The sequence below is a fragment of the Psychrobacter sp. Choline-02u-9 genome (assembly GCF_002836505.1).
Classification (GTDB): domain Bacteria; phylum Pseudomonadota; class Gammaproteobacteria; order Pseudomonadales; family Moraxellaceae; genus Psychrobacter.
This window is the reverse complement of the sequence record NZ_PJBF01000058.1, coordinates 1-115,343: the sequence shown is the minus strand read 5'-3', so window position 1 is coordinate 115,343 and position 115,343 is coordinate 1. Positions and strand designations below refer to the sequence as shown.

99 protein-coding genes and 4 tRNA genes (1 of these 103 running past the window's edge) are annotated in these 115,343 nt (G+C 43.6%); 48 read left to right on the top strand and 55 right to left on the bottom strand.

From position 1 onward, the window contains the following. Nucleotides 1-500, bottom strand: partial view of a 1-deoxy-D-xylulose-5-phosphate synthase gene (gene dxs / locus CXF69_RS10645; RefSeq protein WP_102078110.1) — the 5' portion only. It extends 1,573 nt beyond the left edge of the window; 500 of the gene's 2,073 nt are visible here — the first part of the coding sequence; the start codon lies at nt 498-500; the stop codon falls past the left edge of the window. Between the two features lie 633 nt (nt 501-1,133). On the opposite strand from dxs, the gene ribA reads away from it, so the two are divergent. The 3 genes from ribA (at nt 1,134) to CXF69_RS10630 (ending at nt 3,743) form a co-directional block, all read left to right on the top strand. Then, nucleotides 1,134-1,862, top strand: a complete 729-nt coding sequence (gene ribA, locus CXF69_RS10640; RefSeq protein WP_102078052.1) for a GTP cyclohydrolase II — start codon at nt 1,134-1,136, stop codon at nt 1,860-1,862. Between the two features lie 7 nt (nt 1,863-1,869). After that, on the top strand, nt 1,870-2,880 hold the full coding sequence (hemF, locus tag CXF69_RS10635) for an oxygen-dependent coproporphyrinogen oxidase (RefSeq protein ID WP_102078051.1): 1,011 nt from the start codon (nt 1,870-1,872) through the stop codon (nt 2,878-2,880). Nucleotides 2,881-3,266: 386 nt separating this feature from the next. Further along, entirely contained in the window at nt 3,267-3,743 is a 477-nt protein-coding gene (locus tag CXF69_RS10630) for a c-type cytochrome (protein WP_102078050.1), read from the top strand. Nucleotides 3,744-3,872: 129 nt separating this feature from the next. Here the strand turns inward: CXF69_RS10630 and CXF69_RS10625 are convergent, their stop codons facing one another. From CXF69_RS10625 to CXF69_RS10615, 3 genes are all read right to left on the bottom strand, one after another. Further along, entirely contained in the window at nt 3,873-4,850 is a 978-nt protein-coding gene (locus CXF69_RS10625) for a mechanosensitive ion channel family protein (RefSeq protein ID WP_102078049.1), read from the bottom strand. 72 nt (nt 4,851-4,922) lie between these two features. Next, a complete protein-coding gene (gloA, locus tag CXF69_RS10620) occupies nt 4,923-5,486 on the bottom strand; it encodes a lactoylglutathione lyase (RefSeq protein ID WP_102078048.1) in 564 nt (187 codons plus the stop codon). Between the two features lie 212 nt (nt 5,487-5,698). Then, entirely contained in the window at nt 5,699-6,337 is a 639-nt protein-coding gene (locus CXF69_RS10615) for a carbonic anhydrase (protein WP_057758161.1), read from the bottom strand. 412 nt (nt 6,338-6,749) lie between these two features. Here CXF69_RS10615 and potA point away from each other — a divergent pair, with 412 nt between their 5' ends. The 5 genes from potA (at nt 6,750) to CXF69_RS10590 (ending at nt 11,960) form a co-directional block, all read left to right on the top strand. After that, nucleotides 6,750-7,991: a spermidine/putrescine ABC transporter ATP-binding protein PotA gene (gene potA, locus CXF69_RS10610; protein ID WP_102078047.1), complete on the top strand. Its 1,242-nt coding sequence runs from the start codon at nt 6,750-6,752 to the stop codon at nt 7,989-7,991. Continuing rightward, nucleotides 7,991-8,869, top strand: a complete 879-nt coding sequence (potB, locus tag CXF69_RS10605) for a spermidine/putrescine ABC transporter permease PotB (RefSeq protein ID WP_102078046.1) — start codon at nt 7,991-7,993, stop codon at nt 8,867-8,869. Before potA ends, potB begins: the two co-directional genes overlap by 1 nt. Further along, nucleotides 8,869-9,675: a spermidine/putrescine ABC transporter permease PotC gene (gene potC, locus CXF69_RS10600; protein ID WP_101205487.1), complete on the top strand. Its 807-nt coding sequence runs from the start codon at nt 8,869-8,871 to the stop codon at nt 9,673-9,675. The genes potB and potC overlap by 1 nt, the downstream gene beginning before the upstream one ends. A 115-nt stretch (nt 9,676-9,790) precedes the next feature. After that, nucleotides 9,791-10,681, top strand: a complete 891-nt coding sequence (locus CXF69_RS10595) for a LysR family transcriptional regulator (protein ID WP_102078045.1) — start codon at nt 9,791-9,793, stop codon at nt 10,679-10,681. A gap of 337 nt (nt 10,682-11,018) precedes the next feature. Then, nucleotides 11,019-11,960: a lantibiotic ABC transporter permease gene (locus CXF69_RS10590; protein WP_095570686.1), complete on the top strand. Its 942-nt coding sequence runs from the start codon at nt 11,019-11,021 to the stop codon at nt 11,958-11,960. A gap of 170 nt (nt 11,961-12,130) precedes the next feature. Here CXF69_RS10590 and crcB read toward each other — a convergent pair whose 3' ends face one another. From crcB to CXF69_RS10570, 4 genes are all read right to left on the bottom strand, one after another. Continuing rightward, nucleotides 12,131-12,502 carry a fluoride efflux transporter CrcB gene (gene crcB / locus CXF69_RS10585; protein ID WP_102078044.1) on the bottom strand — a complete coding sequence of 124 codons (372 nt, stop codon included), beginning with the start codon at nt 12,500-12,502 and terminating at the stop codon, nt 12,131-12,133. 44 nt (nt 12,503-12,546) lie between these two features. Continuing rightward, nucleotides 12,547-13,605 (bottom strand): tRNA (adenosine(37)-N6)-threonylcarbamoyltransferase complex transferase subunit TsaD, encoded by a 1,059-nt coding sequence (gene tsaD / locus CXF69_RS10580; protein WP_102078043.1) that lies wholly within the window; start codon nt 13,603-13,605, stop codon nt 12,547-12,549. Nucleotides 13,606-13,948: 343 nt separating this feature from the next. Continuing rightward, nucleotides 13,949-14,485, bottom strand: a complete 537-nt coding sequence (locus CXF69_RS10575) for a c-type cytochrome (protein WP_102078042.1) — start codon at nt 14,483-14,485, stop codon at nt 13,949-13,951. 125 nt (nt 14,486-14,610) lie between these two features. Continuing rightward, nucleotides 14,611-14,982 (bottom strand): hypothetical protein, encoded by a 372-nt coding sequence (locus tag CXF69_RS10570; protein WP_102078041.1) that lies wholly within the window; start codon nt 14,980-14,982, stop codon nt 14,611-14,613. Between the two features lie 698 nt (nt 14,983-15,680). On the opposite strand from CXF69_RS10570, the gene rpsU reads away from it, so the two are divergent. Further along, nucleotides 15,681-15,896 (top strand): 30S ribosomal protein S21, encoded by a 216-nt coding sequence (gene rpsU, locus CXF69_RS10565; protein WP_010195908.1) that lies wholly within the window; start codon nt 15,681-15,683, stop codon nt 15,894-15,896. A 203-nt stretch (nt 15,897-16,099) separates the two neighbouring features. Further along, nucleotides 16,100-16,549 carry a GatB/YqeY domain-containing protein gene (locus tag CXF69_RS10560; protein WP_102078040.1) on the top strand — a complete coding sequence of 150 codons (450 nt, stop codon included), beginning with the start codon at nt 16,100-16,102 and terminating at the stop codon, nt 16,547-16,549. A 42-nt stretch (nt 16,550-16,591) separates the two neighbouring features. On the opposite strand, the gene CXF69_RS10555 is transcribed toward CXF69_RS10560, so the two are convergent. Beyond that, nucleotides 16,592-18,163, bottom strand: a complete 1,572-nt coding sequence (locus CXF69_RS10555) for a M48 family metalloprotease (protein ID WP_228706774.1) — start codon at nt 18,161-18,163, stop codon at nt 16,592-16,594. A 535-nt stretch (nt 18,164-18,698) separates the two neighbouring features. Between CXF69_RS10555 and CXF69_RS10550 the strand changes: the two genes are divergently transcribed. From CXF69_RS10550 to thiS, 4 genes are all read left to right on the top strand, one after another. After that, nucleotides 18,699-19,154 carry a sulfurtransferase TusA family protein gene (locus tag CXF69_RS10550; protein WP_102078038.1) on the top strand — a complete coding sequence of 152 codons (456 nt, stop codon included), beginning with the start codon at nt 18,699-18,701 and terminating at the stop codon, nt 19,152-19,154. A gap of 240 nt (nt 19,155-19,394) precedes the next feature. Further along, nucleotides 19,395-20,258, top strand: coding sequence for an RNA polymerase sigma factor RpoH (gene rpoH / locus CXF69_RS10545; RefSeq protein ID WP_197099889.1), 864 nt, complete (start codon nt 19,395-19,397; stop codon nt 20,256-20,258). A 24-nt stretch (nt 20,259-20,282) separates the two neighbouring features. Beyond that, entirely contained in the window at nt 20,283-20,657 is a 375-nt protein-coding gene (locus tag CXF69_RS10540) for a DUF423 domain-containing protein (RefSeq protein WP_102078037.1), read from the top strand. 138 nt (nt 20,658-20,795) lie between these two features. Next, entirely contained in the window at nt 20,796-20,996 is a 201-nt protein-coding gene (thiS, locus tag CXF69_RS10535; RefSeq protein ID WP_057758131.1) for a sulfur carrier protein ThiS, read from the top strand. A 221-nt stretch (nt 20,997-21,217) separates the two neighbouring features. Here thiS and hpf read toward each other — a convergent pair whose 3' ends face one another. Further along, a complete protein-coding gene (hpf, locus tag CXF69_RS10530) occupies nt 21,218-21,598 on the bottom strand; it encodes a ribosome hibernation-promoting factor, HPF/YfiA family (RefSeq protein WP_102078036.1) in 381 nt (126 codons plus the stop codon). Between the two features lie 359 nt (nt 21,599-21,957). Next, entirely contained in the window at nt 21,958-23,616 is a 1,659-nt protein-coding gene (rpoN, locus tag CXF69_RS10525; protein WP_102078035.1) for an RNA polymerase factor sigma-54, read from the bottom strand. Nucleotides 23,617-23,899: 283 nt separating this feature from the next. Here rpoN and CXF69_RS10520 point away from each other — a divergent pair, with 283 nt between their 5' ends. Further along, a complete protein-coding gene (locus CXF69_RS10520; protein ID WP_102078034.1) occupies nt 23,900-24,769 on the top strand; it encodes a nitrilase-related carbon-nitrogen hydrolase in 870 nt (289 codons plus the stop codon). A gap of 33 nt (nt 24,770-24,802) precedes the next feature. Here CXF69_RS10520 and CXF69_RS10515 read toward each other — a convergent pair whose 3' ends face one another. The 4 genes from CXF69_RS10515 to lptM form a co-directional block, all read right to left on the bottom strand. Next, complete coding sequence (locus CXF69_RS10515; protein ID WP_102078033.1) at nt 24,803-25,819, bottom strand: tyrosine recombinase XerC; 1,017 nt, start codon at nt 25,817-25,819, stop codon at nt 24,803-24,805. Between the two features lie 46 nt (nt 25,820-25,865). Beyond that, nucleotides 25,866-26,753 carry a diaminopimelate epimerase gene (gene dapF, locus CXF69_RS10510; RefSeq protein ID WP_102078032.1) on the bottom strand — a complete coding sequence of 296 codons (888 nt, stop codon included), beginning with the start codon at nt 26,751-26,753 and terminating at the stop codon, nt 25,866-25,868. Between the two features lie 328 nt (nt 26,754-27,081). Continuing rightward, nucleotides 27,082-28,311 carry a diaminopimelate decarboxylase gene (gene lysA, locus CXF69_RS10505; protein WP_219621251.1) on the bottom strand — a complete coding sequence of 410 codons (1,230 nt, stop codon included), beginning with the start codon at nt 28,309-28,311 and terminating at the stop codon, nt 27,082-27,084. A gap of 332 nt (nt 28,312-28,643) precedes the next feature. Continuing rightward, nucleotides 28,644-28,958, bottom strand: a complete 315-nt coding sequence (gene lptM / locus CXF69_RS10500; protein WP_102078030.1) for an LPS translocon maturation chaperone LptM — start codon at nt 28,956-28,958, stop codon at nt 28,644-28,646. Nucleotides 28,959-29,766: 808 nt separating this feature from the next. Here lptM and CXF69_RS10495 point away from each other — a divergent pair. The 11 genes from CXF69_RS10495 (at nt 29,767) to CXF69_RS10445 (ending at nt 44,853) form a co-directional block, all read left to right on the top strand. Further along, the gene (locus CXF69_RS10495; protein WP_102078029.1) at nt 29,767-30,999 is read left to right on the top strand and encodes an acetate/propionate family kinase; all 1,233 of its coding nucleotides are present in this window, start codon (nt 29,767-29,769) and stop codon (nt 30,997-30,999) included. A 153-nt stretch (nt 31,000-31,152) separates the two neighbouring features. Continuing rightward, nucleotides 31,153-33,300, top strand: coding sequence for a phosphate acetyltransferase (pta, locus tag CXF69_RS10490; RefSeq protein WP_102078028.1), 2,148 nt, complete (start codon nt 31,153-31,155; stop codon nt 33,298-33,300). A 180-nt stretch (nt 33,301-33,480) separates the two neighbouring features. Next, nucleotides 33,481-34,497 (top strand): nicotinate-nicotinamide nucleotide adenylyltransferase, encoded by a 1,017-nt coding sequence (locus CXF69_RS10485; RefSeq protein ID WP_228706773.1) that lies wholly within the window; start codon nt 33,481-33,483, stop codon nt 34,495-34,497. A gap of 131 nt (nt 34,498-34,628) precedes the next feature. Then, a complete protein-coding gene (rsfS, locus tag CXF69_RS10480) occupies nt 34,629-35,042 on the top strand; it encodes a ribosome silencing factor (protein ID WP_057758112.1) in 414 nt (137 codons plus the stop codon). Between the two features lie 235 nt (nt 35,043-35,277). Next, nucleotides 35,278-36,057, top strand: coding sequence for an MOSC domain-containing protein (locus CXF69_RS10475; protein WP_102078027.1), 780 nt, complete (start codon nt 35,278-35,280; stop codon nt 36,055-36,057). 157 nt (nt 36,058-36,214) lie between these two features. Next, nucleotides 36,215-37,567 (top strand): APC family permease, encoded by a 1,353-nt coding sequence (locus tag CXF69_RS10470; protein WP_102078026.1) that lies wholly within the window; start codon nt 36,215-36,217, stop codon nt 37,565-37,567. 28 nt (nt 37,568-37,595) lie between these two features. After that, complete coding sequence (locus CXF69_RS10465) at nt 37,596-38,477, top strand: N-acetylmuramoyl-L-alanine amidase (RefSeq protein ID WP_102078025.1); 882 nt, start codon at nt 37,596-37,598, stop codon at nt 38,475-38,477. Between the two features lie 29 nt (nt 38,478-38,506). Further along, on the top strand, nt 38,507-38,704 hold the full coding sequence (locus tag CXF69_RS10460) for a hypothetical protein (protein WP_102078024.1): 198 nt from the start codon (nt 38,507-38,509) through the stop codon (nt 38,702-38,704). A 384-nt stretch (nt 38,705-39,088) separates the two neighbouring features. Next, the gene (gene kbl, locus CXF69_RS10455; protein ID WP_102078023.1) at nt 39,089-40,279 is read left to right on the top strand and encodes a glycine C-acetyltransferase; all 1,191 of its coding nucleotides are present in this window, start codon (nt 39,089-39,091) and stop codon (nt 40,277-40,279) included. 233 nt (nt 40,280-40,512) lie between these two features. Further along, on the top strand, nt 40,513-41,538 hold the full coding sequence (gene tdh / locus CXF69_RS10450) for an L-threonine 3-dehydrogenase (protein ID WP_102078022.1): 1,026 nt from the start codon (nt 40,513-40,515) through the stop codon (nt 41,536-41,538). A gap of 243 nt (nt 41,539-41,781) precedes the next feature. Next, nucleotides 41,782-44,853, top strand: coding sequence for an HD domain-containing protein (locus CXF69_RS10445; RefSeq protein ID WP_102083179.1), 3,072 nt, complete (start codon nt 41,782-41,784; stop codon nt 44,851-44,853). 149 nt (nt 44,854-45,002) lie between these two features. Here the strand turns inward: CXF69_RS10445 and CXF69_RS10440 are convergent, their stop codons facing one another. Continuing rightward, complete coding sequence (locus tag CXF69_RS10440) at nt 45,003-45,401, bottom strand: ACT domain-containing protein (RefSeq protein ID WP_102083178.1); 399 nt, start codon at nt 45,399-45,401, stop codon at nt 45,003-45,005. A gap of 216 nt (nt 45,402-45,617) precedes the next feature. After that, nucleotides 45,618-49,643 carry a phosphoribosylformylglycinamidine synthase gene (purL, locus tag CXF69_RS10435; protein ID WP_102078913.1) on the bottom strand — a complete coding sequence of 1,342 codons (4,026 nt, stop codon included), beginning with the start codon at nt 49,641-49,643 and terminating at the stop codon, nt 45,618-45,620. A 482-nt stretch (nt 49,644-50,125) separates the two neighbouring features. On the opposite strand from purL, the gene CXF69_RS10430 reads away from it, so the two are divergent. After that, on the top strand, nt 50,126-50,620 hold the full coding sequence (locus CXF69_RS10430; RefSeq protein ID WP_057758090.1) for a pyridoxamine 5'-phosphate oxidase family protein: 495 nt from the start codon (nt 50,126-50,128) through the stop codon (nt 50,618-50,620). Nucleotides 50,621-50,722: 102 nt separating this feature from the next. On the opposite strand, the gene pgsA is transcribed toward CXF69_RS10430, so the two are convergent. The 17 genes from pgsA to acs all read right to left on the bottom strand — a co-directional run bounded on the left by pgsA (nt 50,723) and on the right by acs (nt 67,988). Next, nucleotides 50,723-51,406, bottom strand: a complete 684-nt coding sequence (gene pgsA / locus CXF69_RS10425) for a CDP-diacylglycerol--glycerol-3-phosphate 3-phosphatidyltransferase (protein WP_057758088.1) — start codon at nt 51,404-51,406, stop codon at nt 50,723-50,725. A gap of 772 nt (nt 51,407-52,178) precedes the next feature. Beyond that, nucleotides 52,179-52,439, bottom strand: coding sequence for a hypothetical protein (locus tag CXF69_RS10420; RefSeq protein ID WP_102078605.1), 261 nt, complete (start codon nt 52,437-52,439; stop codon nt 52,179-52,181). 9 nt (nt 52,440-52,448) lie between these two features. Next, nucleotides 52,449-52,937 carry a hypothetical protein gene (locus CXF69_RS10415; RefSeq protein ID WP_180954803.1) on the bottom strand — a complete coding sequence of 163 codons (489 nt, stop codon included), beginning with the start codon at nt 52,935-52,937 and terminating at the stop codon, nt 52,449-52,451. Between the two features lie 400 nt (nt 52,938-53,337). Continuing rightward, nucleotides 53,338-55,455 carry a DUF3987 domain-containing protein gene (locus CXF69_RS10410; protein WP_102078603.1) on the bottom strand — a complete coding sequence of 706 codons (2,118 nt, stop codon included), beginning with the start codon at nt 55,453-55,455 and terminating at the stop codon, nt 53,338-53,340. Nucleotides 55,456-55,561: 106 nt separating this feature from the next. Continuing rightward, a complete protein-coding gene (locus tag CXF69_RS10405; protein WP_102078602.1) occupies nt 55,562-56,143 on the bottom strand; it encodes a hypothetical protein in 582 nt (193 codons plus the stop codon). Beyond that, nucleotides 56,136-56,762, bottom strand: coding sequence for a hypothetical protein (locus CXF69_RS10400; RefSeq protein ID WP_102078601.1), 627 nt, complete (start codon nt 56,760-56,762; stop codon nt 56,136-56,138). Before CXF69_RS10400 ends, CXF69_RS10405 begins: the two co-directional genes overlap by 8 nt. Next, nucleotides 56,749-57,030: a hypothetical protein gene (locus tag CXF69_RS10395; protein WP_102078600.1), complete on the bottom strand. Its 282-nt coding sequence runs from the start codon at nt 57,028-57,030 to the stop codon at nt 56,749-56,751. Before CXF69_RS10395 ends, CXF69_RS10400 begins: the two co-directional genes overlap by 14 nt. Then, on the bottom strand, nt 57,023-57,310 hold the full coding sequence (locus tag CXF69_RS10390) for a hypothetical protein (protein ID WP_102078599.1): 288 nt from the start codon (nt 57,308-57,310) through the stop codon (nt 57,023-57,025). Before CXF69_RS10390 ends, CXF69_RS10395 begins: the two co-directional genes overlap by 8 nt. Continuing rightward, nucleotides 57,311-57,592, bottom strand: coding sequence for a helix-turn-helix domain-containing protein (locus CXF69_RS10385; protein WP_102078598.1), 282 nt, complete (start codon nt 57,590-57,592; stop codon nt 57,311-57,313). A gap of 2 nt (nt 57,593-57,594) precedes the next feature. Beyond that, a complete protein-coding gene (locus tag CXF69_RS10380) occupies nt 57,595-57,825 on the bottom strand; it encodes a helix-turn-helix transcriptional regulator (protein ID WP_102078597.1) in 231 nt (76 codons plus the stop codon). Between the two features lie 198 nt (nt 57,826-58,023). Continuing rightward, the gene (locus tag CXF69_RS10375; protein ID WP_145990086.1) at nt 58,024-58,578 is read right to left on the bottom strand and encodes a hypothetical protein; all 555 of its coding nucleotides are present in this window, start codon (nt 58,576-58,578) and stop codon (nt 58,024-58,026) included. Between the two features lie 148 nt (nt 58,579-58,726). Beyond that, nucleotides 58,727-60,898: a hypothetical protein gene (locus CXF69_RS10370; RefSeq protein ID WP_102078595.1), complete on the bottom strand. Its 2,172-nt coding sequence runs from the start codon at nt 60,896-60,898 to the stop codon at nt 58,727-58,729. 212 nt (nt 60,899-61,110) lie between these two features. After that, a complete protein-coding gene (locus CXF69_RS10365; protein WP_102078594.1) occupies nt 61,111-61,524 on the bottom strand; it encodes an antiterminator Q family protein in 414 nt (137 codons plus the stop codon). Nucleotides 61,525-61,630: 106 nt separating this feature from the next. Continuing rightward, the gene (locus CXF69_RS10360) at nt 61,631-62,815 is read right to left on the bottom strand and encodes a hypothetical protein (RefSeq protein WP_102078593.1); all 1,185 of its coding nucleotides are present in this window, start codon (nt 62,813-62,815) and stop codon (nt 61,631-61,633) included. A gap of 112 nt (nt 62,816-62,927) precedes the next feature. Then, nucleotides 62,928-64,262 carry a tyrosine-type recombinase/integrase gene (locus CXF69_RS10355; protein WP_102078592.1) on the bottom strand — a complete coding sequence of 445 codons (1,335 nt, stop codon included), beginning with the start codon at nt 64,260-64,262 and terminating at the stop codon, nt 62,928-62,930. A 265-nt stretch (nt 64,263-64,527) separates the two neighbouring features. Beyond that, on the bottom strand, nt 64,528-65,745 hold the full coding sequence (locus tag CXF69_RS10350) for an NAD(P)/FAD-dependent oxidoreductase (protein WP_102078591.1): 1,218 nt from the start codon (nt 65,743-65,745) through the stop codon (nt 64,528-64,530). 281 nt (nt 65,746-66,026) lie between these two features. After that, on the bottom strand, nt 66,027-67,988 hold the full coding sequence (gene acs / locus CXF69_RS10345; protein WP_102078590.1) for an acetate--CoA ligase: 1,962 nt from the start codon (nt 67,986-67,988) through the stop codon (nt 66,027-66,029). Between the two features lie 451 nt (nt 67,989-68,439). Between acs and CXF69_RS10340 the strand changes: the two genes are divergently transcribed. Together CXF69_RS10340 and CXF69_RS10335 are read left to right on the top strand one after the other, a co-directional pair. Further along, on the top strand, nt 68,440-69,723 hold the full coding sequence (locus CXF69_RS10340; RefSeq protein ID WP_102078589.1) for a BaiN/RdsA family NAD(P)/FAD-dependent oxidoreductase: 1,284 nt from the start codon (nt 68,440-68,442) through the stop codon (nt 69,721-69,723). A 165-nt stretch (nt 69,724-69,888) separates the two neighbouring features. Next, entirely contained in the window at nt 69,889-70,854 is a 966-nt protein-coding gene (locus CXF69_RS10335; protein ID WP_102078588.1) for a pirin family protein, read from the top strand. A 106-nt stretch (nt 70,855-70,960) separates the two neighbouring features. On the opposite strand, the gene CXF69_RS10330 is transcribed toward CXF69_RS10335, so the two are convergent. After that, nucleotides 70,961-72,064: an alkene reductase gene (locus tag CXF69_RS10330; RefSeq protein WP_058024390.1), complete on the bottom strand. Its 1,104-nt coding sequence runs from the start codon at nt 72,062-72,064 to the stop codon at nt 70,961-70,963. A 241-nt stretch (nt 72,065-72,305) separates the two neighbouring features. After that, nucleotides 72,306-73,235, bottom strand: a complete 930-nt coding sequence (locus tag CXF69_RS10325; RefSeq protein ID WP_102078587.1) for a DMT family transporter — start codon at nt 73,233-73,235, stop codon at nt 72,306-72,308. A 605-nt stretch (nt 73,236-73,840) separates the two neighbouring features. On the opposite strand from CXF69_RS10325, the gene CXF69_RS10320 reads away from it, so the two are divergent. Continuing rightward, complete coding sequence (locus CXF69_RS10320) at nt 73,841-74,254, top strand: hypothetical protein (RefSeq protein WP_101205128.1); 414 nt, start codon at nt 73,841-73,843, stop codon at nt 74,252-74,254. Nucleotides 74,255-74,534: 280 nt separating this feature from the next. Then, a complete protein-coding gene (locus CXF69_RS10315; RefSeq protein WP_102078607.1) occupies nt 74,535-75,539 on the top strand; it encodes a lipoate--protein ligase in 1,005 nt (334 codons plus the stop codon). Between the two features lie 79 nt (nt 75,540-75,618). Here the strand turns inward: CXF69_RS10315 and CXF69_RS10310 are convergent, their stop codons facing one another. Both CXF69_RS10310 and CXF69_RS10305 read right to left on the bottom strand, forming a co-directional pair. After that, nucleotides 75,619-76,128, bottom strand: a complete 510-nt coding sequence (locus CXF69_RS10310) for a hypothetical protein (RefSeq protein ID WP_102078608.1) — start codon at nt 76,126-76,128, stop codon at nt 75,619-75,621. A 156-nt stretch (nt 76,129-76,284) separates the two neighbouring features. Further along, nucleotides 76,285-78,420 carry an NADPH-dependent 2,4-dienoyl-CoA reductase gene (locus CXF69_RS10305; protein WP_102078609.1) on the bottom strand — a complete coding sequence of 712 codons (2,136 nt, stop codon included), beginning with the start codon at nt 78,418-78,420 and terminating at the stop codon, nt 76,285-76,287. A 394-nt stretch (nt 78,421-78,814) separates the two neighbouring features. Between CXF69_RS10305 and CXF69_RS10300 the strand changes: the two genes are divergently transcribed. After that, nucleotides 78,815-80,479, top strand: coding sequence for an AMP-binding protein (locus CXF69_RS10300; protein WP_102078610.1), 1,665 nt, complete (start codon nt 78,815-78,817; stop codon nt 80,477-80,479). A 108-nt stretch (nt 80,480-80,587) separates the two neighbouring features. Here the strand turns inward: CXF69_RS10300 and CXF69_RS10295 are convergent, their stop codons facing one another. The 4 genes from CXF69_RS10295 to hemA all read right to left on the bottom strand — a co-directional run bounded on the left by CXF69_RS10295 (nt 80,588) and on the right by hemA (nt 84,687). Beyond that, on the bottom strand, nt 80,588-81,007 hold the full coding sequence (locus CXF69_RS10295) for a DUF6691 family protein (protein ID WP_102078611.1): 420 nt from the start codon (nt 81,005-81,007) through the stop codon (nt 80,588-80,590). Nucleotides 81,008-81,105: 98 nt separating this feature from the next. Further along, complete coding sequence (locus CXF69_RS10290; protein ID WP_102078612.1) at nt 81,106-81,543, bottom strand: YeeE/YedE family protein; 438 nt, start codon at nt 81,541-81,543, stop codon at nt 81,106-81,108. Between the two features lie 236 nt (nt 81,544-81,779). Then, nucleotides 81,780-82,916 (bottom strand): aminotransferase class V-fold PLP-dependent enzyme, encoded by a 1,137-nt coding sequence (locus tag CXF69_RS10285; RefSeq protein ID WP_102078613.1) that lies wholly within the window; start codon nt 82,914-82,916, stop codon nt 81,780-81,782. A gap of 361 nt (nt 82,917-83,277) precedes the next feature. Continuing rightward, entirely contained in the window at nt 83,278-84,687 is a 1,410-nt protein-coding gene (hemA, locus tag CXF69_RS10280; RefSeq protein WP_102078614.1) for a glutamyl-tRNA reductase, read from the bottom strand. A 551-nt stretch (nt 84,688-85,238) separates the two neighbouring features. On the opposite strand from hemA, the gene CXF69_RS10275 reads away from it, so the two are divergent. The 10 genes from CXF69_RS10275 (at nt 85,239) to CXF69_RS10230 (ending at nt 94,259) form a co-directional block, all read left to right on the top strand. After that, nucleotides 85,239-87,209, top strand: coding sequence for a tetratricopeptide repeat protein (locus CXF69_RS10275; RefSeq protein WP_102078615.1), 1,971 nt, complete (start codon nt 85,239-85,241; stop codon nt 87,207-87,209). A 191-nt stretch (nt 87,210-87,400) separates the two neighbouring features. Then, nucleotides 87,401-88,033 carry a lipoprotein insertase outer membrane protein LolB gene (gene lolB / locus CXF69_RS10270; RefSeq protein ID WP_102078616.1) on the top strand — a complete coding sequence of 211 codons (633 nt, stop codon included), beginning with the start codon at nt 87,401-87,403 and terminating at the stop codon, nt 88,031-88,033. Between the two features lie 89 nt (nt 88,034-88,122). Next, nucleotides 88,123-89,088 carry a 4-(cytidine 5'-diphospho)-2-C-methyl-D-erythritol kinase gene (ispE, locus tag CXF69_RS10265; protein WP_102078617.1) on the top strand — a complete coding sequence of 322 codons (966 nt, stop codon included), beginning with the start codon at nt 88,123-88,125 and terminating at the stop codon, nt 89,086-89,088. Between the two features lie 167 nt (nt 89,089-89,255). Further along, nucleotides 89,256-89,331 (top strand) — tRNA-Gln (locus CXF69_RS10260). Nucleotides 89,332-89,571: 240 nt separating this feature from the next. Further along, nucleotides 89,572-89,647 (top strand) — tRNA-Gln (locus CXF69_RS10255). A 109-nt stretch (nt 89,648-89,756) separates the two neighbouring features. After that, nucleotides 89,757-90,704, top strand: a complete 948-nt coding sequence (locus CXF69_RS10250) for a ribose-phosphate pyrophosphokinase (protein WP_057758042.1) — start codon at nt 89,757-89,759, stop codon at nt 90,702-90,704. 421 nt (nt 90,705-91,125) lie between these two features. After that, nucleotides 91,126-91,806: a 50S ribosomal protein L25/general stress protein Ctc gene (locus CXF69_RS10245; protein WP_057758040.1), complete on the top strand. Its 681-nt coding sequence runs from the start codon at nt 91,126-91,128 to the stop codon at nt 91,804-91,806. 176 nt (nt 91,807-91,982) lie between these two features. Continuing rightward, nucleotides 91,983-92,564 carry an aminoacyl-tRNA hydrolase gene (pth, locus tag CXF69_RS10240; RefSeq protein ID WP_101205142.1) on the top strand — a complete coding sequence of 194 codons (582 nt, stop codon included), beginning with the start codon at nt 91,983-91,985 and terminating at the stop codon, nt 92,562-92,564. 100 nt (nt 92,565-92,664) lie between these two features. Beyond that, nucleotides 92,665-93,045, top strand: coding sequence for an aspartate 1-decarboxylase (gene panD, locus CXF69_RS10235; protein ID WP_010196068.1), 381 nt, complete (start codon nt 92,665-92,667; stop codon nt 93,043-93,045). A 188-nt stretch (nt 93,046-93,233) separates the two neighbouring features. Then, entirely contained in the window at nt 93,234-94,259 is a 1,026-nt protein-coding gene (locus CXF69_RS10230) for a calcium/sodium antiporter (RefSeq protein WP_102078618.1), read from the top strand. Nucleotides 94,260-94,338: 79 nt separating this feature from the next. On the opposite strand, the gene CXF69_RS10225 is transcribed toward CXF69_RS10230, so the two are convergent. The 3 genes from CXF69_RS10225 to CXF69_RS10215 form a co-directional block, all read right to left on the bottom strand. After that, nucleotides 94,339-95,001 carry an RDD family protein gene (locus CXF69_RS10225; protein ID WP_101205144.1) on the bottom strand — a complete coding sequence of 221 codons (663 nt, stop codon included), beginning with the start codon at nt 94,999-95,001 and terminating at the stop codon, nt 94,339-94,341. Nucleotides 95,002-95,267: 266 nt separating this feature from the next. Next, nucleotides 95,268-95,344, bottom strand: a tRNA-Arg gene (locus CXF69_RS10220). A gap of 181 nt (nt 95,345-95,525) precedes the next feature. Then, nucleotides 95,526-95,615: transfer RNA gene (locus CXF69_RS10215), tRNA-Ser, on the bottom strand. 405 nt (nt 95,616-96,020) lie between these two features. Here CXF69_RS10215 and CXF69_RS10210 point away from each other — a divergent pair. Beyond that, nucleotides 96,021-96,815 (top strand): hydroxymethylpyrimidine/phosphomethylpyrimidine kinase, encoded by a 795-nt coding sequence (locus tag CXF69_RS10210; protein ID WP_102078713.1) that lies wholly within the window; start codon nt 96,021-96,023, stop codon nt 96,813-96,815. A 92-nt stretch (nt 96,816-96,907) separates the two neighbouring features. On the opposite strand, the gene CXF69_RS10205 is transcribed toward CXF69_RS10210, so the two are convergent. The 5 genes from CXF69_RS10205 to ppx form a co-directional block, all read right to left on the bottom strand. After that, nucleotides 96,908-97,477, bottom strand: coding sequence for a YggT family protein (locus CXF69_RS10205; RefSeq protein ID WP_102078712.1), 570 nt, complete (start codon nt 97,475-97,477; stop codon nt 96,908-96,910). 119 nt (nt 97,478-97,596) lie between these two features. After that, complete coding sequence (gene proC, locus CXF69_RS10200) at nt 97,597-98,430, bottom strand: pyrroline-5-carboxylate reductase (RefSeq protein ID WP_102078711.1); 834 nt, start codon at nt 98,428-98,430, stop codon at nt 97,597-97,599. A gap of 177 nt (nt 98,431-98,607) precedes the next feature. Further along, a complete protein-coding gene (gene tilS / locus CXF69_RS10195) occupies nt 98,608-100,182 on the bottom strand; it encodes a tRNA lysidine(34) synthetase TilS (RefSeq protein WP_102078710.1) in 1,575 nt (524 codons plus the stop codon). Between the two features lie 240 nt (nt 100,183-100,422). After that, on the bottom strand, nt 100,423-101,226 hold the full coding sequence (locus tag CXF69_RS10190) for an acetyl-CoA carboxylase carboxyltransferase subunit alpha (RefSeq protein WP_102078709.1): 804 nt from the start codon (nt 101,224-101,226) through the stop codon (nt 100,423-100,425). 177 nt (nt 101,227-101,403) lie between these two features. Next, nucleotides 101,404-102,969 (bottom strand): exopolyphosphatase, encoded by a 1,566-nt coding sequence (gene ppx, locus CXF69_RS10185; RefSeq protein WP_102078708.1) that lies wholly within the window; start codon nt 102,967-102,969, stop codon nt 101,404-101,406. Nucleotides 102,970-103,429: 460 nt separating this feature from the next. Between ppx and CXF69_RS10180 the strand changes: the two genes are divergently transcribed. Further along, entirely contained in the window at nt 103,430-103,765 is a 336-nt protein-coding gene (locus CXF69_RS10180) for an Mpo1-like protein (RefSeq protein ID WP_201556086.1), read from the top strand. A gap of 125 nt (nt 103,766-103,890) precedes the next feature. Here the strand turns inward: CXF69_RS10180 and CXF69_RS10175 are convergent, their stop codons facing one another. The 3 genes from CXF69_RS10175 to CXF69_RS10165 form a co-directional block, all read right to left on the bottom strand. Then, a complete protein-coding gene (locus CXF69_RS10175; protein WP_102078706.1) occupies nt 103,891-105,612 on the bottom strand; it encodes an AMP-binding protein in 1,722 nt (573 codons plus the stop codon). Between the two features lie 264 nt (nt 105,613-105,876). Beyond that, nucleotides 105,877-107,178, bottom strand: a complete 1,302-nt coding sequence (gene hemL, locus CXF69_RS10170; RefSeq protein WP_102078705.1) for a glutamate-1-semialdehyde 2,1-aminomutase — start codon at nt 107,176-107,178, stop codon at nt 105,877-105,879. 91 nt (nt 107,179-107,269) lie between these two features. Then, nucleotides 107,270-107,623 (bottom strand): zinc ribbon domain-containing protein YjdM, encoded by a 354-nt coding sequence (locus tag CXF69_RS10165; protein WP_057758016.1) that lies wholly within the window; start codon nt 107,621-107,623, stop codon nt 107,270-107,272. A 296-nt stretch (nt 107,624-107,919) separates the two neighbouring features. Here CXF69_RS10165 and CXF69_RS10160 point away from each other — a divergent pair, with 296 nt between their 5' ends. Continuing rightward, on the top strand, nt 107,920-108,672 hold the full coding sequence (locus CXF69_RS10160; protein WP_101205153.1) for a CAF17-like 4Fe-4S cluster assembly/insertion protein YgfZ: 753 nt from the start codon (nt 107,920-107,922) through the stop codon (nt 108,670-108,672). Between the two features lie 64 nt (nt 108,673-108,736). After that, nucleotides 108,737-110,089 carry a D-amino acid dehydrogenase gene (locus tag CXF69_RS10155; RefSeq protein ID WP_228706772.1) on the top strand — a complete coding sequence of 451 codons (1,353 nt, stop codon included), beginning with the start codon at nt 108,737-108,739 and terminating at the stop codon, nt 110,087-110,089. Nucleotides 110,090-110,180: 91 nt separating this feature from the next. Here the strand turns inward: CXF69_RS10155 and CXF69_RS10150 are convergent, their stop codons facing one another. Continuing rightward, nucleotides 110,181-112,379, bottom strand: coding sequence for a molybdopterin oxidoreductase family protein (locus tag CXF69_RS10150; protein WP_102078704.1), 2,199 nt, complete (start codon nt 112,377-112,379; stop codon nt 110,181-110,183). A 63-nt stretch (nt 112,380-112,442) separates the two neighbouring features. After that, a complete protein-coding gene (locus CXF69_RS10145) occupies nt 112,443-113,141 on the bottom strand; it encodes a TetR/AcrR family transcriptional regulator (protein ID WP_180952658.1) in 699 nt (232 codons plus the stop codon). 210 nt (nt 113,142-113,351) lie between these two features. Here CXF69_RS10145 and CXF69_RS10140 point away from each other — a divergent pair, with 210 nt between their 5' ends. Together CXF69_RS10140 and CXF69_RS10135 are read left to right on the top strand one after the other, a co-directional pair. Then, a complete protein-coding gene (locus CXF69_RS10140) occupies nt 113,352-114,593 on the top strand; it encodes an NADH:flavin oxidoreductase/NADH oxidase family protein (RefSeq protein WP_102078702.1) in 1,242 nt (413 codons plus the stop codon). A 434-nt stretch (nt 114,594-115,027) separates the two neighbouring features. After that, nucleotides 115,028-115,231: a CsbD family protein gene (locus CXF69_RS10135; RefSeq protein ID WP_057758006.1), complete on the top strand. Its 204-nt coding sequence runs from the start codon at nt 115,028-115,030 to the stop codon at nt 115,229-115,231. The last annotated feature ends 112 nt before the right edge of the window (nt 115,232-115,343 follow it).

Sequence of the window (115,343 nt, the reverse complement as noted above, 5' to 3'; positions counted from 1 at the left end):
CTCATGCCCAGACCAGCTGAAATAGAAGTCGATGAATGCCCTACGCCAAATGTATCGTAGACAGACTCTGCGCGCTCTGGGAATGCCGTCAGCCCATCTTTAGACCGGATAGTGCTCAACTGATCACGGCGTCCTGTCAATACTTTATGGGCATAGGCTTGATGACCCACGTCCCATACGATCTGATCGTTTGGTGTGTCTAATAGATAATGCAGTACTATGGTTAGTTCAACCACACCCAAGTTGGCACCGAAATGCCCACCGCTCTGACCAGCTGAATACAACAAAAAAAGACGCAACTCATCAGCCAGCGTAATAAGCTTGGCAGCCGAAAGCCTGCTGAGGTCAGCGGGTGTATCGATTGCATCAAGCAATGGCGTATCAGGACGCACACGTGGAATCTCAGTATAGGTCTGCTGTAAGCTCGATAGCTGGGCAGCAGAATCCAGCGCTGATGTAGATAGGAACTGAGACTTTGGAGAATGAGGTGACTGCTGCATAAACTGTACGATACCTACCAATCTGCTGACAAGACGTGTCTTTAAAATATAGCGGTGACTATAATCAAAAGACGTCAATAATACCTACATCATTATTGATGTAATCGACCATATAATTATTCATGCAACTTTCGTATTTGTATAGCTGCGCTACTTACGACAGTACACACGCTAGCACAATAGACTGCGCGTCAATACCAACGTTTTGATATCAAACTATTGATGCTTTCATACTATTGACAACTGAGGGGTGACATTATGGCCTATTATTTTGCATCAATATCAGATGTTAATGACGACATAGTAGTGCAAGGATAAAGACTTGTCACTGTATCCATCAAAATAGTATGGCATAATAGCATCTTTTTTTAATTGTCGCTTTAATCATCGTGCATCGTCTGTGAATTTTGTGTGTTTTTATAATAAATACAATGAGTACGCTGTCTTTATGAACAGGTTATACTGGTATCATCTTAATCTTAGCAGTAAAGTTTAGATGATATGCTCATCTCAACTAATAGTTATTTCGAAAACAGTAGTTATCTCGAACAGTAACCGGCTCTAACAGCGCTCATCTCGAACAGCAGTAACATACTTTTCACCGCCACGACTTTAGGCTTATGTAGGACAGCAATGTCATATCAATTTATCACTAGTGCCAAATTACCTACTCGTCACGGCGAGTTTGATATTCATATCTTTGAAAATAGCGAAGGTCAAGAGCATGTCATGCTGACCGTTGGTCTAACTGTGGTCGAACAACAGACAGATGTTATAGCTAACCAACCTTTAGACAACATGATACTGAACCAAAAGAACGAATCGATAGCGAAGCAAGTGCCGCTCATTCGCATTCATTCTGAATGTCTGACAGGCGACGCGTTTAGCTCACTGAAATGTGACTGCGGTCCGCAGCTCAATACTGCTATGCAAGCCATCCAAGAGTCAGGTTGCGGTGCGATTTTGTATTTGCGTCAAGAGGGCCGCGGTATTGGTTTGACCAATAAGATTCGTGCGTACGCCCTTCAAGATCAAGGGCATGATACGTTGGATGCCAATCTCATGTTAGGCTTGCCTGCTGATGCGCGTATCTATGATATGTGTGGTCCGATGCTGGCCCATGTCGGTGTCGACGCTGTAAGGCTTATCACCAACAATCCAAACAAAGTCGCTTATCTGACTGAGCATGGTATTGATGTTGTCGAACGGGTGCCATTGTTGGTCGGTGTCAATGATATGAACGCGGAATATCTAGCAACCAAACGTGATCGCATGGGCCACTTGTTTGATAAAAATATCAATCTTGATATAGACGCTTCTCTCGATACAGACCTTAATACCGCCATACACCTGAATAAATAGATATCTTATGAGTATTACAAATACAAATAACGAAACAGACTTATCAACGGTAGCGTCCGTTACGACGCCAACCAATAACGACATCATGCGAGTGCGTGAATTTTTGGTTGATTTACAGGCACGTATCTGTGAATCGCTAGAAGCACAAGAGCGTGATGGCAGCACTAACGACAACGAGTATGCAACCTTTGTACCTGATGACTGGGAACGTCCTGAAGGTGGCGGCGGGCGGTCATGCGTATTGGCAGATGGCGAGGTCATCGAAAAAGCGGGCGTCATGTTTAGCCATATTCATGTACATAACCTCCCCGCCTCGGCGACCGCGCGTCACCCCAATATCGCTGGACGTAAAGCTCAAGCAATGGGCGTGTCACTGGTTGTCCATCCCAGAAATCCAAACGTGCCTACGAGCCATGCCAATGTGCGTTTATTCGTAGCAGAAGCGGAAGGCGAAGCTCCTATCTGGTGGTTTGGCGGTGGTTTTGACTTAACGCCATTCTATCCAGTACTCGCTGATTGTGTACACTGGCATCAAGTTTGTCATGACTTGTGTGCGCCTTTTGGGGACAATATTTACGCTGATTTTAAACAGTGGTGTGATGAGTATTTTCATCTGCGCCATCGTGATGAGCAGCGCGGTATTGGTGGTCTGTTTTATGATGACGTCAGTACCGAGAGTCGTGGCTGGGACTTTGAGACTTGCTTTAACTTTATGAAAGCCGTGGGCAACGGTTATCTTGACGGTATCATGCCGATTTTTGAACAACGTAAAAATACGCCTTATACTGAAGCGCAGCGCGAGTTTCAGCTCTATCGCCGTGGTCGCTACGTCGAATACAACCTGGTCTACGATCGTGGCACGCTATTTGGACTACAGAGTAACGGACGTATCGAGTCAATTCTAGTCAGTATGCCGCCGCTTGCCAGCTGGCACTATCGCTTTGAGCCTGCTGAAGGAACACCTGAGTTTGAGTTGACCGATTATTATCTAAAGCCACGTGATTGGTTAGCACTGTAGTTTTCGTAAATATTGCAATACTCATATTTTTGGAAAATATTAAAAAGGTCAGCTACTATCGCTGGCCTTTTTTATTGTCAGTACTATCCAAACGAGCTACTCTCACGTTATTATTGTAAAAAATATGTCGTGTATTTACCAATACAATCATCGTAACCAACTATAAGCAGTAACAACCAAGTTAAGTTATGCTTATCTAAAATATTACGAGGATATAACAACTATATAATTCCCATCGCCCAGATAACCGTTACAATAGAAGACGTTCTTTATTAGCAACTGTGCTCAGAAGAATTTTAGGCAGTATTTTGTATAACTATATTTTAAGTCAAAGCGAGCGTTTTTAATCGCGCTTACTATTAGCCAAGTTTAAAGGAGTAAGTCATATGGCACAGGTTCATACCAACAAATCTTTCAAATCTCTGTTTAGCGTTACTTTGATGGCGGCTGCACTGGGTCTAACGGCCTGTAGCACTTCAACAGGATCTAACCCTGACGTGCAAGCGCGTCAAGACACCATGAAAAACTGGGGCGACGCAATGGGCGTCATGGGTGATATGGCAAAAGCACCTGATACATTTGATGCCGATGTATTTAAAGAGCAAGCGGCATTCCTAGCAGAAGATGCCGCCAAGCCTTGGGGTCATTTTGAAGACCCAGAAGCGGTAGGTAATGCTACTGAAGCGGTTTGGTCTAATGCTGATGGTTTCAGTGCTGAAGCTGAAAACTTTCAAAAAGTCACTGCTGAGCTAAACGCCGCCGCCCAAAACGCCACTAGCATGGACGATGTTAAGCCTGCGTTTGGACAAGTTGGTGCAAGCTGTAAATCATGCCATACCGACTTTAGAGCAAAAGACGAATAAAGCTTTGTACTTATAGCAAGTAGACACGTATAAAAAAACCGCCATATTAATTGATGTGGCGGTTTTTTAGTTTTCTAAATATTGTGGAAATCAAAGTTTCGAAACTAATTAAATATTTCACCGAGCGCCCTACTCTGCTACTGTTTTATTCACGTCCACAATGTCTTGCTGCTCGTTCATTTTATTAACGATTGCACTCACAGAAGGATCACTCAAATCAATCGTACGTATTGGGAATGGAATGTTTACGCCCGCTGCATCCAACGAGTTTTTGATACCTACAATTACTTGATGAATCGAGGCAACCTTATTGGCTTGCGTACCATCTTCGATAAACCAGCGTACCATGAGATCAATGGACGAACCGCCGAAGCCAGTAGCAATTACACTTGGCGTTGCTTTCTTTGAGACGCTCTCTATCTTATCTAATGCTTTTATAATCTCAGCTTTAGCCGCTTCAATGTCATCTTCATAACCGATACCAACTGCGACTTGCAGACGACGCTGCTTGTAAGCAGTATTAACGGTCAATGCTGAGGTATAGAGATCTGAATTTGGAATCACCACTTGACGGCCATCATAAGTCCTGATGGTAGTTGCGCGGATTTTGATATCTTCGACTGTTCCTTCATAGTCGCCTGAAACGATTTGATCACCGATACGAAACGGCTCTGAAATCAGCAGTAAGATACCAGAGAGCAAGTTTTGGAAGATATCCTTAAAAGCAAAACCGATAGCAACGGAACCAATACCGAGCGCGCCAATCAACTTAGCAGGAGTGAACCCCGGTACCGCAATAACCATCGCTATCATAAAACCAATAAAGAAAATAAGCGCCCCGCCTACCCGCTGAAACACTTTTACCAAGTTCTGATGCCGACTACGGCTACCTAATAATTTGTGAACGATTTTCTTGAAGACAATCGATAAAAACCAAAAAATTAGGATAACGATAATTGATGCGACAAAATATGGGATGCGCTCAACAAAGCCAACCCATATCTCATTTGCCGAACCAAGAATGCTTTGATAGGTCAACCCATTTGTCGTCGTAGACTGCGCAGCTGTCTCAGCACTCAGTGTCGTGTCTGCCTCAGAGGTAGGCATCTGGGTGATACTCCTTTATTCTATTTATTTCTATTAGCGCACTTATCTTAATAGGTGCTGTCGTTATGACAGTTAGCCCATCAAATCGGCCTGTACGATTTCGATCCAGTAGCCGTCTACATCTTTGATAAAGGCAATGTTTTTCATACTGCCATCTTCTGGACGTTTTTTAAATTCGACGTCGTTTTTATCAAACCAAGCAACCGCTTCATCCAAGCTTGGAACGCTAAAACAAATATGACCAAAACCCTGTGGATCCTGATTGCCGTCATGATAGCTAAAGTCAGCTTTTGTCTCGGTGCCGTAGTTGTGCGTCAACTCTAAAATACCACGTTGACGGAAAGCAAAGATTTCTAAGTCATCGCCAGTTGGCAAGTTTTCGCGCTCGCTTTCGGTCAACTTAGCCAAGAAATATAAATCGAATCCCATGTCAGGGAACTTCTTAACGGCAAGCAAGGTCATACCCAAGACACCAGTGTAAAACTCTAGCGATTTAACAGGGTCTTTGACACGTAGCATGGTGTGGTTAAAAGTAAAACCGGTCGTCTGTGATGAGATTGGCTGAACACCATCAGTATTAACGCTGCTAGCAGGTTGGTCTAGTGCGTCGTTATTGTTGTTAGATGAAGTAGACATAATTATCCTAATATAATTCAAAAAATAAAGGCAAATCACGATTGTCGTAATTTGCGTCGTTCTCTTATCATAATAAAAAATGGCAAGGTAATTGATAGGGTTTTGTAAGAAGCTGAATAGGAATTGTTAAACTATCGATATCTATGAAGCCTATCAATAATTTAACAAATGGCTCAAAGCTGCCTTAAATATAGCTTAATTGAGGACATATCCTAACTGTCTAAAAAACGCACTTTTCCTGTCTCAAGATCATACTCAGCACCGACTACCAGCAGTTGGCCACTATTGGTTAAGTCCTCTAATGCCCGTGAGCCATGCTTTAGCTGACTGACTGACATGCGCACGTTGGCACGGATAGAACGGTCAACCAATTCATCTGCATCGACGTCTTGACCATTGGCAGTTGCCAGTTCGTGCAAGTTATAAACGCTTGGACGAATACGATCTACGATGGACTGCAAGTTAGGTGAATAGTTTTGTTCAGGATTAATCAGTGTCTCAACGCAAGCCGTGACAGCACCGCATTTTGAATGTCCAAGCACCACTACCAATTGCGTACCGAAGGCTTCGGCTGCAAACTCGATTGAACCAATCTGCGATGGTGCAACCACATTACCTGCGACTCGTATAACGAACAAATCTCCCAAACCTTGATCAAAGACAATCTCAACGGGTACTCGTGCATCCGAGCAACCCAAAATAATGGCCAATGGATTTTGATCCTTGACCAACTCTGGACGGCGCTGCATATACTCATCGGTACTGGTGAGGCTATCAACGTAGCGTGCATTACCTGCTTTTAAAAGCTCAAGTGCTTCTTGACCTGTGGTTGGACGTATATCGGTAGGCATGAGAGATCCTTTATCATCAATAATATTAGAGTTATAAGCTGTTTTGCATACATGTATTCCAGCACAGACTGACTAATTATCGTCAAACTATCAGGCTAATAATGTTTGTCAGCCATAACGTGATTGTATAGGAATAAAAACCCAAAAACGGTAAAAACATTTGTCTAAATATCGCTAGGTGAATGTAGTCACATTTAAAAATATAGCTGTATATATCGCTGCTACGACAGTATTACTCGCGTAACTTATAATGAACTTGCACTGACTTATACCAAGGGTTTGTTATAATACGCAGCACTCAGGCAGCATTCAGGCAGCATTCAGGCAGCAATCCGAACATGCTTACGCTCATGCCAATCCCTATAATGACAGCCAGCTGCATATAGCTATTGGACGCTTAGGAATAGATATTATGACCGATTTATCTCAAAATACGCATAACACCTCTGCGTCACCTCATGATGATCAGGTGCTGCTGCAACTGACTGGTCTAAAAAAAACCTATGATCAAACCGAAGTCCTAAAAGACATCAACCTTGATATCAAACATGGTGAGTTTCTGACGTTACTTGGTCCATCAGGCTGTGGTAAGACGACATTATTACGCTTGATTGCAGGCTTTGAGCAACCGAACGCTGGAGCGATATATTTGGATGGCATACAGATGGCAGGCTTGTCCGCTGATAAACGTCCGGTCAATACCGTATTTCAGCAGTATGCGCTGTTCCCTCACATGAGCGTCGCCCAAAACGTGGCTTATGGCCTAAAGCTAAAAAAAGTCCCAAAAGATGAAATCCAAAGACGTGTTAGCGAGATGCTAGCGATGGTACAGCTAGAGCATTTAGCCAACCGCAAGCCACAAGATCTATCTGGTGGTCAGCAGCAGCGAGTTGCGATTGCACGTGCGGTGATTAACCGTCCTAAACTACTATTGCTCGATGAACCATTATCCGCGCTCGATCATAAACTGCGCCTGCAAATGCAATCTGAGCTTAAGCGTCTACAACGCGAGCTAGGCATTACCTTTGTCTTCGTGACCCATGATCAAGAAGAAGCGCTCTCGATGTCAGACCGTATTGCCGTAATGAAAGATGGCACGTTCCAGCAAATCGGTACGCCTATCGAGATTTATGAAACCCCTGCCAATTTGTTTACTGCAAAATTTATCGGCGAGACCAATCTGTTCAGAGCTGAGGTCAAAGGTGTCCATCCAGACCAGCCAGATCGAGATGGCAAAGTGACTAACGGGCGTATCGAGGTCGAAGTCTGTGAAGCGCAAGCACAAGAAGGGCCAACTACATTACGTAACTTACGTCGTCCCAGTTTTGCCAATGACGTGCAAGTGGGCGATATCGTTAACTTACTACTTCGCCCTGAGGATTTGCGAATATACGATCCAAAAGACAACGAACATAGCGGACTATTAGGCCGTGTCATCGAGAGTAACTATAAAGGTAGCACCTTAGACTCGATTATCGAACTGGCAAATGGTCATATCATTAAGGCCTCTGAGTTTTTTGATGAGGATGATCCAAGCTTTGATTACAAACTAAACGAGGAAGTCAAAGTCTCATGGGTAGATGGTTGGGAATGGGTATTGCCAGAAGACTCTGAAGCTGTGCCAGACACGACTGTACAAAAGGATGGTAGCTGATGGCTCGCAACCACTTAGGCAGTAAAAGTCCATTTCGTACCGCCACGCTTTGGCTAATCTGGGGGTGGCTACTGATATTTGCACTATTACCAAATATCCTAGTCATCGCTGTCAGTTTTTTGACCCGTGATAGCAGTGCGTTTATTAGCTTACCTGTTAGCATCGACAGCTATGTACGGATGATTGACCCGTTGTATTTTGAGGTATTTGTCCACTCATTATGGATGGCAGGTATCACAACGGTTATCTGCTTGCTGCTGGGCTACCCTTTTGCATGGCTAATATCCAAAGCAAAAGTACGTTGGCAGCCATTACTGATGCTACTACTGATACTGCCATTTTGGACCAATTCTTTGGTACGAACGTATGCATTAAAGCTGCTCTTTGCTAACAATGGTTTGATTAACAAATCGCTATTAGCCATCGGCGTAATCGATACGCCAATCGATATTTTATATACACAAGGCGCAGTGATCGCAGGACTAACCTACTTGCTGTTCCCTTTTATGGTACTGCCACTATATGCAGTATTTACCGACTTGCGTAATGACATGCTACTGGCTTCGCAGGATTTGGGTGCAACTAAAACACAGACCTTTTGGCATGTGGTATTGCCATTAACAACACCTGGTATTATTTCTGGTGTGCTACTCGTGCTATTGCCTGCAATGGGCACGTTTTATGTGGCTGATATCTTGGGTGGTTCTCGTAACTTATTGGTCGGAAATATCATCAAAAACCAATTTCTAGATGCGCGTGATTGGCCCTTTGGCGCGGCAGCTAGCGTATTACTGACATTGGCAATGGCCGTATTGTTACTGGCCTACCATGCCAGTAGTCGCCGTATTGGCAAAACTGATTTTAACGAGGTGGCCTAATGTCTTATAGCTCACCGAATAAAAAAGCTCGTACGCTTAAGATTGGCAGTATCGCTGCCAAAGGCTATCTCGGACTGATTTATGCCTTGTTGTACCTGCCCATCATTGTTTTGGTGGTGATGTCATTTAACAAGTCAAAAATCGGCTACAACTGGGGCGGCTTTAGCTTAAAGTGGTACGAGTCACTGTTTAATAACCAAGCGATGCTCGATGCGTTTTGGCACTCGATTGTATTAGGATTGGTGGCAGCCACCGTCTCAACTTTGATAGGCACGCTTACAGCGTTGGCATTACACCGTTATAACTTTCGCGGTAAAGGCTTACTAAACGGGCTGCTATTTGTCCTGATGATGTCGCCTGAGATTGTACTCGCTATTTCATTGCTAGCACTGTTTTTATTAATTGGCTTGCAATTGGGCTTTGTCTCGCTGCTATTGGCGCACATTACTTTTTGCCTACCTTTTGTTGTGATTACCGTCTTTGCGCGGTTGAGTAGTTTAGATGAGCGTCTAATGGAGGCGGCACGTGACTTGGGTGCTAACGAATCAACCATGGTGCGCACAGTATTGATTCCCGTTATCTTGCCAGCAGTCATGGCGGGTTGGTTACTGGCCTTTACCTTGTCGCTAGATGATGTGGTGGTGTCTACCTTTGTCACGGGACCTAGCTATGAGATTTTACCGCTGCGCATTTATTCTATGGTGCGCGTAGGACTCAAGCCAGAAGTCAACGCCATTGGTACGTTATTGCTGGTTGCTTCGCTAGTATTGGTCGTTATCTCACAGTTATTGTTACGCAAGCGCTAGATGTTGATTGCTGACTAATTGCTTATTAACTGAGCATTAATAACGGACTATGAGTGAAAGTCAGCGCTATATTGACTATAATGAATTTTTCTCACCTTAGCGGTTAGGTCATATTATGCTTGAGTTACGTCATCTTAATACATTAACCGCGCTACGAGCGCATGGTTCACTTGCAGCAGCGGCAGACGAGCTACACGTCACCGCCTCTGCTGTGTCGCATCAACTGAAAGAGCTGGAGAACTACTACGACATCAGCTTAGTCAACCGTCGGACGCGCCCGCTTAGTTTTACGCCCGCAGGTAAAGCAGTACTGGCGTTAGCAGACAATATCCTACCGCAAGTTACTCGCACCAAATCAAATCTTAAACGCTTAGCACATGGTCAAGCAGGTAGATTACGCCTAGCATCAGAGTGTCATAGCTGCTTTGATTGGCTCATGCCGATACTCAACCACTATCGCCGTGAATGGTCGGATGTCGAGCTAGACTTTGCCACAGGGTTTGAGCCTGAGCCACATCATCTACTGATGGAAGGTGATATTGATCTGCTTATTACTACCAGTGATTTACCGCTCGACGGTATCAGCTATCAGCCATTGTTTGAGTACGAGAGTCGTTTGGTGCTTTCACCAACACATGATTTAGCGGCTCAAAAATTTATTGAACCTGATGATTTGATTAATGAGACATTAATTGCTTATCCAGTAGAGGCCAAACGTCTCGATATCATTGCTAATTTTATGACGCCAGCACAAGTAAGCTTTGAAAGTGTTCGTACAACAGAGCTGACCGCGATGCTGATTCAGTTGGTCGCCAGTGAACGCGGCGTAGCAGCATTGCCTGATTGGGTGGTTGCTGAATACGAGAAAAAAGGCTGGGTCGTATCACGACCACTAGGAGAAGGGGTTCATTGTCAGCTGTACGCAGCGACGCGTACCTCAAGTCGAGATACGGCGTATATGGAGGGATTTGCGAGCTTATTGGAAGGGATAGTGAAGCCGTTATAGTTTCATTACTAATCACTTTTTTATAGTGATGAAATATTATTCACCTTTTCATATCGTAATGAATGTTATGGTAAATAATGGTTCCCTAGTGAGGACTTGAACCTTTGGCTGTGGGCTAATGGTATCGACGTTTTAACTCGCTGAAATAGTCACAGTGTACTTCATGGTGTACTTACCAGACATATTCTATCTGTGATCGATGCGCTATACAGGCATCAATGTGGTAGGTATATGAGACACCTCGGAATTTTAATACTCTCTAAGATTGTTGGATATCAAACAATCCCAGCGTGGTTCAGCATATGTATCAAAAAAACATTTTTTATTAGGAAAGGCCATGCTTCTTAGTTTTATTGCGCGCCATAGCACATTAATTATGCCAGTTTGTGCAATTATGGGCTTTGTTTTTCCAAACTTATCCAATGCAGTATTGGTATATTTACCCCAAATATTGTTCTTCTTGATGTTTTTTACTTTACTAGGCATTGACCAATATGCACTTTTAAAGCGTATAGCGACAAGCTATGTATGGGTTTTTGCCTTGTTACAAAGCGGGGGCATGAGTCTAGCTTTAATAGTAATTGCTTATGCACTCGGTGTACGTGGCGATTGGCTATTGGCGATTGCAGGTCTTGGTGCCACTGCCCCATTATTCGGTAGTGGTGCGTTGGTCAATGCGGTGGGATTTGATGCACAACTGGCGACGGCAAAAACTATCGCTGCTACGCTCGTTATGCCCTGTACATTATTAGGCGTATTATGGCTATTAGGCGATGAAAGTTCGAATTTAGACGTTGGTCTTTATGTCAAACGCTTGTTAGTTTATATTTTCATGCCAATGGTGCTAGCTGTGGGAGTGCGTCGGTTTGTTCCACCTGCTATTTTGTCACGTTATTATCCCAAAATTGGGCAGTTTAATATTTTACTGCTGATGTTGTTTCCACTGGGACTGATGGCAGGATTTCGTACTACGTTTGACCACAATCCCTGGCAAGCGTTGTTATTACTAGTGCTAAGTTCGGTATTGGCATTGGTGTTTTATTTTACCGCTTATATAATATATCGGCGTTTTGGCTATGAGAATGCTATTGTCGCGGCGCTGGTATGTGGCGGACGCAATGTATTACTTTCTTACACCATAACTGTACCCTTTATGGGTGCGGTGTTTCTACCGTTACTGGGTGCTTTTCAATTACCAATGTTTTGCTTACCCTTACTGGGCAAATATATGGCAAAACGCCATACAACTAGGCCTATGGATTTAAAATCAAGTTTTTGAACAGCCAGACTGTTAATAGATGATTTATCGTTTAAAGGATTTATTTTTTGAGTATACCCCAACGGAACCAGCTAATTCACTCTCCAAACGTATTAATAGACTACTTATAACAGACTGATATAGTGGAACCATTTATAACAGACTCTTAAACGATTAATATCTATCAACGCCTACAAAACTAGCTTAAAGAAATAAAAGCCAAGTGCAGTTGCTAATAATGTCAGTCCAACGTGCAGGCCGATGAGCGCTAATCCTGCCAGCAGCCGCCCGTCATGGATAAAGCCAAATACCTCTGCACTAAACGTACTAAAGGTCGTTAGCCCGCCCAAAAATCCGGTAATCACAAACACGCGTACATGATCAGATAAATTGCTTCCCATGCGCTCAAACCATACTAGCGCAAGCCCTATCAGCAGTCCGCCTAAGATATTGGCGCTCAGGGTACCGAGTGGCACCCAACCGTGCAAAGCATTAAAACGCGATAGCCAAGCTCGCAAACAAGCACCGAATGCTGCGCCCAAACCAATAGCAAGCCACTGCATAGACTGTCCTTAATTCATATAAACGTATTGAACAAAAGGCTCAATTACACAGCTGGCAATTCTGTCATCGGCCAACGCGGAATACAGCTAACGGCCAAATCATCAGACTGTCCTGCTTGCAAGCGCTCAAAACCTGCATAAGCAATCATCGCGCCATTGTCCGTGCATAGTGCAGGCGGTGCATAATGAACCGTCGCATTGATCTTAGCCAGTTCCGCTTCTAATGTCTCGCGCAGATGAGTATTGGCACTGACCCCGCCCGCAATTACTAAGCGGCTCATATCTGCTTGCTTAAGTGCTTTGACACATTTTTTCACTAGCGTGTCGACCACTGCATGCTGGAAACTGGCAGCAATATCAGCGCGAACTTGTGGATCACTATCAGCGCCATTACCCGACCCTCCCGAGCATGGTGTATCTTTAATCAGATTATGCACGGCTGTTTTCATGCCACTAAACGAAAAGTCTAGACCCCGATGGAGCATTGGTCTTGGGAGTGCGTAAGCGTCAGGATTACCAGCTTCTGCCAGCTTAGCAATATTAGGACCGCCAGGATAAGGAAGACCCAACATTTTAGCTGCTTTATCAAAGCACTCACCCGCCGCATCATCTATCGACTCACCCAATATCTCATATTGCCCAACACCGTGAGCAGCAATCAGTAACGTATGCCCACCAGATACTAGTAGCGAGACAAAAGGAAATGCCGGAGGGTTCGCGCCCATAAGCGGCGCCAAAAGATGCCCCTCCATATGATGAATACCAATCGCTGGAATATCTAAACCATATGCTAAGCTACGACCAAACAGTGCGCCTGTCATTAATGCACCAATAAGACCAGGTCCCTTGGTATAAGCAATCGCATCGATCTCGCTTTTTTTCATATCGCACTGTTCGAGTAGCTCATTAAGTAATGGCACTAGCTTACGAATATGATCGCGGCTAGCAAGCTCAGGCACAACACCACCATAAAGGGCGTGCAGCTCAATCTGAGAATACAGTACTTGCCCGACCAAACCTTGGTTGTCGCTATTTATTTGCTCACTATCAAAAATCGCTAGCCCCGTCTCATCACAAGAGGTCTCTAAGCCCAATACTTTCATACTTTTGCCTTTATACTTTCGTTTTCGTGCTATTTTTGTCGCACTTTTATCTTACATCATTTTGAGAAATTGGATAACTATAGTCAAAGAACTCTAAAATGAGTACAAGGCAGCCGACTGCAGATTGTACAAGTAGTACATCTAAGGAGGGTAACGCCGTAGCGGTTTAGTAGTTCACCGACTATAATACAATCAGCCACACGCTATCTCGAATTCGCTTGATACAGCTGTATATTCTCAGACTGGCATGACAAAAAATGTGCATAAAAAAACCGTCATTGTCAGTCACAATGACGGCCAGTTTAGCAAATTTCAATAGCTTACATACTCTATATATACCGTATCAGCTTACCGACGCTAGCATATAATCAACAGCTGCTTTAACTTGTGCTTCGGTCACACCATTCACCGCTTGTGCTGGCATTTTATTAAAGCCTTTAGCCGAGTGCATATATAGCGTCTCTTTGTCTTTGGTTAGACGAGCTGCCCAAGCCGCTGTATCACCATACTTTGGCGCATCGAGTAAACCTGCAGCATGACAAACCTGACAGTTTGATTCATACAGTTTAGCACCTGCATCTGCTGCCAACACTTCAGGCTCAGAATCAGCTTCAGGTGTTGTCACTGCTTCATCTACTATTTCTGCAGACTCTGTTGCTGCTTTTGGTTGGGTATCTGTTTCTGGATCAACCACAGACTCAGATGTCGTGCCTTCGGTTTCTGCTACAGCTTTCTCTTCTACAGCAGTAGCAGGTTCATTGGCTGCTGTAGACTCTTCCGTAGCTGTGTTATCACCGCTACAAGCACTCACAGCAAATACCACACTCATGCTGATCACAGACAATTTCAGCTTGTTCATGTACGGTTGTATATCAATCATGGTTTTACCCTTACTTAGTCAGTCTGCCATCAATTAGTGATGCGCTATATCAGCTTAAATTACTTACGTATATGACCAACGACTGTTTAATATTCAATTGAGCTAATAGTCAATTGACCACTAAGTTACTCAGCAGTGGCTGCAGCTGTGTCGTCAGTAGCCGCCATATCAGCGCTGTCAGTAGGAGCAGCGGCTGTATCCGTACTATCGGTAGCTGCTGCCTCTGCAGTATCAGCGTCAGCCGTTCCTGCTTCGGCAGTAGCTGTACCGTCAGCTTCTGTACCCGCTGCATCAGCCGCTGGCATTGGTGCTGTCTCTGGGAATTCCATTTCTTCTGCTTCAGGCGCGTTTTCGCGTGCCAACTCAGCCGCTTCATCCACCATATCGATAGCCAGCACTTCTTCATGCTCTTCGCCGCCACTACAAGCGCTCACGCTCACACCTAAAGCTACGATAAGTGCGGTGCTTAATGCCGTGTTAAATACTGTTTTTTTCATTCCAACATCCTCAATAAAATACACACAAAACGGTTAATAGGCTTACTAGGGTCTATTGAACTTTCAAATGTGGTGCTGGCAGTCACTATTTTTTAGACAATATGCAGTGAAATTGTTGAAGCCTAGTCATTCTAGGTTAAATTATTTCGCCATATATTGGCAAAAAAGAGTACTGCCCTCCACTCGAGCACAGCTCTTGCCTTGCGAACGGGCAAAGCAGTGCTTTGCTCGATCCGTTCTCAAGGCTGATGCTAAAATTACCCCAACCGTTGTTGAAAACCTAGCTAAGGTCTCGACATTATCGTCGGTTTTCGCCTAGTTTGGTGTAACTTTAGCCATCAGCAGCCCTAATATTTGAATGTTCAATAGACCCTATAATATGGGAATTATCATAGCATAAACTCCAATCAAACCGTTATAGACGGTAGGGGTTTTTTATTGATAAAGCATCGTATATATGTCGAATTCATAGTTTGAAAGCCAAATTCAAATAGCTATTTAATTGAATACCTTATCGGCAATAAATGCTTAAAATCATTGACTTTGTTGGTATTTTTTATTAAAATACCTGCCCTTACGCTAATGCGTGAGAATTGTCCTAGTTTGAGCTGATGCCTGTAATCTTGAGATATTACGGCTAAATACTAATACACAGCCAAACTAATGCCCTTATATCTCATCCTAATCGAGGAGTCTTCATGCCTGCAGTTAAGGTTAAAGAAAACGAACCAGTTGATATCGCTATCCGTCGTTTTAAACGTGCTTGTGAAAAAGCTGGTGTATTATCAGACGTACGTAAGCGTGAGTTTTATGAAAAACCAACGCAAGTACGTAAGCGTAAAAAAGCTGCTGCCGTAAAGCGTTATAAGAAGAAGTTACAACGCGAAACTATTCGTACCACTCGTATGTACTAATCAGTAATCTGATTAGCTAAGTACAAGCGCTACACTAACGCCACTGTTATCAATCGATATCAGTGGCGTTTTTTATGCTACAATTTTTGTTATTACTACAGCCCCTAATTTTTTATTAAAACCACTATCAGCAGGTTTTGTTCTAAAATTTAACAAACGACATCTAGCGAATAGCATTTAACAGATCGATAAGGATAATAGCAGTGAGCCAACTTAAACAGACGTTATCAGACAATATCAAAGTTTCAATGAAAGCTCGTGAGCTTGAGCGCGTTAAAGTACTGCGCAACGTACAGTCAGTAGTGAAACAAATCGAGATTGACCGTCAGACAGAACTTGATGATGCCCAAGTATTAGAAGTTTTGCAAAAACAGCTAAAACAGCGTCAAGAGTCACTAACTATCTTTACAGAAAATAGCCGTGATGACTTGGCTACCAAAGAGCAGTTTGAGATTGATATCATCAACGAGTTTATGCCGCAGCAAATGAATCAAGACGAGATCATGGCATTGGTAAATGCTGAAATCGCTGAGCAAGGTGCTACGTCTATGCGTGATATGGGTAGCGTCATGGGTGTTTTGAAGAATAAAACAGCTGGCCGTGCTGATCCTGCTTTGATTTCTAAAATGGTTAAAGACGCGTTACAAGGCTAGCATTTGCTATTGATTGGCAGGCTAATCTGTACAAATAACCGCCTAAGGCTTAAAGTCTTTGGCGGTTTTTATTGCTTTGAGTTCTGCATTAATATTGGCCAATAACGGACGCGCACTATTGGCTTGTTCCGTGGTTTGTAGGTTTTCCGTCAACTGTTTGGCTTGTGTCAAAGAGGTCAGCGCACTCTCATAGCGTCCATTCCATAGCTGATCATAACTGCGATAGCGCAATGCATTAATCGTCGCGATATTGGCTAACTGTGGTGAAGTGGTGGTCTTAGCAAGTTTTTCATTGGCGAGTTGCAAGCTTTGCCATGCATAACGATCGCTTGGCTGCTGTTCTGTTAGTGGCTTCAACAGCGCTTGAGCTTTTATCGGTTGATTACTGTTAGTCAGCGCTTCGGCCAGATAAAGACGTAAATCACGGCGCTCAGGATATAGGCGCTGTTGGCTCTCTAAGACATCTACGGTTTGTTGCCATTTGCCTTGTTCACTTAATAACTGACTGTGGGTAATCGACAATAGAGGCTCTAAATTTTGACGCTGCGTGCTTGATAACGCATTTATCTCCGCCAATACCTTATTAGCATCTGTAAAACGCTGCTGCTCTCCATACCAATGCATTAGCGCAAGTTTGGCCCCGAGACTGTTTTTGGCAGCTGTTGTCAGTGTGACTTCGGATGCATGTTTACCAGTCACTTGAACACGCCAATACAACAAATCAAACAATGCTTGATGGCGCTGCTGTTGGCTCAATGAGAGCGCTGGATACTGCTGAGCGCGACTTTGTGACTCGCTCAACCGCTCATTACTCAGAGGATGTGAGCGTACAAAGCTCGGTAAGAATTGATTCTCAACTTGATTTAACTGACTCTGCTGATTCATTGTGGCAAAGAACCGTGGCATCGCCCGAGGATCATAACCCGCTTGGGTCATAATCTGCATCCCAACTCGGTCAGCCTCGCGCTCGTTACTACGGCTAAAGGCCATGCTGCTATTCATAGAAGCTGTCTGACTGCCCATCATCACAGCCGCAGCGGCATCACCATCGACAGCTGAGGCAGCAATCGCAGCTAGCATACCGCCTAGCTGCATCAGCAAGGCTTTTTTGCGTTCGTCAGCGCCGCTTTCGTAATGCCGTTGACTGATATGCGCAACTTCATGCGCGACAACGCTTGCCAGCTCATCCATGCTACTAGCTGACAGTATCGTCCCAGTATTGATACCGATTACGCCACCAGGCGCTGCAAAGGCATTAATACTAGGATTATCAATGATAACAACGCCAAGTGGTGCTTGCTGACGAGCTTGGGCATTGAGACGCCACGTCATGTCTTTTATCGTTTCTTGTACCCAAGGATCATGTTCCATTCTGACACGGCCATTGATATTCTGTAATGACCATTCGCCAAGCATTTTGTTTTGATATTGCTCAGCAAAGCTTAAGCCTTGCCCGCGCAGATTTGGTAGATCTAGCGTTTGCGGATCTGTGACTTGCCACGAGCTATCAGCAAATGGCAGCGTTTGACTCTCACGACTATGTGCACCGCTGGCTATGGCTAGTAGCATTATTGACAGTCCTACCTTGATACTATTTGGCAAAGCTACACTCATAAAATGACGTTTACCTTTTTGCTTAGACAGCATAATCGGCAAGCCTACAGAATTTGTGGCTACTAAAGAGTTGTTACTGTCGGGTCGCTTCGTTCTATTAGCCTGGTACAAGTGTATATCCTATAAGATAATTAACGACGTCTTTTCGACTATACGAGCTTGTTTATCCAAGGTCAATTCTACAATGCACTTAACTACCAATAACTTAGCCACCCGTCACGATTGCGCAACATGGCTGTGTAATTATTCATTGGGCTATTATTTATGCAGTAAGTCTCAATCGTATAACTATTAATAGGCCAATTGCTAATCGTGCAACTCTTGGTTATATGATTCTAGTGAACCGAACGCAGCGTTGATTATATTCAACTGCAACTATACATTGTCTATTTGGTATAATAAGCAACAATGATAGTAGGTTTAGATGACTGTGACGACCTCATAATTTATGATTGATGAATTATGTTCGTACTCAATATCAAAGCCTATTGCTAATAGAACAAATTAAAATATAGATATCTACAAGGTTTAAGTTATGCCCGCTGCTAGTGAATTATTCATCGAACGTGTATCGCACTCTATACAGTTATCAGCGAATTTGACTGATGCACAGCAGAACGATATTGCGAGTTTATTAGAGCTGCTACCGACTGAAAGTCATAATTCAGATGATGTAGCTACAGCGCAATCTGAACTCAATATAAAAGGTTTCGTTGATGGACGCGGTCTTGCATGTCCGATGCCATTGTTAAAAACTAAGGTCGCATTACGTGACGTAACAGTTGGTGAGTCGCTGTACGTGGTTGCAACCGACCCTAACTCACAAGCTGATATCACAGCATTCTGTCGACAAAGCCAGCAATCACAGTCGGCAGATTATTTGGAACTAGTGGTCAATGAAGTTACTGACCACTCGTCAGCTGATGGCACATCATTACAGCGTTTCGCTACAATATATCACTTCATCATTACCAAAACTGATAGCAACTAAGCGCTGCTATCCTTTACAATCAAATCATAAAGATTTTTATCTGACTATTTGCTTAACTATTTAACCAAGGTCAAGAATATGGCTAATACTTCTACTGATGCTGTAAATACAAATAAAAAAGATGGCTCAGCTCCTATAAAAAATGATGCACGCGATGCTGCATTAAAGGCCGCGGCTCAGCGACCACCTTATGACGCGAGTACATTGGGCAACACCAGTACGCGCGACTTGGTACCAGCTATGCCAACTCACTTGTCAGCGCCAGGGGTCAACTTGGGTGCGTATATCAATACTGTCCATCAAATCCCGATTTTGACGCCAGTACAAGAGCAAGAGTTGGCGCATCGCTATTATGATGAAGGTGATGTCGAAGCCGCTCGTCTACTGGTGATGTCACATCTACGCTTTGTAATTCATATCGCACGTAGCTACTCGGGTTACGGATTGCCGCAAGCAGATTTAATCCAAGAAGGTAACTTAGGATTGATGAAAGCAGTCAAACGTTTTGACCCGAATAAAGGCGTACGTCTGGTGTCGTTTGCCGTACATTGGATTAAAGCTGAAATTCATGAGTTCGTGATTCGCAACTGGCGTATCGTCAAGGTTGCGACCACCAAGGCTCATCGTAAACTGTTCTTTAACTTGCGCAGCCTTAAGAAAACCAACAATCAGCTGACACTAGAAGAAGCGGACGCTATCGCTAATGACTTGAATGTCACGCGCAAGCAAGTGTTAGAGATGGAATCACGTCTAACTTCTTATGACGCTTCGTTCGAGGCGCAGTCAAGCGACGATGATGATGGTCGCTATGCCCCTCAGCTATTTTTGGAAGATGGAATTGATCCAGCTGAGCAGCTAGAGGAAGCGGATTGGGAAGAGAACAACTCATCAGCACTTATCGCTGCGATGGGCACTTTAGATGATCGTTCGCGTGATATCGTCGAACAGCGTTGGTTATCTGAGCAAAAATCCACCTTGCATGAGTTAGCAGCAGTTTACTCTATCTCAGCTGAGCGAGTCCGTCAGATCGAGAAAAATGCTATGGACAAAATCCGTGATGCGATGACCATTGATAGTGTGATTTTGCCAGATGATATTCAGTAGCCTTAAGATGATACGAGCTGTTCAATGATAAATTGGATCGGTATTGCCGCAATTAATATGGCTATTGCTGTTGCTCTGGGCGCATTTGGTGCGCATGGTCTAGAAGGTCATGTCAGCATACAGCAGCTCGAGTGGTGGCATACGGCAACGCTGTATTTGTTCGTACATGCGCTAGGATTATTGCTTGTTGGCTTACTGATTCGTTTAAAATATATTACTCAGACGACCGCTTGGTTACTACAAATTGGTATTATCATTTTTGCTGGTAGTTTGTATGCCATGACGCTTGGTGCACCGCGCTGGTTCGGTGCGATTACGCCTATTGGTGGCGTTCTCATGATTGCAGGTTGGCTATGGTTGGCCGTTTCTGCCTTTCGATTAAAAGGCTCAGTTAACTGAGCTGTTTAATCGAATAGTTATTGTTATTGTTATTTTTAGCTCTTCGCATCAGCTGCAACGAACTATCAGTAATAAAGCAAAAGATACGCAGTGAATAGCAGATAAACAGGAATTTTAAAATATTAGGGAGTATTTAATATGAGCACCATTAGTGTCAATGGTAAAAGCTTGCAAACCACTCATCAGACTGTACAACTGGTTATCAATGAGCTTGGTCTTAGCCAAGGTCGTTACGCTGTAGAAGTAGACGGCGAGCTGATGCCAAAGAGCGAGCTTGCTCAACTGCGTATCGTAGAAGGTATGAATATCGAAGTAGTACAAGCCGTCGGTGGTGGTTAATGATGTTTAGATAGATAAGCTTGAGTTGGTAACTAGTTCATTCTCGTTCTAAGTTTACTAGCTAAGTTTACTAATGCTAAAAAAGACCTCAACGTATTACATGTTAGAGGTCTTTTTTTACGTCAATTACAAACTAATGCAGTAGCTACTTATAAATTTTTTATTCTCTTAGTCTACTTTCACTAGCTTATAACGATAGCGTTCAAAGTTTTAAACCCGAACTATGCTGCTGGTACTGCTTCTGCAGGGGTTAGATCCTGATAGCGACCATCGCGTCCTGCACCCTGAGTCTTTTTGCGCTCTTGACGGGTTTTGTACTTACGTACTTGTCTATCTAGCTTGTCTGCCATCTCGTTAATGGCTTTATACATATCATCTTCATACGCTTGGACAAACATTTCTTGACCCGAGACACGCATAATTGCTTCAGCTTTATGGCTCTTTTTACCGCCGTCGCTAGCACCGCTATTGTCTAACGATAAAATCACTTGAATACTTTGTATCTGATCGAAGTGACGCTCTACTTTTTCAAGCTTCTCGCGTACTGCTGTGTCCATAGCTTCGGTAACGCTGATATGATGACCACTGATAGAAACATTCATATTGTTATCCTTTTATTTGTAACTTACAATCAACAGATGAGGTAGCATTCTTGCTCTTATCATCCTGCCTTACCACTAACTACACCAAAGCCTCTAGTAATGTGTCGACGTATCCTTTTATCGTCTCCTTTATTAGTTATAAATAAATACTATAAATCGGCGCTTGGTTTTCGTTGTTGGTATGACTCTAATTTGTCATGAAAATCGCCCAGTAGCAAGCCATTAAATTGTAATTAAGTGTAACAATACCTATTATTTCTACTTAGTTTCTATATAATCAAAAAATTTTATTTTTTATATCTGTATTGCACTATACAGACAGGTAGCCATTAAGCTTATAGAAAGGTGAGCTTAGATAATTAGTATTTCTGTTTGCGCTGAGTAGACGAGCCAATATTCATTGCTTCACGATATTTGGCGACGGTTCTTCTGGCTATATCAATGCCATCTGCTAACAGCTCATCTTTGATACGACTGTCTGATAATGGTTTTTTGGGATCTTCGTCAGCGATGAGCTTTTTAATCATGGCACTGATAGCGGTCGATGAGATATCTCCATCAGCACTACTTACGTGAGAGGAGAAGAAGTGTTTCAAAGAAAACAATCCTTGCGGCGTCAAGATGGTTTTACTGGTGGTAAGGCGTGAGACTGTCGACTCATGCAAGTCAACTTCTTCAGCAATGGCCTTTAATATTAGGGGTTGCATGGCGGTTGCACCATGCTGCAGGAACTCTTGTTGATAGCGTACAATGCTAGTCGCTACTTTGAGTAAGTTTTGATTGCGCTCTTCGATACTACGAATAAACAGTCGAGCATCGGTAAGGTTTTCGCGCAGATATTGATTGTCAGGGCTGTCATCGCCGCGCTTGACTAGATTGGCATATTCTTGGTTTACGCGTAGCTTTGGTAGGGTGTCTGGATTGAGGCGTACATACCAACCATCTTCTTCTGCTTCAGAGTTACTTGTCGCCTTATTGTTTCTAACAGGGGTGACCAACACATCTGGAATATCATAGCTCTCAGGCGGCTGAGCATAGTCAGGCTGGCTAGACTGAAACAGCAGCCCTGGCGAAGCGTTCAAGGTACGTAGTAGCGTAAGTGCAGGTGTGATGTATTCTGGTGCAAGCCCTGTGCGTTCAGTCAGTGCTTTAATATTATTACTGACTAAATGCTCGCTCGCTGATAGCAGCGCTTGGGCTTCTTGTAGGTATTCGGTGCGGGCATCTAGCTTAGATAGCTGAATCGATAAGCACTCGCTTAAATGACGCGCCCCCACGCCAACTGGATCACAGGACTGGATAATACGTAATACCGTCAAGACTTCTTCTTTTTCAACGCGCTCATCCCATTGATAGAAACTTGCCATCGTATCAAAGCTCTGCAGCAGCTCATCTATATCAATTCGAATAAAGCCCATGTCATCCATGGAGTCTATTAAATACTCTGCAATCAGCGTATCGGCCTCTGATAGACGCTTAAAGTTCAGCTGCCAGCGCACATGATCTTGAATGGTGGACGAAGTACCGCCTTGGTAATTATCAAAATCTTCATCACCCCTACTATTGCCAGAGCCCGTGGCGGTGGAGGCATAGTTACCCGTGTCAAAGCTACCTATATCAAAGCTATCGGCATCAGAACTGCTATAGCTATCTACATCTATTGCACTATCATCGATATTAGGCTGTTGTAATTTATCCAAACTATCACTGAAGCTATCACTACTGTCGCCGCTGTACTCTGTACTAGTATTAGGCACTGAGTCAAATGAGTCACTGCTACTTTGATTCCAGCTATCAAGCGTCAACGGCTCGCTCCACTCCTCTATTTCATCGTCACCACTGTCGTATTCGTCATCGTTTTCGATACGTTCAAGTAATGGATTACTATCTAGTTTTGCCTGAACCTCTTGTGCGAGCTCAAGACTAGAGAGCTGCAGCAATTTTATGGCTTGCTGCATTTGCGGGGTTAGCTTTTGTGAGTTGCTCAGCGTGGTCGCCAATCCGAACGACATACTCATGGGCGGCTTATTGCACTCCGATCTTAGTGATATTGTGTTTATTCTGTCAGTAAAGGTAACGACATAAATCTTATCAGGACATGACGATAGCATTTTTTGCCACAATTTTGCTATGATAATTTATGTTTTGTCCGGATACGTTTGGTTTGCTATCGCTAGTAAACTAACATCTTGGCAAGGATGAGCAACCCATAAATACGAGCAGTCTGCTCATTACCGCGAAAATATTATAATAAATTACGGTAAATGGCCAATACAGCTCACACCCAATAGGAATATTGTCATGAATTCAAGTAACCATCAACTTAACGTGGCTGCTATTCAAATGAACAGTCAGCAGAATGTTGAGGATAATCTAGCAGATATCAAAGCCGCTATCACAGACGCACAAAGTCAAGGGGCTGAGCTCGTTGTATTGCCTGAGAACTGCTGTAGTATGGGACAGCAATCTGCTACTGCTGAGCGTTTTGACGACTTATCAGCGACGATAGCAGATTACGCCCGCACCGCTGGTATCCATGTACTAGCAGGCTCGTTACCCTGCCATTATCGTCCTGATGGCACTGTCGTTCCTGATGGTAGATTGCGCCAAGTGAGCCAGCTGTTTGCACCAGATGGCACCCGTGTCGCACGCTACGATAAGATTCATCTATTTACCGCAACTGTGGCCGATAAGCATGGCAGCTATAACGAAGCGGCGACCTTTGAGCCAGGTACCCAGACCGTAATTGCGCCATTAGCAGTAGGCAATACAGTCTATCAACTCGGCATGATGGTATGTTTTGATTTGCGCTTCCCAGCATTGGCGCAGCGTCTGCGACAAGCAGGTGCTGAACTATTGAGTGCCCCTTCTGCCTTTACTTACTTAACTGGGCAAGCGCACTGGTCGCTGCTGTTACGAGCGCGTGCTCTAGATAGTCAATGTATGGTCATCGGCGCAGCACAAGGTGGTGATCATCTCTACAAAGATGGTAGTACGCGTCAGACATGGGGACATGCAGCCATTACAGCGTTTGATAGTAGTGTTATCGCAAGCTATGACGATAGCGAACTGGATAAACAATATGCCATCGTTATGGCGTCATTAGACAAACAAGCGCAAGAGCAAGGCCGCCAAAAACTGCCTATTTTTGACTGCCATCGTTTGGCGTAGATTAGTAAGTACGGTAAATTTCGTGCTTAATTGCTAGGGCAGTTCTTCATTTTGAGCATGAGTTGCTCGTGGATGCGCGCGATCATAAACCTGCGTTAATTTTGCAAAATCAACGTGGGTATAAATTTGCGTGGTGCTAATATCACTATGCCCGAGCATCTCTTGTACGGCGCGCAAGTCACCACTGCCTGACAGCATATGTGATGCAAAACAATGACGCAATAGATGTGGATACATATTCTGTGCGATACCTGCGCGAGTAGCAGCGACTTTTAAACGCTGCTGCACTGCCCGTGTTGATAATCTGGTACCGAGCTTTTCACTGATGAACAATGCGTTATCCATCTGCTCTACCCACAGGTTACGATGCGGCAGGTAGCGACTAATCGCTTCTGCTGCCTTTATCCCTAATGGCACTAGGCGTGTTTTATTCCCCTTACCCGTGACTCGTACCCGTAAGTCAGACAAATCTACATCTGCCATATTGAGTGCAACCAACTCGCCAACTCGCAAGCCACTACTATAGAGCAATTCGAACATAGCTTTATCACGTAACCATAAGCGCGCTTGCTCTGGTGTATCAGGGATCTCTTGATCGAGTAGCTGAGTCAGCAAATCGACATCAGCGATAGAAGGCAGCGGTCTAGGACTACGCTTCAGCTGATAGCCAGTGGTTGGGTTGATACGTGCTAGCTTTTCTTCAATCATCCAACCATAAAAATGCCGAATCGCAGACAACTCTTGCTGGACACTGGCAAGCGCCAGCTTATCTTCATCGAGACGTTGACTGATATGCTGGGCCAGTTGCCGTTTATCACAGCGTGTCCACGTTAGACGCTTACCACGCAAAAATAACGCCAGTTGATTTAAACCAGCGAAATAAGCGGTCAGAGTATGCGGCGAATGGTTGCGCACAGACAACGTATTGAGCCAACGATGCACAGGTGCGAGTAGCTCTCGTAACGCTGTGTCCGGCTCGATAGTAGCGGCCAGCTCAGTAGATAGCCAAGGTGCTGAGCTCGCCGCCTGACTGTCTTTATCAATGGACATATTAGAACCATCCTTGGCATTTATACCATGTGCCTAATAACGGCTATCAGCTATCAGCACTGGGTTTAAGTCCCGCTTGTGCCATCAGGCCATCTGGGCTAAACACGCCTTCATAAACGAAAGCGGTCGGTCCCGTCATCATAACTGAATAACCTGGCTGCCATTTGATAATCATGCTGCCACCATATAGCTGCGCGCGGACTTCCTCACCTTCATCAAGCCAGCCTTCACGTATACCAACAGCCACTGCTGCACAAGCACCCGTACCACAAGCTTGGGTCTCACCCACACCGCGCTCGTACACACGCAAACGAATATGGCGCTGATTCATCACTTGCATAAAGCCCACATTGACACGATCTGGAAAGGCAGGATGCGACTCAATTGCCTTACCCAAAGTCTCAACCTCAGCATCGAGTACGTCATCGACTTTTATCACAGCGTGCGGGTTGCCCATATTGGCAACGTACAGCTGTACAGGTGTACCATTTACATCAAGATGATAGGTGTTTTGGATTTTGGTCGTCGCTCTTGGGCTAAATGGAATCTCATCTGGCTCAAATTTAGGCTTGCCCATATCGACATCTACCCAACCGTAACGATCAGTAGTCAGGGAAATAATACCACTGGCCGTCTCAACGCGTAGACGCTGCTTAAATGACAGTTTACGTGCCTGCACAAAACGTGCGAAACAACGCGCGCCATTGCCGCATTGTTCGACTTCGGTGCCATCAGTATTAAAAATACGGTAACTGAAATCGACATCAGGGCGCATGGGTGGCTCGACTACGAGCAGCTGATCAAAACCAATGCCTAGGTGACGATCGCCCAATAACTGCACCAAATCCTTGGTCAAATCTAAGCGCTGGGTCACTAAATCAATGACCATGAAATCATTACCCAACCCATGCATTTTAGTAAACTCTATTAGCATCTCTTTGATGTCCTATCCTATTTTTATGTATGCCTTATATTAGCACGCTGTCAGATACAATCATAATAATACCAATCCCAAAAAATACGATTAGCGGTGTCAAACTTGTTTAGTCTACAGTGAGTAGTACTTGCACTCGTTTTCCTTGCTACTCTAATTTTTGTGAATGATGTTGCCTTCAACTAAAGGCATGCCTTCAATTAAAAATCAGCTTTAATTAAAAACACTTCCCTCAAAATCCAGTCATAAAAAAACCCATTGTCATTATCACAATGGGTTCTCTTCAACCATCAAATACGGTGATAGTTTTGGCTCGTCTTTAATCGCCTTACTGCGCCTGCCACAACGCTTCATCTGCATATAATGCTTCAATCGTTTCGCGCTTGCGGATTAGCTGATGACTATCGCCAGAAACCATCACTTCGTTAGCACGTGGGCGTGAGTTATAGTTACTACTCATGGTAAAGCCGTAAGCACCTGCGCCCGTAATGGCCAGTACATCGCCTGTGGCCAATGATAGTAGGCGGTCTTTTGCCAAGAAATCACCCGTCTCACAAATCGCGCCAACGATATCCCACGGCTGCGTACCATCCGTATCGATACCAGCACTAGGTAACACACTTGGAATCACCGCCATCTCAGCTTGATATAAAGCAGGACGAATCAAGTCATTCATCGCGGCATCAACGATCGCAAAGTTCTTATGCTCAGTCGGCTTGAGTACGTCAACTTGAGTCAATAGCACGCCAGCATTAGCAACGATACTTCGACCTGGCTCAAAGAACACAGTCAAACCAAGCCCGCTAAGTTTTGGTAATAAAGCTTGGGCAAACTCATCGATAGACACAGGCGTCTCATCAATATAGCGCACACCTAAACCACCGCCCAAATCGATATGCTGTAACTCAATACCTGCGTCACGCAGGCTATGTATCAGCTCAATAACTTTATCTAATGCTGCAACAAACGGCTCTACTTCAGTCAATTGCGAGCCAATATGACAATCAATACCAACAATGTCGATATGTGATAAGTCGGCCGCTTGCTGATAGACCGCTAATGCGTCTTCGTGAGTGATGCCGAACTTGTTGTCTTTGAGACCTGTTGAGATATATGGATGGGTTTTGGCATCGACGTTAGGGTTGACGCGCAACGAGATTGGCGCAGGCTTATCAAGTGACTTTGCCACATCATTGATTAAAGTCAGCTCGCTGATAGATTCAACGTTAAAACAGCCGATACCTTGAGTCAGCGCATATTCGATATCACTGTACGTTTTGCCCACACCTGAGAATACGACACGTGATGCTGCGCCACCTGCCGCTAACACACGCATAAGCTCACCGCGAGAGACAATATCAAACCCAGCGCCTGCCTGTGCCAAGACACCAAGCACGGCAAGGTTAGAGTTTGCTTTTACGGCATAGCATACTTGATGATTCAGACTGGCAAAGCTATCGGTATAAGCTTGATAAACGTCCAATATTGCTTGCTTTGAATACACGTAGCATGGTGTGCCATATTGTTTTGCCAACTCATCGATACTGACCTGCTCCATATACAGCGCATCGCCGCGATAGCTTAGCGCTGGCAAGTGAGCACTCAACGCTTTCGGGTCAACATACAACCCTTGCTCAGTTTGGATAGTAACGGATTCGCCAGTAGCAGAATCGGTCAAGTCAGCAGGTAGTTCAGAATGACTCATATAAACATCTCTAATATAATCAGATTATCAAGGGTGAAAATTAAATTTAGGTAGCAAAGCTATTTAGCCATAACAGAATCGATGGTTAGTTAAGCAGTCAATTAAACTGTTAATTAAAAAGCACCTAACCGCTATCCATTGGCTCATCTTAGCAACTATTAGCCCAGTAATTAATAGCTTGGCAGTTAATAGTCGTTGGGATCAGTACTGGGCTCAGGCAGTACCATTTGCTCTTCTAGGTAGCGGTTTTTTTGATAGTTATCATCGTCGATACCCGCAAAGGCTGCATCTTGTGGATGGCTAGTACTATCCAGTACAGACGCACTGCCCTCTATCGTTTGACTACTAGAGTCTGCCAGATATAGATCGCCTTTTTGCCCGCAGCCTGACAATCCTAGCATGACCACACTGCCAATAAATAAAGTGGCGACAGCCTGACGACTGGTACGAGCGAACGAGCTAGCATGCTTGGCTGCTGAAGGGTTGTGTATAGTAGACATATAATAGATAACCTGTGAGCTTACGACGGCATAATGGCAATAGTAAATCGTGATAAATAAAAAATAAGTGGACAGCCAAACCGACAGCGAAAGCACTATCATTATGACTATTTTCATCATAGCATTATTACATAAAGCTGTACGGATACTGAATATGATTGGTGAATAAATTTGCGTGATGTTGGATATTTTCTAGAACATTAGTCGAATTTTTATAGTAATATCGTCTGCGAGCTTAGATATGAATGTATGACATATGGGTGTCTCGACAATATTTCTTACAATTTTGTGAGTCATAGCCTTGCTATGTATCCCACACAAGTTATCCACCTATAGTTCTATAACTCACTGAATATAAGTGATTTATTCCATATTTAGCCATTTATTAATCACACATTTTAAACCTTACCCCTGTCGTGGTGTAGAAACAAAAATGTGTTACATTATATTCCCAGTTTGCGGCGGCAATAGGATGCTAGCCTGAGATGCAGACGCATTACCTCATAAGCATGGATGCATAGCACTGTCAGAAATAGTAGCCCAAGTATAAACAAAATCGCCAATATGCTTGCTTGATATGATCAGCATAGATATGGCTGATTTTTATTTACTCGGCAGTTATCAACTTCATCAATTCCATATAATAATGACATTATGTCTCAGCTGTGACCTTTACTACAGCAGTTGAGATATCAGCGATGTAGCATTTGATGATAATAAAACAGGACGTGGCAATAGACGTCTTTTTTGTATCGAACGAACGATATAATTGATTTGCCCTTTATAAAAACCAATCTAAGGATAGAGTATGAGCGCCAACCTAAGCACCACTTTTGATGATAAGAATAGCGAAACATCAACCCTAACCAGTCCCACTTTAGTCCTCAACTGCGGTTCGTCTTCTATCAAATACGCGTTGATTAGCGATGACAACTCTACTCGTATCACCGGTCTTGCCGAAAACTTAGGTCTCGATACAGCCCGTATCAAACACACCACGCTAAATGGCGATAAGTTAGAGATCTCTATTCCTGGTGGTAGTCACAAACTGGCACTGCAAAAAATCCTAGAGCTACTAGAGCAATATCACTTTATCGCAGTCGGGCACCGTGTGGTACATGGTGGCCGTGAATACTCTCAAGCTGTTCGCGTCGATCAGCATGCGCTAGAAGAAGTAAAACGTCTAAAGATATTGGCTCCACTACATAATCCTGCAAATGCTTTGGGGATTGAAGCGGTTCAAGCTATTTATCCTGATATTCCACAAGTTGTGGTATTTGATACCGCCTTTCACCAAACTATGCCACCTGTTGCCTTTCGCTATGCGTTGCCAAAATATCTATACGAAGAGCACAAAATCCGTCGTTACGGCTTCCATGGTACGTCTCATGCCTACGTCTCAGAACGTGCTAGCCAGGTTACTGAAGCAAAAGGTCCTCATGGCTGGATAACCGCTCATCTAGGTAATGGTTGCTCAGCAACTGCCGTATATGATGGCAAAAGTCTCGATACCAGCATGGGTCTGACTCCACTCGAAGGACTGATGATGGGCACACGTAGCGGCGATGTCGACCCAAGCTTACATATGCATCTGAAACGTCAGCTCGGTATTAGTTTGGAAGAAACGGATAAGATGCTAAATAGCGAAAGCGGTCTGCTTGGTATCTCTGGTCTATCAAATGATTTGCGTACTATTGAGCAAGCCGCGAGCGAAGGCCATAAAGATGCGCAGCTCGCCATTGAGATGTTCTGCTACCGCGCCGGTAAATACCTCGCCAGCTTAAGCTGTGCACTGCCTGAGTTTACCGGTATTGTTTTCACTGGTGGTATCGGCGAAAACTCTGTCACCACGCGCGCAAGTATTTTAGCCGTCATGCGTCATTTCGGTATCAAGATGGACGCTGAAAAGAACGCTGGATTGTACGGTGGCCAAGAAGGCAGCTTCCAAGCAGAAGGTAGTAGTGTCGAGCTGTGGGTTATTCCTACAGATGAAGAATACCGCATCGCTCAAGAGACTCGTCAAGCATTGAACTTAGTATAAGCCTATTGATTATAATGCCTAGCGCTTATCGTTCTAGAGGCTTATAAAAAGCCGAGAACAAATAAAATAAAGCGCTTCGTGTTTTTATACTGCACTGCTTATGCTGCTCAAAACGACTCGACGTCTAAAATAAAATAAATTGTAGGACACATTATGCAAACCATTTTACTTGTTCCCATTAGTCGCGGTATCGGTGTAACATCAGCCGCGCTAGGGCTAATCCGTGCCTTTGATTACAACGGTATCAAAGCGGGCTTTATGAAGCCGTTTTTGCAAGATGATACGCTAGACAAACAGCACAGCTTAGACAGCTCAAGCGCATTGACCATGCACGCATTTGGCCTAAATCCGCCTGATTCTATCAGCCGTCAACACGTCGAGCGTATGCTAGGCGATGACAATCTTGATGACTTGATGGAAGAAGTGATTGCCAATTTTCATACGATCGATGATGGTCATGACGTGATTATCTGTGAAGGTCTGGTGCCAACCACTGAGACCTCTTATGCTTCACAAATCAACCGTGCACTTGCTCACGCGCTAGACGCCAAAATTATATTTGTCAGTACCGCTGATATCAGTAAACCTGCTTATTTAGCGGATAAACTGGATGTCCATGCCCGTGAGTTTGGCGGTGTCATCGATTCACGGACACTAGGCGTGATATTGATGCGGGTACAAGACGTGCCGAACACCTTTGATAATCAACCTGTCGCGCCTGGTGAGGCCGTTGTCAGCTTAGATCCAATTTTTCTACAAGAGGTTCAACGCTTATCGCCTTCGTTCAATACCGAAGTGTTCCGCCTTATTGGAGTGGTGCCTTTTAGTGACTCTCTATCTGTGCCCCGCACATGGGATATCGCAACAGAGCTTGATGCGACTTGGCTAAATGTTGGCGAAGCAAAGACACGTCGTATCAATCGTATCAGCCTAACCGCTCGTTCAGTGGCACGTGTCAACGAAGTCTTTAAGCGTGGTACGTTAATGGTCGTGCCCGGCGACCGTGATGACTTGCTGTTAGCTGCTGGATTGGCCTGTATCAATGGAATTCCATTGGCAGGTCTAGTGTTGACAGGTGGTATCACTCCAAGTGAGACAGTTGCTGAGCTTTGGCAATCAGCGCTCAAAACTGGCATCCCTGTCATGAGTGTCGAAAGCGACAGCTACGAGACAGTACAGAGCCTGATGCATATGAGTTCTGAGATTCCAAGTGATGATACAGAACGTGCTGATGAGGTGGCTCGTTATGTGGCGGCGCATTTGGATCTGAGCTGGATTAAAGAATACTTCAGCCGTAATCATGAGCCGCGTCTGTCACCATCAGCGTTTCGCCATCAGTTGGTCAAAAAATCACAGCACGCCAAAAAACGTATTGTGCTGCCAGAAGGCGCGGAACCACGTACGGTCGAAGCAGCCTGTATCTGTCAGAGTCGCGGTATCGCCAACTGCGTGTTACTTGCTAAGCGTAGTGACGTTGAGCAAGTGGCCAAAAACCGTGATTTGACGTTGCCTGAAGGGTTAGAGATCATTGACCCTGACAACCTCGATATGAGCAAATATATCGCTGCTGTCGTAGATCGTCGTAAAGGCAAAACCACTGCAGAAGTTGCTGCTGAATATCTAAAAGACACGGTCTATCTAGGTACTATCATGCTCCAACTAGATGAAGTCGATGGTCTGGTCTCAGGTGCGATTCATACCACTGCCAACACAGTACGTCCGGCATTCCAGCTGATTAAGACCGCGCCGCAATACTCACTCGTGTCATCAGTGTTCTTTATGCTGTTGCCTGAGCAAGTGGTCGTCTATGGTGACTGTGCGATCAACCCAGATCCTAACGCTGAAGAGCTGGCAGAGATTGCCATTCAATCCGCACAGTCTGCTGCTGCCTTTGGTATCGATCCAAAAGTTGCGATGATCAGCTACTCTACTGGCTCATCAGGCGCAGGCGCGGATGTCGAAAAAGTCGCCCGTGCCACACAAATCGTTCGCGAGCGCGCACCAGACCTCAAGGTCGACGGCCCACTACAGTATGATGCGGCGTCTGTCATGAGCGTCGGTAAGCAAAAAGCACCTGACTCACCTGTCGCTGGACAAGCCAACGTCTTTATCTTCCCTGACCTTAATACTGGTAACACGACGTATAAAGCGGTACAGCGTAGTGCCAACGTCGTCAGTGTCGGCCCTATGCTACAAGGCTTGAATAAACCCGTTAATGATTTATCACGTGGTGCCTTGGTCGACGATATCGTTTATACCATCGCGTTAACCGCTATCCAAGCGTATAGCGATTTGATTTAATCGCTGTAAGACTCGCTAATTAAAGTCCTATACAAAGCCGACTATCATTATGATGGTCGGTTTTTTATTGGGGCTCTGTGACAGACAGTGGTGACAGATGCTCGTCTGCCCTCTACAATAGCGCTATCATCAAATCATTTAATCTAAAAAGGCCAGCCAGTAAAAGAGCAAGGTGCATCAATGTTAACGTGCACCCTATCTACTTTTATACATTTATTTATGCCAAATACGAGCAACAGCCCTCAAGAGAAAACACCTGCACCTGCCATTCGTGCCTATCTTGGTGGCTCGTTCGATCCCGTACATAATGGTCATCTAGAAGTAGCAATGTTTGTCTATCAGCACCTACTACCAATCGCAACGCGGCTACATCGTACACTGCATGTGTCCTTATTACCCAATGCACGCTCGCCATTTAAGACCCAAAGTACAGACCCTAACCATCGTTTAGCGATGCTAAAGCTAGCGACGGAGAGTACGCCGATACAGATCAATGAGTTAGAGCTATGGCAAGCGCCGCCTGTCTATACGATCGACAGTGTACGCACATTAAGACAACAATATCCTAATGACAGTTTGATATTTATCATGGGTATGGACAGCGCCCATAGTTTAGATAAATGGAAAGATGGCTTGCGTCTCACTGACCATGTCAATTTATGGGTGTTTAATCGTCAGAGCAGTACCGATGTGAGTGATGGTATTAGCGAAAAATTTACTGACCGCACTATCTCTTCTAAAAATAATACAGCGACTACCCAAGATGTTAATTTCTTAAAAACGCAATTGCCGTTGTCATTGCAGCCCCATATAACGGACTCACCTATCGAGCTATTAACTCCAACCATTCAGCAATCGTCAGATAGCTTAAACTCAAATAGTACTAATCCAAATAACACTGATCCGACTAGCACTGACTTGAAAAGCCCTGACTTGAAAAACGCCAATCAAGGACGCATTTATATAGATTCGCGACCTATTACTGCGGTATCGAGTACGCAAATACGTGAACAACTACAGAAATTAGACGATCAAACAAATAAAATGCCAGTCGCTCAACGGCAAATCGCATCTATAGCATCAATAAATGATATCATTAGCAATACTGAATCTAATCCATTAGCTAAATGGCTAAATCCTGCTGTTTATCAATATATTATCGCCCATCAGCTATATTCTGCTGCTCAATTCCGTTAAAATCGCCTTATCTATGTCATTTTGCCTATCCTGTCTCTATGCGTGACTGACAATATATGATCAGTCGGATAAGACAAATTGACGTTTTACCCCTTTATTTTACATATTTACGATTCAAGAGATTAAAATTTATGACCAACACCATGACTGCAGAACGCCTAACAGAATGCTTGACCCTAGTACAAAGCGCTCTAGATGATATGAAAGCAAAGAACATCACTGTAATGAATGTAGAAGAGTTGACTGACGTAACAGAGCGCATCATCATCGCTGATGGTACCTCAAAGCGTCATGTACGTGCGATGGCTGATAGCGTCGGCGCTGAAGCTAAGCAAGCGGGCTTTATGCCACTTGGCCGTGAAGGTGGCATCGACTCTGACTGGACGTTGATTGATTTGGGCGCAGTTGTCGTCCACATGATGACGCCGCAAGCACGTGAGTTTTATGACTTAGAAGGCCTATGGTCATCACCTGAGCAGTTGGCTGAGCTGGTTGCTACGCCGCGCGAAAAGAAAACTGCAGGTCGTCGTAACAAAAACAAATAAGCTTGTCAGTGACGATACTCGTTACTCGTTCAAAATTAAGAAACGCTCCATCAAAAAGACCAGAATACTTATTCTGGTCTTTTTTTATGTAAATTTTATGGTTGTGAACCAGTATAATCAGATACATCATTGAGTACAGATAAGCTCATTTCGTATTAGTATTTATTAGCCACTAAAATTAAACCGCCAAAATTAAGCCGCCTTAGCCTATTCATTCTACTTATTAGGAAACCATATGAGCGCAGAATCGATTACGTCACCACCTGAGCAAACCTTAACAGATTTTAACCAAGACTTGCCCCTACATATCGCTACCCTCACTTGTGTTCGCGCTGGTAAGTCTATGCCATTCGCCCGTGAAGAAATGAGCGCCATTGATAAAGCACCTATCAAATCTCCTGTCGCCGTCTACTTTATGGGCTTAACCACTGATGAACAGGCTGACCGCAAACATCATGGTGGCCCATTAAAAGCCGTGCATCAGCTAGCGCCTGCGACGTATGAAAAAATCAATGGCGAGTTTGGCCTGAAAGTGCGCGTCGGTACGCTAGGAGAAAACCTTACGACTGAAGCTATCAATGGTTTGCCTGAAATGACCGAATCTACCGTTTGTATTGGCGATGTTTTTCAATATGGTGGACATTTTGAAAATGGCCAAGATAACAGTAATGATGGTGATAGCGTTCAACTACGTATCGTCCAACCACGCCGCCCCTGCTACAAAATTAATGATCAAATTGGCCAATTTACCAAAGTACCAAATATCGCGGCATGGGTCAGCAAGCAAGGTATCTCTGGTTGGTATTTCCAAGTTGTACGCGATGGCATTATAGACGCTGATTTGCCCGTATATTTGGTTGAGCGCCCTTATCCGTTTGCGACATTAGAGACGCTATGGCAACTGTCCAACTCAAAAGAAAAGTTTGATGCTAATGTGATTGAACCGTGGCTCGCGATTGACTGTTTAGAGGACAGTTGGAAAAAGGTTCTGGCTAAAAAAATCCAACAGGATTGAAAAGGTAACACTCAACAAAAACCTTTAATATGACTTTTCTATTTATAAAAGATAGCCACTACCCTGCGTAATGGCGTCACAAGGTTTTTCATGTTCTATGTCAGCTCCATAATAAACATTCTATCCTTCTCCATCTTTGATCGTGAAGGAGCACTTTATGAGTGAAAAGACAGAAAGTATCAGCTACCTACAAGCGATAGCGATTAGCGTCGGTGCGATTATCGGCTGGGGCGCTTATGTCATGCCAGGTGATTTGTTTTTGCCGCAGTCACAGCTATTAGGCTCTTCTGTTGCTATTATTATTGGTACTTTAGCCATCTATATGGTTGCGCGTGCCTATATTAATTTGCTGACCCAAACGCCAGAGAACGAGTCAGGCGGTATCTATTGGATTGAAAAATACATTAATCGCAAGCATGCCTATATTTATGGTTGGGGCGTCACGATAGGCTATATTTCTATTATCGCGCTCAATATATCAGCCGTCGCTTTGCTACTGCGCTATCTGCTACCTAGTGGCTTACAATTAAGCTATCTGTATACGATTGCTGGTTGGGAAGTCTACGCCAGTGAAGTGTTCCTATGCAGCGCGGCTATTATTCTGTTCAGTTATATCAACCTAAAAGGCGTACGAGTCGGCGCAAAAATCCAACTCTATATCGCCCTCTTTATGATTCTATCAGTCACTGCGCTGTTTTTTGCCTCGCTTTGGATGACACCAACTACCCAAGCATTTTTGCCAACTGATATGTCTAGCGGCTCTATCACCAGTCTGGCATGGTTACCTATCTTGGCCGTTATGCCGTGGGCGTATGTTGGTTTTGAGACCACACCGCAGATTTCAAAAGCCATCAGCGATTCAAAAACCAAGACCAAAAGTATTATCCTAATTTCACTCATAGCTGGCGTGTTGTTTTACTTTTTGATCAACTACTTTACCGCGCTGAATATGAGCTTTGACTATCAAGCAATTAAAGACAGCCACTGGGCGACAGGTGAAGGCATAGACAATCGGATTGGTAGCATCGGCATTTGGCTGCTATCGATCGCTATGATTGGCTCGATAATGAGCGGTATCAACGGCTTTATATTGTCATCGGTTAAGCTCTTAGAATCTATGGGCGACACGTCATTACTGCCCAGTATATTTACAGATAAACACAACCAATTCAGTAAGCAAAAAACCGTTATATTGATATGCTTGGTGTGCCTACTCTCTCCTTGGCTAGGTAGAAACTACCTACTCGATATCGTGACAATGGCGTCCTTGGGCATTACAGTTGGCTTCGCTTATGTCACGACCGCCGACCTTATCAATGAGCGAAAAAAGAAACAGGCAAGTCCGTTAAATTATCTCTCTGTATTAATCAGTATGGTCTTTATATCGCTGTTACTGCTACCATTTTCACCAGCAGCGCTGTCATTCAATGCTTATGTCTTGCTAGGATTCTTTATTCTGCTCGGGGCAATTGGTTATAAAAAAATCGCAGTCAATTCCAACGTTAATTAACCGCAACTATTCCCACACAGAGCATTTCATGGTAAAAAACATTTCCTCGATTGCATTGGCATCAGTACTAGTATCATCCTCTATACTATCGCTCGTGGGCTGCGTATCAACGTCAGAGCCGCAATATGTAATCGACAGCGATAGCTACCAAGCTACTGGCAAAAGCGAGCGCATCAAAACCATCGTATTGCACTATACAGTCTCTGATAATGAGCGCTCGATAAAGACATTGACCACGGGCAATGTGAGCGCGCACTATCTAGTATTAGACAACGACGACAATAAAATCTACAACTTAGTACCAGAGAGCGAGCGCGCATGGCATGCAGGTGATGGCGGTTTTGCAGGACGAACGATATTAAACGATACTTCTATCGGTATAGAAATCGTCAATGCAGGGATTACGCCTGAGTATCAAAATGCACTGAAAGACGGCCAGCTGGCATATCATCCTTATGACCATTATGTGGCTTTTGACGAGTTACAGATTAAAAAGGTCGCGGAGTTAGTACAAGACATCACTGCGAGATATGACATCTCACCAAAGAATATTATCGGTCACTCGGACATGGCACCCTCGCGCAAGATAGACCCCGGTGCCAAATTCCCGTGGGAGCGACTGTATTTCGATTACGGTATTGGCGCTTGGTATGATGAATTTGATAAGCAGTTCTTTATGAATCAAAATGGATTTGCGTCGGCAACGATACCTGAGATTAAGCAAGCGTTTCGCAAGTATGGCTATCAAATCAACGATACTGATACGTGGGACAAAGCCAGTCGCGATGTCGTCTATGCGTTTCAGCTGCACTTTAGAGCGCAGCAGCCAACGGGTAATATGGATAGCGAGACCTATGCGATATTGCAGGCACTAAATAAGAAGTATGCTGGTCGGGATGATTTTTATTAAAGAATACAGGCTATTAGGAGACATAAACCATGAATAACTCTCAAAAAAATGAGCAAGACGATCTGCAAAAGTATTTAGAAGAAAAAGCCAAACAAGAGCAAGAGCAGGAAAAGAAAGAGGAGCAAGAACCTGAGCCACTTTCTGCCTATGATGCTTGTGTGCTAAAGGAAAGTACCAAGATTCATGAGTTGATCGCTGAGGCTCAGAAGCGTCCCAAAGATGACTAACTGGATAGACGGTAGTTAACGATCAAGATTATAAAGATGCGCAAGTTGATGTCTTATGTTTTGAGACATAGCTAAGCCGCTATGAGACCAACACTACAACTAAACAGTACTATATAGCTTTATAAAAGAAGGCCTATCTACCGACTATTTAGGCTATTTATTGCGATAGGCTAATGATAAAATCACCGCTCACAGGGTTATAGATAGTATCACTGCTCGCACCATCTCGTTGGCTTCCCGCCTCTTTAGTTTTATCGTTGATTTTAATGATAGCTAGGATGATGCGCGGCTTTTGATAGCTTGGCTTTGATAACTTGATTCTATTACCAGTCCCAATATCTCTATTATCAAACGAACACCAATAATACTAAAAAAGGAATATTTATGTATCAAGCCTTTCAAAAACACCTACAACAAGAAATCAGTGATATACGCGCGGCAGGACTGTATAAAAACGAGCGCGTTATTACCTCTCCGCAAGATGCGCTCATCAAGATTGCCGATGGCCGTGAGATGCTTAACTTCTGTGCCAATAATTACCTTGGATTGTCTGACCACCCTGAGATTAAAAAGGCGGCGATCCAAGCCATCGAAAACTCAGGTTACGGCATGTCATCGGTGCGGTTTATTTGTGGTACGCAAAATTTGCATAAGCAATTAGAAGCAGCGATCTCTAAGTTTTTTAATACCGAAGATACCATTCTTTATGCGGCCTGTTTCGATGCCAATGGCGGTGCCTTTGAACCACTGCTGACTAGCGAAGACGCCATTATTTCTGATTCGTTAAATCATGCCTCAATCATCGATGGTGTACGCCTGTGTAAAGCCGCGCGTTATCGCTATGCCAATGCAGATATGCAAGATTTAGAAACGCAATTGCAAGCGGCGCAAGCACAGCGTTTTCGTTTGATTGTCACTGATGGTGTGTTTTCAATGGATGGTAATGTAGCGCCGATGGATGAGATTTATGCGTTGGCACAAAAATATGATGCCATGGTCATGATTGACGAATCACATTCAGCAGGCGTGGTCGGTCGCACTGGTGGCGGCGTGACTGAATTGTTTGATCTACGTGGCGATATTGAGCTGATCACTGGCACTTTGGGCAAGGCATTTGGCGGTGCTATTGGCGGCTTTACCACGGGTAAAAAAGAAATGATTGAGATGCTGCGTCAACGCTCACGCCCGTATCTATTTTCAAATTCTATTCCTCCTATGGTGGCTGCCGCTGGGGTAAAAGCGTTTGAAATGCTATCGCAAGACAATACTCTACAAGACCAATTGCATGAAAATACTGCCTATTTTGTGAAGCAAATGCAAGACGCGGGCTTCGACATCAAGCCCACCGAATCGGCCATTTGTGCAGTGATGCTGTATGACGCCAATGTCTCGCAGCAAATGGCAAATGCACTGCTTGAAGAAGGCATTTATGTGATTGGCTTCTTTTACCCTGTCGTACCCAAAAACGAGGCTCGCATTCGTGTCCAGCTCTCTGCCGCCCATACTCGCGAGCAGCTCGACCAGTGTATCGCCGCCTTTATCAAAGTCGCCAAGCAAATGAAAGTGATTGATTAAGCGTCGTTCGATATTTATCTAGGCCGTGCCCTCAATTCAAACGAGCGTTCTCTAAATGGGCTAAAAATAGCTAAATTTTGCCAAACATCGTCAAATAGTTGGTCAATATCTCGATATTATCTGCACTATTTTCCTCGTTTGACGGCAATTTATCTCATTTTTATCACCATTTTTAAAATGAGGACACCCCAGATTCAACCATAAAATATAATGCAGCTAAATAAGAGAAAACTATGAAAGCACTGGTTAAAGCTCATGCCGAAAAAGGCATCTGGATGCAAGACATGCCAGAACCAACGGTCGGCATCAATGACGTTAAAATAAAAATTAAAAAAACCGCCATCTGTGGCACAGATTTGCACATTTATAAGTGGGATGAGTGGTCACAAAAAACCATAAACACGCCGATGATTATCGGACATGAATACGTCGGTGTCATTAGTGAAATGGGCGATGGCGTCAAGCATATTGAAGTAGGTGACCGAGTCACAGGCGAAGGCCATATCGCTTGCGGGCATTGCCGTAACTGCCGCCGTGGTAAGCTACATGTGTGCGAAAATACCATCGGCGTGGGCGTTGACCGCGATGGCGCGTTTGCCGAATATTTGGTGATACCTGCCGACAATGTCATCAAACTCGATGAGCGTATCAGCGATGAGATGGCCGCCATTATGGATCCCTTTGGCAACGCCACTCATACCGCTTTATCATTTCCTGTCCTTGGTGAAGATGTGCTAATCACGGGTGCAGGATTGATTGGTTCAATGGCAACGGCGATTTGCCGATTTGCCGGAGCACGTAACATTGTGGTCAGTGATATCAGTGATTATCGTCTAGAGCTTGCCAAAAAAATGGGCGCGACGATGACCATCAACCCAGCCAAGGGTGAAACCATCGAAGGTGCTATTGCTGAGTTAAAAATGCACGGTTTTGATATTGGGCTTGAGATGTCAGGCTCGCCTCAGGCCTTTGATTCGATGATTAGTAACATGTATAACGGCTCTAAAATTGCGCTCTTGGGCATTTTGCCTAACACTACCACGGTGGATTGGAGCAAGATTATTTTTAAGGCGTTAACCCTAAAAGGTATTTATGGGCGCGAGATGTGGGAGACGTGGTATCAGATGGAGCAAATGCTGATTAGCGGTATTGATTTGACACCAATCATTACCCATCGCATGCACATTGATGATTTTCAAGAAGGCTTTGATATCATGGAAAGTGGGCAATGCGGTAAGGTGATTTTAAGCTGGGATTGATTTTGGCGATTTAGTATTTGACGAGTCGTGATTAGGGTTTACATTGTCATGACTGATAAAACGGCACTGATTTCAGCGCCGTTTTTTTTGGATAATGAAAAGTAATGAGAAGGATAAAGTATAAATAGTTAGGTGAAAATATTTTTTATCCGTTAATCGTGCGTTTACGGTAAAATCAACCTATGTTGATAAATGATACAAAACTAAAACGTCTTACTTAAAAGATAATAAAAAGGACTTACCATGAGCGCAGGATTAATCAAACATCTAAGAAAGAAAACTGATGAAGACAGCAATACTAAAATATTGATGTCGCAATGGGAGTTTGATGAAAAGCTCGTCGGTAAGTCGCTCGAAAATGTGGGCAGTTATTACCCACACTTTAGTAGTCATAATGAATCCCACTCTCAGCAAATCCTCGTCAATATCGAGCGTCTGTTAGGTAGCAATATTGAAAAGCTGACAGCGACAGATACATGGTTAATTCTAGAAGCGGCGTACTGGCACGATATCGGTATGTTATTTAGTGCTGATGAAGTTCAAAAAGTTTTTGATGAAGATGACTTTAAAGAATATGTCGAAAGCCTAGCTAATGATAATACGCAAGACTTACATGAATTTGCCAAAGTCTGGCATAAAAATGGTTGGAACAAAGCTCTTGTTAATCATTCAGACCCACATACGGGCGTTGAAAAATATCGTCAAATGATAGCTGAATGGTATCGTCGTGGTCATGCCAAAAACTCAAATTCAGTGGTTTTAGATCCTTTTGAGAAACTTGGTATTAGCTCTCCTCGCACTGAACTACTTCCCAAACGTATTTATCGTTATCTTGGTCAAATATGCTGGGCGCATGGGCTTGGTTTTGAAGATTATGTGATGAAAACACTACCCTTCCGTCAAACGGGAATGGGTACAGAAAACTGTCACCCTCGTTTTGTCGCTTGCTTACTACGCTTAGGTGACTTATTTGATATTGATGACAACCGCTTTTGCCCTGTCATGTCTAAGCAAGCAGGGAATAATATGCCATCTCTTAGCAAAACACATGAACAGAAGCATCAAGCTATCCGTGAATTTCAGTTAGATAACGAAACTGTTAGCGTGACTGCTATCTGTAGTACAGAAATGGCATATATTGAATGTCGTAGATGGTTTGATATGATTCAGAGCGAAATTCAAGATCAAATGTCACAATGGAAAAATATCGTACCGCATCGTGATTTTGGCTTATTACCAACAATCAATAAACTCGATGTTGAAATGGATGGCTCAAAAATTTTGCTTAATGATAAACCAATGAGATTTTCATTGGATGAACGTAGCGCTATTGAGTTATTGCAAGGAAAAAACTTGTATGACGATGAAATTAACATTTACAGGGAGTTGTTTCAGAACGCTATCGATGCAACTTATATTAGAGTTTGGACTGAATTCGGAGATAACTCTCCTAAACCTAAGCTGAATAAACAGTCAAATCCATACAGTGAAGAGTTTTCGAATGTAATTCGAGATTATCCTATTTCTGTAAATTTCACTAAAATTAAAGATGAAGATAATTCAGATTATAGTATTTGGAAGTTTAGCATTAGCGATATGGGTACTGGAATTAGTATTAAAGATCTCGAATATATGCAAAAGATTGCTGGTTCTAGCAAAAATCTAGAAAGAAAGAAAATTATTAATGACATGCCATTGTCCATACGCCCTTCTGGTACATTTGGTATTGGTTTACATAGTGCTTTTCTCCTTTTAGAAGGGAACGAATCTCCATACAATAAGGTCTATATTGAAACGAGAAGTATTTTCGATAGTAATTCCTATAATATTGAAATGACTTCTCCAATTTCTAACAATCAAGGGTATTGCTTCATCGAGAAAATGGACAGCAATACTTCTAGAAATTTTGGTACTACATTATCTTTATATCTTAGGCTTAAAAGAAGAGGAATGAGATACAATTCGCATCTTTTTAATCCAAACGACGAAGAAAAATTAGTTGATGAAGTTCAAAACTCATATGATCCAATTGAGCAACCTATATTTGACTATTTACAAATAATAACTAAAATAGGTGATATTAAAGAGAAAATTATAAAAAATATTCCTGTATCAGTTAGTTTGAACAAGGATTTTAATAATTATGAAAGCATATCCCGTCATAAAGACGAATTGATATGGGATAGTAAATATAATTTATTTTTTGGAGTATTTAATTGTGAGAAAGTCAGTTTCCTAAAGGGTCCAAGTTATCGTCTAAATAATTTATTTAAAGGACAAAGTGTTGAGTCTTTAGCTAGTTTCTTCATAATGCCAATATTTATTGATTTTTACGGGTTCGACGCTAGAGATGCTCTACAGTTAGACAGAAATACGTGGAGAAAAGAGTTTCAGAAAAAAATGAATAGGAATGAGTATTTTGAAGATCTTATCGAGCATCTTTTAAAGAATCATTTAGAAGCTATTAGAAATCAGCTTAAAAACGATAAGTTTCTTAGCTCTATACTATCTATATTCAGTATAGAAGATCCTAGGATTAATAATGACTTATGGACTGAGCTATCTTTATTCGATGATTCAGAGGTTAAGTTCTCATCTGATCTCAAAGATAAGCACTCATTTAAGGAGCTATTAAAACTTTCTAAACTTGACATAATTAAAGTTAATTCCAAAAACAACCATAATTATATCAAGTTCAATGCTGATGGTTATAAAGAAACAATTATGACAACTGAGTTTAAAAAAGATTCAATTTGGACTAATAAGTTTTTAGAAAAATGGTATTTAAATTCAGGATATATGGTTAGCGACGAATCTAATAAAGACATGATTACATATAGCTTTAAAAAATCATCTAGAGTAGAAAATAATTTATTAATGCTATTATGCCAAAAATTTTTGAGTGATGACAACTCAAGAATGTCATTATCTAAGTCCAGTCTAAAACGTGTAAATTTGGACAAATTTATTTACCTCTGTTGCTTTAGTAAGGCTCACAAAAATATCTTTGGTAAAGATAATACAAGCGTTTCAGAGGAGTGCCTTCTACTACCTTTTACCAAGCTTTTCAAGAACGATAACAAATATCTTAATACTTACAATTTAGAGACTCTTATTGATTTAGTGTTTGAAGACTTGAAACAAGAAAACCTCTCATTGAAAAGAGATCAAGTCGAGAAATCTTATAAAGAAATTATAGTTTTAGTTGATGAAACGATGAAAGATGATATGTTATGGAAAGAGGCTCGCAAACGTGGGGAGGGTTTTGAACCACATAATATTTCTGAGCTACAAAAGAGGTATAATTTTAAATAGTGGCCTTAGTGTGGAAAATAACGTCCCTTACTTTTTAAAACTCCAAACACAAAGAAGGTGAGCATTACGCCCACCTTTTTTCATACCTAAAACAATTGTCTAAACTAACTCAGTTGATCCTAAAGAAGCAATTGAGAACGTCAAAAACTTTATATATTACTCAGCTCTTTTAACGCTGATAGCGCCTGCTCCGCTTTATCATTCGATACAAATATATGGTCATGATAATAGGCAGCGATCACATTGGCACTGATACCTTTTGAGGTCAGTTTGGTTGACACTGCTGCGGTTAGACCTACCGCTTCTAAACTTGAATGCACCGTCAGAGTGATTTGTCGAAACACGCCTTCGTAATGCAAACCCGCTTCGTCAGCTTTGTCTTTTGTCAAAACCAAAGTCAGCCCTTCTGTCTCCATAAACGTCGCTATTGGCGCTAGGTTTACGTATTCTGCTAGCTCCCCTTTTACAGTACAAAATACAAATAATTCATCAACCAGTGCTGGCTGCATCGAACTCAATAGCTCATTGATATCTGTAATTCCTGACATGTTATTAATCCTTATTTTGCTTAATACTAGTCTTTATTCACCGCAATTTTAACATGGGTGTCACCACCTATACTCGTGAAAGCACGGTATAAACGCTAGTCTTTATTTCCAAACACTCAACTCTTAAACACAAAAAAGGTGAGCCTAAGCCCACCTTTTTATTTTAAACAACAGCTATCTCAAACTATAAGCAATTGCTAGAGGTTTGAGTAGCGACTAGCGCAACCAAGCGCGAGCATTACGGAACATACGCATCCACGCGCCGTCTTCGTCCCACTCTTCTGGTTTCCAGCTATGGTTATAAGCTTTTAGGTTACGCTCAGGATGCGGCATCATGATAGTGACGCGACCATCAGTGCTACATAGACCCGTGACACCGCCGAGCGAACCGTTTGGATTGAGCGGATACGTCTCGGTTGGATGACCTTGGCTGTCGACATAACGCATCGCCAGCTGACCGTGTTTTGCCATACCGTCGATTTCGTTGTTGTCTAGTGTGGCATAGCCTTCACCATGCGCCACAGCGATTGGCAAGATACTGTCTTGCATGCCTTTGAACAGGATCGACTTGGTACGCTCAACTTTTACGTTGACCGTACGCGCTTCAAAACGAGCTGATTTGTTCGCGACGAAACGTGGGAAGTTTTCTGCACCTGGGATGAGGTCTTTTAACTGAGCCATCATCTGACAACCGTTACAGACACCCAAGCTAAAGGTATCAGGACGGGCAAAGAAGCGGACAAACTGCATGCGTAGCTCGTCATGGAACAAGATAGAGTTCGCCCAGCCAGAGCCAGCGCCCAGTACATCACCATAACTAAAGCCACCACAAGCGACCAGACCGTCGAAGTCACGTAGATTGATGCGACCATTTAGTAGATCACTCATGTGTACATCGACTGCTTCAAAGCCAGCTTGGGTAAAGCCTGCTGCCATCTCTGTCTGACCGTTGACGCCTTGCTCACGCAAGATGGCGACTCTTGGCTTGCTGTTATCAGAATCAGCACGGCTGTTTACATACGGTTCTTCAACTTTTTGATTCAGATCAAAGTTAGGCGCAGCGATTAGACCTTTATGGCTCGCGTCAGCAATCAAGTCATACTCTTGCTGTACGCACGCTGGATTATCACGGCGGCGCGCGATCTGATAGCTAACCTGCGTCCACGCTTGCTGTAACTCAGTACGGCTAAAGCGTAAGGTGTCATCACCCATAAGCGTTGGCGTTTGGATCAGTAAGCTGTCTTCTTCCGAGCTTTGACCGACGAGGCTCAGCATATCAGCAACGTTAAACTCTTCTGCCAACTGCATGAGAGCGGCGACGTTTTCTGGTAGTACTTGAATGACCGCGCCCAGCTCTTCACTGAACAGCTGACCGAGTAAGTTGTCGTCATCCAATGACAGCTTGATACCTTGACGGCTGGTGAACTGCATCTCAGCGATGGTCGCTAGTAGACCGCCATCACCGATATCGTGATAGGCACTGATGACGCCTTGTGCGTTGCCTGCTTGGATAAAGTTAAAGAAGTCGACCAAGTCGCTTGGCTGCGCCAAATCTGGGCAGTCGTTACCCAATTGGCTCAGCGTTTGCGCAAGGATTGAACCGCCTAAACGCAATTTTCCTTTAGACAAGTCAATACGGTAGAACGCGCTGTCGCCATTGATTAGCTCAGGCGTTAGCGTTTTTGCCACATCAACCACAGGAGCAAAGGCGGTAATTACCAAGCTCATTGGTGACACGACTGATTTATCCGTATCACCTTCTTCACTGCTGTCTGTCCAGTTGGCACGCATCGATAGCGAGTCTTTACCGACTGGGATAGCGATACCGAGTGCTGGGCACAGCTCTTCACCGACGGCATGTACCGCATCAAACAATGCCGAGTCCTCGACATCATCACCACATGCTGCCATCCAGTTCGCTGACATCGTGATATCAGACAACTGAGCAATACGCGCGCCAGCGATGTTAGTAATCGCTTCACCCACTGCTAAACGCGCAGAGGCTTTTGGACTGATAAGCGCAACAGGCGTACGCTCGCCGACACTCATGGCTTCACCAGTCATCGGCTGACCATCTAACGCAACTAGACCTGTCGCCGTCACCGCGCAATCTGATACAGGCACCTGATAGCGACCCACATACTGATCACGCACGACCATACCCGTGATAGAGCGGTCACCAATGCTGATCAAGAATGATTTGCTAGCCACGGTTGGGTGACGTAATACATCGGTGATTGACTCGGCTAGATTAACGTCATCAAGTTCTAATGCTGGTAGTGTATTGTCGCTACGCTCGAAGCTACGCTGCATTTTTGGTGTACCGCCGAGCAATACTTGCATCGGCATATCGACAGGTTGCTCATCTAGCAGCGAATCGTTAACCACCAATTGACGCACATCCGTAGCTGTACCCAAGATGGCATACGGGCAGCGCTCACGCGCACAGATCGCATCGAACTGGGCTTCGCTATCAGGGCGAATCGCGAGGACATAACGCTCTTGAGCTTCGTTTGACCAGATGGCCATTGGCGACATGCCCGCTTCTAGTGATGGAATCTTACGCAAGTTCAGATGCGCGCCCATTTCATGATCATTGACCAATTCTGGCATGGCATTAGACAGACCACCTGCCCCTACGTCATGTAGTGAGACGATTGGATTGCCGTCTTGACTGTTGTTACTGGCGTCTACATCATCACCAGACTCTTTATTACCAGCTAAGGCCCAGCAGCGATCGATGACTTCTTGGCAGCGACGCTCCATCTCAGCGTTATCGCGCTGAACTGAGGCAAAATCCAAACCTTCATCAAGGTCACCACTATCGACTGACGATGCGGCACCGCCGCCCAGACCGATTTGCATCGCAGGGCCACCAAGAACAATTAGCAAATCGCCTTTTGTGATTGCATTTTTTTCAATCAGGTTGCGTTTGATATTGCCGTAACCACCTGCCAACATGATTGGCTTGTGATAGCCGCGCATCTCGCTACCGTCTTTTGCCGCAGAGGTATCTAGCTGAAAACTACGGAAGTAACCGCATAGATTTGGACGACCGAACTCGTTTGAGAAGTTGGCTGAGCCTAATGGCGCTTCGGTCATGATCTCAAGGCTGGTTGCCATACGATCTGGCGTACCATAATCCTGCGTACTCAATTGACCTGACTGCTCCCACTTTTCGCTAAGCTCTGGGATATGCAGATGTGACACGTGGAATCCTGTTAGACCCGCTTTTGGCTTACCACCGCGACCAGTCGCGCCTTCGTCACGAATCTCACCGCCCGCACCTGTTGCCGCACCAGAATAAGGGGCAATCGCTGTTGGATGATTGTGCGTCTCAACCTTCATTAAGATATCGATGTTCTCTTGATGAAAGTCGTAAGGATGGATTGAGTTGGCATCCATGGCGTCGGTCGGGATAGGATAAAAACGCATACCATCAGACCCAGCCATCACAGCGGCGTTGTCTTTATAGGCTGATAAGATACCTTGTGGGTTCGACTGGTACGTGTTTTTAATCATTTGAAACAGTGATTTTGTCTGCACTTCACCATCGACTGTCCATTGGGCATTGAAGATCTTATGACGGCAATGCTCTGAGTTGGCCTGTGCAAACATCATCAGCTCAACGTCCGTTGGGTTGCGTTTCAACTCATTGACATAGGCATTCATCAGATAATCAATATCTTCACTTGATAACGCAAAGCCGAACTCTGTATTGGCAGACTCTAGCGCTGCCTGACCTTGTCCGATCACGTCGATATGATTCAATGATGCTGGCGCTTGATCGTCAAACAATTTGCTGACATCGCTCAAGTCATAAACCAAGCTCTGCGTCATACGGTCAAACAACAATTGCTCAGCGTCTACTGGTAGTTTTTCGCCTGCTTCACCATCAATTGTTAACGTATAAACAACGACACGCTCAACACGATTGATCTCGATTTCACAGTTATTAAAGATATCTGTTGCTTTACTTGCCCATGGCGATATCGTACCAAAACGTGGCCCAACGATGACTTGTAGTTGGTTGTCTTGCGGCGTATTTAGCGTTGCTGAATGGTCAACCGCCAGTAAATCTAGCGCTTTTTTATGTTCATCACCAGATAGCTCTCGTGATAGCACATACACTTGCTGTGTACTTATTTGACTGACATTTAGCTCGGTTTTTTGCTGAAACTGACTGATGAGTTGCTGCGTCTGAAAATCGGTAAGAAACGGTTGTCCGGCGATGGTCATCATAAAGGCATAATCCGTAAGATCAAGGCATCTCTGCCATGCTAAGTAAATGGTCTGGGTATTATAACAAGAAGACCTGTAATAAGCAGGTCTAAACCAAGATAAATTGCCGATAAGTTGCGTTCTATCGCGACTTACTATTTGCGAATCGATAATTCAAAAAAGCCAAATTTCCAGTTGTTTTTAACTAACCTATTGAAAAATAGAACGCTCAAATCTACTCTGTCACAATTTTTACCTAACCTTCATATTCCTTACAAACACTCACATCGCATTACCGGGAACCTATATAAATGTAGGGTCACAACTCGGTATTCTAGTCTCAGTTGTTGAGGCGACGATGACGTTTAACTTTTAGATTTATTTAATGGTTAAACATATCTAGCCTGAAGAAAAATTACTATAAATAATCAACTGTTCAATTCGGCTAATTAAAACAATGCTATATAAGCCCAATTAAAACACTATAAAAAAGGAAATTTATTATGAGTAGACAAGACCATATCGATAAAGTACAAGAATTGGTAAAAGAAGTGAAATTTGCCATGATGACCACTCGTACTCATGAAGGCCATTTACATGCCTGCCCAATGACGACTAGCGAGACGAGCATTGGTGCAAAAGAGATTTGGTTTATTGGTGATAAAACCACTGAGACCATCAAAGATATTGAAAAAGACCCACAAGTGAACTTGGCCTATGTCAGTCAAGATTCAAAAGATTATGTCTCAATTAACGGTAAAGCAGAATTGGTCGAAGACCAAGAGAAGTTAGACGAGCTATGGTCGCCAATTTACAATGCGTTTTATGAGCAAGGTAAAGAAGATCCAAATGTCCAATTAATCAAAGTCGTCCCACATGGTGCAGAATACTGGCTAAGCGGTAGCTCAGTAGTTAATATGTTTAAGATGACCACTGCTGCAGTAATGGACGGTAAGAAAGCGACCAACTTAGGCGAAAACAACTCAGTGACATTATAAGTCGTCTGATTTATAAGTAGCAAAAACAAAAACGCCAGTGGCTAATGCGACTGGCGTTTTTTATTGCTTAAATTTTATGCTAACTATTTTTGTCTTATGGAATTATCCGCTTTGCTTTAAGTAAGGCCAAGCAGCTTTTAGATAAATCATCATCGACCATAAGGTAAGTATTACAGCGGCGACCATTAATACATAACCGATAGTTTCAAGTGACTGCCAATTAAGTAGTAGTACGGTAATTGCCACCATCTGAAAAGTGGTCTTTAGTTTGCCCACATAAGATACCGCGACGCTAGTACTCTTACCCAGCTCTGCCATCCACTCACGTAACGCTGATACTGCGATTTCACGCGAAATAATGACGATAGCCGCTATCGCCATAATGATATTGGGATGCCACTGTACAAGGACAATGAGCGCTACAGCTACCATTAACTTGTCAGCGACAGGGTCCAAAAATCGACCAAAGGCTGACATGACATTAAGTTTACGAGCAAAATACCCATCGAGCCAATCGGTAATCGCGGCAATGATAAAGACGCCAGTCAATAATAAATGGCGCAACAAACTATCACTAAACTCACTCATCCCAACGCGCGCAATGACATTGTCTGAAATCGCAGGCATACCAATACCCATGGCTGGCGGCCAATAGGCAATCGCGACAAATAGCGGAATCATCAAGATACGCGCAATCGTAAGGTTGTTTGGCAAGTTAAAAATACTCTTGGTATTTTGCGAACTTGGCGGTTCTTCCTGCGTATGCAAATGCGTGCTGTCAGTCATGGCAAACCCAGTTTAATATGAACATAATAATGGCAGATAGCTTAGCATTTTTCGGACAAGGCGTCATGCCATCTCTGCAGCGATTGAGTTATCAAAGGTATCAATATCGACTAGATGACCTTCTATCGCCATAAGGTATTGAAAATATTGAAAGCCTTTATTGATAATTTCACCATAAAGCTCCGCTACTTACTCTAAATATCAGTGCTTCATATCAATCTTTGCGTCTTTTGGATTTTTACAACGTAATATACTGTAACCAAAACCGCCAGACAGCACTCAATTGCGCTATCATAGCGACTGTACCAGAACACTTGTACACTTAAATCAGTAAATATTAATAGCTAAGTAAATATCTCCACCTATTGTATTGATAATTATTATCCTTATAAATAACAGTAGAGAGCACCAATAATTACAACAACTCTTGACCACGGCCTGTGTAGCTAATACATGACCCGTTTTCCTCAGCCCACAGTACCTCCTCTGTGGGCTCTTTTTTTACCCGTAAAGCGTTGATTTATATAGGTTTGATATTTTTATATATTGAATTGACCACCAATTTGACCACCATTTGCTCAAAATTTTATTTTTTTATATGGTTTCTTTTATGCTGGCATGTCAGATTTTGACAATGTAGAAAGCGACCTACACTTAAAATAAATATCACCACATCTGGGGTTATCTTTTTTGTATAGTCGCAGAGAAGAGAATGGATAGCTCAAAGGTTGAAGCTATCCATTTAGTTTAATTCAGTTAGCGTATCAGCTTCTTAGTACTCATTACGGACATACTCAAGCCTTTCATTAAATGCGGCTCTTTTCTGTTTATCGCTTACTATCTCACTAATAAGATCATTAAGAGTAGTCACATCGTCAGCAACAACATCTTTAATCACTGGTCTATCGAGGGACAATAACTTCGCTTGACTCATCGTCGCTATAACTACAGCGTTTGGGTTGCGCTCATCGATAGCGATTTGTTTAGCTAGCTGCAAATCTTGCATTAAGTCGTTCAAGTCAGGTAATCGCATTTATTAACCTCATCTGGTACATCCTAGTTTATCAAGTGACGCTTGCCATACATCAGCACTCAGCTTGTCATACTCATTAACCAACTTTATATAGGTACTGTGGTGCATGCCTTTAGGACGTGATCCAATGCCATGAATAGCACCACGTTGCCAGCCTAACTTTGATCTAAGAGTATTTAAACGATTGAATATTCTGTCTATCGGTTGTTGTAGCTGACTACCATAATTTGCGCCAATGCAATGACGGCAAACATATAAGCCAGCACAATATAAAGTTGATGTTCTTTTATGGCATTTAGGACATAACCACCAGTAGCGATGACCGCCATAGTTGCATGATGTTTTAGATAACTGGATAGAGTATTGGTAGGAACTGCTTCGATAGCTGTAATTGAATTCGATGCTCTGAGCGTTGCCTTGTCTCAGCTGCTCACGATAGCGTGAGATATTCAGTTTAAGATAGTCATCTAAGCTGTGAGTCATAGCAATTGCTGGCATGTCTAATCTCTGGTTGTTATCTAAATCATTAGTCAATTTATAACCTTGATTATAACATGGTTTAATTTATCCCTACATAAACAATGCTTTAATTACTAGAGACATAAGAAAAGGCAGACGTTCACGCCTGCCAATATAGTTTTATACCTACAAAAAGTCGCTAAAGTTGCTAAAGTTCCTGTAAGCCTTATTACTTATAGCCTGTAGCTTAGATTGTACCTGCTAAGGTTCTGCTAAACTTGCTATAGTTCCGCTAAAGTTAGCCAAGTTTAGCGATAGATTAGCAAGTTTAGCAATGCTTAGCAGCGCACTACCTAAAGTTAAGCCCTTGACTGGCAAGGGCTATATAAAGTTTAGCAAGTTTAGCAGCTTTTTAAGATTAGCGAAGTTATAGCTAAGGTTAATTAATCAGCTTAGGGTTGATACATACCAAACGCCTGCGCCCGTCACTTTCTAACCTGATATGTCCCACACTTTGTAAGTCTTCAAGTAAACCGTTAAGCTTCTTGCCTCTTAGTGCATTGGGTGCATTTTGGGTAACAAATGACTTATTCAATATAGGTGGGTTTTTACCCCTCACTTTATCGACTAGCCAGCTACTTAGTTTCTCACTATCGTTCTGCTCACCTGCTGGCGTTGCATCAAGATAGCGCAAGCGTTCGGCTGTTGAGTATTCCACTAGCATAAAAGCGCGCGTTATATCATCAATAGTTACTACCTTGCGCTCATCAAAGAACGCCATCAATGATGCTATACGACTAGCATTTTCTGCCATCCGTGATGCATACGCTTTTAAATACTCCAATGTCTGCCCTTGTGCTTGTCGATTCTCTATTGCCTGCATATGTTTATAGAAGACTTGTTCTGCACCATCTGCCCACTGCATTTTGATACGCTGCGGTGTGCCTGTGCTGTCATTGGGTAGGCTAGCTGGTAGCGGATCAAGCAAGCTATGACAACGTGACCAGTAAGCGATCAAATCAGGATTATCATATGGGCTATCATTCCTGCGCTGCTCGTCGTCCCAAGTTCTTTGACCGCGTAAGTCTTCAGGACAAGCAATTAAGGCCCTTGCTAAAAATCCCTGCCCATTCATCAATGGATCAGTTAATGCCTGCTCTAACACTACCCGTTGACCTTGTAGCAGTAGTGTCATGCGTACGCCATGTGCATCTGTTTGCGGTGTGGCATAAGCAGACTTTTGCGAGCGTAAACGAGACACTTCGCCATCACTATATAGCTTAGTAATTGCAGACAATGCGCTGCCTGCAGTGTCACCAGTCATCGTATGACCATTGAAGAATTGCCCTGCTTCATCTGTGGTCCACGATGCGTTACTCATTTCACCACTAATAAACCTATCGAGTATCGGCTCAATAGTTGCATCATCAAATAATGTCTTAGGATTTTGCGGCCTTGGGTTTTCATCTAAGAATGTAGATAACTCTTTACCCTTTAAACTAGCTTTATCACTTTCCCACGTTGATACATCATCTAAATAGCTAGCGTACTTCTGGCGCTCATACTCTTTAATTTTGAAGTGAGTTAAGCCCATTGCTTGAGTTTTACCGCTACCGCTTTCACCTTCCGTTATTAATATCAAGCAAGCTGCCATATGGCTATGACCAAAAGGTGCATCAATAAACCGCTGCCCCATGTGTGCTAGTGACCCTAAAACGCACTGACCTGCCATGGCAAGCGGCACTTGTGCGTAGTACGCCACTAACTCAATAACTCGCCTTAGTAGTCCTGTGAAAGCATTTATTGGGTATGGTGTGGGTTTGCTAGGATCATTGGCTAATGGTTCAGGTTCGCCCCATATCTCAGCTTGTAGATCGAGTATGGTTGTATCATCAAGGGCTAATATATCTCTATAGCTTAGATTGCCATACTCTAAATGCTCTAGTACGTTTCTATCACTGGTAACAATGGCTTTGACGTTCTCGCCCTTGAACGGCTTACAAACTTTGTCTTTTTGATCTAAGGTAGTAAAGATAGTCACGGGATAAATTTCGGCAAAGTGACTGACCATGCTATTAAATAGCAGCTTATCAAGGCTTACCAGTAGCGTGACATTATCGGCTATGAGGTAGTAAGCCAGCTTTACAACGTCCTCTAGTGCGTCATCAATCGCTACAAGCTCATTACCACTATCTAACGTGCCAATGATCAACGCGGACGGCTGCATACGGTCAATGATTAACGGATCATGATTGCCGTTGGCGGTAATGCTGGCAAGGGTGACGGGTTTATCTTGGTTACTGCTCAGTACTAACCCTATCGTGCCAGCTGTGGGCACTGTCTTACCTGTATCAAAGCCTGTGGTTATGGTAATATTGCTATCAAGGTGCAATAGCTTATCTTGCGAGCATGACTGCTCACATAGGTTATAAAGATTAAGTAATATATTGTCATCTGCTAGCCCTTGCCGTGTGGCTGCATCAAATCTACTTATCATTTCAAAGCCTGCGCTAAATGCGTGGGCTTTTTCATGGGTGTCTGTTGGTGTGGTGGTCATCCGTTCCCCCTTGCTTGTGACTGGTTCGGCTTGCGCGTGGCTCTGTACTTCTTGTAGTAGCTTTTACGCTTGGCGTGCTTACGGCTCTGTTTTGGTGGGTAGGTTCTCACTGGCTGCCCTCCTTGCCGTAACGAGTCATTGCTAGGGTTTCTTTGATTGAACCTAACTGGCTTTGCAGTAGTTCGTGCCATGTTTCAGTGGTGTCATGCGTTAAGCGTGCCATTGATATAGCAACATGAGGTTCTATTTTTTCATAGTGAATGAGTGCTAATAGCTTGCCAATGTCACTTATAACAACGGCTGCGCTCTCAAGGTCACAAGCAATATCTGATAACTCAAAAGATGACATAACAATAACTTCATTGTCGTTCGGTTCGGTTATGTCTATTACGGTGCGCTGGCTTGATTGGCTGCCATTGTATAACGTGGCTATCGCTTGGCGGTTTGCTGGCGTGTCATGGAATAGTGACGGTAAGGCATCATCACGGCTTACTTTGCCGTCATTTCGGTAATGGTATGTTTTGCTGTTGAGGGTAAAGCCTAAACAATCATATTCTTTATCATTGAATAGCTTGTAAGCAGCAAAGCCCACAGACGGGCATAGCACGCTATCACCTGCCTTGAATGTGGCTGGTGTGCTGTTAGTAGTGGTTTGAATGTTTGAGGTCGTACGGATTGAATTAGGCATGATAGCCTCCTGAATGTTTTGTATGTGTGAGGGTATGCTTAAAAAAGGGTATAAACGGGATTACAACAACGGCATTCAGGCCGCGGAACTTATTTCCCCAAAGGGGTATTTTATTAGGTTCACTCATCCCGTCATAACTTACGTCACTGTGTCCAGTGCCATAGGTATAACGATTACTACTTATTACGTTGTTATCTGTGTCCGTGGTAACTTTCTGGGTGTTAATCAGGTCAGTTTTAGACACAAAAATAGCCAAAGGTTGACGACTTGGCTTTGCCGCTGAATGTTTTGTTGTGGGGTTATGATAACGCTTGTTATCATGACTTGTAAAGCGATGGTTTTCGTTATTACTAGATGTCAAAAAACTACCTAAAAATGGGTAATCTCCCCTGTTACATCCTTTTTTTCCACCGCCAGAAAACATGTGGTTTTTTGTGCTTTCTGCTGATTTAACGGCCCTATTTTTAATATTGCGAATAAGACTCAAAATAGCAGCATTTAGGCTCAAATTTTGGCTATTTACACTCAAATTCTTATGATAAAGGCTCAAATTCGTGACATTCTGGCTATCGTGCTCCACATCACAGAATGTTAGGTCGTTTTTCTTATCTTTGCTCATCTCTCACCCCTTCCACGTTAAAAGCGATTTCTGCTATTCGGGTCGACAATCCTTTAAGCGAATCTACTTGCCTACTACCTGTAGGTAGCGAACCGCGTAGAGCTAGCATTTTATTTTCTACTTCTACTATCTCAGTCAGACTATTAATGGCGGTCACGTTAGCATGTAGGGTAATGATTAGCTGATCTATAAATTCATCAGTTATCATCAAAAACCCTTCATTTTTTAACCTGTCTATAACTTCGTTTACTAGATCGTTATTACTCATGGCTTGTTGCCTCCGCTTGGTACGGTAATGCGTGGTCACAAAACATGTCGCTAACAATACCTGCCAGCTCGCTATTGGCATAAAGTGCGGCTTTGACTGCCACAAGAACGCCTTGGCTAACCTCATCTTTTGTTTTGATAGCATCTAGCGCGGTGGCTAGGTGGTCAGTATCGCGGTAAATGTCCTGTATGCGGTCATACATAAGACGTAAGTACAGACTATCCACGGTCACTAAGCGGCTGGCTGGGGTGTCGATTGATATGCTAGGGTGGTTATTCATTTAGTTCCCCTCGCTGTTAGATAGTTCGCTTTCAAGTAATGTCTGCTCATCAAGCCAATAGACCGAAAAACGCTTGTCATTGTGCGTGACTATCTCGCTTTGAATGGTTAGCCCTGCGGTTCTTAGGTCATGAATGCGCTGTGCTAGGCATGTGATTTGATAAAGGCGGTAAGCATCCCAAGTAGTGATTGTTGCCCCTGTCATCAGGTGCGCTCTAACAGTGTCAATCTGTGTTTTAGGTGCTGGCTGGTTGGTCACTGGGCCGGTGGCTGTAGTAGTCATGATTAAGCCCCCTTGCTAGCTGAATGTTGGCGTTCAAGCCACGATAATAGGTCAGCATTTCTAAATAATAGAATGCCGTTGATATCAATTGGTCTTGGGAACTTGTCAGCTTTCCACCACCGACGGAGTGTCTGATGATGAACACCTACTAGGGACGCTGCTGTCTTAATACGTGTCTGCCCTTGCGGATGCAATTGGGTTGAGCTTTGCGGATTGTTTGATACATTTAGCATATTGCTAACTCCTGTGTCATGCCGTTACTTGGCGTTGATTTGAGTTATCAGTATGCTAAAAGCTTAGCGGGCTGCCATCCTAGTTGGGGTGAGTTCGCATCCTAACTAGGGTGCTAGTTGATCGATTAAGAGAACATATAATTGAAAAAACCCACCGATTAATGGGTGGGTTTTGGTTCTTAAGATACAGTTGGTTTATTAGTAATCAATGCCGGCTATCGTTGCAATTTCATCAATACTCATATCTTCCCTAATTGCACACCGAAAGGCTTCGCCTATTTTGTCGTTACGATCTGCTATTTCTACGAGTATATTCAATCCAACAACACCTTGATTTTCTAAGTTTTTAGCTATCTGCTGCACATCAGCTTTCTTTGGTTTGTCCTCTTCAGTGTAGTAGCAATCTGTAAAGTCATGGCGGTAGGTAATTTCTGTAAGTCTTTCGCTGTAAAAATCAATATCACTACCAGCTTCAAGTTTTTGATTATCTTGATAGGTAAGATATAGCTTAGCTGTAACGCCGCTTATTACTACCAATGCCAAGCTAGTAGCAATACCAATAGCAAAAGACCTTCTAGTAATACCGCCTTTATTGTTAGGCATCATGCTGCCATCGAATAGGGCCCTAGGATCAAGAGTAGCAAAAAGTAAGTATTGAATTACTGCAAAGAAAATGAGCCATGCACATGCACCGAACACCGCGGCAGGCAATTCATTGTAGGATGAAATATTGGCAAAAATACCACCTAACACAACTGCGAATCCAATAATCCATAGGACTTGAAGTAGTCTTACTAAAAATGACTTCAATCTATTCTCCAGCGTAGTAGTTAAAATATAATGCCTGAAAAGCACTATAACCAAACTAAAGTGCTTTAAGCAATCTATATCTAACAAGTAATTAGAACGATGTTAGCGGTGCATTATTGGCAATTTTCGTGCCTGCTACACTGTTATTAGCTTCTTGACCTGTCTTGGCACCTGCCGCCGCTGACAGTTTAGCTGCCATCTTTAGTAGATTATCCAATGCAACTTGTTTGTGTTCCGGTAGTTTGTTAGCTGCTAGCAGTAGGTTTTTGCCTGCGTTGGTGGTTAGTAGCGTTTTAGCTAGTGCTGCCATCCCTGCAATTTTTGCGGTTCCTATTGGATTGGACATGACACCACCAACCATAGCAATATCAGTCAGTCTTACTCCTGTTGGTGGATTCTCTTTGTATTGACCTGCACGCTCAACGTGTCGCATGAGTTTAACTAGTCCGTCCATCTGCCTCTTGTCTTCACCTTTGAAGATATTGCTATATGGATCACTCAATCGCTCAAATTCTTTTGCGAAGTTGGCAGGGCTGAAACTACCTGTACTTTCATTTGTGGCCTTATTGATAGCCTGGTCAGCCATCTGATAACGCAATGCCGCTTGCCCTTTTGGGTCTAATGCTCGATAGAAGTTGTTAGCTCTATCGCCTTGACCTGTTTTAATAAATGCTTTGTAAATTTCATCGGGCTTGTTACTATCCATTGCATTGGCAATAGCCTTGTCCGCACGCTTCATTGCATTCTTATAAAACTTGTCTGCACGTTGGTAGGCTTTTTTGATACCTGCGTTACCTGAGTTAAGCGCAAAGGCTGCTATATCATCGTCGACCGCTTGTCGCAAGTCACCGATAGCTTTTGATGCCGCACCTTTTCCGCTTATCCCTAGCTCACTTGCAAGATTACCAAGTCTTGATCGCAACTGACGCATATTAGCAAAGTCTTTCGGTTTGGCTGCATCCGCTAAATTGGCTTGTATGCCTGTGAGCTCTCGAACAATAACATCATCAGGCGATAAAGATGCCGCTTGTTCATCAAGCGTTTTTATTAGTGCTGACTGCGTATTGGTAGGCGTAACAATGTCGTTGCCACTCGCTACAACTGCTTCATCTACTTTGTCATACAATCTTGATGCAATCTTACCCTCACGGAAGGCGCGAACCTCTGCACTCGCTTGTAGTACGCGCCCTGTGTCGTCACCTGCTGTCTCAACGATGTTCAGCACACGCGCTGCGTTTCTATCACCTGCTGCGGCTGCTTGTCTGATAGTTGGCAATGCCTTGTAGTCTGTGTCAGCCATAACAGCTTTAAGTTTACCGGTGATTTTACGTGATGCGACTTTCGCTTGACTGTGTTGCCCTTCTCTAAACTTGCCCATACCTACTATTGGTATGCGCTCGAGATGAGTTTCTGTGTTCTTAATAACGCCGCCGCCTTTGATATCGCCAACGGACGTTCTAACATCAAACTGCTTGCCTAAGTCGTCAATCTCTTTGTAAGCTGGTGCAAGGCGACCGTTCTTAGCGTTGACCGCCTTCGTTACGCCTTTGCCGACTGCGCTAGCGACTTTCTCACCAACACCTTGACCGATAGCACCACCTGCTGCGCCTACGCCCATATTAAGCAGTCTATCATCTGTATCGTCTGCATATTGAGCTGCACCAACTGCTGCACCTCTCACGCCTTGGTCAGCCATTCGAGCACTTAAAGAAGCACCACGACTACCTGCATAAATTGGCAAAGTCGCCGCAATCTCAGTACCACCGCGAACCCAATCGCCACCGTCACGACCTGCAACCGAACGAGCGCCATCAGTGGCTAAATTTGCTTGCTCATACTCTTTGTTATAGCGACCTGCTGCATTGGTATCTAGATTTGTTCCAAGTACGCTGTTAGCGACTGTGTTAGCTTTATCTGCAAATTGTTTATTCATCTGCACGATGCCTGCGCCTGCATCAGCCAAGCCCATCGCGGCACTTGTTGCGTATGAGCTTAGCTTATCGCCTATTGATGCATTGGGGCTTGATTGGCCTGCGACACGGCTGCCTTTCGCTCGGCTTGGGTTCAGGTTAAACATACCCATAACATCCTCAAGGGGTGTTTGTGATCCCGCCTCTTGATACCTTTCAACGGCTGTTTGTAGGTTTTTGCCTACGTTATCTTTTCGTTTGAGTAGCTTAATGGCGATCTCTTGGTCGCCAAGCCCTGCCTTACGATACTTATCTACAATCTTTTGCACTGCTGCTTTAGATACGGCTGCCATAATTACCACCTATGATGTTGTTAGCTCAAGTTTTCAGATTGAAACTAACGTTGATTGAGGTTATCAGTATGGCTCAAGCCTGTATTATGGGCATCCTAACTAGGGTGAAGCTATGCCCTAATTGGGATGCAAGTTTATGCCTAGTTATTTACTTAGCATTAAAAAAGCCGCACTTATTAAAGTATGGCCGCTTTATTATTGGCAGTGTAGCGTCAGTGGCTTAACCTTGTTTGGCCAACTATTAAACCTGCGATAAATCCTTCAGCACGTGCTATATGCTGTACAGCGGTATGCGAGCTCACTTTGTTAACGCTATCCTTGCCATACTTGAGCGGCGTTAGATAATACTCTGCTATGCCATTGGTGCTCATACGGTCAATATATTTTAGCTTTAAAATCTTGCCTTCTAAGGGTTTACATTCGCATAAAATGGTTACTAGTCTTTCTACTTTTAGTGCTTCGTCATCAGTGAGAAACATAGCAGAACGTACTTTGCTTTTCTCTACAACATGTCCACGCATTAGACTAGCCATCGGACTTGAATATCCTAAACCGTTGCCTTCTGCCAACACCCAGTTACCCCATGCTGTCAGCAACTCCTGTACTTCTACGCCGAAATCAATCATACAAAGATCCAAAAAAATACGGATGTAAAATTAGTTTGCTCATTGCTTCACATCTTAATAACTGATGAGTCGCTCCAGTACGTACAGCAACTAGAATCATGACACACTAACGTGAGTTCGAACTTCTCTTGAGGTTATGCGGTTTTTTTCTTTCATTGGCCAGCGCCTCTTTTGCTGCCCCAAAACGATTTTCTAAAGATGTTTTACCTTGACGGAATATTGCTTCTTCAGTAGCTAACCCAATGATGGCAGCTTCGCTAGGAAATGCTGGTTTGTCTTCTGTTCCTTTTGGCGCTTTCATTATTTCCAACAATATACCTATAGTTGTCTGATAACTTGCGGCAGTATTGTCATCCAGCTCAACCGTAGCATTTGTAAGTTGCTTCTGAATTTTATCAAACTCCTTTTCTAAGCTTTCATACTTCTTCTTAAGCACTTCATATTTTTCTGTAAACTCATCATGGTCCACTTTTGGTGTTTTTGGCAAGCTAGAATCTATAACAGGTAATTGAACATCTACCAAAGGTTTTGCTGGCTCAATTCTCAACCAGTCATTGAAACCCTTGAGAACATAACCAATCCTGAAGAGATATTTCTGTAAATCTTCAGATTTAATAAGATCATCATCGAAACTGACCTCGTTGTTATCTATAGCCAACTCAAACATCAGTTTATAGCTAATATAATCAGCGAATACTTCCGCGAATAAACTTTCGCCTTCATGTTGATCTATCAGACGTACTTCTATACCAGCAAGTAAGCAAGCCGCGGTTTTAATATCAAACTTTTCTAACTTGAAGTAATTTAATTGCCATGCATTAGGCTCTTCAGGTTTATCTATAGGCTTTCGATAAATAAAATGTATCTCATTCTCATCATATTTCCTTACCTTGTCCCTAACTACTCTAGCTGCTTCAGCAGTCAGTTCTAGCTTTAGTTTTTTGATACACCTCATGGACTCTAACTCTTCATAGGAATAATAGAAGTCCCCTTTTAAATCATTTATTAAGCGGAGTGAAATACTCTTACTAAGAACTACCTTTGAGTGGCAATTCTCTAAAAAATTTCTAGTATTAACATCATAATCATGAGATTGGCTGCGTTCAACTCGAGTGACACGCGAATATTTATCCATTGAATAAGACGATACTTCTTTATCAAAATTATTTAAAACAAGATAGGAAGCTATATCATCTATATAATCTTTTGTAGTGCTGGCAGCTAGATTTATAAAATCAACTGCGAGAATATATTTTTTCCCTTGAAACACTTCATCATCTAATACGCTCATATCACACCCTACACCCTTAAGCAAAAATAGGAGCAAGGCGGTGACAGTTTAAGGGTGTGAATATCTGTCGTTCGGGAGCAACCCCTAGCCTTGCAAAGTGTTTAGCTGAGCATTAACCCAGCTTTTGTGCTTGTTGTTTAAAGCTAGTGTGAATGACGTTGTCAATCTTGCCAGCCTTAATATTATCTAAGTAGTTTGCCCATTCAGTCATCATGCGCGTTCGTTCAGGTACGGCTTGCATACGGTTATACGCCTTGCCGTACTTGTTAAGCATTTGGTGCCCTAGCTGTATCTCTGTCAGTAGCTCGTCATAACCTAGTCTTTCCATCAGCATGGTTTTTGCGCTGGCACGGAACCCATGGGGCGTGTGCACTTCTTTGTAGCCTCTACCCTCATAGTTGGCACCAATGCCACCGCTATTCATAGATGGATCGTTTAATACTTTATTGATTGCTTGCGGATCATGATATTGGCCTTTCTTACGGTTGCCGTTATAGAAAACATACTCATAGCCACCCGTTAGTGACTGCATTTGCTCTATGACTGCTATTGCTTGCGGCGCCAGTGGTACAACCAAACTCTCTACCATGTCCTCACGCCTCTGCCCCTTTTGAGGTGTAAAAACCCATTGCTTAGCGTTCAGGTCGATATCTGCCCATCGCATCGCGCATACATCGCCTACACGGGCAAAGGTCAGTGTTAATAACTTGAGTATCGTTTTGTTGTATGCCTGCTTATCGCTTAGCTGGTCAATATCTCTTAGTAAGACAGCAAAGTCCTTGGGATCGGTCAGTGACGCATGGTGCTTGGTTCGTGTGGCCTTCAATGCTTTGGCACCTGATAGTTGCGTCACTGGATTGTACTCAATGAGGCCCTTTAACACAGCATGGGCAAAGATACGCTGTGCCATATGTTTAACGCGATTACCTTTGTGCACATAGTTTTTTTGTATGTCACGACATAGTGATAGCACTTGCTGAGTGGTAATTTCACTAACGGGGAACTTGCCAAAAGCTGTTACTAACGGTTTTAGGTAGCTGTTGATGTTTGTTAAGGTACTGGGTGCCGGTTGGTGGTCAGGGTTACTAGTTTGCTCATATAGCCAGTCATCAGCTACGGCTTGGAATGTGTTATTTATAGCAGCGGCTTGCTTGGTTCGTTCATTATCGCGCTGCGAGATTGGGTCCATCGTATTGGCAAGCATGCTCATATTGTCGTTGTGCATGCGTCTGGCCTGCTCAAGTGACAAGGCGGGGTATTGGCCGAGCGTCATCTCCTTGCGTTTGCCAGTCATTGGGTGCGTGTAGCGGTGCTGAAACTCGATACAACCACCCCTCATGCGTAGTCTTAAACCTTGATACCCACCAATAGTGTGATAGACACGCTTTTGCCCTTGCGCTTCTTTGATAGCTTTCTTTATCTGAGTATCAGTTGTTAACGCTGCCATGATTACACGCCTTTATTATCTATCTATACAGATGAGAACCTGACCACCACTTTGACCACCAATAATGTAACTAAATGGTGGTCAGTTGTGATAACACTAGATAATAGATATTAGCATGTAAACCAGATAATACATAGGGTTTGGATAACATTAGAGAATGTCTGATAATGCCGAAAGCACCCCCTCTGTGGGCCTTTTTTTGCTTAGGTTTTGCTAAACTTAAATATCGTTAAACGATGCAAAATAATGAGCATGGATATCACGCTTACTGCGTTTGCATGATTACCTTAACGGTTTGCTGCGCCATTCGATAGCAGCTTTCTATATTACCTTTTGCACACCAGTCACCACTGACGATCCATTGCTTGGTTGCATCAATTAATATGCCTAGCTCTTCAGCATCCTTATTTACGATAGTAGCTGCATAACGCCAACGATGGCAGTCTGTTTGGCTAGGTGCGCTAGCTTCATTCCAATTTAATGCTCGTTTTGCCGCCTGTAATAATTGTTCTTCGACTAACTCTATGTCCTCATCGACATGGGCTTCTGACCAGTCATTACGTGCATGAATGGTGACACTTGGTAGTAGTTCACCATGAGCAGGTTTTTGATGCTCAATAAATATCCTATCGAGAATAGCGCTATTTAAATAAGCGACATCCCATTGCGGTGTTAGCTGGCCATTTAATGTCTCAGGTAGCTTTTGTACATCATTCCAACCAAGCATCAACGTATAGCAGGCTTGCATTTGAGGTTTAGTAATTTTGTCTTGTTGAGCAAAACCGCTATCTGCCATTAGCTCTACCGCCTGACCATTTGGCGCTGTACAGATCACCCAATCAAACCAACCGAGACTGGCTCCAGTTTCGTCGAACAGCTCAGTTTGCTTGCTGTTTTGATTAAAAGTTTGATTATGAGTTTGGTGCTGGATCTGGTTCTGAGACTGCTGTTGGTTTTGATACTGTAAATACTGAGCAAGCGGTGCGACACGGGTCTTAAATACTATCGTCGTATGCTTGAGCGCGGCGGCCAATTCACGGCCCCAACTGGTCATTTTTGGTGTGCTGATATAGCGTGCATGCACCGCGTCCCATTGCTCTTTGCTTTGGATATTAGGTGACTGACCATTTTCATCTGCTGCCGTTAACTCAACCACTTCGGCACACCACGGCTGTAGCAACCTTGTATCCAACCAAGGCGCGATAAACTGTTGAAAGTCAGCAGTTTTCGCAGTAAAAAACTGCGCACCGAACGACCATTGCCAGTTTTTATCAGTTTTACTATCGCTGCGATAGCGGGTCGCTAAACGGCCTACACTGCGTGATTTTTCAAAGATAGTGATTTGCGGGTTGTTAGATGACGATCCTGTCTGGTTTGACGCACGCTCTAATAGTGTTGCGGTAAGCAATCCCGTTAGGCCACCACCGATGATGGCGATTTTTGGGGCAGATAGAACAGTTGAGCACGAAGCATGATCAGTCATGATGACAGTAGACCTTATAAAGTATTTATGAGTCGCTACTATATTAATTAGCTAGCCTAGTAAGTACCGAGTGACTCGTCAATTAATCGTCAATTAAAATGGTAGCGATGTTGTCTTGTTAGCATTATTGAACCTTCAAAATGCGCCAATATCAATATCGTCTACGTAAAAAAGCCATGCTATTCTCGATAACATGGCTCTTATTCAACTTTGATATGTAAATATTGATGGCTAGTATTGAATAACTATCCTTAACACTACAGGTTCGTTATCAGGCTGACTTACTCTCCACGGCCTGCTTTTACTTCTTCGACCAAGTCACTAATCACCGAGCTATCAGCAAGCGTAGATAAGTCGCCCAGTCCCACATATTGCCCTGCTGCAAGGTTACGCAAGATACGGCGCATGATTTTCCCCGAGCGCGTTTTTGGTAGTGCATCAACCATATAGATGGCATCTAAAGTCGCAATTGGTCCAATCTCAGCACGCACATGACGTTTTAATTCTGCTTTTAGATCGTCGGTCTTTTCTTCACCCGACTTTAGAATGATAAATGCACAGATACCTGTACCGCGTATCTCATGCGGCATACCGACAATCGCAGCTTCAGCAGTTGCAGGATGCGCAACCACAGCGCTTTCAATCTCTGCTGTGCCCAAGCGATGGCCTGCAACGTTGAGTACATCGTCGACACGACCAGTAATCCAGTAATGCCCATCTTCATCACGCTGTGCGCCATCACCCGTGAAATAATGACCTGGATAATCGCTAAAGTAAGTCTTCAAAAAGCGAGGATGATCATTATAGATAGTACGCATCTGCCCTGGCCAGCCGCTACTGATCACCAAGTTGCCTTCTGCTGGGCCTTCTAAAATCGCACCATCGCTATCAACGATTTCTGGTTTGACGCCATATAGTGGTGTCATTGCCGCGCCTGGTTTGAGATCGACCGTCCCTGGTATTGGCGCCATTAAGATGCCACCAGTCTCGGTCTGCCACCATGTATCGACGATAGGACATTTACCATCACCAACGACATTGTAGTACCAGTCCCACGCTTCTGGGTTGATCGGCTCACCGACCGACCCTAGCAGACGCAAACTAGAACGATCCGACTCTCGAACAAAGGCATCGCCCTCTTTCATCATCGCACGAATGGCTGTTGGGGCGGTATATAGGATAGTCACGTCATGCTTATCGATAATATGACCAATACGTGCCCATGTTGGATGTTCTGGCACACCTTCGAACATTACCGTCGTCGTGCCATTGGCCAGTGGTGCATAGGTCGAGTACGTGTGACCAGTAATCCAGCCCACATCTGCCGTACACCAATAGACGTCATCTTCTTTGATATCAAAAACATCACGGAACGTTGAGATAGCATAGGTGATATAGCCGCCTGTAGTATGCACTACACCTTTTGGCTTACCAGTAGAGCCAGACGTATATAACAAGAATAGCGGGTCTTCGGCATTCATGACTTCAGGCTCGCAGATCTCTGATTGACCATCGACCAAATTGTGATACCAAACATCACGGCGGCCACTCATCGGTATAGAATTACCCGTACGATGAACGACGATGACTTTTTCGACACTCTCAGTGCCATCCATGTCGAGTGCGTGATCGACATTGGCTTTAAGCGGTGTGTGCTTACCGCCGCGTAAACCTTCGTCAGCAGTAATAACAACTTTTGAGCGACTGTCTATCAAGCGATTGCCCAGACTCTCGGCAGAAAAACCACCAAACACCACTGAATGCACCGCACCAATACGCGCACATGCCAGCATCGCTACCATGGCTTCCGGTATCATTGGCATATACAAGGTTACGCGGTCACCTTTTACAACGCCAAGCTTGCGCAATGAATTACCTAAGCGGCAGACAGCTTCATGCAATTCTTTAAAAGAAATAATTTTGTGCAATGAAGGGTGATCACCTTCCCAAATGATAGCAGGCTTGTATGGGTTTTCTTCGAGGTGACGATCAAGACAGTTGACTGAGATATTTAGCTCACCATCTTCAAACCATTTGATGCGAAAATCATCTAAGTCATAATTGACGTTACTGACTTTGGTTGGTTTTTTTATCCAATCGATTAGCTCAGCACGCTTCGCCCAAAAAGCATCAATTGCCTCGATTGATTCAATAGATTGCTGGTAGTCTGTAAGGTACTTATCAGGTGTGGTATTGGCAGCAGCCATAAACTCGGCTGAGATAGGAAATGATTTCTGAGTCATAGTGTTGGGTCCCTTTTAATTATTATGACTTACACGGATAAACGTCTATGACGCGCCCCATGTAAGCGATAAGAGTCATCTTCCATAATGTGTGACACTCATCGTTAGTTTGACAAATAAGCGTGACGGTTGCAAGACATCAAAAGCCAAACATAACAATTTCACTGTACATCTGTATGTTTAGATAATTATATTAGTACTTATACTGGTACGTATAATGCTATTTATAGGGGCAGCTATCATAACGATAGTACTAAAATGACAGCTGGTTGTGATCACACGGTAACAGCGTATGGCTTAGGGCATTTAATCCTTGTAACCTTTAGTGAAATATGGACAATAGCTACACTAAACATACTGCTTCATTTAACAAAATGTCAGCCGCGTTTTTAATAAAAACAATGCTTGGCCTGGTTATACTTTTTTCACCCCATCGTTTTACGAGACCGCAATGACTAATCAACGCAATGCACAAAACCATACTCACTATGATGTCGTTATTATTGGTGCTGGCGCTTCAGGGTTGTACTGTGCACTGACTGCCGGACGGCGCGGTCGCCGCGTATTGGTTTTGGATCATGCCAATAAAGCTGGTAAAAAGATTTTGATGTCAGGTGGTGGTCGCTGCAACTTTACCAATTACTTTGTAGAGCCTGAGCACTTTATTGGTGCCAATCCCCACTTCTGCAAATCAGCGCTAAGTCGTTACCCAAGTTGGGAGTTTATCGGCATGGTAGAGTCGCATAAGATTGCCTACCATGAACGCGAACACGGTCAGCTGTTCTGTGACGACTCGGCACAAGATATCTTGTCTATGCTCCTAGATGAATGCACGGCTGTAGGCGTACAAGTAAAGCTTAATGCTCAGATTGATCACGTTAAAACTGCTGCTCATGATAACGGTGAGCGCTTTTATCTAACGACGAGTAAAAAGCTTGGTAAAAAAGACATTGCGAACGGCACTCAATCTTCGCAAACAGGCTATAGCTGTGAGTCTTTAGTCATCGCCACTGGTGGACTATCTATCCCGACCATGGGAGCAAGTGGTATCGGCTATGAGTTGGCGCAGCAGTTCGGGCATACTCTTGTGCCAACTGACGCTAGCCTTGTACCCTTTACCTTCACTGATAAAACAGGCGAGCTTATCCGTGCTTTGGCTGGTATCAGTTTGCCAGTTATTGCCAGTAATGAGCGTATCTCTTTTAAATTGCCCGTCCTATTTACCCATCGTGGTCTCTCTGGCCCTGCCATGCTACAGCTCTCCAACTATTGGCAGACTGGGGAAACCATCAGTATCAATCTGTTGCCTGAGATAGACGTCACTGAGCTTTTACTGACTCGTAAAAAATCACACCCACGCCAACTGATTCGTACCGTATTGGCAGAGAATACGGACAATGCGCTACCCAAAAAGCTATTGGCAGCGTTACAGACGCATCTGTGGGAAGACATCAAAGATACAGAACTTGCCAATATCAAAGACGAGCGACTCACAGAACTTGGGGCTACGCTCAATGGCTGGAAGCTCAAGCCCTCTGGTACAGAAGGCTATCGTACCGCTGAGGTCACACGCGGCGGCGTCACAACCGATGAAGTATCCTCCAAAACGATGCAAAGCAACTTGCAAAATGGCTTGTACTTTATCGGTGAAGTGCTTGATGTGACCGGCTGGCTTGGTGGTTATAATTTTCAGTGGGCATGGGCCAGTGGTTTTGTGAGTGGTGAGATCGTCTAATCATGGACACTTATAAGTGTTTAACATTTGCTTAATCGCTGCTGACAGCACTAGGAATGAAATAGTAATAAAAACTCATACAATCCACTCTTATATTCATAGTAGTATTACTTAATAATAGCTTTTCTATTGATAGTAATTCTAATTAGACTAATGAGGTGACCCATGCGTTCAATTAAACACATTCACGGTGAAAAAGAGTCGCACTGGGTAGGTGACGGCTTTTTTGTAAAAACTCTGATCAGTCATTTAGATGATAATCCAGACCTTAATTATAGCCATACTGATCCTTTCTTATTATTAGATTATGCCAAGCCAACAACGTTTTCACCCAATCCCTCTTATAAAATGCAGCCACATGGCGTTGGTCAACACCCACATAAAGGTTTTGAAACTGTCACCATTGCTTATGCAGGTGAGATTAGTCATGTAGATTCGACAGGTGGGCGCGGTAATATTTTAGAAGGTGATGTACAGTGGATGACTGCTGGTCGCGGTATTCTGCACGAAGAGTTCCACTCTGAAGCCTTTGGGCAACGTGGTGGTATATTTAGTATGGTGCAGTTATGGGTCAACTTGCCAAGCGCCCATAAACTGACCGACCCAAAATACCAATCTATCAAACGTGCTGATATGCCTATCGTTGATCTGATAGACAATAGCGACGAGCAAACTGTCATTGGCCAAGCTGCCATTATTGCCGGTGACTGGCATGGGATAGCGGGAGCAGCAACGACCTTTACGCCAGTCAATATGTGGGATATTGAGCTACATACAGCAGGTACAACCACGCTACAAGTACCGAAAACGCACAATACCCTACTCCTGGTACAAGAAGGTCAAATATTGGTCAACGGTACAGCCGTCAGCGCAGGCAGCCTAATTGAATTTTCAGCGCCTATTCGAAATCATGTAGGCACTCAATCTGAACATTCATCATTACCTGCTACTGATACTATCGAATTGACCTACCCTGCAACTACCGATGAAGACACACCTATCAAATTGCTACTGCTAAGCGGCGAGCCAATCGGTGAACCTATCGCAGGTCACGGCCCCTTTGTGATGAATACCCAAGATGAGCTACGACAAACGTTCCGTGATTATCAAACAGGCAATTTTGGATATTAATCAAAATAAATGCGTAAAAAAAAGCCCTCTAACTATCGATAGTCAAAGGGCTTTTTTATAACGCGTTTGTCTGCCTATTCAGTGATACTGACGGATGGATAATTGCTTACACTTCATTCATAAACGGATAATCAGTGTAGCCAACCGTGCTGCCACCATAGAAGCTCTCTGGATGCTGCTCGTTGAGCGGTGCGCCCTCTTGAATACGTTCAGCGAGATCAGGGTTGGCAATATAATCACGACCGAATGCTACCGCATCGATATAGCCTGCTTTGATGTTCTTCTCAGCTTTGTCCGCATCATAGCCACCCGCCGCGATGATGGTCTGATCGAACGCATCACGGACACGCTGACGGAACTCATCGCTATACGGCGTACCACCTGCCCAATCTGGCTCTGACAGATGCAAATACATTAGACCACGCTTATTGATTTGTTCAATCAGCCAAATGTTATCGTCTTCTTCGTAGCCTCCCTCAACATTGTTGAATGTGCCCAGTGGCGAGATACGAATACCAATATGATCTGCATCCCAAGCATCCACACATGCATCGATAACATCTAAGGTCAGACGCGCGCGGTTTTCGCGGCTGCCACCGTATTCATCGTCACGCTGATTGGTATGCTCGGCCCAAAACTGATGCAGCAAATAACCATGCGCGCCATGAATCTCAATACCATCAAACCCCGCTTCCTGCGCGCACTTGGTTGCATGCGCAAAGTCAGTAACCACTTGCTGAATCTCATCAAGACTGGCTGGGCGCGGCGGCGTGGCATCCGCGCGAATGGCTTGGTTGTCACTATCACGCAATGAGGTACGGATACCTACATCGACATCTGAGGCTGAAATTGGCGCACGGCGTTCAGGTTGTACGCTTTCATGTGAGACAAGTCCTGTGTGCCATAGCTGGACGACGATCTTGCCACCTTTGGCATGGACATTGTCAACGATGGCTTTCCATGCAGTGACTTGATCTTGAGTATGTAGCCCTGGTGCGCCTGCATAGCCTTTTGCTTGAAACGATACTTGCGTTGCCTCAGTGATGACAAGGCCCGCCCCTGCACGCTGCGAGTAGTACTCTGCTGCCCATGTGATAGGGACATCGCCTGGCTCAACGGCACGCAGACGTGTCAGTGGGGCCATCATAATGCGGTTTTTTAGCGTTTGTGTGCCCATTTTTACAGGCTCAAATAAAATATCGTGTGCCATAATCTGTCCTATTGGTTATTGTTGCTATCTATGATCTTTAGTTATAGCAACCATCAATCATACTAATTATTATCGAATGCTGTTTAGAAAAACTTATAATATCATTAGTAAATCTACGTTTAGCGCCTACCTTTATAGGGGACAGATTTCATTATTCCAAGCAATATTTACAAACAGATACAACAATATTCACCTATACAAATATTCGTATCTGTTTACTACGAAGACTGTTTACTAAGCCTTAAATATTGTTCGTCTGAGTCTTGTCTTTTGGCTTTAGCATTTTCTTAATTGATAGCTCTAATGACAGATATGTGCCGATCAATATCACAATCGAACCAATGATAGCTTGTATATTTAGCGCCTCGCCAAGCAATAGATACCCTAAAATAATAGCAAAAATTGGGATGACTAAAGTAATACTGGTGGCGCGCGTCGGGCCAATATTTTTAATCAGCTGATTCATAAAGATAAGGGCAATGGCGGTCGAAAATACACCGATACAGATCACGGATACCCACGCCTTTATGCTGATATCTTTACCATAAGGGAACTCATTAAAAGCCACAGGCAGCATAATAATACTACCGATAATGAGCGAGCCTGCAGTGATAGCGACTGGCGATACTTCGTACAGATAGTTCTTGGTGATGTTGGCCCCAAGCGCATAACCTACACAGGCTAGTAGCGCGTAGCCCATCGGTAGGAGTCCTTCGATCAATCCTTTGCCTGGCTCGCCGCCACCAAACAAGCTTTCGCTCATCAGTATGATTACCCCAATCACCCCAATGACCAAACCGAGTGCTTGTTTTTTCGATAGCCTATCTTTAAAGAAGACTCTAGCGATAAAACCACTCATCATCGGTACAGAAGCATTTAGCACGGCTAGCACGCCTGCGTTCACTGATTGCGCGGAAAACGAGAACAACACAAAAGGCAGCGCTGCTGAAAACAAGCCAACGAGCGCTAGCATTTTCCAATGCTCCTTGATGCCTACTCTGTTTTTCTTATTGAGCAATACAAAGACCAACATGACCAATCCGGCGAATATCACACGCAAGCTGGCGAATGCCAATGAGCCAAACTCAGGCACGCCAATACGATAAAAAACGAAAGAGAGTGACCACATAAAAGAGAGCGTCACAAAGATGATGAGGTCACGGTTGGTCATTGGGTAATCCTATTAAGCGCTTAGACTGCGTTTACCAACTCGTGTCGGTCATAAGCGTCTGATGCGTTGTAAAAATTATCATGTGATTAAAAACTCATGATGATAACTTTTTAATTGTTTGATGGGTAATTTTTTATAAAATTTATAGTGAGTTTTTATCCACTTATTGATTTTTTTAGCACAGTTTTAAGATTTTCACCTTTTTGATAATCTGTAAATTTGGACAAATCCCTTTTATTGAGCACCATACAGTAAGCAGCGCCTATCCTATATTTCTTATACTTTAGCCTATCCCAGCACCTTTCTATTCACATACTAAAGAACTCCAAAGTCACCCTTAAGTAAGTCATCCGTTCAATACCTATAAAAACAGATCCACGGTCATAGTAAATCCTGCTTATAGCACTACCTTATAACAGCTACTCTTAATAATACTGTTGTTAAAAGTAGCTCTGATAAATCAATTCAAGATTTTCTCAAAATATATTAGTTGATATTTGTTCACTAATTTTCTACTATCTAAAAAGTATTGGTTAGTATTTGGCAATACAAAAAACAGATGGCAAACATCATTAGTAGGATTTATAAATTATTGAGGAATAATTATGAAAAGGATAGCGTTATTTATCGGTATGATGTCAGTTGCAACGGCAGGTTTTTGCGGGGTTGGTCAGTTCTCAGATGAGACCACTTGCTATGTTTATAAACAAGATAAACTGCAAAAAAAGCTAAACTGTCAGTATGAGGGCGCTGAGGGTGCAGCGATGAGTTATAGTTTTAGACAGGTCTCCTATAACCTGCCAGGGTTTGGCAAAATGGCGACCTCTACCAGTGCAAACTATAATGACCGTAATGAAGTGACTGGATGGACGACCACCGTCAATGACGAGCCCGCGATCATCAGATATCGTCTGCCAACCAATCAGCGTATCGTCAGTGATGCTTATGCGCAGTCTGGTAAAGCAGTTATGCAATGTTATCTTAGTACAAAATCGCAGTGGGAGATTTGTGCTAAATAGAACAAAGTACTCTGGCAATTTATAGTGCAATAAAGCTGAGCGTTTTGCTTGGCTTTTATTGCCGCCCGCTAAAAACTGAAGCATCAACCTTAGCACCATCCTCTATAAAATTTTTTCACCGTTTTCTCTATATGCTCAACGTCTTCACCACTGTCAAAGCCACTGATAAGATCGCTCCCTCTATTCGACAGCCATTGAATTACAAACCTACATCGGTAAGAATGATGCTACCTATTTATAAAATCTGCTCACCAACCCAGTTTATTAAAGAGTCAAATACATGAAACTGCGCATCCTAAAGTCTGCTGTGACCAATCCTTGGTTTAATCTTGCCACCGAGGATTGGATATTTAATACGCTCAATCCCGACTCGCATACCCTATTTTTATGGCGTAACTCTGAGACCGTGGTTATTGGACGCTCGCAAAACCCATGGGTAGAGTGCAAAACCGACAAAATGGAAGCAGACGATGTGTTTTTAGCGCGGCGTCAGAGTGGCGGCGGCGCAGTGTTCCATGACTTGGGTAATACCAATTTTACTTTTTTATCGCCCAGTGATGCTTACGACCAAGAAGCAAACTTCACTATCATCATCAATGCGCTTAAGAAACTCGGCATAGACGCTACGCTGTCTGGTCGCAACGACATGCAGGTAGGCGACCGCAAAATATCGGGCAGCGCATTTAGACATGCAGCCGATCGCAGCTTTCATCATGGCACATTGCTGGTCAATGCCAATATGCAAAAGCTTGGCGACTATCTAAACCCGCATCTACTAAAGCTTAAAGCAAAAGGCATCAAGTCTGTACGTGCGCGCGTGGCAAACTTAGTAGATTTTAATGAGACTATCAATCACGAGATACTGTCTGATGCGATTATCGAAGCGTTCTGTGAATATCATGGAGAGACTGCACAGGTTGAGCAGTTAGATGAAGCCAGCCTTGCTAAGCAACCGATGCTAAACGCTTACTATCAGCAAATGGCAGACTGGGATTGGCGCTTTGGTAAAACGCCTGAGTTCACTCATCATATCGAGACTCGCTTTGATTGGGGCATGATGGATGTACATATGGATGTGAAGCAAGCGACGATTACCGAAGTTGTCATCTTCTCTGATGCGCTAAATGTTGAGCTTATTGACCTACTTAAAGAGGCATTAACTGGCGTTAAATATAATAAGCCTGAGATTCAAGATAAACTCGATGACCTAGCAAAAGCACAACCTGAGTTGGCAGCGCAAGTTAGTGATTTTGAAAAATGGTTGGTTGGTGAGATGGAAGGTTAAAGACACTCTTCAATGCACTTGTAAGACAAGTTACAACTTTCTAACTCAACATACACTTGCTAAATTTATGCTTATTTATTTAGAGAATATATAAATTGTTCATTTTTTCACATTTATCCAATACAGACGACTTTAAATAAGGATCACTTTCTACATTTTGGATAAACTCTTCAATTCCATCGTTAATGCAGTTATATAAGTCGAATACATCAACCAGTTTGGTTGGGTTTTGGTATTTTCTTTCTTCAATAACAAGTTCTTGATCGGACAAATCTATATTTTGATAAAAAGCCAATCTAAAGTGCTTTTTGCTGTTGAAGTGCTTATGTTCAGCAGTTCCCATATGTAAAAATGAACATCTAGTGTTCCATAGATCAACTGAAGTACATCTTAACTTAGTTAAGTCGCAGTAAGTTTCGAGCCAATTGCGAAAGTCAGCCCCATCTGAAAATTCAGTCGATGAGCTTAACCATCCTAGCTGATCTATAAAAGTGAAAAACAAAAACAAACTCTGTTTATCATAGCAGGCCTTATTTAAAATCGTGATTGAGTTATTGAATGCATTAATTGTATCTCTGAGTTTGTTCATAAATTTTTTATCCCGTTGCTATATATTATGAATTACAAATATTCGTTTCGAATTAATGTTCTAAGGTTATGATATAGCTTATAAGCCAAAAAAAAACGACAGGAAATAGTATCCCTGCCGCCTTATAGTTGCTCACAATTACTTTCTATTTAACTCTTAAATCGCTGCTGCAACCTCAGCCCCATCACGAATCGCACGTTTAGCATCTAGTTCAGCTGCTAGCTTAGCACCGCCAATTAGGTGATATTGTGCGTCTGGTGCATCACCCACGTTTGGCATCAGCTCAACGACTGATTCTTGACCGGCACAGACAACGACGCTATCGACACGGAGTAGCTGGCTTTGACCTTGCGAGTTGGTAACCCAAATACCTTCATTGGTAATTTTGTCATATTGTACGCCAGCGACTTGGATCACGCCGTGCGATTTGATATGCGCACGATGTACCCAGCCTGAGGTTTTGTTCAGACCACTACCCAGACGGCCTTTGCTACGCTGCATGAGATAAACTTGGCGAATTGGTTTAATCGCTGCTGGTCTGACCAGACCACCATCACTCTGATAGTCGGTATCGTTGGTCACGCCCCACTCTTCGCGCCACTCGCTGATAGACTGCGGCTCAGGGCGATAGCTTGGATCTTTTAGTCCCTCAGGACCGATCTCATCCAGTGACTTACCATGATTGGCTGTCAGATACTCACTTACATCAAAGCCAATACCACCAGCACCGATGACCGCGACTGTATTACCCACTGCTTTTTCGCCAGACAGCAGCTCAGCATAGCTCATGACTTGTGGTAGCTCAGCCCCTTCGAGCTTACCTTCTAGACTTCTAGGTACGACACCCGTTGCCACGATGACATGATGGAACTTGGCTTTTTCAAGCATGTCCTTATCAACTTTGGTGTTCAGTTTAATCTCAACACCCAGATGCTCAAGCTCATTGATATAGTAGCGAATAGTTTCAAAGAACTCTTCTTTACCAGGAATGACTTTGGCGTAGTTAAACTGCCCGCCTAGCACGTCTTTTGCTTCAAACAGAGTTACGTCATGACCACGTAAAGCGGCCACATGAGCGGCTGACATACCAGCGACACCGCCACCGATGACGGCGACTTTTTTCGGTTTTTTGGTTTTCTTATAGACCAGTTCAGTCTCATAACAAGCTTGCGGATTGACCAAACAAGTCGAGCGTTTGTTTTCGAACGTATGGTCGAGGCAGGCTTGGTTACAAGCAATACAGGTGTTAATGCGATCTGTCTGACCGTTTTTGGCTTTATTGACCCAATGCGCATCAGCCAAGAATGGACGCGCCATTTGAATCATATCAGCTTGACCAGTCGCAACGATTTCTTCTGCTGTTTCTGGCATGTTGATACGGTTAGCCGCCATCATCGGGATACTAATGTGCTTTTTGATTTCAGCAGTGAAATCAACGAAAGCGGCTCGTGGTACGCTAGTGACGATAGTCGGCACACGCGCTTCATGCCAGCCAATGCCCGTGTTCATGATGGTCACGCCCGCTTCTTCTAGCGCCTTAGCCACGGTGATGACTTCATCCATGACGTTACCGTCTTTGACCAAGTCAATCACTGATAAACGGAATAGAATAATAAAGTCTTCGCCAGTCGCCTCGCGTACCGCTTTGACCACGTCGACAGCGAACTTCATACGACCATGAATATCACCACCATAGATGTCTTTACGCTTATTCACATGGCTTGATAAAAACTGGTTGAGTAGATAACCTTCAGAACCCATGATTTCGACACCATCATAGCCTGCTTGCTTGGCAAGTTTGGCTGAGCGAGCATAGTCTTTTACCGTTTGCTCGATGTTTTTGATGCTCATCTTGCGTGGCTTAAACGGTGAGATTGGTGACTTAATCGGGCTAGATGATACGGCAAATGGATGATAGCCATAGCGACCACTGTGCAATATCTGCATGATGATTTTGCTATCGTGCTTATGCACAGCACGGGTGACGCGCTGGTGATTGATAACGTCAGCTTTAGTATTCATCGTTCCGCCAGCAGGCAACAACCAACCTTCGCGATTGGGCGAGATACCGCCAGTAATCATCATTGCCACGCCGCCCTTGGCACGTTCTGCAAAATACGCTGCCAGCTTGCCATAATTATAAAAACGGTCTTCAAGCCCAGTATGTATCGAGCCCATAACCATACGGTTTTTTAACGTAGTAAAGCCCAAATCTAGCGGCTCAAATAAATGCGGATAGTGTTCATTGGTGCTAGCGGTTTGGATCGTATTGGCACTATGGCTGGCAGACATATCATTTTCCTTATGAATGGTTTTTTTGGACTATTTTTGCAGAACAGACATACTATAAGATGTAGCGTTATCAGTATCGTAACACACCGCTATTATTGTCAGCTATGCAGACAAACGACTGATGAGTGAGCATTATTTGGTGACGGTCAGAATACTATCGTGAAGTGTGCCAACTATCGCACGAACTGGTGGCGTATCGTTAGGTTATTACGGTAAAACCCGCTCCAGTGTTGACTATGTTTTTTTATAATCAGAGAACTATTTTATCACTCTCTCCTCACCGCCCATTAGACTAATCGATAAACATCGACTATTCTAACACCTTTCTATGTTAAATTACGGTACTGCGTTACCCTATTGACGCGTTATAAAAACACGATAAAGGATTATCATCATGACAGATTTTCATACTGGCCTCGGCAAAAACGCTGCCAATTATCAACCGCTCACCCCTATTGATTTTATTATCCGTAGCGCTCAGGTTTATCCTGATAAGACTGCGATCATTTATGATGACCTTGCGCACAATCACCTCACTCAGACATGGCAACAGACTTATACGCGCTGCCGTCAATTGGCGGATGGCCTGCGCAAATTGGGTATCGATAAAAATGACACGGTCGCCGTCATGCTGCCAAACACGCCAGCGATGGTCGAATGCGCCTTTGGCGTACCCATGTCAGGCGGCGTACTCTGTACATTGAACACGCGCCTTGATATCAACGCCCTGACCTTTTGTTTGCAGCATTCAGAGGCCAAGGTTCTTATCTTGGATAGCGAGTTTGCTGAGCACGCTGAGATCATCGATGAGACCTTCCCAAACCTCATTGTCATTCACGCGACCGATCATGCTATCGATGTCGAGCCGTTTGGACAGATGAGCTATGAAGCATTGGTTGCCAGTTCAGACAGCTTGGATAATTGGGAGATGCCAGCGGATGAATGGGATGCTATTGCCCTGAACTACACCTCTGGCACAACAGGCAAACCAAAAGGCGTCGTTTATCATCATCGCGGTGCTACGCTCAATGCGGTGTCGAATATTTTGGATTGGGATATGCCCAAACACCCCATGTATCTATGGACGTTGCCGCTGTTCCATTGTAACGGTTGGTGCTTCCCGTGGAGCATCGCCGAGCGCGCTGGGGTCAATGTCTGTTTGCGTAAGATTGATGCGGATTTGATATTGCAGCTGATTGCCAAACATCAAGTGACCCATTACTGCTCTGCGCCCGTCGTCCATAATATGATTGCTGGCGGCAAACCCGAATACAAGGAAGCCATTACGCATACCGTCAAAGGCTGGGTCGCTGGGGCACCACCATCTGAAACCATGCTGGCAGCAATGGAAGCGATGGGCTTTGATATCTCTCACGTCTACGGTCTGACTGAGGTCTATGGGCCAGTGACCGTTTGCGCTGAGCAAGAAGAATGGAATGATCTTGATGTCGCTACCCGCGCCCAAAAAAAATCACGTCAAGGCGTGACCTCACACTTAATGACAGGGTTTGAGGTATTTAAACAAGGCACGACTGAGCCAGTCGCCGCCGATGGCGAAGAGATGGGTGAGCTGGCACTACGTGGCAATATGGTGATGAAAGGCTATCTAAAAAGCCATAAGGCTACCGAAGAAGCATTCGCTGATGGCTGGTTCCGTACAGGCGATTTGGGTGTTAAATACCCTGACGGCTATATCAAAATAATGGACAGACTAAAAGATATCATCATCTCAGGCGGTGAGAATATCTCTAGTATCGAGGTAGAAAACGTCTTGTATAAACTACCTGCGATTGAGAGCTGTGCCGTCGTTGCCGCGCCACATGATAAATGGGGCGAAGTGCCTGTCGCCTTTATCGAAATTCACGCCGGTAGCACGCTGCAACGTGATACGGTGATGGAGCATTGTAGTCAGCACCTAGCAGGTTTTAAAGTGCCGAAATATATTGTCTTTGCAGAAATACCTAAGACCAGTACCGGTAAAGTTCAAAAGTTTGAGCTACGCCAAGCGGCTAAATCATTGGCACACGAAACGCCAAAAGTAACCGCCAGTGCTAAATAAAACTGTTATTTATTAAATCATATCGTCAATTAACATTCATCAAAAAGGTCAGCTACATATAGCTGACCTTTTTTTGAGCGCTCGTCTATTTATAGAGAACTAGTTATGTTAGCCAAGCTTAGGCTCAAGCCATTGATAAACTAGCATTCCTATAATCATAGCTGGAATAAACACATACGCTTGCCACTGCCCCGTACCGAGCAATACAATTCCTGGTCCTGGGCAGATACCAACCAACCCCCAGCCGATACCGAACAACATCGCACCGATAAGTAATTTTTTATTAATGACAGTTTTGCTTGGCATATCAATCGGTGTACCAATCCAGCTGCTTTGTTGACGCTTTGCTAATCGTACACCGAAGAAAGCGACAATCAGACCACCGCCCATCACAAGAGCAAGGGAGATATCCCATGCACCAAATACGTCCAAAAACCCTTGTACCTTTATAGGATCAGTCATACCTGACACCAGTAGTCCCAGTCCAAACAGCAGTCCTGCTAGCAATCCGATTATATTTTTTAGCATCGTCGTATCTCGCTATTATTATCTTTTATTAACCATCATATGTCGTTCGCGTATGAGTCCGACCATCAGTCTTCATCTGGCAATCTGCCATGAGTTCGCTATAGTAGGCCTAGTACGTGACGACCGATATAAACGGTCAAAATCCCAAACAGCATAAAGGTGACAGTCGCTGCCAATGACCGTGGAGACAGCCGTGCGTTACCACAGATACCATGCCCACTCGTGCATCCTGAACCTAAACGCGTGCCGAAGCCGACCAATAACCCTGCACCAATCAATAATGGCACGGAAGTACTGATAGCTACCTCAGGTAGTGGTCTTGCCAACTGATATAGCAGTGGTGAGATGACCAAACCCAGTATAAACAGCACCTGCCACATCTCTACACGCTTGGGTTTTAGTAGGCTTGAAAAAATACCACTGATACCTGCTATACGACCGATACCTAGCAGTAAGATAACCGTCGCTACACCTAGCATTAGACCCCCAACTAAGGAGATCGGCGTAAATGCTTGCCAGTCTATTTGTATGCTCATAACGGACTACCTGATTAAGTTTATTAAATACGTACTTGAGTATTAATTTATAAAAATACATTATATTATAAAATATAATAAAAAAGGTAAAAAAATACTGAACCTAGCATGACACTAATGGTTCAGTATTTTTTATAACTGTAAAGACTGTACTGTAAAGGCTTTAAAAAAGGCGGTGAAAAAGACTTAATAAGCTATCCTGTTACTATCTTTATCAGCCCTTTTAATTGTTATCTTTACTGGCTCAGCACTTTATCAAGTGCCGTTTCAAAACGCGCTACGGTACCATCGATATCGGTCAATTTATCCAAACCAAATAGACCCAAACGGAAAGTTTTAAAGTTATCAGGCTCGCCCACTTTCAATGGTACGCCAGCAGCGATTTGCACCCCGATTTCAGCGAAGGCACTGCCTTTATGCATGTCATCGCGATCGGTATAAGATACAACAACGCCAGGCGCTTTAAACCCTTCAGCAGCAACGCTCTCAACACCTTTGGCTTCTAACATTTCACGAATACGTTTGCCAAGCGTCCACTGCGCGTCACGCAACTTATCAAAACCAATTGCTTTAGCTTCATTAACGGCATCGCGGAACTGACGCAAGCTGTCTGTCGGCATCGTTGCATGATAGGCATGACCGCCGTTCTCGTAGGCACGCATGATATTCAACCATTGCTTTAGATCGATACTAAAACTATCTGACTCAGTGCTGTCTACTTTTGTGACAGCCGCATCGCTTAGCATGACCAAACCAGCGCTCGGTGTACTGCTCCAACCTTTTTGCGGTGCGCTAATCAGTACATCGATACCCAATGCTTTCATGTCTAGCCAGACGCAGCCTGAAGCAATACAGTCAATGACTAACAATCCGCCGACGCGATGCACAGCTTCGCTCAACGCTTTGATATAGTCATCTGATAAGATGATACCCGATGAGGTTTCAACATGCGGCGCAAATACAACTGCTGGCTTTTCTTCTCTGATTTTAGCTACAGCAACGTCGATATCGACTGGAGCAAACGGCTTTGGCGACTCACTATCATCAGCACGATTGGCCGTGAGCACTGTAGATGACTTGGCGATTTTGCCTTTTTCTAAGATTTGCGTCCAACGATAGCTGAACCAACCATTACGAATGATTAGGCAGTCTTCATCATTTGCCAACTGGCGAGCGACTGCTTCCATACCATAAGTACCAGAACCAGGAACGATCACCACTGCGTCAGCGTTATACACAGATTTTAGGTCACTAGATAGGTCGTTCATCACTTGCTGAAAGGCTTTTGACATATGGTTCAGCGCACGATCGGTATAAACCACTGAATACTCTAATAAGCCGTTTGGATCGATATCTTGACGTAATGCAGGCATTGAACACTCCTAGTGTATGGTTAGATAATATAGGACATGGATTAGATAGCACTATAATCAAGTGCTATTATTTTGATGGTGAGGTCTTGCGCTGTCTAGAGATACATTGTCTTTAAACGAACAAAAAACAACGAACACTGATGAGGTCTACTAACGTTAAGTTAATATATTTGTAGTCATATTACGAGCAAACACCAGCACATATCTTGACCTAAGCCATCCATGAGAGCTTGATATTAGCACTGATGCTTAAGGTTGACAACGATACGCTCAGGCAACGATATGACTTGCGCTATCGAGCATTTATTGGTAGGTATTGATTGATTGATAAATTTTGATTTATAAAGCCACGATAAAAACATCAATGCCCGCGATGAGCATCTTGTAGTCCTGACACCACGAAGTCTAGCAACTCACTATCGCCTTCGCGTGCGGCTTTGCGCATCAGTTTCGATGGTGCGTGGGTCAGTGTTTGAGTCAAACGTCGCGATAGCTCAGTGATGATATCTTCTGGACTGACATCGTCCTGTTGCAGCTTAGCAATAGATTCATGCAGCAGCTTATCCACCTGACCTTGAGTACACGCGCGGTATTGCTGAATATCTTTACCAACTTGGCGAACCTGAAAGCGGCGATCTATCTCAACCACCAATTGACTCACTAGCAGCTCAGCATCCACTGCGGCTTGGCGACGCTGCTCGATATTACCTGCAATCACATGCTGCAAATCATCGACAGAGTACAGATAAACATCATCGATACGGCTAATGGTTGAATCGATATCGCGCGGTACGGCCAAATCTATCATAAGCATTGGTTGATAACGGCGACGCTTGAGCGCTTGTATGGTCATTGTCTTATCAATCAACAAATCCATACTGCCACTACAACTGCTGACAATATCGGCTTCTGCCAATACTTGCGGCAACTCCTGTAAAGGTCTAACGTCTACGCGGCGATTAGGGCCACGTAGTTCAGCCGCTAACGCTTCGGCACGTTCGGGATTACGGTTACAGATAATGACTCGTCCGACCCCTAGCCCTGCGATATGGGTGGCAACCAAGCGATTCATCTCGCCTGCGGCAACAACCAGTAGAGTACGACTGGGTAAATCATCAAATATTTGTGTGACCAATTTGGCTGCGGCAAAGCTAAGCGATACGGCTTGGGCGCCAACCTGCGTCTCATTACGCACTCGTTTGGCGGCAGCGAATACTTGATCGATGATCCAACCGAGCTGATTACTGAGTACTTTTTGGTCTTGAGCCAGATGCACAGAGTTTTTGATTTGCCCGAGAATCTGCGGCTCACCCAGTATCATAGAATCGAGACCAGCTGCCACTCTTAACCAATGAGTCAATGCATGAGTATCACGATGTACATAGAGATAAGGATCAATATCAACGAGTGGTAGTTGCTTGAAGTCAGCCAACCACGTTTTGATTTTGGTAATATGCGCACTAATCGCAGCAGACGAGATATTCATGCTACTACTAAAAGCATTATTAGATAACTGCCCTGCGGCTTTGACATCCTGTATATCGGATGATTGTGAGTCAGATATTTGGCTATTAGCGGGCTGCGACGTTGAAGTGTGCGGCACTAGCGCATAGATTTCGGTGCGGTTACAAGTAGAGACGATCACGCTACCATCAGTAAAGGCTTCTATTTGTTTGAGTGCGACATTTACATCGTCACCCACAAGCGCCAAGCGCTCTCGCAGAGCGACTGGTGCAGTTTTGTGATTGACCCCAATGACCACTAATCTCATTATCGATAGACCATAAACATGACGCTCAGTTGCCCCTTACGCTATCTTATTATTTTTAAAAGACAGTTTTTGACGACAGCGCTAAAAAGGAAGACCCTAAAAACCGCCTATTATATCATTATTGCGGGCTTTAATTAACACTCACCCATCTATGATAACCATATCTCTGTATCTGGTCGCAAATGTAACAAATCAACTACTCATACGATTTATAAAATCAATAGCTGAGTTTTGACTTATGGTCAATAATATAATGTTAGATCATTCGCTTACTCTATCTTAACTTGTTATATTTCTATAATATTCAGTTCGACAGACCTATCTATATTTAATTATCTTCAGTATCGTTCTTTGGTAACGTACTCGCTACTAGTAGCATATTCATACGGTCAGACATGCCACTATCTGAGTAACACGGATGCTATTGTTTATCTCATCGGTCTACTCTTATAATGTTTGTCATGGGTACATATTGCCAATATCTAACTTGAAATGATTAAAACAAACTTGCCTTATCTGTGTAGGTAAACCATGGGCGAATACGGCTATCTATGATTTTTTTTGGGTCATTACTTCGGTCACCACATCCCTATAGCGAATACTCTAGCTTCCGTGCTTTATTGCATGTCGCTATTAAGCGCCTGTGTCAACGGTATAAGCTAGCGTTGTCTCTAGCTGTGTGCCTGTGTTTAGCAGCCCCTGTTCATGCTAGCCATCCCGATATATTGCTAGAAACAAAAATTCCTAACGTATCCGTTGCTACCGATACTAAATCAGCTGCCAATAAGGTAACTGCCGATAAACCAAATGGCAATAAAGTAAATGATAGTAGTGCTCCGATTGATACACCTTATAATGAAGATACGCTTACTATAGAAAACGTAAAAAATATTAATGGCTTAGCACCAGCCAGCTTATGGCAACCTGAGCTGAGTGAACCAAGCTTGTACGCTCTACTGGATGCCGAGTTTGCTGCCGATCGCGATGACAAACGACGTGCGGTCTCTATTTATAAGCAACAGTCTTTTAAAGAAGATGCCACAGCCGTGTTTGAGAGAGCGCTTAGCCTGTCGTTGCGTAACGAAAGGGTTGAAGACTCATTACAGTTTGCCAAGACATGGCAGGACCAAAACCCTGACCATGTGCCTGCGTGGTTTTATGTCGCGCATTTGGCCTTACGTGCCCATGACTATATATTAGCAGGCGAGACTTTAAACCGCATCTTGCGCTATGACCCACGCGCAGACTTAAGCGAAATCCTTATAGGCATTTACCCAAATAATGATGATGACAAACGTGAGCTTCTTGCCGCGTTGCAGCCACTAGATAGCGAGCAAAATGCCTCATTGTCAGTGTTAAAAGCGGGTTTACTCTATCAGTTTAACGAACCTGAAGTCGCTATTGTTCATATTAATCGAGCGCTAGAGCGTCAGCCAGACTATGTGCCTTTTATCACGTTAAAAGCGGATATATTGCGTAAAATTGTGACCGCAGAAACCGTCATCAATTATGTCAGTCAAGCTCGTCTACGCAACCCTGATAGCAAAAGCTTATATTTATATGAGATTCGCTATCTATTAGATTTAAAGCAAAGCGAACAAGCTTGGAAGTTACTACTTGAAGCACATAGCCGCTTCAGTGATGATTCTGAGATTACTCTGCTCGCAGCCTTAGTGAGCTTGGATATTGAAGAGTACGCTAGTGCCGATGAGCTACTCAATATGCTTGCCAAGAGTCCAGCTTATCTTGATCAAGCCTATTATTATCTGGGTATCAGTGCTGAGCGTCAGCAGTTGTTCGATCAAGCCAAATACTATCTCAATGGCGTCATGCAAGAGGATTTGGTATTAGAAGCGCGTAGAAAGGTAGTGGCGTTTGAATTACTCGATAATGACATCGATGGGGCAATCGCGACTTTAGAGAAGCTGCGCAAAGACTTCACGGTATTCGCGCCTGACACTTTTGTCATGCAAGCCGATATTTTGTGGCAACAAAACGAATCTGATGAAGCACTGCGTCTACTAACTCGTGCCGCTCGTAAATATCCTGACAATGAGATGCTACTCTTTGCACGGGCTCAGCTGTTAGATGATAAAGAAGACTATGTCGTTAAGCGCACCTTGTTGAATCACTTGCAGGCATTAGATCCTAGCAATTTATCCTATCAGTTGAGCTATGCACAGTTACTGTTGGCAAATGAGCGCAGTTCAGAGCAAGGTCTGGCGCTAGCTACCGCAATTATTCAGATTCGCTATGATGACCCACGTTATGATAACGACCTACATCTGCAAGCCTTAAATGTCTTGGCGGGCAATGCATTGGCCAAAGAGAACTATCAGCAGGTTATTGACTATCTACAGACACCTTATGATGTGCTACCAACTCTGCGCTCAGGAACGCTGTTATTGCGCGCCTACCAAGGCTTAGGTAACAATGAAAAAGTTGAGGCATTACTCGCCGACTTGCAGCAGCGCTTCTCATTTGGACAGCATAATATTAATGACCGCATACAGCTGTATTAATAGCGCTGATTTTGGATATGTTATTCGAGTTTTGTAGTCACAGAGATATGATAGCTGATAAGGTTTTTATAAATAACGAAGCATTTATAAATTACAAGGTCGTTATAAGAAGCTAACAGCCATGCATAACCGAGCAACAAATAACGCTTAAGCTAATATCTTTGTTCATCTTTCCATTTTGAGAAACTATTATGTCAGCATTAATCACTTCTTATAAACCAAATAAATTGGCTCTGTTTACTGCTATGACTGCAGCAATGGTCATTACCTCTGGTTGTCAGTCATTAAAAACAGCCAACGCGACCAACCAACCGACAACGACGGTACAAGGTCAAAACGCTGACCAACCTAAAAAGCTAGAGAGCTTTAATATTACCGGTAAAATTGGAGTGACGACACCTGCGAATGATTCGACAGGTACTCAAGGTGGTAGTGCATTTTATGCATGGGGTCAGCAAAATGACCGATTTGCCATTGAATTAATTGGCGCACTCGGTATTGGTAAAACCAACATTGAATACAATGGTCAGACCGCTACTCTGGTTAGCGAAAAGACAGGTACCTTGACCGCTGACGACCCTGAAACCTTGCTAAAGAAAGCTACTGGTTGGCAAGCGCCAATTTCACAAATGCCTTACTGGATTTCTGGTCGCCCAGCACCTTCAGATAGTGCGCCACAACTGGATGATCAGAGCCGTTTAGTTAGCTCAGTCAATGGTGAGTGGACAGCCAACTTTACTTATAAAGGTACGGATAAGTTACCTAGTAAAATTAGTGCAGTACAGCCTCAAGGCAACAAAGTTGTAATGACGATCAACCATTAATCCATCACTGGTTGATGATATGAACTACGCTAAAAATCATTATTGCTAATTAAGATAGCTGTTTATAACTGCACCTTATGATAAAAAATATGACTGAAAATATAGCCGCATCATCTGCTTCTACGATTACTCGTTTATCACCTGCAAAACTCAATCTGTTTTTGCACATCACGGGTAAACGTGCCGATGGCTATCATAATTTGCAAACGGTATTTCGCCTGCTTGACTGGGGCGATTACTTGCATTTTTCGGTCAGTGATGATGCTGTGATTTCTACTATAGCTAGTGAATTAAGTGCTAATCAACTCTGTCATCAGCTACTGATATTGGATGGTGCAGAGGCTATCACTATTAGTATAAAAGACAATTTAATTTTCAAAGCAGCACGCGCATTGCTAGCATTTGCCAGACAGTCAAATACTTTACCTGAGCAGTTGGCAAAAGTGCATGTTACTTTAGATAAGCACTTGCCAATGGGCGCGGGTCTAGGCGGTGGCTCATCTAATGCAGCAACGACTATGCTAGTGCTCAATGAGAATTGGCAGCTTAATTTTACCTGTGATGAGCTTATAAAGATTGGCGCAACTGTAGGTGCGGATGTACCTATATTTATCTTTGGCCAAGACGCTATTGCCATGGGTATTGGTGAAGAATTGACTGCCATCGACCTGCCTGACCAGCAGTACTTAATCTTAACACCTAATGCCCATGTCAATACTGCCAAGCTATTTGCGCATCCTAAACTACAGCGAGATATCGCGCCCCTATCGGTTGCAACTATCCAAAACCAATACGCTGAATATGTACAAACGCTCACTACGCCTTATCATAATGTCTTTACCCCAGTGGTCACAAGCCTTGCTCCTGCTGTTGCAGATGCCTTAAGTTATCTACAGGGGTTAGAAGCGCAAACACTGAGCCGCCCACGCATGACTGGTTCTGGTAGTGCGGTATTTTTGCCTCTAGATGCAAGCGTAGCCACTGATAAAAAGCTTGTGGCGAAGTGGATTACAGATGCGCCTTGTGCGGCATATGTCGTTGGAAACTTAAAATAGCATATACAACCTTTAGATTTCTTATCATCTAAATAATGACAACGGTAGGATTGCCTATTTTAATTTGCTAAAATAGCGCCAGCAGTAACCTATGATGAATAAATACCAGAAAAAGCCGCAAATGACTTGCAAAATCTGAAAATTTACTTATAATAGGTCGCCACAATAGGGGTATAGCCAAGTTGGTAAGGCATCAGGTTTTGATCCTGACATCCGTTGGTTCGAGTCCAGCTACCCCTGCCATTTTTTAGTACGAAGCGTTAGAGATACATCTAGTATAAGCGGTTTATAGACAGCCACTTATCTTATTGTCATTGACAACGTTATCCCAGTTTCGGTATAGTTCGCAATGGACACCGCTAGGGAAAAGTTATGTTTTAAACGGTTTATCCGTTTTTTAGATAACTGACAGGTCATGACACTATATTGAGAACGACTACTTAGTCGCTATTATATATCAGTTGTTCATAGCCTAGACATTACAGGGGTATAGCCAAGTTGGTAAGGCATCAGGTTTTGATCCTGACATCCGTTGGTTCGAGTCCAGCTACCCCTGCCATTTTTTACTGTAATAGTATACTTCAATACCTTCACCACTCTTTTCTTAATTTGAGCAGTTTGACACTGCTTAGCGGTCGCTGCTTGAGTCAATCAATAGGACTTCTGTCATGCCTTATTTGGCGATTTTTACGGGTAATGCCCACCCAGAATTAGCAAAAACCGTAGCCGATCATCTTCACATACCTCTTGGTAAAGCTGACATCACGCGTTTTTCTGATGGCGAAATTGCCGTGGAAATCAAAGAACACGTACGTGGTAAAGATGTGTTTATCATGCAGCCTACTTGTGCACCGACCAACGACAACTTGATGGAAATCATGATGATGGCTGACGCCTTGCGTCGCTCTAGTGCTGGCCGTATCACAGCTGTCATGCCGTATTTTGGTTATGCTCGTCAGGATCGTCGTCCACGCTCAGCTCGTGTACCTATCTCGGCTAAAGTGGTTGCTGACATGCTAAACATCGTTAGTATCGATCGCGTAATGACTGTTGATTTGCACTCAGATCAGATTCAGGGTTTCTTTGATATCCCTGTAGACAACATCTACGGCACACCTGTATTGCTAAACGACCTACAAAAGCAAGACTATGACAATATCATGGTTGTTTCACCTGATGTAGGCGGTGTGGTTCGTGCACGTGCGATGGCCAAGCAGTTAGGCGATACCGACATGGCAATTATTGATAAGCGCCGTGCTCGTGCCAATGAGTCACAAGTAATGCACATCATTGGTGATGTTCGTGACCGTGATTGCGTCATCGTTGATGATATGGTCGATACTGCAGGTACATTGTGTAAAGCGGCTGAAGCATTGAAAGAAAATGGTGCACGTCGCGTCTTAGCTTATATCACGCACCCTGTCCTATCAGGTAACGCACTGAAAAACATCAGCGAATCTGCATTGGATGAAGTGGTTGTGACCGATACAATTCCACTATCTGCTGAAGCCAAAGCCTGTAGCAAAATCCGTCAGGTAAGTATTGCACCGATGCTTGCTGAAAGCTTACGCCGTATCAATAACGAAGAATCTATTAGCGCGATGTTTGACGCTTAAACTGATACAGTTATTTTTAAAACAGCTATTACAGTAATTTTTAGTAGCAATGACTGTAGTAAGACATCTTGAATAGTTAAAAAACAGAGCGTCAAGTATCCTTACTTGGCGCTTTGTTTTGTGTAGGCGTTTTGCGTAGGTCTTTATTATTGCTACAGAATCACGTATAATGCGCGCCTGTGCTGACCTTTTCGTTGTTTTTGTTAGGCTAGCACTATCAAAAGTGCTGATCATGCTTAACAGCAACCATCGTTATGGTAATTATCGTAGCGAGCGCTGCTATAAGCAAATGGCTAAGCTTAGACATTGCGAGTTTTCTTCGTAACGATAATATTAGCTATCATCACGTATTAGTGGATTGGTCGCAAATCCACTTTTTTATGACCAGACACTTCATCATTTTTTTTATAGGATTATATCCATGAGCATTAATCATTTTGAACTAAACGCCGTTGATCGTGCTGCTGAACTACAAGGTAAAGGTGCGAGCCGCCGCCTACGTAAGCAGAACCTAGTTCCTGCTATCATCTATGGTGGTAACGAAGAGCCAACAGCTATCTCTATCAAGCTTAACGAACTAGTAAAATCACTAGAATTCGAAGCGTTTTTCTCACACATCTTGACTATCAACGTTGACGGTGAAGAGCATCAAGCTGTTATCAAAGACTTGCAGCGCCATCCAGCTAAAGGCTTCCCAATGCATGCTGATTTCCAGCGCATTGTAAAAGGTCAGAAAATCCACATGAACGTTCCTGTTCATTTCACTGGTCGTGAAGATGCGCCTGGTACTGCTGCTGCTGGTGTACTATCTACTCTAGTATCTGATATCGAAGTTATCTGCTTACCATCACAACTTCCTGAATACCTAGAAGTAGATGTATCAGGCATGGAAATCGGTGATTTGTTCCGTCTATCAGACATCAAACTTCCTGAAGGCGTTGTTATTCATGAGCTTGAGCTAGAAGACGGCCATGACCGTACTATCGTTAACATGCAGCCACCAACAGTAGAAGAAGTTGATGCTGATGCTGACGTTGATGCTGATGAAGTACCAGCAACTGAGCAAAACGACGGTACTGAAGAAAACAAAGACAGCGAGTAATATACTATTTCTAACTAGTGCATTATTTTGTGCTGGTTAGTGATACATTCGTTTAGTCAATAAGACAGCAGGTGATTAAAATCTCCTGCTGTTTTTGTAAGTAAGGTTTGAAAATAAACTGTCTATCAGTACCTCAAACCTTACCCCTATTTATCAAATTCAAGCAGGGTGTTTTTATGGCCATAAAGCTTATTGTCGGTCTTGGTAATCCTGGTCAGCAGTATATGTTTACGCGTCATAATGCAGGATTTTGGTTTGTCCATCATTTGGCTCAGCAGTTTAATATCACGCTCTCCCCTGATAAGAAATTTCATGGAGTGACAGGGCGTGGGCAGATTCATGGATCTGATGTGCGTTTACTTATGCCGCTGACGTTTATGAATAAATCTGGTCAGTCAGTGGTGCCTATGGTAAATTTCTATGGCATCAAAAATGATGAATTGTTGATTGCTCATGATGAGCTCGATATTCCAGCTGGTAGTATCAAACTCAAAACAGACGGTGGACATGGTGGTCACAACGGCCTACGTGATATCACGCCGCATATTGGCAATGATTTTCATCGCCTGCGTGTGGGTATCGGCCATCCTGGTCACAAGTCTAAAGTTAGTGGACACGTTCTCTCTAAAGCATCTCCTGATGAGCAGATTGCGATTGATAGCGCGCTGACAGCTGCTTTTGAAGCGCTCCCATTGTTGTTAGATGGTGATGTCGAAAAAGCACGTTCACAAATTAATGGCTTTAAATTACCAGAATAATATAGTCATTCAATGATAATGACCTTTTATTTTGGCAGTTTTATCCCCATTAACCTTTTGATTTAGTTAATTAATATCAGTTACGCCAAGGAACCAACCTATGCTACTTAATATGCTTAAATGCAAATTACACCGTGCCCGTGTTACCCACGCTGAACTTCACTATGAAGGCTCTTGCGGTATCGACGGCGATCTATTAGATCTTGCTGGTCTACGCGAAAATGAATCTATTGATATCTATAACGTGACCAACGGTAAGCGCTTTCGCACCTATGCTATCCGTGCTGAGGCGGGCTCTGGTATTATCTCATTAAATGGTGCTGCGGCTCATATGGCAGATTTGGGCGATATCGTTATCATTTGTGCTTACGCGCATTTTGATGAAGTTGAAGCGTCAACGTATCAGCCAAAACTGGTCTATTGCAACGAAGACAACACCGTTAAAGACACAGCAAATATCATTCCTGTACAAGTTGCTTAATATGACAGGATGGTGAGGTTTTGGTAAATTTAAGATAAACACAAAGTTACATCTTTGAATTAGCTGCTATTATTACTAAAAATCTCGATGCTAAAAGGAAAGCTGAATCTAAATCAAGATTCGGCTTTTTTTATGCAATTTTTCTCTATTAAACTCATATTTTTCATCATATATAAGGAAACATACCGATGTGGTTGGCAGCGCTTGCAATACTGATTGGGTTAGCAATTTTAGTTTGGAGTGCCGATGTCTTCATTGATGGGGCGACAGCACTAGCAAAGAAATTTAGTGTGCCTAGCTTCTTGATTGGTGTCTTAATATTGGGTATAGGTACGTCAGCGCCTGAGATGGTGGTATCAGTACTAGCAGCGATAGAAGGCAGCCCTGAGCTGGCTCTAGGTAACGCTTATGGCTCAAATATCATCAACATCGCATTGGTACTCGGTGCAACCGTATTGATTAGCCCTATTATCATCCGTAGAGGCATCGTAAAGCGCGATTTGCCCTTACTGCTACTGATTACTGTCATCGCCGCTTGGCAGCTACGTGATGGGACATTAAGCCAAGTTGATGGTATCGTACTATTAATACTATTGGTCGCCGTCTTAGGACTACAGATCATAATGAGTATACGCGAAGGATATCATGAGCACGAAGACGATGTAGTCGTGGCTAATGCTGACTCAGAGCACTCAAATAACTTAGAGCACTCAAATAACTCAGAGAGCTTAGAAAAGCTAGAACCAAGCGTAACACGTGGTATTGTCAGTTTAATTATCGGTATGCTGATGCTCGTAGCTAGCTCACGCGCTATCGTTTGGGGTGCTGTCGAGTTAGCAACGCTATGGGGGCTTAGTGAGCTTATCATTGGTCTAACGATTGTCGCCGTTGGGACCTCATTGCCTGAACTGGTATCGAGCCTGTCAGCTGCCCGTAAAGGCGAGCATGATATGGCGCTCGGCAATATCATCGGCTCTAATATTTTCAATACGTTGGCAGTTGTCGGCTTGGCAACCGTTATTGCCCCTATCGCCGCCGACCCAGTGATTCTGTCACGTGATGTGATGGCGATGGGAGTCTTGACGATATTGCTAGTGACACTATGCGTGTTTGCCTTTAAAACAAAACGCCAATTCGGTCGTACGTCAGGTGCCACATTGGTACTGTTCTTTATGGGCTACACCGCATGGCTGATTCAAAGCGTTAGTATGTAACTGTTTAAGCTGAATTAATTGATCATTAGTACAACTACATTATTACGTCGATAAGAGTTATTACGTTAATAAAATCAGACTACAGTTTCTTCTTACGATTTTTAAAACCGCGCCATAACCCTTCATGTGTTACTTTTGGCATTTTTAGGGTGATGGTGTTGGACAGCATGTCTTGTACTGCCAGACCGCGAGGGTTGAACAGGCAGAACACATAGTTGAATACCAAACCAAGAAACGCGCTGGCCAATAAGGCGGCGCGTGATCCATCAATAAGACTGCCAATAATGCCGAAAATCAGCGGCATCAAACAAGCGGCCAAAATACGCTTAAACGACTGACCCCACGTTAACCATTGACCTGCATCATTAATCGTTTTTAATCGCCACGTCTGCATACCTAATGTCTGACCACCACGGCGCCAGAATATCCCGTAGAACGCCACGAGCGTCAGTACAAATGATGGCGTCATAATGGCGTTCTGATACCAGAGCGGCAGTGACTGAGCTTGTGAGGATTCAGTACCCGTTTCCATAGTCAACAGCGTACCAACGACGGTTAGTATCGTTCCTACCAAAAATAACAGCGCCAAAATCAGCATACCATCATAGAGAATCGCCACGACACGAATCATAGGCTTAGCGATGGTTGGCTCTTCGTTAGGATCTTGCTGTACAGGCGCACTCGATTGAGGCTTTGATTTACGAGTCGTTTTTGACAGACGTTTAGATGGACTTTTTGACATGGTACAAGCTCATAGCAAGCAGTGAATAGTAACGCTATTGTACCGTAAATGGTGGGGCTATCGTACATTATCCTAAATGACTGTCCGATATCATAGATGGCTCTTTAATATTATTAGTTGGCTATCCAATCATGTTATACACAGGAGATGATCGTAGAATAAATAAGTAGAAGGGTAAAAGCTACAGACATAAAAAAACCGCCAATTGTCATAAGACAGGCGATTATTTTAATGTTTTATCAGCTTAAATTAAGCTATTATGCAAATGGTGCGCCTGGAGAGATTCGAACTCCCGACCCCTTAGTTCGTAGCCAAGTGCTCTATCCAACTGAGCTACAGGCGCGTATTTTGCACTTTATCCACTGCGAAGATAATATCTTTTGCAGTAAATTAGGTTGGTCATTATATAGATAATATCGCTTGTGTCAACATTTTTTTTAATTAGAACAAATTATTTTTTGAATTAATTATTAAAATGTTTAACGCAGTATATTGCGTTATTACTCTAATAACAACTGAATAAATGGCGGTGAAGGAGGGATTCGAACCCTCGATACGCTTACACGTATGGTTCCTTAGCAGGGAACTGGTTTCAGCCACTCACCCACTTCACCTAACGATTCAAGACATTTATAAAAAATCTATAAACATAGTATTGATGCTAACAATACGTCTCATGTCGTGGGCGAGTATTATAACAAAGCCAAAACGAATTGCAAGCGTTGTCTACAGATTTAATGCGGCTTTTATCAAAATTATAGATATAAGTACTTATATTGCATTTTTATAAGGAAAATTGCGACATATCATTGCTAAATATAACGACCAAACTGCTTACTAATATTAGGTCTACTCACTCTACCGTCTTATACCTCATCCATAAGCATAAGCATAAGCATAAGCATAAGCATAAGCATAAGCATAAGCATAAGCATAAGCATAAGACTATGATAGATTTTTTAGTAGTAGGTGGCTATAGTATTTGTCACTTACTTTAAAATATCTCAAAAGGAGCTGTTATGCGACCTGTCGTACTGTGTTTTTCAGGATTGGACCCTTCAGGCGGTGCTGGATTACAAGCGGATATCGAGGCCATTGGACAGTCAGGGGCACATGCAGCCATCGCTTGTACGGCGGTCACTATCCAAAGCTCGCAACAGGTGTTTGGCTTTGAGGCTTGTGCGGCATCGTTGGTAAAAGCCCAAGCTACTGCGGTGCTTGATGACTTACCTGTTAGTGCTATCAAATCAGGTATGCTCGGCACCATTGATAATATCGCAATGTTGACCAAACTATTTGCTGATCAAGTTATCGATAATGATACGCCATTTGTCTTAGACCCTGTACTAGTCGCAAATAGCGGTGGTAGCTTGGGCGATGAGAAAACACTGGTTAGCGCCTTTAGACAATTGCTGCCCTACGCCACTTTAATCACTCCAAATACTCATGAGCTACGTGCGCTTAGCGGAGAGCAAGACTTACATGTCGGGGCAAAGAAGCTATGTGCTCAAGGCACTCATGCGGTACTCGTGAAAACCTCACATGATTTTGATAGTGGTGATATCGAGCAGTACTTATATATACAGGGCGAAATGGTGCATAAAAGCACCTTACCGCGCTTAGATGGTGAGTTCCATGGTTCAGGATGTTCTCTTGCCAGCTTTATCGCTGGGCGCTTGGCAATGGGCGATGCGCTCATCGATGCGGTAAAAGCCGCCGACAGCTGGATTACCCAAACCTTGCGCGCGGCTGACGCACCGCATCCTGACAATGCTAAAGCGCAATTGATACCCAATCGCTTTATAAATGTTTAACGTAAGATACAAATGATAGATATAAAAAAGGCGCTCCATATTTATATAGAGCACCTTTTTTATGACAGTTTTTAAATGTAATTCTATTAGTCTTAACCCAAGGTTGGCAACACACTCGCAGCCAAACCCCCGATGAATATCTCCAGCAAATAAAATGCTAAGAAAGCGACCATTGGCGATAAGTCGAGCATACCTAAATTCGGTGTGATACGACGAAACGGGGCCAAAATAGGCTCAGCCAAATTGATAATAATGCCAATAATCGGATGCTCAGATCTGGTAAACACCACAATCCAGCTAACGATGATAGAACCAATCACTAGATAGCGACACATGCGTAAAAAGTCTAACAATAAGCTAGTCGTACCCGTGAAAAATAGCGGTACAGGGGCAATACTTTTATGCGTCAATGCGGCCTTTCCAGAGATGTCGATTAGACGAATCAAAAACATCAGCACGATAGCGGCAATGCTAATACGACCCTGTGCAACAGTCGGGAAAATACGCCCAAATACATCGACGATATGTGTCGCTTTATAGGCAGGTGCAATCATCGGATTGCTCGCATCCATCCCTGCAAACTGCAACATAAAACGAATAAACACCAGCATCATAGCGAATGTGGTGACCAAATCAAAAATTTGAAATAACATGTTGTTCATGAAGTGCTACTCAATGTGACATTATTAACAGACTCTAGGATGACAAATGTCATTATCAGATGCTGATGATTACATAAGGTGTGTCGTCAGTGGTGACTCACAGCGCACCTTGTCAGTGTTTACTTACTCATCTCTTCACTTAACGCTTGGCTACGATCATAGCAAGCTTGCATGGCCTCGCTGATTTGACGACCAATCTCATTGGCTTGCATTGACTCGACCGCTGCCTGAGTAGTACCGTTCGGTGAAGTGACTTTACGACGTAACTCAGCTGGTGCATCATCACTGTTAATCGCCATTTTTGCAGCACCTAACATGGTTTGCATAGCAAGCGCTGAGGCTTGTTCTTTATCTAGCCCTAATGCAACTGCCCCATCGACCATCGATTCGATGAAGTAAAACATATACGCTGGCGCTGAACCTGATACGGCTGTGACCGCATGCATATGCTCTTCGTCATCGACCCACATGACCAAACCTGAGGCTTCCATAACGGCCGTTGCTAGCTGCTTCTGTTCTGCTGAGATGTTATCTGTACCGTAGAGGCCAGTCGCACCCATCTGAATCATAGAAGGCGTGTTTGGCATTGCACGGACGATATTGCTATAGCCGCCTAGCATGTTTGATAAAAGATCAGTCGATAAGCCTGCAGCCACTGAAATGACCAATTGAGTGTCTAATACGTCAGCAAAAGCACTTACCACCACTTTCATCATTTGTGGTTTGACTGCTAGCACCACGATATCCGCACCGATCACAGCAGACTTTGGATCAGCCATTGGATCAACAGTATTTAGACCTTTGGCGGCTAATTGCTCACGTGCATCGCTGCTAGGATCGGCGACCGTGATCAAATTTGGTTTGATGCCGCAACCCACAAGCCCGCTAATGAGCGCTTGTGCCATGTTTCCGCCACCAATAAAACTGATTTTTTTATTATCTAATACCGACATACTTGTCTCCTAGTCACAAAATTCAAAGGTATTCAACTTAACATACTGATATATAAAACGACACTCAGTTTATCATACTGCCACTATCGCCGTTTGATAAATTCAAAATGTCGCGCCTGATATCAATCCGATAAAAATCAATGAGTCAGCCAACGAATATTAAACTTTCAACGCTTTCTATTTTAGACTAAGCTCACTTTTGATGTACTCAGCTAATTGATTGCTTTTGGCATCGCTATCTGTCTGCTCAGAACTCAAAAGCCAACTCTCAAATGGTGATGCTAGTAATAGAGGAATATCAGTTTCTATTTCGCTTCCAACTTCAGATTTTTTTATAAAGGTGATGCTGACTACCATCAGGCTTTCCCGTAGCCATAATGGAATCCCAAGCGTCTGATATAGTTTTTTGCCTGCTTGTGGGCGCGCAGCCATCTCAGTCTTTAGCCGTTGCTTACGGTCTAACGGTGCTATTTTTAACGTTGCCTGCTGTGCTATACCGTCCGCACTATTTTCTAACAATCGTACCAGCGCATCTGCTTTTACTTGCAACTGCCAAGTATAACGATCACTGCTACGCATGATGATTGATGTTAAATTATCAGCTGAATGACTAAATAAGTTACTAGATAAGGTCAGTCTGGATAGTGGCAGCACCTGCTCGGTCAGTGGTAACTTCAGCCAAGACAGCCACTCGCTGCTCATACGATAGAGCTGCTGACGATAGCGCCGAATGGTATAAGATGCCTTACGACCTTGCCAAAACAGTTCTGTTTGATGATCTTGGTTATCACGTTGGCTTAGAGTTAACACATCATCGACGAGTTGCTTAGCAGGTGGTAACGGCTCATCTTGACCGAGCCAATAGTGCAATAATTGACGTTGACGATACATGGGTAGCTTTTGCAACGTATCGATATTTAGCACGCGCTGTGCAGGTAAAAGTTGCAGGTCTGTATTTTCTGTCTGCTGCATATCCTGCATAGCTTGAGCATTGACTGTTTCCTGTGCATCACTTAACAGCTGCGCACTACGAGCAATATTATCGATGACATTGTGATTGTATGTAGCCAGTATTGGCATGATGTCGCGGCGTAGCCCACTACGCACATTGTCACCGCTGTCATTCGTAGGATCATCTATATAAGGCAACTCTAAGCGCTTGGCGTAGGCGCTAATATTGGCTCGTCGTATCGTGAGCCAAGGTCGCCACAGGACATTGCGCTGCCCGCCTTGTCTTCGTACACTCCACGGCTGTATACCAGACAGACCGTTGACTCCTGCTCCTTGAATCAATCGCATTAATACCGTTTCAGCTTGGTCATCAGCGTGATGCGCTAATAGCAATACATCATCTTGGTTAATATGAGCACGCATAATATTATAACGCGCTTGCCGAGCGGCCTGCTCATCATGCCCATTCACTTGTGCCTGTAAAATGCGACAAGGCAACTGCTGCGCTTGCGCCCAGTTGGCAACATGCTTAGCCCAATGCCAACTATCCGACTGTAACCCATGATCGACATGTAACAGCTGCGGCAGACATGGCAATTTACCTTGTCGGTAGAGCTGCACACACAGCGCTGCAAGTGCCAATGAATCACGCCCACCACTACATGCCAGCCAAAGACGACGACCGTGCAGCTGATCACTATACACAGACATACTGCTCAATAATGCGGTTGCTAGTGTCTTATCAACTGGCAAATCGGCAATTGATTTAATAGGATGTGAGATGATTGCGCTGCTGGTCATATTCAGCCTTAGTTATTATTAAGCGGTTGTACATTTACTATCGTGCTGATGTGTGAGCACCTACGTTAATCAATACATTGCGTTAGGTGCTTTGTATTGAGGGCTTTATATAGTAACAGCCATAAAAAAACGCGCCATTGAATGACACGTTTTTATTTTAGCATTAAGACTCAAACTCTAATATGAAAAACCTATTATTGAATAATAGCGACTTAACAATAAAGGCGCCATAGCAACCAATTAAGCAGGCAACATCACTTCTGAGTTAAAAGACTTTAGCTTTTCATAACGTAGCTCACAACGCTCTTGAGGATCTAAATCTTTAATCTCATCAAGCTGCTCAGTAATCAGTGCTTTTAGCGCATTCATCACAGGTTGTGGCTGCACATGTGCGCCTTCGCCCTCTTCGATGACAGCGTCAATCAAACCCATTTGGTAAAGGTTGATTGCATTTAATTTCAATGCTTCACTAGCGTCTTGTGCTTTCTCGGCGGTTTTCCAGAGGATAGAAGCACAGCCTTCTGGCGAAATCACTGAGTAAATGCTGTTTTGTAGCATATTTACTTTATCACCGACACCAATCGCCAATGCGCCGCCTGAGCCGCCTTCACCAATGATAGTCACAATCACAGGCACTTTCAGACTAGAGAATACAGCGATGCTTTCTGCAATCGCTTGCGCTTGTCCGCGCTCTTCTGCACCAATACCAGGGTAAGCACCTTGGGTATCGACAAAGGTCATCACAGGAATGTTAAAGCGCTCAGCCATTTTGACCAAACGAATCACTTTGCGATAGCCTTCAGGATTGGCCATACCAAAGTTATGAGCAATACGCTCACGGGTGCTACGACCACGATGCTGACCAATTACCATCACAGGCTGACCATCAAAACGTGCAAGACCACCTAGTATGGCTTTGTCATCGGCAAAAGCACGGTCGCCATGCAACTCGTCAAATTCGGTAAAAAGCTGATTAACATAGTCCATAAATAATGGACGCTTGGCGTGTCGTGCAAGCTGCACACTATCCCAGACAGTGCTCATAGACGCTTCCCTTTAATAATTATACTTAATGTATTTATGTTTAAGAATAATATCGTTATCCGTATTCAGATAATGAAAGTACAGTTGTAAACTCAATAGGAGCTATAGTAGCACATCTTAAATAGCATGACATTATCGACAACGCCGCTTTTGTTACGTTAATCTTTAACTCAATACTTACAATGGTAACTGCTCAATCTCTGGAGTCTCGGCCTCTTGAGCTTCAATCACACTAAGCTGTACGCCCCACTTAGCAAACTGGTCAATCTCAGTACGCAAATCTGCTAGCAAGAACGCATAATGCTCACTGCTATCTACTAAAGTGATTTGCCAGCTGTTTTCAGCGACTACCTTTAATTCCAGCTCTGGTAGCGCGTAATCACTGCGGCTATGATGTGCCAGTACGGCGAGGCGCAACAGTAAGCAAAGGTAAACCAGCTGATCACCACCAATCTGACAAGTCTGCTCTAGCATATCGGCTTTGAGCTTGCGGCGATGGTTAAGCATCAACTGCGCCATGCGTTTTTGATCGACTTGCGAAAACCCTGGAATATCCGAGTACTCCAGCAAATACGCGCTGTGCTTGTGATAGCTACTGTGACTGATTGCCAGTCCTATCTCATGCAAGAAAGCAGCACGTCTGAGCAAGTCGCAATCATCATTGGACAGCGCAAGCTTATCTTTTACTTGTTCAAATAAATGGCGACTAGTTTTTACCACTTGTTTGGCTTGCTTTTTGTCCCCTGAATAACGCTTAATTAATGCCAATACACTGCGGTCACGCACATCTTCACTAGCGAAACGGCCTAGCATGTCATACATAACGCCTTCACGTAACGCGCCATCTGAATAAGTAATGGTCTCAACGCCCAGCACTTTCATCACAGCGCGCAATACTGCCACGCCAGCAGGAAATACGGCTTTACGATGTTCTTTGACGCCTTCTAACTCGATATCATCAATATTGCCAATCTTAATCAGCAATTTCTCTAATTTTTTGACACCTTTGTAAGTAATGCGTTCTTGCTCATCGGCCCAACCCTTTGACACTAGGACATTACGCACCGCTTTGATTGTACCGCTTGAGCCGACTACGCTACTCCAGCCTGTCTTTTGATAACGACCGTTAATCGCTAAGACTTCTTTACGTGCACCTGAAATCGCACTATTAAAAGCTTCTTTAGTAATCAGGCCGTCAGCAAAGAATTTTTGGGTAAAAGAAACGCAGCCCATTTGTAAGCTTTCAGTCAATAATGGATCAAAATTTTGACCAATAATAAACTCTGTCGAACCACCGCCAATATCCATAACCAAGCGTTTATCACTACTCTCGTTGGTATGCGAGACGCCCAAATAAATCAATCGCGCCTCTTCGCGGCCCGCGATAATCTCAATAGGTTTTGGCAGAATTTTATTGGCACGGGAGATAAAGTCGTTAGCATTTTTGGCTTGACGCAATGCATTGGTCGCGACCACACGAATCCGCTCTGGCGGTACTGAATCCAAGCGCGCCACAAAGCGGCTTAAACAATCAAGACCGCGCTGCTCAGCAGCTGCGCTTAGAATATTATTTTCGTCCAAACCGGCGGCGAGCTGTACCTTTTCAGACATTGAGACTACTTTTCGCACTTCCCCATGGTCAAGACGAGCAATAGCTAAATGGAAACTGTTGGAACCAATATCGATGGCTGCCATCATTTCATCGTCGCCAATTGGCGGATTCGTAAGGTAGTCAATAGGCATAGGACAAGTCGTCACCGTGTTAGAGAGAGTGGATAGTTTACCAAAATCACGTGCTATATAGTTATAAAATCACATGTATAGAAAAAAGTCATAACCACAAAAATCAGGGCAATTTTATCATTAAAGCATTTATGCCAAACACTCGCAAGCGATGCAAAACTGTAGTGGGGACATCGAAGACCACCCTATAAGCTAACAGGTAGCGACTCAGCATCTAGCGCTTGTGTTACGCATATCGGTTTGCTACATTGAAAGCTATCAATATCATGATAAAAAACCGTTATTTACAGAATTTTTATCCGTATAATTTACTTCAAAAGCCACCAGCTAATCGGTTAAAAACCATCTGTAATTAATAGTTATCAAACCCACCAGCAAGGAAGCTAGCCACATGAATCAGACCACCACAAAAGACGCTACCCAAAATACTGAGACCCCTATCAGTAGCGCTAAAAAAGACATGGTAAAAACTGAAAACTCGCCCAAACAGGCATTTTATGATTTTTATTTAGATGAGCATCAAAATATCGCCTGTCGTCGCCTACATTTTGCAGGTAGTAGCTTTGGCTTATTAGGACTGGCAAAGTCTGTCAAAACTGGCTCAACCAAACCTTTGGTAAAGGGCATTGCCGCCGGATATGCCTGTGCATGGGTTGGACACTTTTTCTTTGAAAAGAACAAACCCGCTTCTTTTAAGTTTCCATTGAAAAGCTTTGTTAGCGACTTTCGTATGTATAGCGATGTGCTACGAGGCAATCTGAGCTTGAGAGATCGTAAGTTTGATAAAGCACGATAAAGTTTAGTCATTATATAAATTAAATGACAAAAAAACTGGGCTACTATTTTTAGCAGCCCAGTTTTTAATTATATTGATAGCTTCGTTGATGTCATCTTGTTTTTATAAGCGAAATGACACATTTTTTATCGTAAGGATTTGCGTAATATTTTGCCAACAGCAGTCTTAGGTAGCTCATCGATAAACTCATAGGACTGTGGACGCTTATAACCAGTTAAACGCTTGCTCGCAAAGTCTTGTAGCTCTTCTACGGTGAGATTCGCATCTTTTTTGACCACAAATGCTTTTGGTACTTCTCCGCTATAGTCGTCTGCTACCCCGATTACAGCGACTTCTAGCACCTTAGGATGTTCAGTCAATGAAGCCTCTACTTCATTGGGATATACGTTAAACCCTGACACCAATATCATGTCCTTTTTACGGTCGACGAGTGTCAAAAACCCCTCATCATTCATAACGCCAATATCACCTGATCTAAAGTAGCCATTTGGGGTAAAAGTATCTGCATTGTCTCGCTGCCAATAACCGCGCATGACCTGAGGCCCTTTGATACAGACCTCACCCTTTGTACCTGTTGGGCACGTATTCCCATTCTCATCAATGATATGGATATCTGTCAAAGCAAGCGGCAGTCCAACGCTGCCATTGAACTCTGTAATGCCAGACGGATTGAAAGAAATAACAGGCGCCGTCTCAGACATTCCATAGCCTTCGCTAATAATCATACCTGTCACTTGCTGCCATTGATCAGAGACCGCTTTAATAATCGCTGTGCCGCCACCGATAGATAAGGCTAAACGACTAAAATCTAGACTAGCGAATTTTGGATGATGCAGCATGCCAATGAATAATGTATTCACTGAAGGGATAACATGAGGTCCGTGCTGTTCAATGGTATTCACTAAACCATCGATATCACGTGGATTAGTGACCAATATATCTTCCCAGCCGCCATAAAGACCTAGCAAGCCGCAGACCGTAAACGAAAAAATATGATAAAGCGGTAAGGGATTAAGTATTTTAATCTGCTCGCTACGATTGGCTTCAATCGTTTTACCAAACATCGCGTAGCACTGGCAGACATTTGCCATGACATTATAATGAGTGAGCATAGCGCCTTTTGGCTTGCCAGTCGTACCACCTGTATATTGCAGTAGGGCCAAATCTTCACGTTCAATCGTAACGGCTTTAAACGCTTTTGCATCATAGGCTTGCATAATATAGGCAAACATTATGTTGTGCTGTGATGACTCATTTGATGATTCGGAGGAAGCATGTGTTTGTTCATCTGTGTCCGCAGGTTGTTCTGAGCCAATCTGACTGAGCAAGGCAATGTCGTTATCAGCAATGCTAGGATCAATGGAACATCTGACCACCCATTTTAACTGCGCTTTGACTGTGTCATCTAATTGCTCATAAGCAGTGCTCATACCATCTAGCACAATTAGACCACATGCTTGAGCATCAGTGAGCTGATGTGCCAATTCATATTGGGTATACATGGGATTAACATTGACCAATACCACACCTGCACGTAGGCAACCCAACAGTACCACGGCATACTGCAGTATATTTGGCAGTTGTACCGCAATACGATCACCCTTCTCGACACCTTGCGCTTGTAAAAAAGTAGCAAAACGTCGACTGGCAATATCTAGCTGCCTAAAAGTGAGCGACGCCGCACCCATACTAAAAGCTAGAAATTCACTATGCTGTTCGATCTTTGGTTGCAGTAAGTCAATTAGGTTGTGCTTACCTTCCAATACATCCAAATGATTGTCTAGGCCGTATTGGTCGTAAGTGGCTTGCCATAGTGGCGCGGTATTGCTAGAAGTACTGGTACTCATTCGTTTGCATCCTTGCTTAATTGGCTGGGTTTACCTCAGAATATCATAACTTATTGTCTGTTTTTCGGATGCGCAGGCAAGAACTGTATAAGCATCAGTCACGCTAATGTCTATACAAACAATCTTCAAAAATACTTTATATTATTCCCAACATGATTATAAATAAGATATCGATAAACAAAAAAACCAGCAAAGATCACGGGATGACCTTGCTGGTTTTTTAAACTTTAACTTTTTAGTTAGCTAATAACTTACATGGCTAAACTATGCTTTTGCCATTTCTGCAAATATCTCATCAGCTGCTTTGATTGACGCATCAATGTCTTCATCGCTATGTTTGATAGACATAAAGCCTGCTTCATAAGCTGAGGGTGCCAAGTAAATACCACGATCTAGCATACCGTGGAAGAAAGTATTAAATACGTCCATATCGCACTCTGTCACGTCATCGAAATTCTCTGGTGTTTCAGTTGCGCTGTCTTTAACAAAGAACATGCCAAACATGCCGCCAAGCTTATTGGTACGTAGATGAATACCATGTTTGTCAGCTGCTGCTTGGAAACCGTCTACTAGGTGATCAACTTTCGCTGCTAATTCGTCATAAAAACCGTCTGCCGTTAAGTCTTCAAACATAGCGATACCAGCGCGCATCGCTAGTGGATTGCCTGATAACGTGCCAGCTTGATAGACGCCGCCAAGTGGCGCGATGCAAGACATGACTTCTTTTTTACCACCAAAAGCACCAACGGGTAAGCCAGCACCGATGATTTTACCGAAACAGGTCAAGTCTGGATCAATACCAAAATGGGCTTGCGCGCCGCCAAGACCAACGCGAAAGCCTGTCATGACTTCATCAAAAATCAATACTGCGCTATTGGCAGTACATTCTGTACGCAACGTATCATGAAACTCTTGTGTCGGGATAACCATGTTCATGTTGCCAGCGATAGGCTCTAAGATAACGCAGGCAATCTCTTCACCCCATTTCTCAAAACAATCTTTAATCGCTTGCGGATCATTATAAGGAATCGTAATAGTATGCTTAGCAAAATCTGCTGGCACACCTTTTGACGTTGGCTCACCAATATCTAGCATGCCAGAGCCTGCTTTTACTAGCAGGCTGTCTGAATGTCCATGGTAGCAGCCTTCAAACTTCACGATTTTGTCACGCTGAGTATAACCACGTGCTAAGCGGATCGCGCTCATGGTCGCTTCTGTACCAGAGCTAGTCATACGAACCATCTCAACGCTAGGCACGATTTCACAAATCTTGTCAGCAACGGTGGTTTCAAACGGTGTTGGTGTACCAAAGCTTAGACCATCATCAGCCGCTTTTTTCACCGCATCGATGACTTTTGGATGCGCATGACCCAAAATCATTGGGCCCCAAGAACCGACATAATCGATATAAGCATTGTCTTCGGTGTCATAAATTTTGCTACCATTGGCACGGTGCATAAAGATTGGCGTACCACCAACTCCTGCAAAGGCGCGGACTGGCGAGTTAACACCACCTGGGATATGTTTACGTGCTTGTGCAAAAAGCTGTTCGTTTTTAGTACTCATAATTATTCTCTACTTATAGCGACAATGTTTTGTGATTGAGCGTCTATTTTATATTTGTTTATTATTGAATCTTTCAAGAAGTTTTTACAATTTAAGCTTTTTTGACCACAGAAGACTTAAGCTTCATTGGTCCGTAGCCATCAAGTTTGCAGTCGATATCATGACCGTCAGTAGCATCTGGCAACAGGCGAATACTTTTCGCTTTCGTTCCTACCTTAATCACGATTGAAGAGCCTTTGACTTTTAAGTCTTTGATTACAGTCACGGCATCGCCGTCCTGTAGCTCATTGCCAACAGCATCACGTATAACTGCGTCTTGGTCTTCAGCTTGCGCTGCATCAGTCTCAGCCGCCGTCCATTCATGAGCACACATAGGACATACCAGTAACGCACCATCTTCGTACGTATATTCAGCATCACATTTAGGGCAATTTGGTAAGCTCATTATTTCCTCGGCAGCCATCGTACATTAGGTTAATTGTAGAGCTGATATTGTACCGTAACTCACCATCTTTAACCAATTTGTACGCTTGAAAATCAAACTCTATGCCCAATTTAACACTTAACTCATCGCTTATTGATGACGTTTTTTATGACAGGGTTTTTTGTGGTACTCTTCTTAGCCTCATTTAGATTTATGTGCACAAATACTGTCAATGATAAAAGCGCCCATATAATTTTTATCACTTCGATTTACCCTCTATATTATTAATAAAAGCTCTCACCAGAAGGATAATAACAATGACTCAGTCTTCCAATCTAGCAGCTGTACCGCAGTTTTCGCAGTTAACTATCCAAGGCGAGGACGCCGAAAAATTCTTGCAAGGGCAATTAACTTGTGACGTTACCAAGCTCGGGCTTAGCTATCAGGCTGCCGCTATCGGTAACCTAAAAGGTCGTATTGAGTTCGGTATCTGGATCAAAAAACAAGCAGAAAAACATTATGATGTGGTCATCAGTAGCGACTGTGCTGAGTCTTTGCAGGCGCATCTTAATAAGTACGGGGCGTTTTCTAAATTCGAGACCAGTGCACCAGCAGCGATTTATCCTTGCGTGCTAGCAGATGAGCCAACTTTTAGCCATAAAGACGACCATAATACCGCCGAAGATACGCAGGCTTGGATGGCATGCAGCCTAGCTACTGGTAATTATTGGATTGTGGCCGCGACTCAAGGTGAGTTTCAACCGCAAGAGCTGCGTTTACATCAGCGCGGCGGCATGGACTATGATAAAGGCTGCTACTTAGGTCAGGAAGTCATCGCTCGCATCTACTTTAAATCTGCACCCAAAGCATTTTTGCACTATGTACAAGGCACCGGTGAGACACCAAACGCAGGTGACAAAATCGATAAAATCCAAGTGGTCAATGCGATGAAAAATGACGATGGCTTTACCGCTTTGGTCGTGGCACGTCCTGAACAATTGGCAGAAAGCGATTTGAGCATATTGGACTTGCCAACTGCACTACAAGTAGATGTCGCACGCCCAAAATAAAAGCACATCGAATCAGGCAAACGACGCAGCAAAGGTGACGGTAGTTCAATAAAGAGTTACCGTCATGACTAACATGAGCATAGAGAATCCTATGACACATATTGCGGTACTCGGAGCAGGTGTGGTGGGCGTGACCACCGCATGGTATCTACGTCAGGCAGGCTATGATGTGACTGTGATTGAGCGCGAACCGGCGGCAGGTATGCAGACGTCATTTGCCAATGGCGGTCAAATATCTGTCTCACATGCCACGCCTTGGGCTAATCCTGCGACCCCGATGAAAGCGCTCAAGTGGCTGTTTAAAGAAGATGCTCCGCTACTATATCGCTTGCGTGCGGATAAAGCACAGCTCAAATGGGCCATGCAGTTTTTGCAAGAGTGCCGCGCCGATAGAGCCGATGCCAATCTAGTGCAAATGGTGCGCTTAGGTCTATATTCAAGAGATACCTTACAACAGCTGCGCGCGGATATTGGTATCGACTATGAGCAGCAAACACGCGGTATCATGCATTTTTATACCAATCAGGCAGAGTTTGATGCGGCTATCGAACCAACTGAACGCATGCAGGCGCTTGGTTGTGAGCGCCACGTGATTGATATCAATAATGCTGTCAACTTAGAACCAGCGCTCTACCCAATTGCACATAAGCTCACTGGGGCAACCTATACCAGCCGTGATGAGTCTGGCAATGCGCATCTATTTACCCAGCGCTTGGCGCAGCGCTGTATCGATGCTGGTGTACAGTTTTTATATGATACCGAGATTTTAGCACTCAATACCGATACTGACTCTGCGCGTCCGCATGTACACAGTATGACTATCCGTCCAAAAGGAGAAAATGCGCAGACCTTCACGGCTGATAGTCATGTGGTCGCGCTTGGCAGTTATAGCGTACCTCTGCTAAAACCTTTGGGCATCCATGTGCCTATTTTTCCAGCAAAGGGATATTCGGCTACGTATACGGTGAATCCGCGAGCGCCGCATTTAGCACCTTTTGTCAGTTTGATTGATGATGAATTTAAGCTGGTCACCTCACGACTGGGTGACAAATTACGTGTTGCTGGTACGGCTGAATTTAATGGCTACAACCTAGACTTAAATACTACGCGCTGTAAAGCCATCACTCGGCGTGTGCAGCAATTATTTCCAAAAGGCATCATCGCAAACTCGGTACAATATTGGACAGGACTGCGCCCGATGACCCCATCGAACGTGCCCCTTATTGGTCGCGCACACTGTGGTCAAGTCAAACATGGTAGTCATAATGCTTCAGCGACTTTTGACAATTTATGGCTCAATACAGGACATGGTACATTAGGGTGGACACACTCTTGCGGCTCTGCAAAAGCCCTTAGTTTGCTAATCCAAGGCGAAACCCCTAGCGTTGATTTTGACTTTATTGGTATAAATGCTTAATAAGATAAGCGATATATTCAATTTACAAACAAAAAAGGCGCTCACTTTACGTGAACGCCTTTTTTGTATGTCTATGAACTTGCGACTAACTTTATGCTAATGCGCCTTCTGCTACAGTCTCTGTAGCAGTAGATAAACTATCTGCATCCATATCCAATGCTTCTAATTGTACAGGCACACCGTTGACTGCGGCATTACCACTCAACTGATCAATCAACGTCTCATCAGTCAAATCATTAACGCTAACACCTGCGTGCGCTTGCGCGATCTTTTGCTTAACCCCTTTGCGGCCGTGACCAAAGCCATGCGGGATGCTGACCACTCCTGGCATCAGCTCATCCGTCACTTCTGCTGCAATGACCACACTACTCACTCGAGAAGTTACTCTGACATCTTGGCCGTCTGCAATGCCATGTTGCGCTGCCGTTTGCGGATGCAACATCAATGTACAGCGAGATTTACCTTTTACCAATCGATGGCTATTGTGCAACCATGAATTGTTACTACGTACATGACGACGACCGATTAGCACAATCTCATTACTGTTGTACTGTTGCACCATCTCTTTAACACGGGCTAAATCTGACTGATAAAAATCGACATGAAGATGAATTTGTTTATCAGCGTGTTTAATAGCCTCTGGCAACATCCGATGTAGTGGACCCAAATCGATACCATGCGGATTTTCAACCAGTGCTTCGAATGTCACGTCTTTATAAGGGCCATACTTTAGGCCTTGCTCTAACAAGAACTTAGGACCAAAGGCTTTTGTCGCAGCGCGTTCTTTTTGCGTTGCTTCTGGCGCATCTTTGTCTAAGCGATCTGCTAATCCTAAATAAATCTCCCAGTCATGCTTGGTATCGTCAGTTTTGTCAAACAAAGCAGGCGAATATTTGGCGACATTGTGCACGGCAAAACCATTAAAGGTGATGTCATAATGGTCGCGCTCTAACGGCGATACAGGCGGCAAAATTATATTGGCATGGCGACTGGTCTCAGTCACAAAATAATCAAGCGAAACCATAAACTCTAACTGAGATAGTGCTTCGTCCAACTTTTCACCATTTGGTGTGCTCAGAACTGGGTTACCAGCGACCGTGACGAATCCTTTTAACTGGCCTTCCCCTTCGACTAGCATCTCATCTGCCATCGCAACCACTGGATACTCACCATTAAAATCTGGCAAGTTGCTGACGCGGCTATGACGTTTACCTAAATAGCCCGGGCCTGAGCTGTTCACAACATCGACAGCAGGATTCGGGAACATCAATCCGCCCACCTCATCTAAACGACCTGTGACGATATTAATGACCATAGATAGATATTGGCTGAGCAAACCAAACTCTTGCACCGAGATGCCCATACGGCCATAACAAACTGAGCTTTCCGCTTCACAAAACTCTTTGACGATACGTTTTGTTTCGGCTGCGGTAATACCCGTGATACCTGCCACTGACTCAGGTGTGTATTGTTCAGCAAACAAAACAAGTCGATCGATCTCAGGTGCCAAAGCGGCCACTCTAGTATCGAGCTTTGCATAGCCTTGCGTATAGATTTCATTCAACATAGCTAATAACAGCAGTACGTCCGTCGCTGGACGAATAAAGTGGTGCTCACTAGCGATGTCGGCAGTTTCGGTACGTCTTGGATCAACCACCACTACTTTGCCATCGCGCGCTTTGATATCTTTTAGCTTTTGGCGCATGTTGGGCGCAGTCATGATACTGCCGTTAGAAGCCAACGGATTGCCACCGATGATAAGCATGTATTGTGTGTTATTGACATCAGGAACTGGAATGCGCAGCATGTGACCAAACAGATGCATGCTAATAATATGATGTGGCAGCTGGTCGATAGAAGTGGCAGAAAAACGACTGCGCGTCTTTAAACTGGTAAGCAGTTGTTTGATGGTCAACATACCGCCCATGTTATGTACGTTAGGATTACCCAAATAAACACCCAACGCATTTTGACCATACTTTTGCTGTATGGATTGAATACCTGCAGCAACTTTATCCAACGCTTCTGGCCAACTAATAGATTTCCAACCGTCAGCCGTTCTCTCTACCGGCTGACGTAAACGGTCAGGATCTTCATGCAAATCTTGCAAAGCGGTGGCTTTTGGACAAATATAGCCTTGCGAAAAGGGATCGTTTTTGTCCCCTTTAATCGACAAGACTTTTTCGCCATCGTGCTTTATTTCGACGCCGCACATCGCCTCGCACAATGTACACGTTCTAAAGTGCGTTTGTGCTTCGCCTAACGTTGGTGCAGCCGTGGTTGTGGCCATAGTCACTCTCCCTGTTATGTTTTTTGTTCTAGATTTCATGACAATAATTTTTGCTTATTATCACTACTGACTAGTATTGCTTCCGTGCAAAAAATTGGCGAACAGTGCATCAAAGCTGATACTCAAGGTGGCAATCGCTTGTTGTCTTGAGTAACGCTGCTGATGACAGCCCAATATCAACTCATGTACTTGTGCCGCCGCCATGTCGACGCATAGATTGACATCGCTGCGCTCGCAAGAACGATTGGATAACTGCAATCCTTGAATAAATATCTCTGTCCATTCTTCTTGTATTTCGGTAATCAGATTGCCCAGTCCATTATTCAATGATGACTGGTTTTCTATACTGTCACTAAATCTAGGACGGTCTTCGAGCAAATGCTGAAACAGTGCGATATTCTCAAATGCAGAATCAAAAATCATAATCAGGCATTGTCGACATTGCTGATTAAACTGATCTTTACTCAATACATCATAATCTTTGAGCATATTGACCCATGCCAGTCGCATCGGTGATAGATAATTGTCTTTTAGTTGGGTACTAAGCTCGTTTTGCAGCGCCTCTAGGCTCTCAAAATGATTGTAAAAACTGGGCTGTGCAATACCTGCACCTTTGGCAACTTTATTCATGCTCATGCCCTGAGCACCTTCCGAACTATACAACCGCAAAGCACTTTTTAATAACGCACGCCGAGTCTTAGCTTTCGCCAGCTCACGTTTAGATTCTACTGGGACTGTCAAATCTTGCGCTAATACATTCAATGCAGAGGTTTTCCTATTCAATAGATAATTATATCGACACACCAGTAATTTAGCTTAGGTGCTATTGTGCCAAAAAAATGTGATGATAATGGTCAATTGCCGATAGCGAATATCTTAGCTATAAGGTTATAGTCATTTAAACCATATGTCTATAGCCAAACCCATAGTAGAACTCATGCTTCACAAAACAACCATTTTTAGGCCGCTATCATGACATCACCTGTATTCTCCCCTTTAGTTCTGCCTTGTGGCGCTACATTACCCAACCGCTTAGCGAAAGCTGCCATGGAAGAAAACATGGCTGATGTCGGTCAAGTCCCTGGCCCTACACTGCTCCGTCTATATAAGAATTGGGCAGAAGGCGGGACAGGTCTGTTAATCACGGGAAACGTGATGGTGGATGGCCGCGCTATGACAGGGCCTGGTGGGGTCGTATTAGACAAACACAGTGAGATAGCGCCTTTTAGAGCGTGGGCAAATGCTGCCAAGCACAACAATACGCAGGTTTGGATGCAGCTCAATCATCCTGGCCGTCAAGTATATGCTGCCATGGGCGGCGATGTGCTGTCACCTTCTGACGTGGCAATTGACTTGGGCAAGCACTCCCATCTATTTGGCAGACCTCGTGCGATGACGCAGCAAGATATTGAACAATTGATCCAGCGGTTTGCCGATAGTGCACTAAAAGCAGAACAGGCTGGCTTCGATGGTGTACAGATTCATGCCGCCCACGGCTATCTAATTTCTCAATTTTTATCACCGCTTACCAATAAACGTAAAGATGAATACGGTGGCTCAATTGAGAATCGTATGCGACTATTGATCGAAGTAATCAAAGCCGTTCGTGCTCAAGTTGCGCCTACCTTCGCAGTCGCTGTTAAGATAAACTCGGCCGATTTCCAGCGCGGAGGATTTGATGCAGATGATGCTAAAGTGGTTATTTCAGCGATGAATGAATTGGCGGTAGATTTAGTTGAGCTATCAGGCGGCAGCTATGAAAGCCCAGCCATGCAAGGCAGCACAGCAGATGGTCGCACGTTGCAACGAGAAGCTTACTTTTTAGACTTCGCAAAAGAGATTGCTCAAATTGCTACCATGCCTATTATGACGACAGGTGGCGTTAGACGATTGGCTGTCGCAGAAGATGTACTGGCGCAAGGGATTGACGTGGTTGGTATGGGAACCGCATTAGCCATGAACCCTGCTCTACCGAATGACTGGAAAAGTGATAATACGCTTAGTGCTCACAATCCTGTGGTACGCTGGAAAGATAAAACCTTAAGTGCGGTTGCTACAATGGCCGTCATCAAGCGACAATTACAACGCATGGGACAAGGGAAATCGCCCAAACCAACTGCCTCGCCAGTTTTCTCATTGATTGCTGATCGTATACGAATAAAAAAACTCACCAAACGCTATCATCAGTATTTGAATAAATATTCGACGAGATAGTTTTTAATCAATTTTAAAGACAATAAAAAAGCAGCTACTCTATTTTTGAGTATCTGCTTTTTATCTACATAAGTATTTTTGAATAAATAATATATTTTTTAATACTCATATAAAAAACAAGTTCATAGAAAAAATTATTATCACGCACAATAGACGCAATTTACGTGGCACTACTACAGCAGCCCTGTATATAACACTTAGTAAACGCTCACTATAATTAAGTAACACTATAAACATAGCATATACAGACAGCTGAATTGAAAAGTCCTATATTTGATCTCACAAGATATTTGGAACCAATCATTTATCCTTGTGCAATACAATTAGAATAAAAACTAAATAGTAGTATCAGTAATCGATATCGCAAAATAAGCATTAAAATAGTGATTAAGAAATAAATCAAACACAATAAGTTCAATAAAAGGAATAATACAATGAACGAACATACTCTAAAAGGCGAATGGAACCAAATGAAAGGTTCGGTTAAACAAAAATGGGCCGAGCTAACAGATGATGACCTTACCCATATCGAAGGTAGCCGTGACAAGCTAGTAGGCCGTGTACAAGAGCGTTATGGTCATGCCAAAGAAGACGCAGAGCGTGAAGTAGATGACTGGCGTGTAGAAAATAAATATTAATATATTTAGTTCATAACTACTGTACTGAATAAACCAAAAAACCGCATAGAAATATATGCGGTTTTTTTTGGCAGATTTATACTATATAGATATGCTGTCGGAAAAATAAATC

Coding starts and splice junctions, on each gene's coding strand:
- ribA (WP_102078052.1), top strand. CDS start 1,134: ATGTCATATCAATTTATCACTAGTGCCAAATTACCTACTCGTCACGGC.
- hemF (WP_102078051.1), top strand. CDS start 1,870: ATGAGTATTACAAATACAAATAACGAAACAGACTTATCAACGGTAGCG.
- CXF69_RS10630 (WP_102078050.1), top strand. CDS start 3,267: ATGGCACAGGTTCATACCAACAAATCTTTCAAATCTCTGTTTAGCGTT.
- CXF69_RS10625 (WP_102078049.1), bottom strand. CDS start 4,850: ATGCCTACCTCTGAGGCAGACACGACACTGAGTGCTGAGACAGCTGCG.
- gloA (WP_102078048.1), bottom strand. CDS start 5,486: ATGTCTACTTCATCTAACAACAATAACGACGCACTAGACCAACCTGCT.
- CXF69_RS10615 (WP_057758161.1), bottom strand. CDS start 6,337: ATGCCTACCGATATACGTCCAACCACAGGTCAAGAAGCACTTGAGCTT.
- potA (WP_102078047.1), top strand. CDS start 6,750: ATGACCGATTTATCTCAAAATACGCATAACACCTCTGCGTCACCTCAT.
- potB (WP_102078046.1), top strand. CDS start 7,991: ATGGCTCGCAACCACTTAGGCAGTAAAAGTCCATTTCGTACCGCCACG.
- potC (WP_101205487.1), top strand. CDS start 8,869: ATGTCTTATAGCTCACCGAATAAAAAAGCTCGTACGCTTAAGATTGGC.
- CXF69_RS10595 (WP_102078045.1), top strand. CDS start 9,791: ATGCTTGAGTTACGTCATCTTAATACATTAACCGCGCTACGAGCGCAT.
- CXF69_RS10590 (WP_095570686.1), top strand. CDS start 11,019: ATGCTTCTTAGTTTTATTGCGCGCCATAGCACATTAATTATGCCAGTT.
- crcB (WP_102078044.1), bottom strand. CDS start 12,502: ATGCAGTGGCTTGCTATTGGTTTGGGCGCAGCATTCGGTGCTTGTTTG.
- tsaD (WP_102078043.1), bottom strand. CDS start 13,605: ATGAAAGTATTGGGCTTAGAGACCTCTTGTGATGAGACGGGGCTAGCG.
- CXF69_RS10575 (WP_102078042.1), bottom strand. CDS start 14,485: ATGATTGATATACAACCGTACATGAACAAGCTGAAATTGTCTGTGATC.
- CXF69_RS10570 (WP_102078041.1), bottom strand. CDS start 14,982: ATGAAAAAAACAGTATTTAACACGGCATTAAGCACCGCACTTATCGTA.
- rpsU (WP_010195908.1), top strand. CDS start 15,681: ATGCCTGCAGTTAAGGTTAAAGAAAACGAACCAGTTGATATCGCTATC.
- CXF69_RS10555 (WP_228706774.1), bottom strand. CDS start 18,163: ATGAGTGTAGCTTTGCCAAATAGTATCAAGGTAGGACTGTCAATAATG.
- CXF69_RS10550 (WP_102078038.1), top strand. CDS start 18,699: ATGCCCGCTGCTAGTGAATTATTCATCGAACGTGTATCGCACTCTATA.
- rpoH (WP_197099889.1), top strand. CDS start 19,395: ATGCCAACTCACTTGTCAGCGCCAGGGGTCAACTTGGGTGCGTATATC.
- CXF69_RS10540 (WP_102078037.1), top strand. CDS start 20,283: ATGATAAATTGGATCGGTATTGCCGCAATTAATATGGCTATTGCTGTT.
- thiS (WP_057758131.1), top strand. CDS start 20,796: ATGAGCACCATTAGTGTCAATGGTAAAAGCTTGCAAACCACTCATCAG.
- hpf (WP_102078036.1), bottom strand. CDS start 21,598: ATGAATGTTTCTATCAGTGGTCATCATATCAGCGTTACCGAAGCTATG.
- rpoN (WP_102078035.1), bottom strand. CDS start 23,616: ATGAGTATGTCGTTCGGATTGGCGACCACGCTGAGCAACTCACAAAAG.
- CXF69_RS10520 (WP_102078034.1), top strand. CDS start 23,900: ATGAATTCAAGTAACCATCAACTTAACGTGGCTGCTATTCAAATGAAC.
- CXF69_RS10515 (WP_102078033.1), bottom strand. CDS start 25,819: ATGTCCATTGATAAAGACAGTCAGGCGGCGAGCTCAGCACCTTGGCTA.
- dapF (WP_102078032.1), bottom strand. CDS start 26,753: ATGCTAATAGAGTTTACTAAAATGCATGGGTTGGGTAATGATTTCATG.
- lysA (WP_219621251.1), bottom strand. CDS start 28,311: ATGGAGCAGGTCAGTATCGATGAGTTGGCAAAACAATATGGCACACCA.
- lptM (WP_102078030.1), bottom strand. CDS start 28,958: ATGTCTACTATACACAACCCTTCAGCAGCCAAGCATGCTAGCTCGTTC.
- CXF69_RS10495 (WP_102078029.1), top strand. CDS start 29,767: ATGAGCGCCAACCTAAGCACCACTTTTGATGATAAGAATAGCGAAACA.
- pta (WP_102078028.1), top strand. CDS start 31,153: ATGCAAACCATTTTACTTGTTCCCATTAGTCGCGGTATCGGTGTAACA.
- CXF69_RS10485 (WP_228706773.1), top strand. CDS start 33,481: ATGTTAACGTGCACCCTATCTACTTTTATACATTTATTTATGCCAAAT.
- rsfS (WP_057758112.1), top strand. CDS start 34,629: ATGACCAACACCATGACTGCAGAACGCCTAACAGAATGCTTGACCCTA.
- CXF69_RS10475 (WP_102078027.1), top strand. CDS start 35,278: ATGAGCGCAGAATCGATTACGTCACCACCTGAGCAAACCTTAACAGAT.
- CXF69_RS10470 (WP_102078026.1), top strand. CDS start 36,215: ATGAGTGAAAAGACAGAAAGTATCAGCTACCTACAAGCGATAGCGATT.
- CXF69_RS10465 (WP_102078025.1), top strand. CDS start 37,596: ATGGTAAAAAACATTTCCTCGATTGCATTGGCATCAGTACTAGTATCA.
- CXF69_RS10460 (WP_102078024.1), top strand. CDS start 38,507: ATGAATAACTCTCAAAAAAATGAGCAAGACGATCTGCAAAAGTATTTA.
- kbl (WP_102078023.1), top strand. CDS start 39,089: ATGTATCAAGCCTTTCAAAAACACCTACAACAAGAAATCAGTGATATA.
- tdh (WP_102078022.1), top strand. CDS start 40,513: ATGAAAGCACTGGTTAAAGCTCATGCCGAAAAAGGCATCTGGATGCAA.
- CXF69_RS10445 (WP_102083179.1), top strand. CDS start 41,782: ATGAGCGCAGGATTAATCAAACATCTAAGAAAGAAAACTGATGAAGAC.
- CXF69_RS10440 (WP_102083178.1), bottom strand. CDS start 45,401: ATGTCAGGAATTACAGATATCAATGAGCTATTGAGTTCGATGCAGCCA.
- purL (WP_102078913.1), bottom strand. CDS start 49,643: ATGATGACCATCGCCGGACAACCGTTTCTTACCGATTTTCAGACGCAG.
- CXF69_RS10430 (WP_057758090.1), top strand. CDS start 50,126: ATGAGTAGACAAGACCATATCGATAAAGTACAAGAATTGGTAAAAGAA.
- pgsA (WP_057758088.1), bottom strand. CDS start 51,406: ATGACTGACAGCACGCATTTGCATACGCAGGAAGAACCGCCAAGTTCG.
- CXF69_RS10420 (WP_102078605.1), bottom strand. CDS start 52,439: ATGCGATTACCTGACTTGAACGACTTAATGCAAGATTTGCAGCTAGCT.
- CXF69_RS10415 (WP_180954803.1), bottom strand. CDS start 52,937: ATGCCAGCAATTGCTATGACTCACAGCTTAGATGACTATCTTAAACTG.
- CXF69_RS10410 (WP_102078603.1), bottom strand. CDS start 55,455: ATGACCACCACACCAACAGACACCCATGAAAAAGCCCACGCATTTAGC.
- CXF69_RS10405 (WP_102078602.1), bottom strand. CDS start 56,143: ATGCCTAATTCAATCCGTACGACCTCAAACATTCAAACCACTACTAAC.
- CXF69_RS10400 (WP_102078601.1), bottom strand. CDS start 56,762: ATGAGCAAAGATAAGAAAAACGACCTAACATTCTGTGATGTGGAGCAC.
- CXF69_RS10395 (WP_102078600.1), bottom strand. CDS start 57,030: ATGAGTAATAACGATCTAGTAAACGAAGTTATAGACAGGTTAAAAAAT.
- CXF69_RS10390 (WP_102078599.1), bottom strand. CDS start 57,310: ATGAATAACCACCCTAGCATATCAATCGACACCCCAGCCAGCCGCTTA.
- CXF69_RS10385 (WP_102078598.1), bottom strand. CDS start 57,592: ATGACTACTACAGCCACCGGCCCAGTGACCAACCAGCCAGCACCTAAA.
- CXF69_RS10380 (WP_102078597.1), bottom strand. CDS start 57,825: ATGCTAAATGTATCAAACAATCCGCAAAGCTCAACCCAATTGCATCCG.
- CXF69_RS10370 (WP_102078595.1), bottom strand. CDS start 60,898: ATGGCAGCCGTATCTAAAGCAGCAGTGCAAAAGATTGTAGATAAGTAT.
- CXF69_RS10365 (WP_102078594.1), bottom strand. CDS start 61,524: ATGATTGATTTCGGCGTAGAAGTACAGGAGTTGCTGACAGCATGGGGT.
- CXF69_RS10360 (WP_102078593.1), bottom strand. CDS start 62,815: ATGAGCGTATTAGATGATGAAGTGTTTCAAGGGAAAAAATATATTCTC.
- CXF69_RS10355 (WP_102078592.1), bottom strand. CDS start 64,262: ATGGCAGCGTTAACAACTGATACTCAGATAAAGAAAGCTATCAAAGAA.
- CXF69_RS10350 (WP_102078591.1), bottom strand. CDS start 65,745: ATGACTGATCATGCTTCGTGCTCAACTGTTCTATCTGCCCCAAAAATC.
- acs (WP_102078590.1), bottom strand. CDS start 67,988: ATGACTCAGAAATCATTTCCTATCTCAGCCGAGTTTATGGCTGCTGCC.
- CXF69_RS10340 (WP_102078589.1), top strand. CDS start 68,440: ATGACTAATCAACGCAATGCACAAAACCATACTCACTATGATGTCGTT.
- CXF69_RS10335 (WP_102078588.1), top strand. CDS start 69,889: ATGCGTTCAATTAAACACATTCACGGTGAAAAAGAGTCGCACTGGGTA.
- CXF69_RS10330 (WP_058024390.1), bottom strand. CDS start 72,064: ATGGCACACGATATTTTATTTGAGCCTGTAAAAATGGGCACACAAACG.
- CXF69_RS10325 (WP_102078587.1), bottom strand. CDS start 73,235: ATGACCAACCGTGACCTCATCATCTTTGTGACGCTCTCTTTTATGTGG.
- CXF69_RS10320 (WP_101205128.1), top strand. CDS start 73,841: ATGAAAAGGATAGCGTTATTTATCGGTATGATGTCAGTTGCAACGGCA.
- CXF69_RS10315 (WP_102078607.1), top strand. CDS start 74,535: ATGAAACTGCGCATCCTAAAGTCTGCTGTGACCAATCCTTGGTTTAAT.
- CXF69_RS10310 (WP_102078608.1), bottom strand. CDS start 76,128: ATGAACAAACTCAGAGATACAATTAATGCATTCAATAACTCAATCACG.
- CXF69_RS10305 (WP_102078609.1), bottom strand. CDS start 78,420: ATGTCTGCCAGCCATAGTGCCAATACGATCCAAACCGCTAGCACCAAT.
- CXF69_RS10300 (WP_102078610.1), top strand. CDS start 78,815: ATGACAGATTTTCATACTGGCCTCGGCAAAAACGCTGCCAATTATCAA.
- CXF69_RS10295 (WP_102078611.1), bottom strand. CDS start 81,007: ATGCTAAAAAATATAATCGGATTGCTAGCAGGACTGCTGTTTGGACTG.
- CXF69_RS10290 (WP_102078612.1), bottom strand. CDS start 81,543: ATGAGCATACAAATAGACTGGCAAGCATTTACGCCGATCTCCTTAGTT.
- CXF69_RS10285 (WP_102078613.1), bottom strand. CDS start 82,916: ATGCCTGCATTACGTCAAGATATCGATCCAAACGGCTTATTAGAGTAT.
- hemA (WP_102078614.1), bottom strand. CDS start 84,687: ATGAGATTAGTGGTCATTGGGGTCAATCACAAAACTGCACCAGTCGCT.
- CXF69_RS10275 (WP_102078615.1), top strand. CDS start 85,239: ATGATTTTTTTTGGGTCATTACTTCGGTCACCACATCCCTATAGCGAA.
- lolB (WP_102078616.1), top strand. CDS start 87,401: ATGTCAGCATTAATCACTTCTTATAAACCAAATAAATTGGCTCTGTTT.
- ispE (WP_102078617.1), top strand. CDS start 88,123: ATGACTGAAAATATAGCCGCATCATCTGCTTCTACGATTACTCGTTTA.
- CXF69_RS10250 (WP_057758042.1), top strand. CDS start 89,757: ATGCCTTATTTGGCGATTTTTACGGGTAATGCCCACCCAGAATTAGCA.
- CXF69_RS10245 (WP_057758040.1), top strand. CDS start 91,126: ATGAGCATTAATCATTTTGAACTAAACGCCGTTGATCGTGCTGCTGAA.
- pth (WP_101205142.1), top strand. CDS start 91,983: ATGGCCATAAAGCTTATTGTCGGTCTTGGTAATCCTGGTCAGCAGTAT.
- panD (WP_010196068.1), top strand. CDS start 92,665: ATGCTACTTAATATGCTTAAATGCAAATTACACCGTGCCCGTGTTACC.
- CXF69_RS10230 (WP_102078618.1), top strand. CDS start 93,234: ATGTGGTTGGCAGCGCTTGCAATACTGATTGGGTTAGCAATTTTAGTT.
- CXF69_RS10225 (WP_101205144.1), bottom strand. CDS start 95,001: ATGTCAAAAAGTCCATCTAAACGTCTGTCAAAAACGACTCGTAAATCA.
- CXF69_RS10210 (WP_102078713.1), top strand. CDS start 96,021: ATGCGACCTGTCGTACTGTGTTTTTCAGGATTGGACCCTTCAGGCGGT.
- CXF69_RS10205 (WP_102078712.1), bottom strand. CDS start 97,477: ATGAACAACATGTTATTTCAAATTTTTGATTTGGTCACCACATTCGCT.
- proC (WP_102078711.1), bottom strand. CDS start 98,430: ATGTCGGTATTAGATAATAAAAAAATCAGTTTTATTGGTGGCGGAAAC.
- tilS (WP_102078710.1), bottom strand. CDS start 100,182: ATGACCAGCAGCGCAATCATCTCACATCCTATTAAATCAATTGCCGAT.
- CXF69_RS10190 (WP_102078709.1), bottom strand. CDS start 101,226: ATGAGCACTGTCTGGGATAGTGTGCAGCTTGCACGACACGCCAAGCGT.
- ppx (WP_102078708.1), bottom strand. CDS start 102,969: ATGCCTATTGACTACCTTACGAATCCGCCAATTGGCGACGATGAAATG.
- CXF69_RS10180 (WP_201556086.1), top strand. CDS start 103,430: ATGGTAAAAACTGAAAACTCGCCCAAACAGGCATTTTATGATTTTTAT.
- CXF69_RS10175 (WP_102078706.1), bottom strand. CDS start 105,612: ATGAGTACCAGTACTTCTAGCAATACCGCGCCACTATGGCAAGCCACT.
- hemL (WP_102078705.1), bottom strand. CDS start 107,178: ATGAGTACTAAAAACGAACAGCTTTTTGCACAAGCACGTAAACATATC.
- CXF69_RS10165 (WP_057758016.1), bottom strand. CDS start 107,623: ATGAGCTTACCAAATTGCCCTAAATGTGATGCTGAATATACGTACGAA.
- CXF69_RS10160 (WP_101205153.1), top strand. CDS start 107,920: ATGACTCAGTCTTCCAATCTAGCAGCTGTACCGCAGTTTTCGCAGTTA.
- CXF69_RS10155 (WP_228706772.1), top strand. CDS start 108,737: ATGACTAACATGAGCATAGAGAATCCTATGACACATATTGCGGTACTC.
- CXF69_RS10150 (WP_102078704.1), bottom strand. CDS start 112,379: ATGGCCACAACCACGGCTGCACCAACGTTAGGCGAAGCACAAACGCAC.
- CXF69_RS10140 (WP_102078702.1), top strand. CDS start 113,352: ATGACATCACCTGTATTCTCCCCTTTAGTTCTGCCTTGTGGCGCTACA.
- CXF69_RS10135 (WP_057758006.1), top strand. CDS start 115,028: ATGAACGAACATACTCTAAAAGGCGAATGGAACCAAATGAAAGGTTCG.